The organism is uncultured Aliiroseovarius sp. (assembly GCF_947492455.1).
GTDB lineage: Bacteria > Pseudomonadota > Alphaproteobacteria > Rhodobacterales > Rhodobacteraceae > Aliiroseovarius.
This window is the reverse complement of the sequence record NZ_CANLNB010000003.1, coordinates 461,374-575,468: the sequence shown is the minus strand read 5'-3', so window position 1 is coordinate 575,468 and position 114,095 is coordinate 461,374. Positions and strand designations below refer to the sequence as shown.

Sequence of the window (114,095 nt, the reverse complement as noted above, 5' to 3'; positions counted from 1 at the left end):
CGCCCGCGAATATCACCCCCGAAGCTTTGCACAAGCCCGTAGGAAATCGACAGCCCCAGCCCCATGCCCTCGTCGCCCACCTGCTTGGTCGAGAAGAAGGGTTCAAAAATCCGATCAGGATCCTCGATGCCCGGCCCGCTATCCTGAACCGTCACCGACAGGGTCTTGCCCGCATTAACGACGATCCGAATATGCCGGTCGTCTTGTTCCATCATGGCGTCCGCCGCGTTGTTGATCAGGTTGACGAAAACCTGAGACAACCGCACCTCGCCCGCCTTGGCAAACACCGGCGTGGCCGGAGGCGTCCAGTCCAGCGTAACCCGATCCGCCTTGAGCCGCGGTTCCGTCAGCTCGACCGCCGTCGACACCACCTGTCCCAGATCAACCTTCCCGGTCGGTTCGGCTTCGTTTCGCGCAAACGCGCGCAGGTTCTTGATGATCCGCGCCATGCGGTGGGACAGTTCGGAAATCCGGGTCAGGTTCTGCCCGGCCTGCTCCTCCTGCCCGCGCTCAAGAAACAGTGTGGCGTTCTCGGAAAAGCTGCGAATGGCCATCAGGGGCTGGTTCAACTCGTGACTGATGCCCGCCGACATCTGCCCCAGCGCCGACAGTTTGCCCGCCTGCACCAGATCATCCTGCGCCTTTTTCAACGCGGCCTCAGCCTCGCGCCGCTCACGGTTTTCGCGCAGAAGATCGAGGTTTGCTTCAGACAGCGCCTGAGTCCGTTCCGCCACGCGGGCCTCAAGCCGCGCGTTGGCCGCAGCTTCAATACGCAGCCGTTCGTCCAGCGCACGCCTGCGTTCGCCAACCGCCAGTAGAAGTCCACCAATCCCCAAGCAAATCGCGGCGGCAATGGCTGCCAACAGGGCCGCGCTGCGCTCGGCGGGCGCCGTATCCAACAGGATCTCGCCGCTCAACCCAACCGTGGACAGATCACGGGTCAGGTGCAGCGCGCGGTCGGGAAGGTATGGCCCGGCTTCGATCGCCCAAACCTCATGCCCCGTCCAATGGCTGGCACTGCTGTTCAAAAACCCTTCGGTGGGTCGCGCAGCACTAACCAGATCCAATCGGTTCGACACGAAGACCCGCGTGTCATTCAAGGTGAAGAACAACGCCGAGGCGGTCGACGGCCAGTTTTCTTCAAAATCCAGAAGGTTCGTACGGGCGATCACCGCACCTTGGCCTTGTTCTCCCTCACCCAGAACCGGCGCTGCGAAGGAAAACACCCGGCGCAGGCTGTCATCGCCCACCACCTGAAACTCGGCTTCCGACCCCAAAGCACCCGTCAACGCACGGTGCAGCATCGCCCCAGCCGGATCCAACTGCTGCTGTGTCTGATGCGACGCCGCCAATACGCGCCCACTGGCATCGACCAGCAAAAGCTGATGCGCGCCGGTCATATCCGCCATAGCACGCAGCAGATCATCTGCGGTTTTCGGGTCCTCAGCCTCGCCGCTCAGTCGGGCCCGCAAATCCGGATGGCGCGCCAGCACAACGGCCAGTTCACGATAGCGAAACAGATGACGCGTTAATTGGTCGGTCGCCAGTTCCAGTTCCGACGACGCCTGCTCTGCCAGCGGTGTTAGTGCCGCCCGCCACGCCACCGCCCAGACCCCGGCACTGATCACCAGCGTCCCAAGAAGAAAGGGAAAAATCCACTTCGTATGCAGAAACCGCAACATGAGGGCAGCATAGGAAAGGCCTCTTGCATTGACCAGCCGCTTTAAGGAACATGCGCCCATGAAGCGACTGAGCCAATCCCCGACGGATCCCGAATTTATCCAGAACCCCTACGCCTTCTATGACCGCGCCCGCGCGGAAGGCGATCTGTTCTTTTGGACCGATTACGACCTGCCCATGGCGGTCAGCTTTCGCGCCGTGAACGCGCTGTTGCGCGACCGTCGTTTCGGGCGTGAACCCGTTGAGCCACGTCAGTTTCCCGACCATCTGGCCCCGTTTTACGCGGTCGAGGCGCATTCGATGCTGGAACTGGAAGCCCCACGCCACACACGCCTGCGCAAGCTGGTCCTGCGTGCCTTCACCTCGCGCCGGATTGCAGCTCTAGGCCCCGAGATTGAAACCCTTACCCACGAGTTAATTGACGCCTTCCCCACAGGCGACTTCGACCTGTTGCCCGCCTTCGCCACCCGTATCCCTGTGATCATCATCTGCCGCCTTCTGGGCGTCCCCGAGGATCGCGCCGATGACCTGCTGCGCTGGTCCAATGCCATGGTCTCGATGTACCAAGCCCGCCGCACCCGCGCGGTCGAAGACGAGGCGATTGCCGCCACCGAGGCCTTCGTCGCCTTCATGCGCGACTACGTAGACCAGCGGCGCGGAGACCCGCGCGACGACCTGATTACCGAGCTGATCCAAGCCGAGGAAGAAGGCGAAAAGCTCTCGACCGACGAGCTGATTTCGACCTGTATCCTGCTTTTGAATGCGGGCCACGAAGCCACCGTGCACGCGATGGCCATCGCCGTTAAAACCCTTCTGGAACATGGCACTCCCGCTACCGCCCTGTCCCCAGACGCCATTGACGCAACGATCGAGGAAACCCTCCGCTTCGACCCGCCGCTGCACATGTTCACCCGCCATGTCTATGAGGACACGACGCTGTACGGGCACGACTTCAAACGCGGGGACGAAATTGGATTGCTGCTGGGTGCCGCCAACCGTGATCCAGATATGTGGGACGATCCCAACACCTTCGATCCAGCCCGTCGCATCCAACAAAACACCGCCTTCGGCGCCGGGGTGCATTTCTGCATCGGCGCGCCGCTGGCCCGGCTAGAGCTGAAACACGCGCTTCCAATCCTGTTCAGCCGTTGCCCGAACCTGACCATCACCGCGCCGCCGAAATACGGAAATGTCTATCACTTCCACGGGCTCTCAGGCTTGATGGTCAAGACCTGACATCTTCCTCTTGCCGAAAACACCTTGGGGTAGCGTCAAATCGCAGATTTGGCGCAAGGGGCAACGCCCCTCAGGCTCACGCAGTGAGCCACCGAAAGCCCATCAGATTGGCAATTCCGTCGAAAACTTGATCTCTTCCATCGACAACAGCGCAGTCACGTTGAAGATTTTCACCTCGGAAATCAGCGCCTGATAGAACACATCATAGGCGCGGGCGTTTTCCACGCGAACCTTCAAGATATAGTCGATCTCGCCTGCCAAACGGTGTGCTTCCATCACCTCGGGACGTGCGCGCAGCGCGGCCAGGAACTTGTCCTGCCAGTCTGCCTCATGCTCGGAGGTGCGGATCAGGACGAAGAAACAAGCTTCGAACCCAAGGCTTTCGGCATCCATGACCATGGTGTTCTGCCCGATCACCCCGTTTTCCCGCATCTTGCGAATCCGGTTCCAAACCGGGGTCTTAGACGACCCAACCTTTTTGGCAATTACGTCCAAAGACTGCCCCGCATCGCGCTGAAGCTCGCGCAGGATTTTCCGGTCGATCTCGTCCAGCCGAACAGACATTCCGCTTTTTCCCTTCTTCTGGTCCAAGCGTTCTACCTGACGCGCAAACCGAAACAACATTCCTTATTTGCCGCGACACCTCGCGGAATAATGGGAAAATGTCCTATATAAAGCCCGAACGCAACCGGAAAGGACATGCCATGCCCCGCCCTTTTAGCCCCAAAGTGGTAACCGCCAACGATCTGATCGAAGGTGACGTCATCTATATGGCCCGTAACGGGTCGTGGGTCCGCGACATGTGTATGGCATGGCTGATCGAGGACGAGGCCGAGGCAAACGCCCAGCTTGCACGCGCCACGGACGAGCCCGGCATCGCCGTTGGCCCCTATCTGGCCGACGCCGCCGCAGGCCCAACCGGCCCGATCCCCACCCACTTCCGCGAAGCGTTCCGTGCCACCGGCCCGTCGAACCGCTTCCACGGCAAACAGACAGAGCAATCGGCATCGGAGGCCGTGGCCAATGTATGATTACAACAATTTCGACGAAAGCTTCGTGCGCAACCGCGTGGCGCAGTTCCGCGAGCAGGTAGGCCGCCGCATCTCGGGCGCGCTGACCGAAGACGAGTTCAAACCGCTGCGCCTGATGAATGGCGTTTATCTACAGCTGCACGCTTATATGCTGCGGGTGGCGATCCCCTATGGCTCGCTGAACCCGAACCAGATGCGCCAACTGGCGATGATCGGTGAACGCTGGGACAAGGGCTATGGCCACTGGACCACGCGCCAGAACATCCAATACAACTGGCCGCGCCTGTCGGACATTCCGGACATGCTGGACGCGCTGGCCGATGTGGGCATGCACGCGATCCAGACCTCGGGCAACACGATCCGCAACGTGACGGCGGATCACTTCGCCGGCGCTGCCGCGGACGAGGTTGAAGACCCGCGCCCCACCGCCGAGCTGCTGCGCCAGTGGTCCACCGACCACCCGGAATTCCAATTCCTGCCGCGCAAGTTCAAACTGGCTGTGACCGGATCAAAGGCTGACCGTGCTGTCACCAAGGCGCATGACATCGGCATTCGCATCGTGAAAAACGCGGCCGGAGAGATTGGCTATCAGATCCTCGTCGGTGGCGGCCTTGGCCGGACGCCGGTTGTGGGTCAGGTGCTGAAAGACTTCCTGCCGCGCGAAGATCTGCTGCCGTATGTCGAGGCTGTGGTCAGCGTCTACAACACGCTGGGGCGCCGCGATAACAAGTATAAGGCGCGCATCAAGATCACCACGATGGAGAACGGGATCGACACGATCCACGATCTGGTCGAGGCACGTTTTGCCCAGCTACGCCCGCTCTTCTCGGGTGTGGATCAAGAGCATTTCGCCAACATCGCCGCTGACTTCAAAGCGCCGGAGTTCAAGACCGCCTCGCTGGATGGTTACCACGCCGCCCGCGACGCCGACCCGATCTTCCGCTCGTGGAGCGACACCAACGTGGACGACCACCGCGCGGATGGCTACGGGATCGTCACGATCTCGATGAAGGCGCATGGCGCCACGCCGGGTGACGCAAGCTCTGACCAGATGCGCGTCCTTGCCGATCTGGCCGAAGAGTTCGGCCACGGCGACATTCGCATCAGCCACGAGCAGAACGTGATCTTCCCGCATGTCCACCGTTCGGACCTGCCTGCGATCTTTGCCGCCCTGCGTGCGCATGGCATGGCAACCGCCAATGCTGGCCTGATCTCGGATATCATCGCCTGCCCCGGCATGGATTACTGCGCGCTGGCAACGGCCCGTTCGATCCCGGTCGCGCAAGAGATTGCCGAGCGTTTCGACGCGCTGAAGATCGAGCACGATATCGGCCATCTGCAGATCAAGATCTCGGGCTGCATCAACGCCTGTGGGCACCACCACCTGGGCCATATCGGCATTCTGGGTCTGGATCGTGCGGGCGTCGAAAACTATCAGATCACCTTGGGTGGTGACGCCGGCCCGGACACTGTGATTGGCAAACGGGCGGGTCCCGGCTTTGCCTACAACCAGATCGTCCCGGCCATCGAGCGCCTTGTGCACGCTTATCTTGAGCTGCGCGAGGACGAGGGCGAGACCTTCATCGACGCCTATCGCCGCCTTGGCGAAGCGCCGTTCAAGGCTGCCCTCTATCCGGAGGAGGACAAGACCAATGCCGCTTGAACTCCCCCTTCCCCCCGCGGAAGAGCGCGCGGCCGATCTGAATGATCGCTACAAGCACCATTCCGCGACCTCAGTCGTGGAACGGGCGCTGTCGGACAGCACCATTGGCTCGCTTGCTTTGGTCTCGAGCTTTGGCGCGGAAAGCGTTGTGCTGCTGCATTTGGTGGCCAAGGTCGACCGCACCGTTCCGGTGATCTTTCTGGACACGCAGATGCTGTTCCAGGAAACGCTCGATTATCAGGTCGAAGTGGCCGAGAAGCTGGGTTTGACGGATGTACGGGTCATTCACCCGGACGCGGAAGATCTGTTTGCCCGCGACCCGGACAACATTCTGCATCTGGCCGACACCGATGCCTGCTGTGAGCTGCGCAAGGTCGAACCGCTGGACCGTGCGCTAAGAGGGTTTGACGGCTGGATCACCGGGCGCAAGCGCTTTCAGGGCGGCAAACGCGTAGATCTTGAGTTCTTCGAGGCCGAGGATGGTCTACTGAAGGTCAACCCGCTGGCGCACTGGGCGGCCTCGGACGTGCAGGATTACCTGATCAACAACCGCCTGCCCAAGCACCCGCTGGTCGCACGCGGCTTCCCGTCGATCGGCTGTGCGCCCTGTACATCGGCTGTGAAACCCGGCGAAGACCCGCGCGCCGGACGCTGGCGCGGGGCCGAGAAGACGGAATGCGGCATTCACTTTGTCGACGGAAAAATGGTTCGCGTAGGAGCAGAAGCATGAGCGTGATTGTAACCGATAGCGGCTTTGCCCGTGAAGACTGGACCGCAGGGTTCGCAACCGCTGAAGAGCGCGCTGCCAATGACACGCGCGGGCTGCACATCGCCTCGGACACGGATCCGGCGGCACTGGCTGATCTGATGGTGGGCGTACCCGCCATCCGCATCGACTTCCCGTCTTTCGCGGATGGGCGCGGCTTTACGCTGGGTCGTCAACTGCGCCTTCTGGGCTACGAGGGTCGCCTACGCGCCCACGGCCACGTGATCTCGGACCAATATGCGATGGCGCGTCGGTCGGGCTTTGACGAGGTCGAGATCTCGGACGAGCTGGCCAAGCGCCAGCCGGAAGCTGAATGGCAGTACCGGGCGGATTGGAAAGCCTATGACTATAGGTCGCGGATGACCGGCTAGACCGCCCTTCGCAACCCTCCTATACACACAGACAAGAAAGGGCGAGGCACCGTGCCTCGCTTTACGCTGATGAATGAAGTGACGCCCGTTATGGATGCTGAAACCAAAGTAAAACCGGTCCCGACCCTGCCCGACGCGCAGACGGTGACCGAAGTTGAACATTACACCGACCGCCTGTTCCGCTTCCGCTGCACGCGCCCTGCCAGCCTGCGCTTCCGCTCGGGCGAGTTCGTGATGATCGGCCTGATGGGTGACCCGGACCCGAAGACCGGCAAACAGAAACCGCTTCTGCGCGCCTATTCCATCGCCTCGCCCAGCTGGGACGAGGAAATGGAGTTCTATTCGATCAAAGTGCAGGACGGGCCGCTGACCTCGAAGCTGCAGCACCTTGAAGTGGGCGACGAGATTATCCTGCGTCCGAAACCCGTTGGTACGTTGGTGCATGACGCCCTGCTGCCCGGCAAGCGCATTTGGTTCTTTGCCACCGGCACCGGCTTTGCGCCCTTCGCCTCGCTTCTGCGTGAACCGCAGACCTACGAGGATTACGACGAGATCATCATCACCCATACCTGCCGAGAAGTGGGCGAGCTGACCTATGGTGCGAACCTGATTGAAAGCCTAAAGGAAGACGAACTACTGAACGAAGTGATCGGTGAAGGCTTCTGGAAGAAGATCAAATACTACCCGACCACCACCCGCGAAGAGAGCCCCAAGATGGGCCGCATCACCGACCTGATGCGTTCGGGCGAGGCATTCAAGGATCTGGGCGTTGAACCCCTGAACCCCGAATATGACCGCGCGATGATCTGCGGCAACCTGGCCTTTAACCTGGAGCTGAAAGAGATGTTCGAGGAATACGGGCTTGAGGAAGGCGCGAACTCGAAACCCGCGCAATATGTGGTCGAGAAAGCGTTCCTGGACTGATCCACGCAAACCACCGCTGACAGATTTACCGCCCGCTGCACCCCCCGTGTGGCGGGCGGTTTTGTTTTACATGTGCTTCACAAAACACCTCAGCGGCACTCTGGTCTCGTGCAAGTTTTCGGGGCATCCCCAAATGGCCCAAACCTTTGAGGGGAACACCCATCGGGCCGAAACTGGTATTCAAAAGCCAGATTCCGTGTAACTATAAGAGCAATCTAGCCTAATCGTGTTTACGTAATTTCATTATCTTGAACCGCCTGCCAAGTGGGAGGGATCCATGCCGATAGCCATCCAGCGCTGTGTACATCCAGAAAATACCCTCTTGGAATCTTATGGCATGGCGGCAGTCACGGACTCACATTCCCCCACCCCAACGCGGGGGGCCTACCTTCCCGAGGGGCACCCGAATGAGTAACGCGGGTCCGATATCTGCTGGCTTTGCCCCCAACCGAAAAACGTCAGCCAAGCAACTCGAATTGTATTTGGCAATCGCAACGGTCGCGCTGTCGCCGATGAATTACCTTCGTCTTGACGTGGCCTACTTCACGGCCAGCGATTTGTTCGGCTTCATGACGCTGATTTTCATGCTGCTCAATCGCACGGTACCTTTGCGTTTTTACGGGCCTACGACATCGCTCTGGCACTTCTCGTTCATACTGTTTGTGGGCGGACTGCTGCTAAGTTCAATCGCGCATGGGGATCCGGTCGACGGACTGATTGTGTCGCTTCAATATTTTTACTCGCTGATTATCATTCCAATCATCATCGCGTGTCGGCGTCTGGACGAGACATTTCTGCTGATGCGCGTGCTAATATATTCCATCGCCGCCATCATGCTGCATGGAATATACTTGGTGACATTTGTGCCTGATGCCAGCCCCCGGCTTGTTTCCGGCAGTGGACGCCTAAGATCGCTTCTAGAGCGCGAGAACGCAGCAGGCGCGATGACAGCAATCGCGATCACATTCAGCCTTTATCTGAGACTAACAAGAAGGTTCCGGCTGAAGCACTTTGCGCCGACGCTGGTCATCCTGCTTTATGGATTGATGCTGACAGGATCGAATACCGGGTTCGGCGCAACGGTCTTGGGCGCAAGCCTCGTTCTGCTTCTGGTCGGAAGCTTTCGCACCACCCTCATAACGGTGGGTTTGGGGGGTATTTTCATCGCAATCACCTTGTTGGCCGGAGACTTGTTTTTACCCGAAGTTTTCCAAAGGCGTGTGTTGGGCGCGCTGTCCACGGCAGACCTGTCGCAGGCGGGTACTTTCTCGGACAGGGCCGCGTTGATACAAGAGGCATTTCAGCTGTCAAATGACGCCAAGTGGCTTGGATTTGGCGCCAATCAATACCGGATCATCAGCCATCACGGAGCGCCAGTACACAATACGTACCTGTTGATACTGCTAGAAGGCGGGATCATGTCTTTGCTTGGGATGTGCGGCCTTTTCTTTTCAGCATTGGCTTTGGGCATCGGGGCCTACAGAAATCCTGAAAGCCGGTCGAGGGGCGTCATCACGCTTGTCACGGTTATTCTATTTATTCTCGTCCTGAACGCTTTCGCGCATTTCTACGCCCGCTTCTGGCATGTCCCTTTGGCGATTGCGATCAGCCTCAGCCTTCCACGGGCCTTCATTCAGAATACCCATAGCGCCAAAGTTGGGCGCCGGTAATCAGCTCTACCTGCCTTTTTGCGGCCTTGGGCATCTCAGTTTCCCAATCCGAATTGTACCGCAATGCCATAGGGCCTTTCATCCGAAGTCGGCTGCCCGCCATCTGATGCGCGGGGACTATTTTCGCCCCTTGGGAAATCTGACTTCCGACCTCGGTTAGATCCACGTCAACCGCCGAAGAAATTCGCTTTAGCTCGGCAAGCGGATTGCGGGAAATGTCTTCATATCGAACCCGCACCGAACGGTTCGGCGCAAGGCGGGTCCGCAACCTCTCGGCGACGCTGTTGTACATCCGCCATCTAAGAGCTGTTCGAAGGGGCGAGCGTGGGACAATTTTCTTCTGCACCCCCTGCGCAACATCAACGGGTATCGCGCGCCCCAATGCATGCGCCACCGCGCGCGCGTCTCGCACAAGGTGGATGACCCGCAAATCGATCTTTGGATCGCTCGCTAACGCAAGCGCGCGCCCTGGGGCTTTGGACGAATCCAAAATGATGGGCTGCCCGGTCTGATCGCGAATGGCTGAAAACATCGCGCGCGACATATTCAGGTAGGCCTCAAGCTTTGCCCCTCCGATCATGCGCCCCGGCGCATAGAGCGGCTCAATTGAACGTTGCAAAGCAAAATAGTCGTCTGGATCACACTCCTTGGTCCAGCGTTTCATGACCGGTTCCCACACGTCACACTCGTTCAAGCGGGCACCACAGGCGCAATATTCGTTCTCTCTCCAAACATGGCGACACATCGTTGAAAGCTCGCCAGCACCAAAGATCTCGGGGTGCATCCCCAACATAATATCGACAACAGTTGATCCGCTGCGGCCATAGCCGGCGATATAAATAATCTTTGGTTTCATACATGCCCCCAACGGCCGGAAATAAAGTGTCTTTAATGTAATCCGTTCTAAGGTAACCCGTTTCTTTATCGACGCAGACTCTTTTTTAAACTACCCTCCTACATTATTGTCCAATCGTTGAGTTGTTAAATTAGCGCACGCAAAACGATCCGCAGAGGGGTCGCTTAGGCGTTTTTTCCGAGGTCGTTTCTTTGAAACAGTTGCGAATTCTATTCCCGTTCATTGGGGGAGGCACCGTCGGCGGCAGCCATATCTCAGCCCTTAAACTGATCGCAGGGCTGGACCGTGATCGCTTCGATCCAACAATACTCCTGCACGACCTTGATGGGACTGGGCCGGGACGGCTTGGAGAGTACATTCATTCGCTGGGCCTTAGCTATCAAACCCTGTCGGATGTCCCGATCATGGCCCCGTCCCACAGTACGGCCTCGGGCCATACGTCGTTCGGGACCTATCTGACCCGCACCCTGCCCGCGCTGCGGCGTTATCTGATCAAGGGAGGGTATGACATCGTCCACACCAACGATGGGCGGATGCATGTCAATTGGGCCCTTCCAACACGGCTCGCTGGCTGCAAGCTGATTTGGCATCATCGCGAGGATCCAACAAGTTTCGGGGCCAACACAATTGCCCCCTTTCTTGCGAACCGAATTGTGACCGTGTCGAATTTCGCCCGCCCGTCGCGTCCACTCTTACCTGTGAAAAAACGTACCCATGTTGTCTACAGCCCCTTCGAGTTCGAAGAACAGCCAGATAGGGAAGCAGCCCGCACCGCGCTTCTAGACGAAATCAACGCCGGGAAAGATCCGCTGCTTATCGGATTCTTTGGGTCCTTAGTGCCGCGAAAACGACCCGTTGAATTTGTTCAGGCGGTGGCGGAAACGGTCAAAGCGCTCCCCAATCGGGATGTGCATGGGTTGTTGTTTGGCGAAGCCATCCTGCCTCATGCCCCACTTGACCGCGACGCCCTAGAGCTCGCCGACCGCCTTGGGATCCGTGATCGCATTCATATGATGGGGTTCAGACGACCAATCAATGGGCCCATGGCAGCAATGGACGCCACAATCGTCACGGCCGTGAACGAGCCCTTTGGCCGAACACTTATCGAGGCCATGCACCTTGGCGTTCCCGTAATCGCGACACAGCACGGCGGAAACATGGAAGCCATCGAAGACGGCCGAACTGGTCGGCTCGTGCCGACAGACGATGCAGGCGCTTTTGCCGATGCCATTGTACATCTGGAAGGCAATCCAGACGATCGCGCCTCACTTGTTGCCGCTGCCCGTGATGATCTTGTGAACCGATACGGCGCAGAACGTCATATTCAGCAGATTAGCCAGATTTACGAAGATTTCCTGTCATAAACACTGCATCGGCAGATTTGCCCCGCCGGGCCTCATCGCCAAACAAAGCACACTCGGTAAAAAAAGAGATCCAAATAGAGTGCGCGCGCGTAAGCGTGTTATGGTACAGGAAATCATAGAACTCACGATAACAAGCGCGCCGCCGACTGGCGCGTGCCCCAGCGAGGCAAAATCTGTGCCGCCAGAATGTATCGGTTATTCCGACCAAACCCATTGGATGATCGCCATCCGCGACCATCAGGACCGCGACGCATTTGCTAAGCTGTTCGACCATTTCGCACCGCGCCTGAAGGGTTTCATCATGAAATCCGGGACCGGCGCGGCACAGGCCGAAGAGATCGTGCAGGATGTGATGCTGACAGTCTGGCGCAAAGCCGCGCAGTTTGATCCTCATCGGGCACAAGTCTCGGCGTGGATCTATCAGATTACGCGGAACCGCCAGATCGACATCACGCGCAAGGAAAGCCGGCCCGTCCCCGAAGAGCTGAAAGAAGACCCGGGCACCGAGGCAGACGCCAGTCAGGTGCTGGGCCTTGAGCAAGAGGCCGCGCAGCTAAGGCAGGCTCTTGCAAACCTGAAGCCGGAACAGCGCGAGATCATCGAAAAAGCCTATCTCGGCGAGTTGACACATCAAGAAATCAGCGCCCAAACCGGCCTACCACTGGGAACCATAAAATCACGCATACGACTTGGAATGGAACGACTGAGACACGAGCTGAAGGACTTAAAACAATGAGCGCCGTGACCCATCATATCCCCGACGCGATGCTGGCCGCCTATGCCGCCGGTACGCTGCCCCATGCTTTCGCCGTGGTCGTTGCCAGCCATATCTCGCTTTGCGACCACTGCCGCGTGGCTCTTGCTGCGCATCAAACCGTGGGCGGTGTTGTCTTGGAAGACAGTGACGCCGTGCCGGTGTCGTCGTCGCTGAAAGACAACCTGTTTGCCCAGTTGGACGCGCCTTTCGTCCCCGAACCCGTCTATGATCGCTCGGGCATCTATCCCGGCCCTGTGATGGAGGCGCTTCAAGGTCGTGCGCTGAAATGGAAAACGCTTGGGATGGGTGTCCGTCAGGACATTCTGACCGAAGATGCGCATGGATCGGTGCGTCTGCTGTATATCCCACCCGGGCAGGCGGTGCCGGATCACGGCCATAACGGGCTCGAGATGACCTTGGTGCTGCAGGGCAGCTTCAGTGATGAGACCGGGCAATTCGGGGTCGGCGATGTCGAAATCGCGGATGAAGATCTTGAGCACACCCCGATCGCTGACGCGGGCGATCCCTGTATCTGCCTTGCCGCGACGGATGCACGACTGCGCTTCAACGCCTTCCTGCCACGTATTCTGCAGCCAATTTTCCGCATCTGACACACCAGAAAATCTGCATAGAAGGAACCGCCGAAATTCGGCGGTTCTTTTTTTGTTTCAAATACTTACTTCACGATCTTTCACGCATTCGTGAGGTCGTGATCCGGCGATTCTTCCCCAGCGTAACCTCCATACGAACCACAAATACATCTACGCGCCACACGCGCATCAACATGGAGAAGTCCTTATGAAAACCGCCCTGAAATCTGCCGCCGCAGCCATCACAATCGCTCTGTCTGCAGGCACAGCAACCGCCGATACAATCGTGGAAATTGCCGCGGGAGACGAGCGTTTCTCGACTCTGGTTGCCGCCGTTCAGGCGGCAGGCCTGGCTGAAACCCTGTCTGGTCCCGGCCCTTTCACCGTATATGCTCCGGTCAACGATGCGTTCGCGGCCCTTCCGAAGGGTACCGTCGACAATCTGCTGAAGCCGGAGAACAAAGAACAACTGACCAACATCCTGCTGTATCACGTTGACGATCGCATGCTGACCGCCGGCATGATGCCCGCCGGATCGAACTATTTCAAACCAGTTTTGGCAAGCGAACGCCTGTGCATCACCGCAGGGTCTGACGGCGTAATGATCGCAGATGGCACCGGCGAAATGGCCAATGTGGTGATCGCAGACATCAAGGCAGACAACGGTGTGATCCATGTGATTGACAAAGTTCTGCTGCCGGGCACCCGCCCTGCCTGCCACTAAGACCAGCAGTCATATCGCAAAGCTTCGGGCGCCTTGTTCTCAAGGCGTCCATTTTACTTTCCGCGATAGACCAGAATGTCCGGAAGATAGGCCAACAGTCGCATAAACCATGAAAACGGAGCGGGAAAATCGGTGCGGAAACGCCGTTTGGTCATGGCACGCAACACGCGGGTTGCGGCATCCTCGGCCTTCATCAGCATCGGCATCTTGAAGTCGTTCTTCGCAGTCAGGCGCGTCTCGATGAAACCGGGATTGACCAGACGGACCGTCACGCCCGTGTCTTTCAGATCAAAGCGCATGGTTTCTGCCAGACTGACGAGGGCCGCTTTGCTGGCGCCATAACCGATGGCAGCGGGCAGGCCGCGATAACCCGCAAGCGATCCCACGAGGGTGATGTCACCCGCGCCGCGCGCGACGAAGTCCGGAACGACTTCGCCCAGAACCCGCATCGCGCCGGTGAAATTCACGTCACACATGGTCAAAGCAGCGGCGCTGTCCCACTCGGTCGCGCGCATCGGCACATAGGCGCCCGCATTGTAGATCACGCCATCAATCGTCCCGACCTGCAGCGCGGCGGCGCGTACGGCGGTCAGATCTGTGACATCCAGCGGCAAGGCGCGTGCGTTCGGCAGGCCCTCGCACAGGCTTTCCAACCGGTCCGCATTGCGGGCCGAGAGGATCAGATGCGCGCCTTGATCGCTGAGTTGCTGGGCCAAAGCACGCCCCAACCCCTCGCTTGCGCCAACAAGCCAGTAGGTTTTGCCTGAGAAGTGGGTCATTTTTTCAGCGCTCCCCCATCAGACACAAGTTGTTCTGCGGGCGGTTGTTTCTTCAGAAACGGCGCGCGTTTCAGATAGAGGATGGCCGCCTGCCAGTGGATCAGCGCCACGACCCGCGCCGCCCCAAACGGACGGCGCACTGCGGCCCACAGCAACGATCCGCTGGTTGCCCTCTTGCGCTTCCCGGCAAGGGTTGCCAACACGCCTTGATCTCCGTTCCGATAGTCGATCCGGATGTTCACCGCGTCCACGGTCAGGCCGAAATTAAAGTGATATTGCCCCTCGATTTTCTGGAAGGGCGACACATGCATCAGCTTGCGCGCCATCAGACGATCCTTCGCGTCGATCGGCCGGAAATCTTCATGCGCGCAGACATAGCAATGGCGCTGCCCAAAGGTGCTGTTGACCTCGGCCACGAAGGCGCGCGGCGTGCCATCCACCAGCGCGACCCAGAAGCTGACCGGGTTGAAATGGAACCACAGAAAGCTGGGCTGGGTCAGAAGCAGCAGCTCGGCCCCTTCGGGATCAAATCCACGCTCCTTTAGCACCTCGCGAAACCACGCGACACCGCGCCCATCATCCCGCGGTCCGCCATGGCGGCGATCCCAGATTGACCAGAGGTTCCAGCGGTTGCGCGACAGAAGCCACGGTGTGTCCGTGTCGGACAGATCCGTCAGAACAAAGTCCACTCCATAGGTGAAGGCGTTCTTCAATGATCCTCTACGGGCGTGATGGGTTTTGGCTTGGATATGACTGATCATGGTACTTATCCTACGCGCGCGGACGCACGTCGGATCATATTATTTTGCAAACATTGCGTTTTTTGTGATCCAGCCCCGTACCCCAGCCGTAATCCCTGCATAATAAACGCGAAAAAGGGGTTGGCATGTTCGATCAAACACAGGGACAGCGAAAGAGAATTGCAATCGTCGGGGGTGGCATTTCGGGCCTGTCTGCCGCGTACTATCTGTCCCCCTACCACGACGTGACCCTGTATGAAGCCGCCCCGCGTCTGGGCGGGCACGCCCGCACCGTCATGGCGGGCAAGAACGGCGATCAGCCGGTCGACACAGGCTTCATTGTCTTCAACTACGCCACCTACCCGTTCCTGACCCAGCTATTTCGCGAGCTTGATGTCCCCGTCATCAAAAGCGAGATGAGCTTTGGGGCCAGCATCGACAATGGGCGTCTGGAATACGGTCTGAACACTCTGCGCGCCATCACTGCGCAGAAAAGCAACCTCTTGCGCCCCCGCTATTATCGCATGATCGCCGACATCCTGCGTTTCGGAAAACGTGCCGAGGCCGCCGCGACTGACGACGACAAAACCATCGGGGATCTGGTGGACGAGCTGGGCCTAAGCCGGACGTTTCGCGACGACTACTTAATGCCCATGTGCGGTGCGATCTGGTCGACCCCTGTGGCCGAGGTCGACGAATTCCCCGCGAAGTCTCTGGTCCGCTTCTTCCGCAACCACGCGCTTCTCGCCGGTACAGGCGAGCATCAGTGGTGGACCGTCAAAGGCGGCAGCATCGAATATGTCCGCAGGCTTGAAGCGGCCCTAATCGCGCGCGGGGTCACCTTGCGCACCGGCACCCCGGTGGAGAGCGTGACGCGCAGCGCCTTTGGGGTCAGCCTTGTGGCAGAAGGCGCTCCGGCGCAGTCCTTTGACGAACTCATCCTGTCCTGCCATTCGGATCAGGCCCTAGCCATTCTGGGCAACGACGCCCGCCCAGACGAAGCCGCCGCCCTTGGCAGCATCCGTTACCAGCCCAACAAAGCCGTCCTGCATTGCGATCCCGCCCAGATGCCTCGCCGTCGCGACTGCTGGTCCAGCTGGGCCTATCGCTCGCAGAATGGGGCCATCGGCGTCACCTATTGGATGAACCGCCTGCAAAACATCCCGGAAGACGATCCGCTGTTCGTGACCCTGAACCCGTCGACCGAGATCCCCGCCGACGCGATCTATGACGAGGTGGAATTTGCCCATCCCGTCTTTGACCGCGCCGCGTTGAAGGCGCAGCAAGACATCCGCGCCATGCAAGGCAACAACAACACCTGGTTTGCCGGCGCCTGGAACCGTCACGGGTTCCACGAAGACGGCATCGCCAGCGCCATGCGCATCGTACGCGCCCTGAACAACCGCCGCACCACCAAAGGAGAGCCCCATGCGATTTGCGGACAAGAAACTGAAGTCACAATTCCTGTCGACCTGCGCGCGTCTGCATGACGGCCAGCTGACCCTGCGCACCCCGGAAGGCGAACGCTTTCAGTTCGGCACATCCGGCCCCGAAGCCGAGATGGTGATCCGCGACTGGTCTGCCGTGTCCGCTCTGGCCGCGCATGGTCAGGTCGGGCTTGGCGAAGCCTATGTGCAGGGTTTGTGGGATACGCCCTCGATCGAGGGCCTTGTGGCGCTCGCGATGCGCAACCGCGACCAACTGGGCGCGTTCGATAAGGCCAGCCCCTTCAATCAGGCGAAATTCCGTCTGGTCGATACGATCCTGCGCGCCAACTCGCGTCGCGGATCGCGCAAGAATATCCGCTCGCATTACGATGTGGGGAACGAGTTCTACGCGCTGTGGCTGGACGAAGGGATGACCTATTCGTCGGGTATTTTCGACAGGGGCGATAACGACCTTGGGCGCGCACAGAAGAACAAGAATGACCGGGCGCTGTCGCGGCTCAACAGTGGGGCGCGGACGCTGGAAATTGGCTGCGGCTGGGGGGGATTTGCCGAGGCTGCCGCCGATGCAGGCCGTGACGTGACCGGCGTGACCATCTCGCGCAATCAACACAACTACGCCGACAGCCGCCTTGACGGTCGTGCGGATATTCAACTGCGCGACTACCGCGACATCGAAGGCCAATATGACAACATCGTCTCGATCGAGATGATCGAAGCTGTGGGGGCGCGCTATTGGCCCAGCTATTTCTCGGTTCTGAAAAATAAGCTGGCCGAAGGCGGTCGTGTGCTGTTGCAGGCCATCACCGTGCAGGACGCGTTCTTTGACACCTACAAGACGTCCTCGGACTATATCCGCCAATACGTCTTTCCGGGGGGCATGTTGCTGTCTGACGCAGTGATCGCGGATCAAGCGGGGCGCGCGGGCCTGAAGGTCAACGACAACCACGCCTTTGGTCAAGACTATGCCAAGACCTGCCGCATTTGGTCCGAACGTCTGGTCGCACGCAAACACAAGATCACCGAGCTGGGCTATGGCGAGGCGTTCTTCCGCAACTGGCAATATTACCTCGAGATCTGCGCGGCATCCTTCGCCGTGGGCCACACAAATGTTGTGCAAGTGGAGCTGGCCCATGCTTAGGCCCGTGCTTCTTTGCCTGCTGATCATGGTGGGCCACGCCGCTAAGGCGTCCCCCGTCAGCTCGGCCCTGCCGGATGCCGAACTGCGCGGGGAAGCCACGCTGCGGTTCCTTGGCTTTCCGCTCTACAAGGCGCGGCTGTTCACTGCGTCGGGTGCGCGCCTTGACTGGAACAAGGACTTCGCGCTGGAACTGACCTATCTGCGCAACTTGACCGCTTATGACCTTGTGGAAGGCACCATGCGAGAATTCGCGCGCACCGGCGGCACCCTGCCCGTGCGCGCACAGCTGAATCAGTGTTTCTTCGATGTGCGCAAAGGCGACCGTTATACCGCAGTCTCGGATGGTCCCAACACGTTGACCTTCTGGCGCAATGACACCCGGACCTGCACCCTGTCGCATCCCCAGATCAAGGCCCGCTTTATGGGGATCTTTCTGGGCGAGAACACACGCTCGCGCCGTTTCACCAGCCTACTGCGGAGCGACTGATGACCTATCCGCGTGTCAGCCTCTATGCCCTGATGTTGGCTGCCGCTGGCATCCCGCTTTATATCCACCTGCCCCGGTTTGCCTCGGTGAACCTTGGGCTGGGGCTTGGGGCGGTGGGGGCAATTCTGCTGGCGATCCGTCTGGTTGACCTTGTCCAAGACCCGCTGATCGGCTGGGCCATCGACCGCTGGCCGCGCGCGCAAAGCGTCTTTGCCGTGACCGCCGCGCTTGGCCTTGCGGTGGGCTTCCCCCTGCTCTTCTCCCTTGCCCCCGGTCCGAGTGTCACGATAGACCTCGTCCTGATCCTGATCCTGCTGTTCTCCGCCTACAGCCTTGGGATGATCCTGCTGTATGGCCGCAGCGCGACATTGGCAGACAGCCCAACCCCGCGCGCTCTGATGACGCTGGCCGCGTACCGAGAGGTCGGCATGCTGGGCGGCGTGATCCTTGCGGCAATGGCCCCGGCGCTTCTGGCCGCAATGGGCGCCCGCGCGCAGGGCTATCCCAGCTTTGGCGTATTTCTTGGCGTGCTGGCCGTCGCCACCGCGCTTCTGACCCTTCCAATCTGGCGCCGCACGCCCCTTCCCGGCGACCGCCTGAGCTTTCAAGGTCTTGGTCAAGCGGGCGCGCTGAAACTGCTTGCGCTGGCCTTGGTCAACAGCTTGCCTGTCGCGATTACATCGACGCTGTTTCTGTTCTTTGTCGAGGACCGCCTGCAGCTTCCTGATCGGGCCGGACCGCTTTTGATCCTGTTCTTCCTCAGCGCCGGGGTCAGCGTGCCGCTCTGGACCCGCATCGCCCATGCCGTCGGCCCGAAACGCACACTGCTGATCGCCATGCCACTGGCCATTCTGGGCTTTATCGGCGCGGCGTTTCTGGCGCCCGGAAACCTGATCGGGTTCGCCATCATCTGCGTGGCCTCTGGGGCTGCCCTTGGCGCGGACATGGTGATCCTGCCCGCCATGTTCTCGGTCGTGCTGACACGGGCGGGGCTGAAACCCTCGCTGGCTTTTGGCATCTGGTCATTTGCCGGAAAGCTCGGCCTTGCGCTGGCGGCCTTCGCGACCTTGCCGCTGCTGGAACGAAACGGCTTTACCCCCGGCGGCACCAACAGCGCAGACGCTCTTGCCGCGCTGAATATCTCGTACGCCATCATCCCCTGCATTCTGAAACTCGGCGCTCTGGCCATGGTGCTTGCGCTGCCTACAGAGGACCAAACCCAATGAAACTCGTCACAGCCATCCTTGCCCTATTCGTTGTGGCCACCTTGACCCGCCACATGTTCTTCAGCTTCAAGGCGCAGGCGCCCGAGGACTATGCCGACACCGGCCCCGCCTTTTCGCTGACCGAACACCTGTCCGGCGAAATCCTGTCCGAGGGCCTGATCTATGGCCCCACCGGTCGCGTCACCAACAGCTTCACCGCCCGCATGGTCGGCCAGTGGGAGGGCAACACCGGTACCCTGACCGAGGACTTCACCTATTCCAACGGCCGCACGCAAGCGCGCAAATGGTTCCTGACCTTGGGCGACAACAACACCTTCACCGCCACCGCCGATGACATCGTCGGCACAGCCCAAGGCACGGTGTCCGGGTCGACGATCAAGATGACCTATGACATCGTCCTGCCCGCCGAGGCCGGGGGCCATACGCTCAGCGTGACCGACTGGCTTTACATGACCGAAAGCGGCGTGATCCTGAACCGTTCGGAAATGCGCAAGTTCGGCATCAAGGTGGCTGAACTTGTGGCCACCATGCGGCCCGATCCAACCCGTTGATCCCTAGCGAAGCAGGAGGACAAGACCATGCTAACCGGAAAGAAACGCATATTCGCAGTGCTGGCCGTGGCAGCTGTGACCTTGTCCGCCTGCGCAGGACGACCGGATCTACAGGATCATCCGCTGTCGGATCGCGAGCTTAATCTTGAGGAGTTCTTTGAAGGGAATTCCGTTGCCCGCGGTCAGTTTCAAGACCTGTTTGGGACGGTGCAACGCCGGTTCGATGTGGAAATCACAGGCGACTGGGATGGTCAGACACTGACCTTGGTCGAAGATTTCACCTATGACGACGGGGAAACCGAGCAGCGCATCTGGACGCTTGAAAAGACCGGCGAGGACACATGGCAAGGCACCGCCCCTGGGGTCATAGGCATCGCAACGGGTCGCGAGAATGGCGACACCTTCAATTGGGCCTATCGCATTGATCTGCCGGTCAGAAAGGGCACGATGCGTGTCGATTTCGATGATTGGATGTGGATGCTGAGTGATGACCGCGTGCTTAATCGCGCCTACGTCTCGCGATACGGAGTGCGCATTGGTGAAGCGATCATCGTGTTTGAGAAAAAGTAAGCAGCTCTTGCGCGCCGTGCACACACAGCGCAAGGTCAATCGTGCCCGCGAGACCCGGTTGACCGAGAGCTATGTGCACAGCGTGGATTTGGCTTACTGAGCCAATCGCTTTCTGGACGGCTATTCAGGATCAGGCAGCGGTGGGATGGTTCGCAAATACATTACCACTGCCTCAATGTCCTCGGGCGTAAACATGGCGTAGTATCCATACCCCATCGGTGGCAACATTTGTCTTCCGTTTGGACGTTTTCCCGAAGTGATCATGGTTTTCAGATCGTCATCGGAATACCCGGCCAAACCATCTTCGTGGCTGGTTATGTTGGGCGCGACGGATACCCCCCATGGCCCATGAAACTCGAAGCCTCCGGCGCCAAGATGGGTGTCAAACATCGGGCCTTGTGGTCCGAAAGTTGTGTGGCACTCGGTACAATGCGCGACCGGCCCAGCAAGATAGGCACCATATTCTACAGTCGCACCACGGGGAGGCGCGGAAACAGTTTCAACCGGTGGGCCATAGGCTGGCGGAAGTGGGAAATTGTAAGTGGAAGCAGGCGTTTGATTGTCGCTGGCAGGTATGGTTCGCAGGAATGCCACAATCGACATTAGATCGTCATCACCTAATCCACGATAAAGGCCAATCGGCATTGGTGGGCCGATCACAGAGCCGTCAGGGCGAATACCTTCGCGGATTGCGCGGGCAAGCTCTTCGTCACTCCAATCCGCGACGCGGCTGCCGGGTGTAATGTTCACGGCCCAAGCTTCCATCATGTCGCTTTTTTCGACCATCATTCCGCCAAGTTCATTCGACATGTCAGGCCCGTTTGGACCTTGCGGAGTATGACAATTGCCACACGCCGCAGGTCCGCGAACGAGGTATTCACCGCGCTCCACACTTGGTTCGGCCATGGCGTAAAATGGAAATGTCGCAACTGAAAAAGCGAATAGAATTCTATTCATAATTATCCCCCAAATTCTAAGTGATTGTATTCCCTTATTTTAATAGCGCTCCTATCAGTACGTCTCTGAAGAGCTGATTTGATACTCTACTATATTTCGCTGAATTCTCAAAACCGGGTGCGAACACATTCGTTTGCGTAGAAGCACCGCCTCTGTTGTCACGCATCTTGCCGTTTAAAACAGAAAACGGCGCCAAGTTCCCCTGACGCCGCTTCAATTCTCTTAAGCGCAAGTCTTACGCCGTCAGCCCATCCGGCTCGGCCAAGCCGTTGGCGCGGCAGCAGGCGGTTAGGGTGTTGGCCAGAAGGCAGGCAATGGTCATCGGGCCGACGCCGCCGGGGACCGGGGTGATCGCGCCTGCCACTTTCGAGGCGCTTTCAAAATCCACGTCGCCGACCAGCTTGTTCTTGCCGTCACGCTCGATCCGGTTGATGCCCACGTCGATCACGGTGGCGCCTTCGCGGATCCAGTCTCCGGGCACCATTTCGGGGCGACCCACGGCGGCAACCACGATGTCAGCTTTGCGCACGACCTCGGGCAGGTCTTTGGTGCGGCTATGCGCGATGGTGACGGTGCAGCTGTCGCCCAGCAGCAGTTGTGCCATCGGCTTGCCCACGATGTTCGAGCGGCCAATGACAACCGCGTTCAGCCCCGACAGAGACCCGTGGTGGTCGCGCAGCATCATCAGGCAGCCCAGCGGGGTGCAAGGCACCATCGACTTCTGACCTGTGCCCAGAAGGCCCACGTTCGAGATGTGGAAGCCGTCCACGTCCTTGGCCGGGTCGATCGAGTTGATCACAAGGTCTTCGTTCAGGTGACCGGGCAGCGGCAGCTGGACCAGAATGCCATGCACGGCGGGGTCGTTGTTCAGCTTGTCGATCAGCGCCAGCAGATCCTCTTCCGAAGTGTCGGCGTCCAGCTTGTGTTCGTAGCTGTTCATGCCCACTTCGACGGTCTGCTTGCCCTTCGAACGGACATAGACCTGCGAGGCGGGATCTTCGCCCACCAGCACCACGGCCAGCCCCGGTGTGATGCCGTTTTCTTCTTTCAAGCGGGTCACGTGACCCGCGACTTTCTCGCGGACAGTTGCGGCAAACGCCTTGCCATCAATGATCTGAGCCGTCATCACGCTCTCCTTACCAATCAGTCGAATTCGGAACGCGCATAGGCGTCACGATAGTGATTCATCTGCATTTCAGTTGCCAATACCGCGTTGGACATGAGGGTCGCAACCGTCACGGGGCCGACGCCGCCGGGAACGGGGGTGATCCAGCCGGCAACTTGGCTGCAGCTTTCGAAATCCGCGTCGCCCACGGTCTTGCCGTCAACGCGGTTGATGCCGATGTCGATCACCGCGCAGCCGGGTTTCAACATCTCGCCGGTCACCAGACCGGGCTTGCCCACGGCGACGAAGACCGCGTCCGCCGCGCGACTATGCATCGCGACCGAGCGGGTCATGTGGTGACATACGGTGACCGTCGCGCCCAGACCCATCAGCAGGAAGGCGATGGGCTTGCCGACGATTTCCGAGTGGCCGATTACGGTGACGTTCAGCCCTTCCATATCCAAGGGCAGCGTTTTCAGGATTTCGACAGCCGCCACGGCGGTACAGGGACCAAGCGCCAGATCGTTATAAACGATGTTGCCGATGGACGCGGGGTGCATGCCTTCCACATCCTTCAGCGGGTGAACCAGCTTTTGCAGGGTTTTCACCGGAATGTGGTCCGGCAGCGGACGCTGAATGATAATCCCGTTGACGCGCGGGTCGGCGTTCAGACCTTGGATGATGCCGGTCAGCTGCTCAAGCGAGGTTTCGGCGGGATAGTTGCGCGCCTCGAACTCGACCCCGGCGCTTTCCGCCGATTTCTGTTGGTTGCGGACGTACAGCTCGGCTGCGGCGACATCACCGACGGACAGCGAGACAAGCTTGGGCGACCAGCCCTTGTCAGATAGCTCGGCTGCGCGGGCGGCCACGTCCTTGCGCATGTCCGCGGCAATGGCCTTGCCGTCGATCAGAGTGGCAGTGTTGCCAATCATGGCCCATTCCTTCTTTGCGGGGTTTTGGGGGACTTAAAAGCGAAGGGCGGGGTATCCCCGCCCTTCATGGTCCTGTTTAGAACAGGCCTTCGATTTCGCCGTCGGCGTTCAGGCCGATGGACAGCGCCGCAGGTTTGCGCGGCAGGCCCGGCATGGTCATGATCTCGCCGCAGACAACGACGATGAAACCGGCGCCAGCCGACAGGCGAACCTCGCGTACCGGAACCGAGTGGCCGGTGGGTGCACCGCGCAGGTTCGGGTCGGTCGAGAAGCTGTATTGCGTTTTCGCCATACAGACCGGCAGATTGCCGTAACCAGCGTCTTCCCAGTCTTTCAACTGGTTGCGGATTTTCTTGTCCGCCAGAACCTCGTCAGCGCGGTAGATGCGCTTGGCGATGGTCTCGATTTTCTCGAACAGCGGCATTTCGTCCGGATAGATCGGAGCGAATGCGGCAACGTCTGCGTCGGCGATTTCAGCAACGCGGGTAGCCAGATCAGCCGAGCCTTCCGAACCCAGTTCCCAGTGACGCGATACGATGGCTTCGGCACCGTGGCCGTCCACGTAGTCTTTCACCGCGGCAACCTCGGCGTCGGTGTCGTTGACGAAGTGGTTGATCGCAACCACAACCGGGACACCAAAGCCCTTCAGGTTCTCGATGTGACGTCCAAGGTTATCACAACCAGCCTGAACGGCTTCCACGTTTTCAGCGCCCAGATCAGCCTTGGCAACGCCGCCGTTCATCTTCATGGCGCGCACAGTGGCAACCAGAACAACAACCGACGGAGCCAGACCAGCCTTGCGGCACTTGATGTTCATGAACTTCTCGGCGCCAAGGTCAGCACCAAAGCCAGCTTCGGTCACAACATAGTCGGCCAGTTTCAGCGCGGTTTTGGTTGCGATGACCGAGTTACAGCCGTGTGCGATGTTGGCGAACGGGCCGCCATGTACGAAGGCCGGGTTGTTTTCCAGCGTCTGCACAAGGTTCGGCTGCATGGCGTCTTTCAGCAGAACGGTCATGGCGCCGTCTGCACCGATGTCACGGCAGTAGATGGCTTTACGCTCGCGGGTGTAGGCCACGATGATGTCGCCCAGACGCTTCTGCAGATCCTGCAGATCGTTGGCCAGGCACAGGATCGCCATGACTTCCGAAGCCACGGTGATGTCGTAACCGGTCTGACGCGGGAAGCCGTTGGCAACGCCGCCCAGCGAGCACACGATGTCACGCAGAGCACGGTCGTTCATGTCGACCACGCGGCGCCAAGCCACGCGACGCTCGTCGATTTCCAGCTCGTTACCCCAGTAGATGTGGTTATCGATCATGGCCGACAGCAGCGAGTGCGCCGAGGTGATGGCGTGGAAGTCACCGGTGAAGTGCAGGTTCATCTCTTCCATCGGAACAACCTGAGCGTAACCGCCACCAGCAGCACCACCCTTCATACCGAAGTTCGGACCCAGCGATGCTTCGCGGATGCAGACCATGGCGTTCTTGCCGATGCGGTTCAGACCATCGCCTAGGCCTACGGTGGTGGTGGTTTTACCTTCACCAGCGGGGGTCGGGTTGATCGCAGTCACCAGGATCAGCTTGCCGTCCTCTTTGGACTGGACCGAGTTGATGAACTCCTGGCTGACTTTGGCCTTGTCGTGGCCATAGGGCAGCAGGTGCTCGGTCGGAATGCCCAGCTTATCGCCGATTTCCTGAATCGGGCGTTTTTTCGCTTCGCGGGCGATTTCGATGTCAGATTTATAGCTCATGGCAGATCCTTCAGAAACGAGAGCATGTTCAAGGCAGCTGCATCCCTGTTAGCGCTGCAGCCAAATATCTATCTCTGCATAACGATCCTAAAACCGACTCACAGGCTGAAATCCGACATGTTTGCCGCCGATTTCGTCGGATCATTGACGCGACGTTTCTGATCCGCAACGAAGGTTCCGAAACAGCACGAAGATCTTTGCATTTGTTACGGTCAGCCTTGCGTTGGCTTCCAAGCCGGTTGATCCGGCACGAACAGGCGTAACTGATCCCCAATTTTCAAGGCGCCTGCGTGCTCAACCCACGCCGTCACCCCCCGCTTTCCACGCGCTGCTTGCTTGTAACCGATACCATGCCCGGGCATGGCGCGCTCGACCTCGCGACCTGTGATGTTGCAGGGGCGGTTTTCCATGTCGATCACAAGGCAGGTGCCGTTTTCCGACAAAAGGCGCGATGACGGGGGCACATGGGTAAAGTCGGGAATACCTTCAACAATCAGGGATGCGCCAAGCCACGCTGGGTCAAGTGCATCCAGATCCAACGTCTTCGCGACTTCGGCCAGCTCTTCGACTGACAGAATCGAGATCTGCCGCGTGTTTCGGATCTCGGTCCCCTGCGGGTATTGGTTCGTCACCCGGGGACAAGACGCGCGCATCAGCCCTGAACGCGCTTCGCCGACAAACCCGTCATAGGTCACATCAACCATATCTCGCGCTTCGCTGCGCAGGGTGGCATCACGATCCAGCGTGACTCCAAGCCACGTGATCGTTGCAATATAGTCGGTGGGGACCAAGGCGGGCATGGGAACTCCTGTCGTTATCGAACACCCTGCCCGGTCACACGACGAACAGCAATTCACAGCTTGAGTCGACCTGAAAGAAAAACCCCAGAGCGTCGCTCTGGGGTTTTTGTGTTTTATGCGGTGGGTTCCGGTTCCATCCCGCCATCGTCAGACGATTTCTTGCGCGGTTTGGTTTTCGGGATCGCGGCGACCGACGGTGCGCTGCCCTCATCCGGCGACTCGTCATCGTCAGACGCGTGGGGCGGTTCACCCTTCATCACGCGCTCGATTTCCGGACCGGTCAGGGTTTCGTATTCCAGAAGACCCTGCGCCAGGTTTTCCCATTCCTGCTTGTGCTCTTCCAAGATCTTGAACGCAGTCTCATAGCCGTTCTGGATGAAGCCTTTGACCTCTTCCTCGATCAGCTCTTTGGTATGCGCCGAGACCGAGAAGCCTGCGGTGTTGCCCTGATATCCCTCATGCGCTTCGGCATAGTCGATGTTGCCGACCTTGTCGGACATCCCCCAGCGCATCACCATCGCGCGCGCCAGACCGGATGCCTGCTGTATATCCCCAGCCGGACCATTCGAGACATTGTCTTCGCCATACTTGATGATCTCGGCCGCCTTGCCCGCCATCGTCATGGCCAGCTTTTCTTCGCATTCCGACTTGTGCCAGTTCAGGCGGTCGATTTCCGGCAAGGACACGACCATCCCCAAAGCACCACCGCGCGGAATGATGGTCGCCTTATAGACCGGATCACATTGCGGCAGCTTCAGGCCAACCACGGCGTGACCCGCCTCGTGATAGGCGGTCTTTTCCTTCTGATCGTCGGTCAAGACCATCGAGCGGCGCTCGGCCCCCATCATGACCTTGTCTTTCGCGTTCTCGAAATCTTCCATGGTCACGAACCGACGGCCCACGCGGGCAGCCATCAGCGCAGCCTCGTTCACAAGGTTCGCCAGATCGGCGCCCGAGAAGCCTGGCGTACCACGCGCGATGATGCGCATGTCGGCGTCGGGGCCCAGCGGCACTTTGCGAGCATGGACGCCCAGAATTTTTTCGCGGCCTTTGATGTCGGGATTCGGCACAGTGACCTGACGGTCGAAACGGCCGGGACGCAGCAGAGCCGGGTCCAGAACGTCACGACGGTTGGTCGCGGCCAGAATGATGACGCCTTCATTGGCTTCAAAGCCGTCCATCTCAACCAGCAGCTGGTTGAGCGTTTGTTCACGTTCATCGTTACCGCCGCCATAGCCTGCGCCACGCGAACGGCCCACGGCGTCGATCTCGTCAATGAAAACGATGCAGGGCGCGTTTTTCTTGGCCTGCTCGAACATGTCACGGACACGGGATGCACCCACACCCACGAACATCTCGACAAAGTCAGAACCCGAAATGGTGAAGAAGGGCACGCCAGCTTCGCCTGCAATCGCACGGGCCAGAAGTGTTTTACCGGTCCCCGGAGGGCCAACAAGCAGTGCACCTTTGGGGATCTGGCCACCAAGGCGGCTAAATTTCTGCGGGTTGCGCAGGAATTCCACGATCTCTTCCAGCTCTTCCTTGGCTTCATCAATACCGGCCACATCGTCAAAGGTCACACGGCCTTCGCGTTCGGTCAGCATCTTGGCTTTCGACTTGCCAAAGCCCATGGCCCCGCCGCCCCCGCGACCTTGCATCCGGTTCATCATGAAGAACCAGAAGCCGATCAGCAGAGCCACCGGCAAAAGCAGCGTTACAAGGCTCATGAAGCCCGATTGCTGCTGCGCTTCGGCGGTCACCTCGACGCCCTCGGCGATCAGGAACTGCGTGACTTCCGCATCACGCGGCGCGATGGTTTGATAAATCTTGCCGTCGCCAGCCTGATAGATCAGCTTTTCGCCATCAATAGTGACGGACTTTACATTGTCGCCCTGAACGGCGGCGATAAACTCCGAATAAGTTGCCTGAGACGATGCAAGCCCAGACTGACCGTTCGAGAACAGGTTGAACAAGGCCAGGATGAGCACGAAGAGCACAATCCAGAAGGCGAAATTTCTCGCGTTGCCCAAGGGGGATCTCCTTTAGATGCCATAGCGACGGGACGCCAAGCGGAACGCTTAACGCCGTGTTCTTAAAATAGGGATGATTGGCCGAGGTTCAATGCGATAAAATCGCCTTTAGGAAATCGGCTTTGCTTGGCCCGGTCAGCGCGGCGCCATCGCACAAAAAACCAGCAGCGGGCGCAGCCATCAGTTGATCGCCGTCAAACAGCGCGGGTGTGGTCATCAGACGGCTGCGGGGCTGGCTGGTTTCACGCCAGTTGGGGCAATCCGAAATCGCCTCGCCCAAGGCGCGCACTTGTGTATTTGCGGGCCCCGTCAGCCGCCAGCGCCCGTCCCAAACCGCGCTGGGATATGCGGTTTCAGAGCGAACGGCATTCAGCTCGCGCCCAATCGTGATCTGCCCGGCTTTCAGGTCCAGCGTGCAGCCTGACAAGGTTCGGCGCGCTCCGTCCAGCACTTGCGCCTCAACCTCTTTCAGCGCGTCATAGCGCGGACGATAAGCCGCGCCCGAGACAAAACGGATTGCCGCAGCCAGTAGGCGATGGCGGGTTTCGGTGGCGAGCACCGTATAGGCTGCGGCATCGAAAACAACGTCCCCCAGCACGACTTGGGCGCAGGCTTCCGCGGCATCGACTGCCGCCTGTGTCAAAGCACTGCGCGCCTCGGCCATGCGATAAGCTGTGCCGACCAGCCGGTCGCGATCCAAGCCAAGCTGCGCCAGATCCTCCATCGCCTTACGTACCCGAACACGCTCAAAGCGGGTATCGGTGTTCGAAGGGTCGTCAATCCACCCCACCCCACGGTCGGTCAGAACCTGCCGCAAGCCTTCACGATCCGCAGCAAGTACCGGGCGCAACCAACGCCCACCTTGTGCCACCCAGTCATCTTGCATTGCAGACAGCCCATCCACGCCCGAGCCGCGCGCCAGACGCATTACGAAAGTTTCGGCCTGATCATCGGCAGTATGGGCCACAGCCACGGCGTCCAGATCCAAATCCCGCGCCCATTTGCCCAGCAGGTCATAACGGGCCGTGCGCGCCGCGTTTTGGACGTTCCCGCTAGGTGCCCCCGCCCATGTCAGCGTGTCATGGGGCAGCCCAAGCTCGGCACAGCGCGCGGCGACCCAGCTGGCCTCCGCGGCTGCTTCAGGTCGCAACCCATGGTCCACCGTGGCCACCTGCAGCTTAGCCCCGGTCCCCTTGGCCCAGTCGGCCGCCAAGATCATCATCGCCATGCTATCGCTGCCGCCAGACACCGCCAGCCCAAGACGCGAAACGGGCCCGCGCTGGCGGGCCCGGTCCAAGGCAATTTCGAATGTCTGCGCGGGCGTCACGGACAGCTCAGCGCCTGACGCGCGGCTTGCGCATCGGCCACCGCTGGCGCGCCGGGGAAACGCTTGCCCACTTCTGCCAGCGTTGCACAGGCTTCATTTACCTGCCCAAGCTCACCCAGAGAGAAACCCAAACGATAGAGCGCATCTGGCGCGCGGTCGCTGTTGGGCGCGCCCGAGAAGGCGTTCAGATAGGCACGTGCGGCGTTCTTCACGTCGCCTGTTCCGGTCAGCGCCTCGCCGCGCTGGAAATGCGCTTCTGATGTCAGCGGGCTTCCCGGATAGTTCTCGATAAACTGGGTGTAGAGTGTTGCAGCCTGCGCGAAGTCACCCGCTTCCAGCGCCCCACCAGCAGCGTCAAAGTCCTGCTGCTCGCCCACGGCAAGCTCGGTCGCCGGGGACGTGGGCGCGATAGGCGCCGTCACCGGCCCTTCCGGTGCCACCCCGCCCCCAAGGGTCGAGGTCTCACCCAATTGGGAAATATCTCCGCCCTCAAGTTCAACCAAACGGAACTCCAGATCGCCAATGCGGTTGGTGCCGTCTTTCACGATCGAGTTGATGCGAAACTCCAACTGTTCGGTCTTCGAAGTCAGGCGCGACAGTTCGCCCTCGATGGCCGCCATACGCTGAGACAGGCTGCCCACACCGGTGGTCACATTTGCACCCCCGGTGGTCGACAGCTCGGTCTTCAGCTTCTGGATCTCGACATAGAGCACGGTCAGTTCCTGCCGGATATCCGCCAAGGACTGGGCCCGGTCCTGCGCAGACGCCAAAGCAGGCGCACCCGCCAGAACAGCGCCCAGCAACAGTACTTTCAAAGATCTCGCCACCATATCTCAGCCCCTTTTCGTCCTGTTGGATCAGCTGGTGATTGCACCCGCAGCCAGCACGGTCACGGCGCGGCGGTTCTTGGAATAGCACAGCTCGTCCGAGCAGATCTCAAGCGGGCGTTCCTTACCATAGCTGACGGTCTGCAGACGGTTCGGCGCGACACCGCGATCAATCAGGAAGTTCTGCACGGCCGAAGCGCGGCGCGCGCCCAAAGCAAGGTTGTATTCACGCGTGCCTTGTTCATCCGCGTGACCTTCGATCACGGCGGTATAGCTGGTGTTTTCCATCAGCCACGTGGCCTGCTGGGTCAACACTTGAACAGCTTCCGGGCTGAGCGTCGACTGGTCAACGGCGAACAGAACGCGGTCCCCGATGGTCTGGTTGAAATAGGCGGGCGAGCGCGGGTCGGACGGGCTGCCTGCCACGAAGTCGCCCGAACCACCGCCGAAGCGGCCATTTCCAAAGCGGTCGTTCGAACAGGCCGACACGGCCAAAGCGCCCACGAACAGCGCAGTCATCGCAATATGTTTCATGGTCTTTCCTGTATCATTTTGCCCTTTGTGGGCATGCTCTTTCATATTCTTGCCGGAAGTCTAGCATTTCACCGGCGGTTTGAAAACAAAGCGCATTCAGCGCCCGTATTAGTTTAGTTCAGCAAGGGCGACCACGCAGGATCGGACGCGGCCCCTTCGGTCAAGACCCGGCGCAGGTTACGGCCTGTAATGTCCACCGAATAGAGCGACGCTTCGCCCGACGCGCCCTGGCTCTCGCGGGTGAACATGATCACACGGCCATTAGGAGACCAGGTCGGACCTTCATCCAGGAAGGACGCCGTCAGAAGACGTTCCTCGGACCCGTCGGTGCGCATCACGCCAATGTGGAAACGGCCCGCGTTTTGCTTGGTGAAAGCGATCAGATCGCCACGCGGCGACCAAACGGGGGTGCCATAGCGCCCTTGACCAAAGCTGATCCGCGTCGCCTCGCCGCCCGTGGCGGGCATGACATAAAGCTGCTGGCTGCCCGAACGGTCACTTTCAAAGACAATCTTCGAGCCATCCGGCGAAAAGCTGGGCGCGGTCTCGATCGAGGGGGCTTGGGTCAGACGACGCGCTTGCCCGCTGGCAATGTCCATCGTGTACAGGTCCGTGTTGCCCCCTGCCGACAGCGAATACACAACCGTGCGGCCATCCGGCGAAAAGCGCGGCGCGAAGGTCATGGTGCCCTCTTGGCTGGACAGCACACGGCGGCCAACGGTCGCTACATCCAGAACGTAAACCTGCGGGAAGCCGGTTTCATAGCTGGTATACAGCACCCGATCCCCTTGCGGCGAGAACCGCGGCGCCAGCACCAACGCCGAACTGTCGGTCAGGTACTGCACATTCGCGCCATCATAATCCATGATCGCCAAGCGCTTGCGACGGGCATTTTTCGGGCCGCTTTCAGCCACAAACACCACGCGGCTGTCGAAATATCCGCTCTCGCCGGTGATCCGGCTATAGACAATATCTGCAACCTTGTGCGCCATGCGACGCCAGCCGCCTGCCCCGCCCGAGAACTGCAAACCTTCGCCCAGCGGCTGCCCCGAGAACACGTCGAACACGCGGAATTTGACGTTGATGCTGTCGCCCGAGCTGCTGACCGCGCCGGTGATCAGCGCCTGCGCGTTGATCGCCTTCCAGTCGGCATAGGCCACAGGGCTTGAGAAGTTGGAGATGCCCGAGATGAACGCATCCTGCGGAATTTCGCGAAACAGCCCGGTGCTGGCCAAATCCGCCGCAATCACGCGCGAAATCGAGCGGGCGAAATCGGATGCACCGCCATCTTCCGCGACGAAATCGGGGATCGCGAAGGGCAAGGGCTCGATGACGCCATCGGTGATCTCGATCCGCAAGGGACCGCTTGATTGTGCGGTCGCGGCCATGGGGGTCAGCGCCCCTGCTGCGAGTACCGCACAAGCGGCCATCAGGCACGAGACTTTCTTCAGACCACGTTTCATCTGCTCGGATGTCCTTTTCATTGCGCGACTGCCCCTTTTTGTTTTGCTTAGCTTAGGCATAAATTCAGCACCCCCTTCAACGACAGGGGAAAAATCGGCGGAAACTGGCGCGAAACGGTTCATTTGCACCACTTTAGGTGGGATGGAGAGGCGCATGTGCATCACTTGATCCTCATCTTGTCGGGATTGAAGGTCATTTCGATCTCGCGCCACTGGCCGTATTTTTCGGCAGGCAGGTCAAAGCCACGCGCGCCGCAGCGGATGATGGCGCGGCGGGCGGCTTGGAAGGCGGTGTTCGCAGCGGCTTGGTTGGGGCCGTCCCAGCTGTCTAGTTTGATCCCTTCAGGCTTGCCCTCGCGGCTCATCGTGACCAGCACGACCACGGTCGTGGACAGCGCATCGGTCGAAGACGACCCGAGGTTCCAGCACTGGCTGACGGCGACCCGCAGCCCGTCTTTTTCACCTCGTGTCAGCGGCGGGCCAAGCGGGATATCCTGCGCGGGCGCGTCTTGCGTACCACCCGCCACCTCGTTGGCGACTGCATTCGCCACGGCGTTTGCATCGGCGGCAGGAGGCGCCTCAGCAGGCGTTTCCGGCTGTGCCACCTGCGGACGCGGGCGGGTTGGGCGCGTTTTCGGACGCAGCGAGGTTGCGGGCGCGGCAGAGGGGTCCGCCGCAGGCACTTCCGCTTCGGTCACGATCTCGGTCGTGGCCTCGGGCGGCGCGGCGGGGGTGACTTCTTCCGGCGCGGGGGCGGCTTCTGGGGTCGGCTCGGGCGTCACGGCCTCGACCGGCTCTGGCGCTTCTTCGACCGGCGTTTCGGGTTCCGGTGCAGCCTCGGGGGCCACACGAGGGGCGGCTTCGGGCGGCGCGACTTCGGTGACATCGGCAGGTTCTTCTACCGGCACGGGCTCGGGTTCCGGTTCAGGCTCGGGCGCCGGTTCTGGGGTGGGTTCAGGTTCCGGCACGGGCAGAGGCTCTGGCTCGGGCGTCGGCTCAGGGCGCGGCGCGGGCGCCGGGCTTTCTTCGGGCGCATTGGCCTCGCCTTTCGGGGCGCTCAGCGCGGCAAATTCATCCTCTGATATGAACGAGACATCAGACACCGACACAAGCTCATCGTCGCGGTCCCACTTGAAGACCCCGCCGAAAAGCACCCACAGGATCAGAACCCCATGAGCGGCTGTCGAGATATACAGCCCCTTGCGCATCTCTGCCTCAGTTCCCCTGCCCGGTCAGCGTCGGGCCACCACCTTCGGTCACGAAGCCGATCTTGGAAAAGCCAGCAGCGTTCAACGCGCCCATGATCTGGGCCGTCGTGTCCCATTCGACCTGACCGTCGATGCGCAGGAAGATCTTGTCATCCACACGTTCAGCGGCGATGGCGCGCAGGCGCGGGATCAGATCGTCACGTGCGATTTCAGTGGTTTGCAGGAAGACCTGCCCATCAGCGTTGATGGTGATGGCAAGCGGTTCTTCTTCAGGTGCTTCAAGCGACTTGGCTGCCGTCTGCGACAGCTCGACCGGCACGCCGACCACCGACAAGGGCGCGGCCACCATGAAGATGATCAGCAGCACCAGCATGACGTCAACGAAGGGTGTCACGTTGATCTCGGCCATCACCCGGCGATGCTTGCCACGACGACGCCCACGACGGGCGCGCCGATCGGCACCCCCGCTGGCTTGCACATTCGCGCCCATCTTAACTGTCCAACTGACGGCTGAGGATGGTGGCGAACTCGTCCGCGAAGGCTTCGTAGCCTGCAAGGATGTTGTCGCTGTCCACGCTCAGCTTGTTGTAAAAGACCGCCGCCGGGATCGCAGCTAGAAGGCCCAGACCGGTCGCCAGCAGCGCCTCGGCGATGCCGGGGGCCACAACGGCCAGGTTGGTGTTCTGTTGCTGTGCGATCTCGATGAAGGCGTTCATGATGCCCCAGACGGTGCCGAACAGACCCACAAACGGCGCGGTCGAGGCGACCGTGGCCAAAAAGCTCAGCCCCTTGTTCAGCTCTTCGCCTTCTTTGGCGATAGCCACATCCATCGAGCGATCAATCCGCGATTGCGCGTTGGCGATCAACCCGCCATCTGCCCGATGCGAGCGACGCCATTCCAGCATCCCCGCCGCGAAAACCTTTTCCGCCGAACCCGAGGGGCTGGGGCCGATCTGGTCGAACAATTCGTCCAGCGGTTCGCCCGACCAGAACTTGCGGTCGAACACGTCTGCTTCGTCACGGGACTGCCGAAACGCCATGAATTTTGTGATGATGATGGCCCATGACCAGACCGACGCAACGATCAGCAGAAGCATCACCAGCTTCACTGTAAAAGTTGCACGTAGGAATAGGCCCAAGAAGGAGAAATCAATCTCCGCCGCTGCCGAAAGCGCTTCCGTTTCCATAACTCTGCCTCTGTACCGCCGCCTCTTTGGGCCGCTTTTCTGCACGAAGATTAACTTATGGAAAGGCAGATGGCTATCAAAACCGCGTCATCGGCAGGTTTTGCTGTAAATTCAGTGCACCAACCGGCGAATATTTGCCGGAAGGCGGGCCGGTGCGCCTGTATCCGCGACGCATACAATGGTCACAACCGCCTGAAACAAAGGCTGTTCGCCGCGTTTGACCACCTGCGCCAGTACCAGACGCGCGGCGGTCACCTGCTCAACAGATGTTTCAACCTGTAACTCATCGTCAAATTTAGCAGGCGCGATGTAATCTGCCTCGACCCGGCGCACAGCGAAGACCAACCCCTCGTCGCGCATCGCGTTCTGATCAATCCCGATTTCGCGCACCCAATCCGACCGCGCCCGTTCGATATAGCGCAGATAGTTGGCATAATAGACAATCCCGGCCATGTCGGTGTCTTCATAGTAAACGCGGATGGGAAACTGGTGCATGGGGGCCTCGTGATTTTTGCCCACTTTAGGACGTCAAAGGATAATCCGCCAAGACCTCGTATCGCGCGCCCTCGGGGCGCAGTTCTGAGCGGTACAGAGACAGAGTGTCCAGCTGTGCATCTGGAAAGCGGATCGCGCCGTGGGTTTGCAATACATGCCCCAGCGCCGTCATATCATCCGGCAAGGGTTTACGCGGCAATCGCGCCAATGTCACATGGGCGCGAAACCGGCGATGCGGTAGCGTGATTCCGGCCTGACGCACACAGGACAGGACGTGTTTTTGCAGCACATCCACACCCGACGCCATCAGGCCCAGCACCGAGGGCACCTTGCCGCCCAAAGGTTCCAGCCCCGAGAATTCGGCGGTGACGGCGAATAGCGGAGTGGCCCCCAAAACCTCGTGCAGATCCTGCAGCGCCTCGTGGGGCTGATCTTCAAGGAACGCCAGCGTGATGTGCAGATTTTCAAAGGGCTGCGGGCGCCCGATCTTCAAACGCGCGGCGAAGCGCTCCAAATCGTCAGCCAGATCATCCGGCAAGGGAAGAGCAAGGAAACTCCGCATCAATGCTGCGTTTCGCCATCCGGCACTGCGACCTGCATCCGTGCGAACAAGCGCAGTGCGTGCGATGCATCATCTGCACAAACCGGCAGCACGGGGTCATAGGCAGCTTTGATCAAGGCCGCGATTTCCGGGCGCAAGATCGTTTGCCCGTCGGGCAGTAACGCCAAGGGGCTTTTCGCCCCAAACGCGCCCTCGCCCCACAGGATCACCGCTTGCACGGCCTGCGCCAGCGCGATGCTTTCGGCGGGCTGTTTCGCCATCTCGCCCGACATGCAGACGAAGCTAAAACAGGCCTGAATGGCGCCGTCATCGTCGAAACGGAAGGCACGATACTGGCTGGCTCCGGCGGCTTTCAGGCGCGCCACCAAGGGGGCCAGATCCGGCACCATTTTCTCAAGGTTCGGCACGCCCAGAAGCTCGTCCCAATCGCGGAAGAAGAAGACCATCAAGTTCGCGCCAAGCTCGGGATCGGTCTCGGCCATTTTGTGACCGGCGACGACGGCCACAGCCTCGATCGCGCCTTTGACGATCTCCAGCGTTTCTTCCTCGACCCCGAACACCACGGGCACGATGGGGCGGCCCCAACGCGCGAAAGTAAAGCTGCCATCAGGCCGCGTGAAATGCGCGGTGACGTCTTCGGGGGTCATCATCTGGGGCATCTGAGGGGTGTCGGTCATGGCAGTCTCCTTGCTGGGGGCTGTTTCGCGCAGGCTGTGCGTGCATGCAAGACTTAACCGTCGAAGAGCTGCCCTTGGGCTTTCTGCGCAGGTTCCGGCGCGTCCAGCCCCAAATGCCGCCAAGCCTTTTGCCCCAACATCCGCCCACGCGGGGTGCGTTGGATCAGTCCTTGCTGCAACAGGTAAGGCTCGATCACCTCTTCCAGCGCATCGCGGCTTTCGGACAGCGCTGCCGACAGCGTCTCGATCCCCACCGGGCCACCACCGTAGTGTTCTGCCATCAGTCCCATATAGCGCCGGTCCGCTCCATCAAGGCCCAGATTGTCGACGCCCAACCGGGTCAGAGCATTGTCGGCAATGTCGCGCGTGATACGTCCGTCGCCTTCGACCACAGCGAAATCCACCACACGGCGCAGCAGGCGGCCCGCGATCCGGGGCGTGCCGCGGGCACGTTTGGCAATCTCGCGCGCGCCGTCTTCGTCTGCGGGGGCGCCCAGTTTGACAGCATTGCGCGAGACAATCTCGTGCAACTCGTCGACCGTATAGAATTGCAGGCGTGTCGGGATCCCGAAACGGTCGCGCAGCGGGGTCGTCAGCAACCCCAGACGGGTGGTCGCGCCGACCAGCGTAAAGGGTTGAAGCTCAATCCGCACGGTCCGCGCGGCGGGACCTTCGCCAATCACCAGATCCAGCTCGAAATCCTCCATCGCGGGATAGAGCACTTCTTCCACGACCGGGTTCAGGCGGTGAATCTCGTCAATGAACAGAACGTCATTGGCTTCCAGATTGGTCAGGATCGCCGCAAGGTCCCCCGCCTTGGCCAGCACAGGCCCCGAGGTCATACGGAAATTCACCCCAAGCTCGCGCGCCATGATTTGCGCCAGCGTGGTTTTGCCCAGACCGGGCGGGCCGTGGAACAGTACATGGTCCATCGCCTCGTTCCGGCGGCGCGCGCTTTCGATGAAGACGCGCAGGTTGGCGCGGGCCTCGGCCTGACCGATGAAATCGCCAAGCGCTTGGGGGCGCAGTGCGCGGTCCACCTCGGCGCGTTCTTCCGGCGTCGGTGCGGGACGTAGGGTGGGGTCCGGGCTGTATGCAGGGTCCGAGATCGACATGTCTTAATCCTTCAACCCCTAGCCCTTGGGCGCAAGCTGTTTCAACGCCGCCCGGATCAGCCCGGCGGTGTTCAATGCGGGATCGTCGCCCAAGGCTTGCGCCACGGCCGACGCGGCCTCGCCGGGCGCGTAGCCAAGATTGGTCAGGGCCGACAGCGCTTCGGCCTGCGCAGCGGGATCCGTGCTGGGCGCAGTGGGTACCGAAGTCGCATCCGCAACTGCGGGTGTCTCGATGACCATGTCATCGAGATCAGGCTCAGGCGCGGCAGCGCCTGAGCCTGCCCCAGCCGAACCCCCTGCCCCGGCCAGCGCCATCACGCTGGCGGCTTTGTCTTTCAATTCATTCACCACGCGCTGCGCGGTCTTGGGACCGATGCCCTTTGCCGCTTTCACCGCGTTCCAGTCGCCCAGGGCAATCGCCCGGCTAACGCCATCCGCGCCAAGCGTGCCCAGAATGGCCATCGAGGCTTTCGCCCCCACGCCTTGCACGCTCATCAGCAACCGATGCCATTCCTTCTCGACCAACGAGGTAAATCCGAAAAGCTGCAAATTATCCTCGCGCACCAGAAGATCGGTATAAAGCGCGACGGCCTCGCCATTGCCGGGCAGCGCTGACATGGTCCGGTCCGAGACGTAGACCAAGTATCCCACGCCCTTCACGTCGATCAGCACGTGATCATCCGCGCGATAGTCAATGCGTCCTGCGATCCGTCCGATCATGCTGTTGCCCTTTTCACTGCGGCCTCAAGGCGGCCTGCGTTCTGTGCGTGGAAGGAATGGCAGATGGCAATCGCCAAAGCGTCCGCCGCGTCCGGCCCAGTGATCTGCACGCCCGGCAATTGCATCCGTACCATGTGATCCACTTGTTTCTTGTCCGCGTGACCGACGCCCACCACGGCTTTCTTCACCGCGTTGGGGGCATATTCCCCAATCGACAGCCCCGCCTGTGCCGGCACCAACAATGCGATCCCCCGCGCCTGTCCCAGCTTCAGCGTGCCGACCGCATCTTTGTTCACGAAGGTCTGTTCCACCGCCGCCGTATCCGGCTGGAACCGCGCCACCACATCCGAGAGCTGTTCATGCAACGACAGAAGCCGCGACGCCAGATCGCCGTCGCGCGAGGTGCAAACGCCATTGGCGACATGCGACAGACGCGTCCCCGCGGTGTCCACCACCCCCCAGCCCATGATTCGAAGTCCCGGGTCGATGCCAATGATGCGCATATCCTGCTCTGCCCTGATGCTCTGCGGCCTTTTCGGCGCGTTTTTGTTACGCCGCCAGAATTAGCACGAAACGAGAACATTGACCAGCCAGATTTGCGCAGCTCCACTCAGGAAGACTGCCTGACGCGAAGCTTAAATAAAAATCGAAGAAAAAGTTTTGGTCACCTAGCAATCATCTACGGTGATTTTTGCCATTTTTCGACCAATTTCGACCCCGCATTTCCTGAAAACGACCCGTTGCACAAAACGCATATGGGGCATGCAAAAACCGTTCTTGTGGCAACGGTTTTTCGGTCCTAGATGGCGCTTCAGAGCAATTCAGCTCACCCAACCTCTTTTTTGTGAAGGACACGAAAATGGCTGCTTTCGAAACCATGACTCCCGTAACCGGCGGTGTCTTCGGGGGCCGTCTGTCCGACGCCATGCGCGGTATTGTTGCCGCTGTGGTCGCCTGGAATGACGCTCGCGAGACCCGCAACGCACTGTCGAAACTGACGGACCGCGAGCTTGAAGATATCGGGCTGTGCCGCGCCGATATCGAGGCGATCTAAGACCTCACCACTCACTGTACGAGTTGGACTGACCAAGTTCGGTCAAAACTAAAAAACCCGCGCTTCTCCAGCGCGGGTTTTGTTTTGCCCGCCAGAGCTTGTCCGGCGGGAATTTTCGTTTCGAATTATTCTTCGAGGGTCAGCGCGACAAAGCGCGGATTGCCATCACGGCGCACCAGAAGCAGGACCGATTTGCGGCCGCCATCACGCGCAACCTCGAGGCTAGCTTCCAGATCCTCGATCGAGGCAACAGGCTGCTGCCCCGCTTCCGAGATCAGGTCACCCGCACGGATGCCCTTTTCGAAGGCTTCTGTGTCTTCGTCGATGTCCAGAACGGCCAAACCTTCTTCACCGGGGTTCAGACCCAGCGCCTCGCGCGTGCTGTCATCCAGCGGCGCCAGTGTCATGCCCAGAACCTTGCTGGGTTCGGCAGGCGCGGAAGGTTCTTCACCCGTTTGGTTCGAAGCAGCTACAGCGTCTTCACGACGGCCCAGCGTCACCTTGATGGTTTCGGTTTTCCCGTCACGCAGGATCATCACGCGGACAGCCTTGCCAACCGGAGCATTGCCAACGGTGCGCACCAGCGCGCCCGAATCCGTGACATCCACACCGTCAAAGCTCAGGATCACGTCATTGACCTGAATGCCTGCGTCCTTCGCCGGACCATCCGGCACGTCCGTTACCAGCGCTCCATCGGTGCTTTCCAGCCCAAGCGCTTCGGCAATGTCATCGGTGATGTCCTGAATGCGCACACCCAGCCACCCGCGACGAGTTTCGCCGAACTCTTTCAGCTGGCCAACCACGCGGTCCACCACGGCCGAGGACATGGCGAAGCCGATCCCGATCGAGCCACCATTGGGGCTAAGGATCGCGGTATTCACGCCAATCACCTGACCATCCATATTGAACAGCGGACCACCCGAGTTACCCCGGTTAATGGCCGCGTCGGTCTGAATGTAGTCGTCGTAGCTGCCCGACAGCTCGCGGTTGCGTTGCGACACGATCCCAGCCGAGACCGAGAAGCCCTGCCCCAGCGGGTTACCAACGGCCATCACCCAATCGCCAACGCGCATGATGTCGCTGTCGCCAAAGCTGACATAGGACAGCGGCTCGTCGCTTTCGACTTTCAGAAGCGCGATGTCGGTGTTGGGGTCGGTGCCAACCACTTTGGCTTCCAGCTGTTCTTCGCGGTCGAAGAATTCGATCAGGATCTCATCGGCGCCTTCAATCACATGGTTGTTGGTGACGATGAACCCGTCTTCAGAGATGACAAAGCCCGAGCCCAGCGCTTGGCTACGGCGCTGTCGCTGCGGACGTTCGCCGCCGTTCGGTCCTTGCTGGTTGCGGTCCAGGAAATCTCGGAAGAACTCTTCAAAAGGGCTGCCTTCCGGGATCATCGGCTGTGGGCCACCTTCGCGCCCGGCCACAATCGTCGACGTGGTGATGTTCACAACCGCGGGGCTGACTTGTTCGGCCAGATCCGCAAAGCTTTCTGGCGCGCCGCGCGCCTCCACGCGAAGGGAGGTTGCCAACAATGTGGCGACCGCAAGGATCAGGGCCACAAACCCCCGATAATACTCTGTCTGCACTTGCCTAAGGGCGTATGCCTGCGCTCTCACACTACTCTCCTTTTCGATATCTACCGGATGATACATCCGTTTAAATGATAGTCTCTAGATAGGAGCGGGAAAGCGCAACGCAAAGTTTGGACGGCGACCTCACCGCTATGTGAACACACGTAACACGGCGTGAGGGTCAGGGCCGCACACCAGACAGCCAGACCAGAAGCACGCCCAGCGCCAATGCGACCAGACCGATCAGCCGCCTCTGGTCCCGCGACATGGCTGCCATCGCCTGCACCAAATCATCCAGACGCGAAGGGGCCAGTGCGAACACCAGCCCCTCGATCACGAGCACAAGCCCGATACCTAGTATCAGAAGGCTCATTGCCGTCCTTGCTCCGACCCCAGATAGTCGAAGAATTCGCTATCCGGCGAGATTACCAGCGACGAATTGCCGGTGGTCAGCGAGTTCTCGTAAGCTTCCAGCGAGCGCAAGAAGGTAAAGAACTCGGCGTCACGACCCAGTGCTTCGGCCAGAATGGCGGTCCGGCGGGCGTCCGCCTCACCACGCACGATCTGAGCGTTCTTGCGGGCTTCCGACACGGTCTCAACCACGGTACGATCCGCAGCTGCACGCAGACGCTGCGCAGCCTCGTTACCGCGGGCGATTTCGTCTGCGGCCAGACGCTGACGTTCGGCACGCATACGTTCAAACGTGGCTTCAAGGTTCTGCTTGGGCAGATCGGCGCGCTTGATGCGCACGTCGATGATCTCGACACCCAGCGACAAGGCTTGCGAACGGGCCTGATCACGGATCTGGTTCATCAGAACAACACGGTCAGCTGACAGAACAGCGCCCGAGTTCACCTTACCCAGAACCTCACGCAGTTCCGCGTTCAGAATGCGTTCCAGACGCGGCACAGCGCCCGCGATCGAGCTTGAGCCCACCGCACGACGGAACTGCTTGGCATCCGCAACACGCCAGCGGGCGAACGCGTCGACCTCAAGGCGGCGACCGTCAACCGGCGTCACTTCCAGCTTACGGGTATCCAAAGGCAGGATACGGTCGTCATACTTGACGATCTCATGCAGGAACGGAACTTTGAAGTTCAGGCCCGGCTCGCGAATTTCGGCGGTAACTTCACCGAACCACAGGCGCAGAGCCGTTTCGCGTTCGTCCACGATATAGACCGCCTGAAGCGCACCGAACACCAGACCGGCCAGAACGAAAAGAGCAACTTGAGTACGTTTCATCAGTTCGACCCTCCGCTGTTGGATTGCGATTTGTTCAGCTCGTTCAGGGGCAGATAGGGTACAACACCGCTTCCACCACCGATGGCTTCATCCAGAATGACCTTATCGATATTGGTCATGACTTTTTCCAACGTCTCAAGATACAGACGCTTTCGGGTGATGTCCTGCGCCTTCTGGTATTCCTCGAACACGGCCAAGAAGCGTGCAGCTTCACCTTCGGCTTCGTTCACGACCTGCGCGCGATAACCTTCGGCTTGCTCCAGAAGCTGAGCCGCTTCACCACGGGCCGCAGCCACAACGCGGTTTGCATAGGCGTCCGCTTGTTTCTGCAGCGTGTCGCGGGTCTGTTCAGCAGCCTGCACTTCACGGAAGCTGTCGATAACTTCAGCAGGCGGGTCGGCACGGTCAAAGTTCACACGAATGATGTTCACGCCTGACTGATAGCCGTCGAGCGTCGACTGAATCAGCTCTTCCAGCTCTTGCGCAATGACACCACGATCCGAGGTCAGGACCGGCGCCAGAAGCGAACGCGCGATAATCTCGCGCATGGCCGATTCCGACACGGCCTGAATGGTGTTTTCAGGGGCTGCCAGGTTGAACACGAATTTCTCGATGTCCGAGATGTTCCACACAACCTGGAAGTCGATGTCGACGATGTTTTCATCCCCGGTCAGCATCAGACCTTCAGATGTACCATCACCAATGTTGATGACGTTTTCACGCGTCGTAGCATAGATTTCCTTGGTCACGATGGGCCAAGGGGCAAAGTTCAGACCCTCTTCCCCAACGCCGTAGCGTTCACCGAACAGCAGCTCGACCGATTGCTCGGACGTGTCGACGCGATAGAAACTGGCAAAGACCCATACGGCTGCCGCGACAAGCGCGATCAGCAGGATCGAGCCGCGCCCGATGCTAGGACCGCCTGCGCCTTGACCACCGCGACCGCCACCTTTGCGACTGTCACCTCGGCCACCCATGAGCACACGCAGTTGCTCTTGGCCTTTTTTCATCAGCTCGTCGATTTCCGGGATCTGGGGATTGTCACCGCCGGGGCGATTATTGCCGCCGCGGTTGCCACCATTGTTCGAGGGGGGACGTCCGTCAGAGCCGCCACGGTTTCCACCGCCGCCCCAGGGACCGCCATTATCGCTGGCCATCTGGTCCTATTCCTTCCGTGTTAAAAACAGGGTTTCGCGCTCATAACTGGCCCTTCGGGGCGCAGATTTCAAGGCAAAGGGGACGCAATGCGCCCCCTTTTCATGTGTTTAAATGACGTTCGCACCGGTTCAGTCGCTACGGGTGGGCGACTTCATCAGCACGATCTCTTCCGACATGGTCGGGTGAACGGCCACGGTCCGGTCGAAATCGGCCTTGGTTGCGCCCATTTTTATCGCCACGGCGGCCAGCTGGATCATCTCGCCCGCGCCGTCTCCGACGATATGCACGCCCAGCACTTTTTGGGTCTCTTGGCTGACGATCAGCTTGAACAGCACGCGTTCATTCGATCCGATGAAGCTTTTCTGCATCGGGCGGAAGGCCGCACAATAGACGTCGATCTTTTCCTGCGCACGGGCGTCTTCTTCAGACAGACCTACAGTGCCGTATTCCGGCTGGGTAAACACCGCCGAGGCGACGTTCTCGTGGTCCGGTTTGGTCGGGTTGCCATTAAAGACGGTTTCCACAAAGGCCATACCTTCGCGGATCGCGACCGGGGTTAGGGTGATCCGGTTGGTCACATCGCCGACCGCATAGATCGACGGGACCGAGGTCTGGCTGTAGTCATCCACGACCACTTCCCCGCCACGACCCAGCTTCACGCCGGTCTCTTCCAAGCCAAGCCCGTCGGTGTTCGGCACACGACCGGTGGCAAAGAGCACCTGATCAAAGACCTCTTCCCGCCCATCAGTGCCTTTGACCCAGATGGCGCCGTCACGCTCTTCCATGCGTTCGACTTCAAGGCCGACATGCAGGTCCACGCCGCGTTCGCGGATGTGCTCGGCCAAGAAGCCGCGCACTTCGTCGTCAAAGCCGCGCAGGATCTGCGCGCCGCGATACCATTGGGCGACATGGCTCCCCAGACCGTTGAAAATGCAGGCAAACTCGGTCGCGATATAGCCGCCGCCAACAATCAGGATCCGCGCGGGGAATTCTTCCAGATTGAACACTTCGTTCGAGGTGATGCCCAATTCAGCCGCGCCCGGCGTATCCGGAATGAACGGTCGTCCGCCGGTGGCCACAAGGATGTGCTTGGCGGTGAAGGTCTGACCCGTCGACAACTCGACAGTATGGGCATCTTTGACAACCGCACGTGCGTTATAAATGTCTGCCCCCGAATTGCCGAGGTTGCGGGTATAGATGCCCTCCAGCCGCTCAAGTTCCGCATGCAGCGCGGGACGGAAGGTGCCCTTCCAGTCAAACTCACCACGCGCATTGCCCTGCCAGCCATAGGCCGCAGCATCTGCCGCCGCCGGACCATGCTGCGAGGCAAAGACCATCAGCTTTTTCGGCACGCAGCCGCGGATGACACAGGTGCCGCCCATGCGGAACTCTTCCGCCAGCGCCACTTTCGCACCGCCTTCGGCTGCCACACGACCAGCGCGCACGCCGCCCGAGCCGCCGCCGATAACAAAGAGGTCATAGTCAAATCCGCTCATATTCATTGCCTTTCACGTCCCACCCGTTCATTGCCTTTCACGTCCCACCCGGTCGGGTGCGCATCACATCGGGGTTTGCATCCGCTGAAAGCTAGGGGCTTGGCACGCGGCTTTCCACCCCCAGAATTGTCACATTGATCACGTTTCCGCGTCTGATCCCGATCAGAGATCCGCAAACATGTTGGCGTCCTGCCCGGTTTCCACCTGCACCTCTTTCAAAGTGCCATCGGTCAGGTCCGTCACCTCGATCCGCCCGTCGCCGTGGCCCAACACCACCATGTCGCAAATGTCGATGAACAGCCCGTTCTCGACCACGCCCGGCACTTGGTTCAGTGCAAGCGCAAGATGACGCGGATCGCCGATCCGTTTCAGGTGCAAGTCAATGATATGATTGCCTTCATCCGTCACAAAGGGCGTGTCATCGATCATCCGCACCACTGCTTCCCATCCCAGCACATCCATCCCGTCCAACATCGCCTCGACCGTGGCGCGGGTGGTTTGCAGGCCGAAAGGAATGACCTCGATCGGCAAGGGAACCGCGCCAAGATGGGCTACGGATTTTGACTGGTCCGCAATCACGATCATCCGGTCCGAGGCCGAGGCCACAAGCTTTTCATGCAACAGCGCCCCGCCACCCCCTTTGATCAGGGTCAGATCGGCGTCGTATTCGTCGGTCCCGTCAATGGTCACATCCAGCCACTTGACCTCGTCCAATGTCGAGACCCGCAGGCCAGCCCCTTGTGCCAGTGCAGCAGTACGGCGGCTGGTCGGCACGCCGACGATATTCAGCCCTTCCTCGCGCACGCGTTCGCCAAGATATTTGACCATCCAAGCCGATGTCGACCCGGTCCCCAGCCCAACGCTCATCCCATCTTCCACGAACTGCACCGCATATTTCGCTGCAATGCTTTTGGCCGTGTCGATAGGTGAAAGTTCTGCGGTCATAACAACGAATCCCTCAAACCAAACAACTGTTGCGCAGTTTATAGGGTGCGGACCCCGCGTTGGCGAGTATCGAGCCAGAACGGCAACTTTTTTCTGGTCACATTGCTGTGGATTTGATTGTGTCGCGCCATGTTGAGACTTCACTACGCCCCCGACAACGCCTCTCTGATCATCCGGCTTGTGCTGGAGGAACTAGGCGAGCCCTATGAAACCGTTCTGGTCGACCGCGGCAGCAATGCGCAGCAAAGCCCTGCCTATCTGAAGGTCAATCCGATGGGGACGATCCCGGCGCTCGAGACCCCGCATGGGGTGGTCTTTGAAACTGCAGCCATCCTGCTCTGGCTTTGTGATCGCGCGGGGCGGCTGGCGCCTGCTGCGGACAGCCCGGATCGTGGGGCATTCCTGTCGTGGATGATGGTGGCGTCGAATGGTCTGCAGATGGATTTGCGCCAGCATTTCTATGCCGAGCGGTTCACAGCTGGACCTGCAGACGACCACCGCCGCATCGTGGCCAAGCGACTGCAAGGACATCTGGATCGCTACGAGGCGCTGCTGGGCGAAGGGCATGACTGGTTTGGCGACGAGGCACCGACCGCCTTGGACTATTACGTCGCCACGCCCCTGCGCTGGTTTGCACTGTATCTGCGGGACGAGCCGTGGTTCGTGCTCGACAACTGGCCGCGCCTACGATCCCTCGCCACGCGGATCGAAGCCCGCCCAGCGATGCAGGCGGCGATGATCGCCGAGGGATTGGGCGAGACGCCGCTCAGCAACCCCTCGCCTGCCAATCCGCCGGAAGGGGTGGCGCTGTAAGGCGCCATCTGGACAATCCCCTTCTGGCATCTGAGACTGTCGGGACAGCAATATGGGCGCAGGACATGGGCAAGGTTTTCTATCTCACGCTTGGGTGGTGCGCCGTGGCGCTTGGCCTTCTCGGGGTTATTCTGCCCGTGCTGCCGACCACGCCCTTTCTGCTGGTCGCGGCTTTTGCCTTTGGCAACAGCAGCCCGCGCGCCCGTGCGTGGTTGATTGACCACGCCCATTTCGGCCCTGCTATCCGCGACTGGGAAGAGCGTGGTGCGATCTCGCGCCGGGCCAAAACGCTTGCCACCAGCATGATGGCGCTGGTCCTTGTCCTCTCGCTAATCCTGAGCGCTCCGTGGTGGGTGGTGCTGGCGCAAGTGCTGCTGATGGGGGCGGGGGCCGCGTTCATTCTAACCCGCCCGGATTGACCGGAACGCGATTGGCGTAAAAACTGTCGCTTTTTCACGCACCTACTTGCGGAAAATCCGCACAATGGTCTGATGTAACCAAGCGAGGTCAAAATGTTCCTGTCTGTATTCGACATGTTCAAAGTCGGGGTCGGCCCCAGTTCGTCCCACACGATGGGGCCAATGGTTGCGGGTGCCCGCTTTTTGGAATTGCTGCGTGAACAGCCCTTCCAGGTGCATGGGTTGAAGGCCTCGCTGCATGGCTCGCTTGCCTTTACCGGCGTCGGCCACGCGACCGACCGTGCGACCATTCTGGGCCTCGCGGGCTTCCTGCCCGACAGCTATGACCACGCCAAGGCCGAGGCCGCGTTGGCGGATATCGAGGCAACTGGCACTGTGTCGCCTGACGGTCTAGGCACGCTGAAATTCGCGCCCCAAACCGACCTGATTTTCGACTATGACCACCCCCTGCCCGGTCACGCCAACGGCATGCAGCTGATGGCCACCGATGCGCAAGGCGACGTTGTGGTGCGCGAGACCTATTATTCGATCGGCGGCGGGTTCGTCGTGACCGAGGCCGAGCAGGCGCAAGAAGCCAAGCTAGACGCGCAAGATGCGAAAATTCATCCCTACCCGTTTGAAAACGCCGTGCAGATGCTTGAGATGGCGAAGGCCTCGGGCAAGAGCATCGCGGACATGAAACGCGCCAACGAGCTGGTGCATATGGGCCCCGCAAGCTTGGCCGAAAAGCTGGATCGGATCTGGGAGGTCATGCAGAACTGCATCGAGCGCGGGTTGACGAAAGATGGCATTCTGCCCGGCGGCTTGATGGTCAAGCGCCGCGCCAAAGCCATCTATGATAGTCTAATCGCTGAGCAAGGCCTGAACCTGACCGCCCCGCACACGATCAACGATTGGATGAGCGTCTATGCGATGGCGGTAAACGAGGAAAACGCCGCGGGCGGACAGGTTGTCACCAGCCCGACCAATGGCGCAGCGGGCGTGTTGCCTGCGGTGGTCTATTACTGGCTGAACCACGTGCCGGGGGCATCAGCATCGCGCATTCACGATTTCCTGCTGACGGCCTCGGCCATCGGCGCCATCGTCAAGCACAACGCGTCGATCTCGGGTGCGGAAGCAGGCTGTCAGGCCGAAGTCGGTTCCGCCAGCGCAATGGCCGCTGCCGGCCTGTGTGCCGTGATGGGCGGGACACCTGAACAGGTGGAAAATGCGGCGGAAATCGCACTGGAACACCATCTTGGCCTGACCTGCGACCCAGTGCGCGGACTGGTGCAGGTGCCGTGTATTGAACGCAATGGTCTGGGCGCGATCAAAGCAGTATCTGCCGCATCTCTTGCCCTGCGTGGTGATGGCACCCATTTGGTCCCGCTGGACGCCTGCATCAAAACGATGTTCGAGACCGGTCAGGACATGATGGAAAAGTACAAAGAGACCTCATTGGGCGGTCTGGCGGTCAACGTTCCGAACTGCTGATCGCCAGACGTTCCGGGCCTAGGGGCAGCGCGCCGGGTCGCCCTGCCACAGCACCCGCACGGCCTGTTGCAGGTACGCGCGAGGCAGGATCACCAAAAGCCCCTCGCCTTTGGCGGACAGGGTGACAGGGCCGTCTGTCACCTCGTTCGAGGTGCCGATCTGTCCCCAAGGCGCGAACTCCAAATTCTCGACGGGCCAGCGCAATCCGGTGCAATTCGCGATCACGCGGGCCATCGGAAACAGCGACAGGCGCGTGCCTGCGGGCAGGTCCAGTGTGACCTTTTGGGACAGGTGAAAACAGATGTCTTCTTCGCCTAGAAGAATTGCCGGTTTCCCGGCCTGACGGACCAAAACGCAATAGCAGGCCAGCTGATGGTCCATGCGTTTTCCGGTAAAGCCTGTACACAAGATCACTGGGGCGTCGACCAAGTCGAGTGCCTTGTCGAAATCCGTTCGATTCTGATCCGGCGTCTCGATCAGGATCGAAGGATCAAGCTCTGCACGCGTTGCGTCGCTGATCGAATCGAAGTCACCAGAAACCCCAATGATATCAAGGCCCAGCGCCACCGCGCGGTTGGCGCCGCCGTCAACGCCAAACAGATTTGGCGCCACCCTTAACGATTCCGCGATGTCTTTTGGCGAAGCTTGACCTCCGCCCAGCAACGTAACCCCTTCATCCAGACGTAGAACTTGACAACTCATGGTTTGTATTCCGGCCCCTCTCCACATTATTGCCACATTTCCGACACATAAAAATACCAACCACATCGCGCTTTTGCGCAATTTAAGCATCACTATAGTTAAATGTATCGTTGTCGTCGTTCTGGTTGAGAAGGTGAATTATTAATGGTTAACAACAACAAGATCCTCACGGTTTCCTATGGCACGTTTTCCTGCACGCTGGAAGGATTTGATGATCCGTTCGGCGCGATGAAATCGATCGCCGATTATTTCCGCGGTCTGGCCGAACAAGACCGCTCGTTCGGCGCCGAGCCTGTCGCGCCGGATACCTCTGTCCTGCACAAAATCGCCGAGCGTGAATCGCTGAAACAGGTTGATGCCGAAATCGAAGATCAGGGCATTATCCTGCGCCAAAGCGCCGAAGACCTGAAACCGCAGTCGGACGATGCGCCAGCCAAGGTGGCCACGATGACCGCGCAGGTCGACGAACGCGAAGACGACAACGGTGCCGCGCACGATCTGAACGAAGATGACGCGCTGTCGAAACTGTCTCGTCTACGGGCGGCTGCGCTGGACGACGCGCAGATCGCAGACGAGTATCTGGAAGACGAGCATGCCGCTGGGGCTGCAAATTCAGAACTGACGGATCTGGAAGATTTGGACGAGTTTGATGCGCTGATCACCAACCATGCTCTGTCGCCGGATGCAGAAGCGGAAAAAGAGGCTGTCTCGGAAACCGCAGATCGCGACGCCAAGCGTCAGCGCGTGAAAGATCAGATTGCGATGAATGACGATGGTGCACCGGGCACCCCCGAGGAGGCTGCCGTTGTTGCCCCCCCGGTCGAGGACACGGGTCGCACTGAAGCCAGCAATGTCTCGCGCGTGCTGCGTGTCAAACGCAAGCGCCGCAGCGACGGCGAGGAAAACGTCGTCGTCTCGCAGACCAACACGCCCACAAGCGACAGCATCGAAGACGCGACCGAGATCCACTCGGATGCTGCATTGACCGCCGAGCAAGAGGCCGATCTGGCCGCCGAGCTGGCACAGGCCGAAGCCGAAACGCGCGCGGACCTTGAAGCACAGGCCGAGCCCGCTCCGTCGCTGAAATCCGCGTTTGCGTCGATTGCACCGCTACCGCCCCTCCCGCTGGACGATTCCCTGCGCGTCGCCGTACAGGAAGTGTCGACCAAGGTTTCAGATGACATCACCAGCGACATCGCGGACAACGCCCCGCGCAGCGAGCTGCACAGCGAAATCGAAGCGCTGCTGTCGACGATGGAAGCCGAAAGCCGCATGGATGCCCGCCGCGAGCGTCGCGCACAGGTCTTTGACGAACAAGAAGCTGCACGCGACGATAGCGCGTTGGACCGCATTTTGGCCGAAACCAACACACAGATGGACAATCAGGATGCTTCGCGTCGCCGTAGCTCGATCAGCCACCTGAAAGCTGCGGTTCAGGCAACCCGCGCCGACAAGGCTACGGGTCCGGTGGAGGGCACCGAAGAAGAGCAGAAGTCGCCCTATCGCAGCGATCTGGCAAAGGCCGTCAAGGCGCCAAGCCCAGAGGCGACGGCACCGAAAACGCCGGAACCTCAGCGCACCTCTCCCTTGGTGCTGATTTCCGAACAGCGCGTCAAAGACACCGACACCGAGCAAGACGCATCGGTTACCGCACCGCGTGACCGCCTCGTGCGTCCGCGCCGCGTCAACATCAGCACTCACCGTAAGAACCCGGACGCCACCGACGCTGATCCGGATGCAGAGCCGGTTGTTGCCACAACTGCCGATCTGACCGCCTTTACAGCGTTCGCCGCCCATATCGACCACAATGACACCGAGGGCTATCTGCGCGCCGCAGCGTCCTTTGTGACGCAAACGTCGGGCCAGTCGCATTTCCACCGCCCGCAGCTGGTGAAACTGGTGACGAAGCTGGGTGTTCCCGGCGGGATTTCGCGCGAGGATGCGCTGCGCGCCTTTGGCCGTCTTCTGCGCGAAGGCGAGATCATCAAAGTGGCGCAGGGCTGCTATGCGCTGACCAGCGCAGACGCCGCTGTTGCTCAGGGCGGTCTGCAAACCGCCTGATCGCATCAAGCACTGGACACAAAAAAGGCCCCGATCCGGGGCCTTTTTTATGCGTTATCGTCTTTGTCTTTCAGGGCATATTTCCCTGCGGGATCATGGGGATAGTTGGCTTCATCCTCGTCCGGATCCGCCTTACCGACCCCCAAAAACACCTGCTTCAAGGGCACCATCCACAAAAAGCCAAGCGCCGCGTAGATGATGAACTCCAGCCAGATCGGTGGGCGGTCAAACAGGCTTACCACAAAGACCGCCGCGATGATGTAGGCCGGCAGCCCGACGACCAGCACCAGAAGTGCCAGTCGCTTGCGGGCCTTATATCCCAGCGCCATCAGATCAATCCGCGAACGGGTCGGTCACCAGAATGGTGTCGTCCCGTTCCGGGCTTGTGGACAGAAGCGCCACGGGGCACTCGATCAGCTCTTCCACGCGCTTGACGTATTTAATCGCGTTGGCGGGCAGATCATTCCAGCTACGTGCGCCTTCGGTCGATTCCGACCAACCCGGCATCTCTTCATAAATCGGCGTACAACGGGCTTGCTGATCGGCTGCGGTGGGAAGGTAGTCCATACGCTCGCCGTCCAGTTCATAACCCACGCAAATTTTCAGGGTTTCGAACCCATCCAGAACGTCCAGTTTCGTCAACGAGATCCCGGTCACGCCCGAGGTTGCGCAAGTCTGGCGGACCAGAGCCGCATCGAACCAGCCACAACGGCGCTTGCGGCCCGTGGTGGTGCCGAACTCGTGCCCACGCTCGCCCAGACGCTGACCATCATCGTCGTCCAGTTCGGTCGGGAACGGGCCTTCGCCCACGCGGGTGGTGTAGGCTTTTACGATGCCCAGAACATAGTCGATCGAGCCCGGACCGATGCCGACACCCGTAGCGGCCTGACCTGCGATCACGTTCGAGGAGGTCACGAAGGGATAGGTGCCGAAATCGATGTCCAGAAGCGCGCCCTGCGCACCTTCAAACAGGATCCGCTTGCCGGATTTGCGCTTTTCATTCAGCACTTTCCAGACGGGGGCGGCGAATTTCAGGATCGCGGGCGCGACCTCTTTCAACTGTGCGATCAGCGCGTCGCGGTCGATCGGCTCGATGCCCAGACCTTTGCGCAGCGGATCGTGGTGCTGCAGCGCGCGGTCAACGCGGGCCTCAAGCGTGGCATCGTCTGCCAGATCGGCGACGCGAATGGCGCGACGACCGACTTTATCTTCATAGCACGGACCAATGCCGCGACCGGTGGTGCCGATCTTGGTGCCTTTCGACGCGGCCTCTTCACGGGCGCGGTCAAGTTCGCCGTGGAACGGCAGGATCAGCGGCGTGTTTTCCGCGATCATCAGCGTTTCCGGCGAAATATCAACGCCTTGCGCGGTCACCGTTTCGATCTCTTTCAGCAGGTTCCACGGGTCCAGCACGACCCCGTTGCCGATCACGCTCAGCTTGCCACCGCGCACAACACCCGAGGGCAGCGCGTGCAGCTTATAAACCGCTCCGTCAATAACAAGAGTATGGCCCGCATTGTGCCCCCCTTGGAACCGGCAGATCACATCGGCACGTTCGCTGAGCCAGTCAACGATCTTACCTTTTCCTTCATCGCCCCACTGGGCGCCTACGACAACGACATTGGCCATGGTCTTTTTCCTATCTCAAAGAAAACCCGGCCCGGTATAGCGGCACATCTTCCCCAGCGAAAGGTGTAATTGCTGCGAATGCAGAAAGGTCGCGATCCTTCCTGCTGCGGCTTGCACCCTGCGTTCTTTTCGCCTACATACCCCGGCAGATCGAACGAACCCAAACCACGGGAAGCGCCCCATATGGAAAACGTCATCCTCGTCATTCACCTGATCCTGGCCCTTGGGCTGATCGGGATCGTGCTTTTGCAGCGCTCTGAGGGCGGTGGCCTTGGCATTGGTGGCGGCGGTGGTGGCGGCGTTATGTCGGCACGTGGTGCGGCAACGGCCTTGGGCAAACTGACCTGGGGTTTTGCGATTGCGTTCCTGATCACCTCGATCTCGCTGACGATTATTTCGGCAAAGAATTCGGCTGATAGCTCGGTCGTGGATGCGCTGGGTCTTGAGGCCCCTGCCGCTGAAGGCGAAACCGCGCCTGCGGTTCCGGATGTCAGCAACCTGCTGCCGCCGGTCAACACCGACGAAAGCCTGACCCCGCCGCGCGCGGATTGATCATCGGGCGGGTTCGCCTGCCCCATATCTTCGGTCGAACCGGTTTTCGCTTAGAAAACCGGACGATAGACAACCCACACAACACCTAGAGGCGGGGCGCTGCGTCGCCCCATTATCTAGACGATCCGGTTGCGCGGGACGCCGGAATCGGTTATATCTTTAATCCCGTGAGGACCGGATTCGCAGCGGTGTTTTCTGCTTGCTGTTTGCGTATCCACTTACAAGCTATTGCGGCGCAACGACGCCAGTATCACGGGGGCAGCCAACCACATGGCACGTTACATCTTCATCACCGGCGGTGTTGTTTCTTCCTTGGGCAAGGGTCTGACCTCGGCCGCATTGGGTGCGCTGTTGCAGGCGCGCGGCTACACAGTCCGTCTGCGCAAGCTTGACCCTTATCTGAACGTCGACCCTGGCACGATGAGCCCGTTTGAGCACGGCGAGGTTTTCGTGACCGACGATGGCGCCGAGACCGATCTGGACCTTGGCCACTATGAACGCTTCACCGGCGTGGCGGCACGCAACACGGATTCGGTTAGCTCGGGCCGCATCTATACCACCGTGTTGGAAAAAGAGCGCCGCGGCGACTATCTGGGCAAAACCATTCAGGTGATCCCGCATGTCACCAACGAAATCAAAGACTTCATCGAAATCGGTGACGATGAGGTCGACTTTATGCTGTGTGAAATCGGCGGCACCGTGGGCGATATCGAAGCCCTGCCCTTCTTCGAAGCAATCCGTCAGTTCAGCCAGGAACGTCCGCGCGGCCAGTGTATTTTCATGCACTTGACCCTGCTGCCCTATCTGGCTGCTTCGGGCGAGCTCAAGACCAAGCCGACGCAGCACAGCGTGAAAGAACTCCGCTCGATCGGCATCGCACCTGACGTGCTGGTCTGCCGGTCCGAGCACCCGATTCCCGACAAAGAACGCGCCAAGATCGGTCTGTTCTGTAACGTCCGTCAGGAATCGGTCATCCCGGCCTATGACCTGAAGTCGATCTATGAAGCGCCGATGGCCTATCACAATGTGGGTCTGGATCAGGCTGTACTGGACGCGTTCCAGATTGCTCCTGCTCCGAAACCCGACCTGAGCCGCTGGGAAGACGTCGAAGACCGCATTCACAATGCCGAGGGCGAAGTGAAGATCGCCGTGGTCGGCAAGTACACCCAGCTGGAAGACGCCTATAAGTCGATCAAAGAAGCTTTGGTGCATGGCGGCATGGCCAACCGCACCAAGGTGAACCTGCAATGGGTCGATGCCGAACCCTTCGACAAGGAAGACCCCGCCCCCTATCTGGAAGGCTTCCACGCCATTCTGGTCCCGGGTGGCTTTGGCGAGCGCGGCACCGAAGGCAAGATCAAAGCGGCGCAGTTCGCCCGCGAGCGTAAAATCCCCTATTTGGGCATCTGTCTGGGCATGCAAATGGCCGTGGTCGAAGCTGCGCGCAACGTAGCCGGCATCACCGATGCGGGATCCGAAGAATTTGACCACGAAGCCGGCGAGACCCGTTTCACTCCGGTTGTCTATCACCTGAAGGAATGGGTGCAGGGCAACTACAAGGTGAAGCGCAAAGTGGGTGACGATAAAGGCGGCACCATGCGTCTGGGCGCCTATACGGCTGCGCTGACCGAAGGCTCGAAAGTGGCCGAAGTTTATGGCTCCAACACGATCGAGGAACGCCACCGTCACCGCTACGAGGTCGACACCAAGTATCGCGAGCAGTTGGAAGAGTGCGGGCTGGTCTTCTCGGGCATGTCGCCGGATGGCCGTCTGCCGGAAATCGTCGAGTGGAAAGACCACCCTTGGTTCATCGGCGTGCAGTTCCACCCGGAGCTCAAGTCGAAACCCTTCGACCCGGCGCCGTTGTTTGCGGATTTCGTGCGTGCTGCGAAAGACATCGAACGGCTGGTCTAAGCCACATAGAGATTCGGATACGGGCGGGGTTTTCCCCGCCCTTTTCTTTGCCGGGTCCACGTTTTAGGATTTCGGGGACCGTGAAGGACCCGCTGTGCCGCTATCCCAAAGCCCCCCAATCCCCTTTCTGGCGCTTTGCGCGTTCTGTCTGAACACCGCGCCCGCGCTGGCAGACGCCATCACCCCCGTCCCCTACGACCTTGTCGCCCAAACCACCTCCGGCGTGATTGATTTCGAGAGCTTCCTCGTCCTGCCCGAACCGGGCCAAGCCATTGCCGGTGCAATCCACGCCCCCGGAGCCACTTTGGGGGCCACACTTGTCGGGCAGAGAATTGGCGCTAGCGGTACATTCACCGTGCTGGGTGGCGTGCCGGCGCCCCCTGCGCGCGTGACGCAGCCCCCGACAAGCCCGCCTCTGGCCATCGCCTTCCACGCGGGTTTTGGGTCGAATGCGGCATTCCCTTTGGGACCGAACGGATTCGCCCAGCGCTCAGGCCGCGGGGAAGGCAGTGTGGCGATCAGCTTTAGCGCTCCGATCCAGTCCTTCGCCCTACGCTTGCATTTGGACTATGCCGATCCGCTGGGTAGCCGCCCAGCCCCCGGCCCGGTGTGGCTAAGCTTCTACGACGCGGACGCCGCTCTGATCCACATGGAAACGCTGACGCCCGCGCATGGCGTGCAAAGCTTTGGGTTCCTCAGCACCGCGCCGATCACGGCAATCACCCTCACCCATCAGGATCCCGGCGGAATTGCGATTGACGACATCCGCTATTCGCTGGACAGTCTGTCCAACTGAAGAACAGGGGGCAGGAATGGCCAAAGGATATTGGATCGGTCGCGTCGATGTGGACGACCTTGAGCGTTATCAGGACTATGTCAAAGCCAATGGCGCAGCGTTCGAGGCCTATGGCGCTCGTTTCCTGATCCGGGGCGGAAAATTTGAATCCGTCGAAGGGCAGTCGCGTTCGCGCAATGTCGTGATCGAGTTTCCCAGCTACCAAGACGCCGTCGACTGCTACAACAGCGACATCTATCAAGCCGCCAAAGCGTTCCGCGACCCGGTGTCTGTGGCGGATCTGATCATCATCGAAGGCTATGACGGATAAGTGAAAGGCGTGGGCTTGGCATTTTCTACGCCATGCCCACATTAAACATATGCTGAAATCGCTTCTGGACAGATTGACACAACCCGCCCCCCAGCCGCTTCAGGATGGGGATGCCCGACTGGCCGTCGCGGCCATTCTTGTGCGACTTGCGCGGGCGGATCACGACTATGACGCCGATGAAAAGCGCGCGATTGACCGGATTTTGGCGCAACGGCACGGCCTGTCCGATGCGGATGCGGCAGCGTTGCGCGCCGAGGCTGAAGCGTTGGAAGCGACCGCCCCCGACACGGTTCGGTTTACCAACGCCGTGAAGGATGCTGTGCCGTTGGAGGATCGCATTGCCATCCTGGAAGCCGCTTGGTCGGTTGTCCTGACAGACGGAGAACGCGCCTCGGAAGAGGATGCGCTGATGCGGATGATCCCTCGGTTTCTGGGCATCAGTGACTTGGACAGCAACCTCGCACGCCAGCGGGCCGCAAAGGCGCTGTAGCCCCTCCTACCCCTTCAGAACATGATTCCCCGCAGAGCGCGCAGCTCTGCGCCAAAACGCGTGCGCTCTACCCGGTGTTGATCCCCGTGACACAAACCGACATTTTGCAGCGCGAACCGACCATCCACCCGGATTTACGTAACTTCCCCGTCATTTCGCCGTTGCAATCCGTATGAAATTGCTCCCTACTCGTGCACCACAAAACCTTGTTTTAAACCGGAACCGCCTGTGCCTCGCGATAACTCTGACCAGACCCCTACCGACACTCTGCCGGTAATCGAAATCCGCGACCTGCACAAAAGCTATGGCGCGTTGGAGGTGCTGAAAGGCGTTGATCTGGTGGCGCCCCGCGGGCACGTCGTGTCGCTGATCGGGTCGTCCGGGTCGGGCAAATCCACCCTTCTGCGCTGCGCCAACCTGCTGGAAGAAAGCCAGCAGGGCGACATCCGTTTTGAAGGCGAGCCGATCAAGTGGAAGGGCCAGGGGCTAAACCGTCACCCCGCCGATCGCGCGCAGGTCACACGCATCCGCACCAACCTGTCGATGGTGTTCCAGCAGTTCAATCTGTGGTCCCACATGACCATTTTGCAAAACGTGATGGAGGCCCCCGTCACCGTTCTTGGCCGCGACAAGGCCGAGGTTGAAGAAAAAGCCCGCGAGTATTTGGCAAAGGTCGGAATTGGCGACAAATGCGACGTCTGGCCTGCCCAGCTGTCGGGTGGCCAACAACAGCGCGCCGCGATCGCCCGCGCGTTGTGCATGGAGCCCAAGGCGCTGCTGTTTGACGAACCCACATCTGCGCTGGATCCGGAGCTGGAACAGGAAGTGGTTAAGGTCATCAAAGATCTGGCCGCCGAGGGCCGCACCATGATTATCGTGACCCATGACATGCGCATGGCCCATGATGTTTCGGACCATGTGGTGTTCCTGCATCAAGGTCTAATCGAAGAAGAAGGCGCGCCCTCTGAGCTGTTCGGCAACCCAAAAAGCGAGCGTCTGAAGCAATTCCTGTCTCACTCGCACCCTGTGTGAGACCAATTTCTAACCAATAAAAGTAACCTGGGAGTAAATCATGAAAAAACTGATCGTCTCAACGGCGGCACTGGCCCTGACGGCTAGCTTCGCCATGGCCGCGGACACCGTGCGCCTTGGCACCGAGGGTGCCTATGCACCGTGGAACTTCGTGAATGACGCCGGCGAAATCGACGGCTTCGAGCGCGAGCTGGGCGACGAGCTGTGCAAGCGCGCCGAGCTGACCTGCGAGTGGGTGAAGAACGAATGGGACACCATCATTCCGAACCTCGTGTCGGGCAACTATGACGCCATCATCGCTGGCATGTCGATCACCGACGAGCGTGACGAAGTCATCGACTTCACCCAGCCCTACACCCCGCCAGATCCCTCGGCTTACGCTGCTATGTCGGCTGACGTAGACCCGTCGGCAGGCGTGGTTGCCGCACAGGCCACCACCATTCAGGCTGCTTTCGTGGCTGAACAGGGCTGGACCCTGGTTGAATTCGCAACCCCGGAAGAAACTGTTGCTGCTGTGAAGAACGGCGAAGCTGACGCGGTTCTGGCCGACAAATCCTTCCTGGACACCATGGTTGGCGCTGACGGCCTGGTGATGCTGGAACGCATGGAAGCCATTGGCGGCGGCGTTGGCATGGGGATCCGTGAAAGCGACGGCGACCTGCGCGCCAAGTTCGACGCAGCCATCCAGTCGATGAAAGACGACGGCACGCTGAACACCATGATCGCCAAATGGGAAGTTTCTTCTCAGTGGTAATGTAATGGCCGGGCCCGTGTGCAAATGCGCGCGGGCCTAGCTTTTCTAACGGATAAACTGCACACGCGATGTTTTCCTACTGCACCGATCCTTCCACGCTCGAGGGCTTTAGCTGGCTCAGCTGCTACCTGACCACAGGCAAGCACATGGCGTTCTATCAATCCTTCGGGATTGTCTTGGTGCTGTTGGCAATCACCGCGCCGGTGGCGTTGATGTTTGGCTTTGCAGGCGCAACCGCCGCCCGCTCGCGCATCTGGCCAATCAGTCTTCTGGGCAAGTCGTATACCGCCATCGTGCGGGGCGTTCCTGACATCGCGTTCTTCATGTTCTTCGTGATCGCGCTGGATCAGGGGTTTGAGTATCTGCGCCACAAGGTGAAATGCTCGGACTGGTCCGAGCCGATCCGTCAGGGCAATGACTTTGTGGTCTGTGCGCAGGCCAAACTGCCCCTGTCGACCAGCCCACAATGGGTGCACGAGACCTATGGCTTCGCGCTGGCCGTGCTGACCTTCGCCATCGTCTTTGGCGCCTTCGCCGCCAACGTTCTGTTCGGTGCGATGAAAGCCGTCCCCCGCGCGCAGCTTGAAACCGCTGAGGCCTATGGCATGTCGCCCCGCCAGACCTTCTGGCGCATCATGGTCCCACAAATGTGGGTCTACGCCCTGCCCGGCCTGTCGAACCTGTGGATGATCCTGATCAAGGCCACGCCGCTGCTGTTCCTTCTGGGCGTCGAAGACATCGTCTATTGGGCGCGCGAGCTTGGGGCGACCAAGACCGCTAGGTTCTCGGACTATCCGCATGGAAACTGGAACGCCTATTATTTCGGGGGCCTTCTGGTCTTCTACCTGATGCTCACCTCGATCAGCGAGCGCGTGTATAAGCGGCTATCCCTGCGTCTGTCCCACGGACAGGCCACTGCCGCCGGTGAAGCGCAACGGAAGGCCGCGACATGAGCTGCGTTCAGACCATCCAAGACTACGCTTTCCGCTCGATCGGCTTTGGCGAACGCCTGCTACCGCGCGACGACTATACGCTGTGCGAGCATTTCACGCTGATCGGCTCGGGCATGATCTGGAACATCTATTTCGGCCTGATCGCCATCCTGTTTGGCTTCTTCGCCGCTACCGGGTTGGCACTGGCCAAGAACAGCAGCTCGGCCCGCGTGCGCAAACCGGCCGAGTTCTTCATCTACGTGTTCCGCGGCTCGCCCTTGTTCATCCAAATGTTCTTCGCCTATGCGGTGTTCCTGTCGATCAAGCAGAGCGTCCCGGGCTTTTCGCTGCTAACCTCGGCGTGGCTGGGCGCGGCGATCGTCTTGTTCCTGAACACCACCGCCTATTCGGCCGAGATCTTCTTTGGCGCGCTACAGTCCATCCCGAAAGGCGATCTTGAAGCCGCCGACGCCTATGGCATCACCGGCTGGACCCGGTTCAAGCGGATCATATGGCCGTCGATGATGCGTCTGGCATGGCCTGCCTATACGAATGAAGCAATCTTCCTGTTCCACGCCACGGCGCTGGTCTATTTCTCGGGCTTTCCGGTTTGGCAGCAACGCGGCGACGCGCTGTATTATGCCAGCTATTTCGCGGACAAGACGTTCAACCCGTTCATCCCCTATCCGATCCTGGCCTTCTATTTCATCCTGCTGACGCTCGCTGTCATCACGATCTTTGGCCGCATCGGCAAGCGCCTGAACCGGCACCTTCCGCAGGCTGTGGTCCGTCGCCCCAGCTTCATGCGCACCTTGTTTCGCTGATCATTCACGCAAAATTGCTCTTGCCCCGGCGTCACGGCTCGGGTAGGTCATGTATGACTGCACGATAATTTGATCAAATTTGGGTAGCACATGAAAATCGGCATTCTGCAAGCAGGCCATTCCCCCGACGAACTGCGCGACAGCGTCGGAGATTATGGCGAGATGTTCACCCGCCTGTTGGATGGGCATGGGTTCGACTTCCAGATCTTCTCGGTCGTGGATGGCGAGTTTCCTGCGGGCACGGACGACGCGGATGGCTGGCTGATCACCGGTTCGAAACATGGCGTTTACGAGGATCACGACTGGATCCCGCCGCTGGAAGATCTGATCCGCGACATTCGCGATGCGGGTCAGCCGCTAGTCGGCGTCTGCTTCGGCCACCAGATCATCGCCCAAGCGCTTGGTGGGAAGGTTGAAAAATTCGACGGTGGTTGGTCGATTGGCCGGACAGAGTATGATTTCGGCGATCAGAAGCTGGCCTTAAACGCGTGGCATCAGGACCAAGTGATCGACGCGCCTGAAGGGGCCGAGATCATCGCCTCGACCGATTTCTGCGCCAATGCGGCCATGATGATCGGCGACAAGATCCTGACCATCCAGCCCCACCCCGAGTTCACGGCCCCGCTTGTCGCGGGTCTGATCGAACATCGTGGGCGCGGCAATGTCCCTGACGCGCTGCTGGATGCCGCGGAAGACGCGCTGGACACCGGAACAGACAACGCCATGTTTGCCGAACAGATGGCCGCCGTTCTGAAACGCTAACCCAGAGCCCCGAAACACATTGAAAGCCGCGTTACCCCCAACGCGGCTTTTCGCGTTTTTGGGCGTCTCCACCCCGCAGCTTCGTAACGTCCACGCGACAGATCAGAAAATTTCGCCGCGTCGAAGTCAGGAAAACTTCTGGCCAGACTCACCTCACTCTTTTATATTTTCCGAAATGAGTTTTCGAAAAAGCCGAAAAGGCCACGCTCGAAAGAGGAGACAGCATGACCCTGGACCAGACCGCAGCACCCGCCGCCCCGAACGTCCATGACGCCGAACCCATCCCCGAAGCCGCCCGCGCCGAGATCGACCGGCTGCTACAATCAGGCGACCTGTTCCGCTACACCGCCCCAGAGGACGCGCCCGTCGCTCTTCTGGAGGCCGAGTTCGCCGAAATGATGGGTGCGAAATACGCACTGGCCGTGGCCAGCTGCTCGGCCGCGCTGTTTCTGTCTTTGAAAGCCTTGAACCTACCGCGTGACACCAAGGTCCTTCTCCCCGCCTTCACCTTTGCCGCCGTGCCCAGCTCGGTCGTGCATGCCGAGTGCAAGCCGGTGCTGGTGGACGTACAGGACAACTATCGCATCGACATGGACGATTTTGCCGCCAAACTGACCCCGGATGTGGGCGCGGTGATCATCAGCCACATGCGTGGGCACACCTCGGACATGGATGCGATCATGCAGCTTTGTGATGCCGCAGAAATCCCCGTGATCGAAGATGCCGCCCATTCGCTTGGCACCCTGTGGCATGGACGCAAGATCGGCACGATTGGTAAGATCGGCTGTTTCTCGTTCCAGTCCTACAAGATGCTGAACGCGGGCGAAGGGGGCATCCTGATCACCGATGACGCTGATCTGGCAGCGCGTGCCGTCATTATGTCCGGCGCTTACGAGCATAACTGGAAGAAACACAAAACGCCGCGTGGCGAAAACTCGACCGATCTGGCGGATGCATTTGCGCGCTGGCAGAACCAGCTACCGCTTTACAACACGCGCCTGTCGAACCTGTCCGCCGCCGTCATCCGCCCGCAAATTCCCGAGCTTGAGCGCCGCGTGACGGACGGCCTGCGCAACCACGACTATGTGGCGGCCAAGCTGGAAAAAAGCCCATGGATCACGGTCCCCGCGCCGCTAGCCCCGGAAACCCGCGCGCCGGATTCGATCCAGTTCAACCTGGACAATGTCAGCGACGAAGAAACCATCGCCTTTCAAGCAGCTGCCAAAGCGCGCGGCGTCGGTGTTCAGGTGTTCGGCAAAAGCGAAGACAACGCCCGCGCCTTCTGGAATTGGCAGTTCATCGACGACCAAGGCCCGCTGCCGCAAACCCGCGCGATGCTGTCACGCGCCTGCGACACCCGCCTACCTGTGCGCCTGACCCCACCCGAGCTGGACTTCATCGCCGACGCCATCGTGGGCGCCATCGCCGAGGTCAAAGCCCAGAAAGCGGAAACCGCAGCCTAGAAAAGCACTCATTTTCTTGTCTTAAATACCTTGGGGTGAATGCGCACAGCGCAGAGGGGCAACGCCCCTCCCCCTTACAATACTCGAAGCGTGCCCTTCAGCCACGGATAGTCGCGCACCGCAGGCTCGACGATCAGCGTGTCCAAAAGCATTCGGCACTGCGCCGCCAGATCCCGCGGCAAATCTCCCAGCATATCTGCGCGTGCGACAAGATTGATACGTCGTGTGAACGGGGCAAAGGGCAACTCTATCAGATCCGCGGCATCCTTGAAGCGGTGGGCGCGCAGGAATCCCAGTGGCGTAATGATCGTCCACCCGGCCCCACCTGCCACCATCGCCATGATCGCGTGATAGCTGTCCAGCTCGAACCGGTTATCCAGCTTCAGGTTCTGCCGCGCCAGATTGTCGGAAATCACCCGGCCCATATGGTGACGCGCCGTATACTGCACCAGTGGAAGGTCCTTCAGCACGTCGCGCGGATCACGATCCCCAATCAGCCCCTTGGGCACTGCGGCAACAAATGGCTCTTCCAACAGGGAATGCACCTCCATCCACGGCGCAGAAGCTCCCGTATCTGCCGCCACAATCACGTCCAACGCCCGCGCGTCCAACTGATCGTGCAACCGGTGCGAGGCGCCGGTTTCCAACAGGAACCGCGTGGAGTGCAACTGCCCCGCGACCTCGGACAGCAGGCGCGGGGTGACGTCTGCGTCGAAATCTTCGATCATCCCAAGTCGCAGGCGTGAAAGCTGGGACATCGCCCCCAGCGTCAGCTCGGCCTTCGCTTGTTCAGCTTCGTTCAGAATGGCCTGCGCGCGTTTAAGAAACAAAGACCCAGCGGCAGTCAACGACACAGGCCGTGCAGATCGGTCCAAAAGGCTCGTGCCCAGCGCGGCTTCAAGGTTCGTAAGCTGTTGGCTAACGGAGGACGGGCTGACACCCAAGCGCCGTGCAGCCACCGAGATCGAGCGTTCATCGGCAATGGCAACGAACACCTCGACACCCCAAAGTGTGATACGCCCGGCAGTTTCAACCATATCGCTCTCCTTTGCTCAGAAGCTATGGGCAAAGCCGGGACCGAGCAACATCCAATCCCGCTTAACGGGTCCAAAGCCGCGAGAGGTTTTCCGGGCGCGATGGCGCAATTGACCACCCGTCTGCCTCAAGATACACCGCCACTGCGCCGCTCTGCACAAGCGCTTTGCGATCCAGCAAAGCACACCCCTTCGGGACCGGCCCATCCCGCCAGGCCGCCAGAACAACCAGATCGGCAGTGGTGCAAGCCTCAATCAAGCGGTCTTCGGCCCCGCGCCCTGTTAAATGCAATATCGATAGCCCTGACAGGTTGACCTGTCGTTGCCCCTTCTGCCCGCCGAACCCTGGGCGCTCGAAGGCGATTTGCTGCGTCGCGACATCGCCGTCATTCTCCAGCCAAGATCGCGCGGCAAAGCCTTCCCCTCGTGCTTTTGAAAGTGCGCGGCCTTCACTGGTCATCACGCCGAGCAATCCGCCTGAGGAACTGATCAGAACTGGCGGGCGTTCGACCGCAGCCCAGCCAGCGAATGCCACCACCGTTGGCAAGATCGCAATCCACTTTTCCTGCCCGCGTATTAAGACGAAGGCAATTCCCGTCACGGCGAGCAAGGGCAGAATGTATCCGGGAGGTGCCGGCACCTTCCCGATCGCCCCATCTAGCGACGAAACTGTGTCCGCCACCCATAGGATCCAGCGGATGGGCCAGTCCATGAGCCACAACGCCACCGCTTCAAGGCGCACGACGGCAAGCAAGGCGGCCATCACCGCTAGCGGCATGATCACGGCCCCCATGATAGGCACGCTTAGAAGGTTGGCGACCAAGCCGTAGTGACTAACCTGATTGAAATGCGCCGCTCCAATAGGGGCCGTTGCCAATCCCGCCACGGCCGAGGAAATGACCACCGTCACAACGGGCCGCAGCCAATCGGGCAAGCGCCGGGACGCCCCATCGCGTGATCGGTCTCGGATCCAGGCGAACACCGAAACCAGCGCGGTGGTCGCGGCAAAGGACATCTGGAACCCCGGCTCGACCAAGGCTTCGGGCGTCAAGATCAAGACGATCATCGCCGCCATGGCAACCGCGCGCAGGGTCAGGGCACGCCGATCGAACAAGATTGCGACGAACATGGTCGTCACCATGATGAAGGCCCGCGTGGTCGCGACCGCGCCACCGGACAGCGCCAGATAGAACACCCCGGCGGCAATGGCAGTCACCGCGGCGAGCTTCTTCACTGGAAAGTTCAGGGCTATTCTGGGCCAAAGTCCCATTAGAAGGCGCATGGCTTGAAAGACAAAACCTGTCAGCAGCCCCATATGCAGGCCCGAGATCGCCAGTAGATGCGCAAGGTTCGATCCGCGCAGCGCGTCGATCGTGGCGCGATCCATCGACGAACGATCTCCTGTAGTAATCGTCGCCGCAAAGGCCCCGCTTTCCCCGGGCAGCACCTCGCGCACCCGCATAGCAATCGCCTGACGAAGCCGCCCGATTGTCAGCGACAGCTCGCCTGTGGGCGGGGACAGAAGTAGTGCAGGACTGCGCGTATAGCCCACCGCGCCGATCCCGCGAAACCACGCCATGCGCTGGAAATCAAAGCCGCCGGGTTCAACCGGGCCATTAGGACCGGACAGGTGCCCTGTCAGGGCAATGCGCTGCCCAATGGCCGGGGACAGATATCCCTGCTCCCCATGCAGCGAGACCCGCACCCGGTCCGGAAGCTTCGCGGGATTCACATCATTGAGCCGCACCTGATCTAAAGTCAGACGCACCGCGTCCGATTGCGAGCGGTCCATCGCGATGATCCGCCCCTCGATAGGGCCGTAATATCGAAAGTCCAGCACCGGCCCTGCCACCCAATGGGCGCGCGCACCGGCAACGCCGAAGCCAAGCGCCACGCAGATCACGGCGCGTGCCAGTGGCCCGATCCCCCACGGCCAACGCCACGCGATGCCTGCGCAAATCAGCCCCAAAACGGCAAGCCCAGTATAGGTCGCAATATCCGGTTCGCGCAGTGGCACGAAGTAAAGCCCAATGCCCGTACCAAAGAACAACGGCGCCCAGATCAGGAACCGTCCGCGTTCTTCTTCGATACGAGACAAGAGATTCACGACCGCACCCTTGTTCAAAACCTTCCTTTTGTTAAAAGCATCTCAACAAAACTTGGTTTCAGGCTTTCCCTGAAATGCCACCTCCTCTGCGTACCGCGCACATGGTTTCCAAAAGGTTAATGACCGATGTCTCAGACGCCCCAGATTGTCACCCGTTTCGCCCCCTCGCCCACCGGTTATCTGCATATCGGCGGTGCCCGCACAGCGCTGTTCAACTGGCTCTATGCCCGTGGCCGTGGCGGTAAGTTCCTGTTGCGGATCGAGGATACGGACCGCGCGCGCTCTACCCCCGAGGCAACCGAGGCCATCCTGAAGGGCATGGCATGGCTGGGTCTGGACCATGACGGAGAGGTTGTCAGCCAGTTTGACCGCGCTGACCGTCACGCCGAGGTCGCCCGCGAGATGCTGGCAAACGGCCACGCCTACAAATGCTTCGCCACGCAAGACGAAATTCAGGCCTTCCGCGAGGAAGCCCGGGCCGAGGGCCGCTCGACCCTCTATCAAAGCCCGTGGCGCGATGCTGATCCCGCGACCCACCCGGACGCGCCTTACGTGATCCGCCTGAAAGCCCCGCGCGAGGGCGTGACGGTGATCCGCGACGAGGTGCAGGGTGATGTCACCATCCGTAACGACCAGCTGGACGACATGATTTGTTTACGTTCGGATGGCACACCCACCTACATGCTGGCCGTTGTTGTTGATGACCATGACATGGGCGTAACCCATGTGATCCGGGGGGATGACCACCTGAACAATGCCGCGCGCCAGACGATTGTCTATCAGGCGATGGGCTGGGATCTGCCCGTTTGGGCCCACATCCCGCTGATCCACGGCCCCGATGGCAAGAAGCTGTCCAAGCGCCACGGGGCGCTGGGAGTCGAAGAATATCAGGCCATGGGATACCCCGCGCAGGCGATGCGTAACTATCTGGCCCGCCTGGGTTGGAGCCACGGCGATGACGAGTTCTTCTCGGACGCGCAAGCACTGGAGTGGTTCGACCTGTCGGGCATCGGCAAAAGCCCCGCCCGGTTCGACTTCATAAAGCTTGATAACCTGTCCGGTCAACATCTGGCCGCGATGGAGGATGCGGACGTTCTGGCCGCCTTGCAGGGCTATATGGAGGCCGCAGGCGAAATTTCTTTGCAGTCGCAGCAAATTGATTTGGTGTCATCGGCCATGTATGTGCTGAAAACCAGTGCCAAAACTTTGCCGCAACTCCTTGAAAAAGCAAGGTTTGCTACGGTTTCGCGCCCCATTGACCGGGATGAGAAGGCCGAGAAGGCGCTTGACGAAGTATCCCGTGGTATACTGAAAGAATTGACGCCGCAGCTGCAAAATGCTAGCTGGGACCGCGAGACGCTTGAGGGGATCCTGAACGGTTTGGCCGAGGCCCACGGCACGAAATTTGGCAAACTGGCCGCGCCCCTGCGTGCAGCCCTTGCCGGACGCGCCGTAACACCGAGCGTATTTGATATGATGCTTGTTCTCGGGCGTGACGAAACCATCGCACGCCTAGACGACGCAAGCGCCTGAAGCACAAGCGATCGGCCAACCGGGGCGGTCGCTTTCTAACACGAAGGGAAAATACATGGCTGAACAAACCGGAACCGCAAAGCTCTCGTTCGGAGACAAAGAACTCGAGCTTCCCATGTACTCCCCGACCGCCGGTCCGGACGTGATCGACATCCGCAAGCTCTATGCTCAGGGCGATGTGTTCACCTATGACCCCGGCTTCACCTCGACAGCGAGCTGTGATTCGACCATCACCTATATTGATGGCGACAAGGGTGAACTGCTGTACCGCGGCTATCCGATCGACCAATTGGCCGAGAAGTCGCATTACCTCGAAGTTTGCTATCTGCTGCTGTACGGTGAACTGCCGTCGGCGACAGAACTGGAAGATTTCGAAAGCCGCGTAACCCGTCACACGATGGTGCACGAGCAGATGACCAAGTTCTTCTCGGGCTTCCGTCGCGATGCACACCCGATGGCGATCATCACCGGTGTCATGGGCGCAATGTCGGCCTTCTATCACGACTCGACCGATGTGAATGATCCGTGGCAGCGCGAAGTGGCTGCGATCCGCATGATCGCCAAGCTGCCGACCATCGCCGCCATGGCGTACAAATACTCGATCGGTCAGCCCTTCGTGTATCCGAAGAACGATCTGGACTATGCCTCGAACTTCCTGCGTATGTGCTTCGCCGTGCCTGCAGAGGAATACGAAGTGAACCCGATCCTGTCGAAAGCCATGGACCGTATCTTCACCCTGCACGCCGATCACGAGCAGAACGCGTCGACCTCGACCGTGCGTCTGGCCGGTTCGTCCGGTGCCAACCCGTTCGCCTGTATTGCTGCCGGCATCGCCTGCCTGTGGGGCCCTGCCCACGGTGGCGCCAACCAGGCCTGCCTGGAAATGCTGCGTGAAATCGGCTCGGTCGACAACATTCCGGAATACGTGGCCCGCGCCAAAGACAAGGACGATCCCTTCCGCCTGATGGGCTTCGGTCACCGCGTCTACAAGAACTTCGACCCGCGTGCGAAGGTCATGAAGGAAAGCGCTGACGAGGTTCTGGGCCTTCTGGGCATCGAAGACAACGAAACGCTGAAAGTTGCCAAGGAACTGGAGCGCATCGCGCTGGAAGATCCATATTTCGTCGAGAAGAAACTGTACCCGAACGTTGACTTCTATTCGGGCATCATCCTCGAGGCGATGGGCTTCCCGACCTCGATGTTCACCCCGATCTTCGCGCTGTCGCGCACCGTCGGCTGGATCTCGCAGTGGAAAGAGATGCTGGGCGATCCGGGCCAGAAAATCGGCCGTCCGCGTCAGCTGTACCTCGGCGACACCGAGCGCGACTATGTAGACGTCGAAAAGCGCTAAGTCGTACGATATCAGAGAAAAGCCGCCCACTTTGGGCGGCTTTTTTCGTTTATGGTAAGCGCGATCAAGCGGCCATCAGCCAATAAAAAAGGAGCCCGTAGGCTCCTTCCTAATCGCGATCCGTTTGGGATCAGCGGCCTTCGTATTGAGGCGCGCGTTTCTCGAGGAACGCCAGAACGCCTTCCTTGAAATCACGCGACTTGCCGCATTCGCCCTGCAGGCTCGCCTCAAGCGCCAGTTGTTCGTCCAGCGTATTGCTCAGCGATGCGCGCATGGCTTTCTTGATGTTGCGATAGGACAGCGTCGGGCCTTTCGCCAGCTGCTCGCCTCGTTTGCGCCACGTGGCCTCAAAATCGTCATCTGCCACGCATTCCCAGATTAGGCCTAGATCGGCGGCTTCCTTGGCGGGCATCTTCTCAGCGAACAGGGCGGCGCCCATCGCCTTGGCAAACCCCATCTGACGCGGCATCCAATAGGTGCCACCGGCATCCGGGATTAGACCAATGCGCGAGAAGGCCTGCATGAAGAAGGCGCTTTCCGATGCGATCACCACATCGGCAGCCAGCGCGATGTTGGCCCCTGCCCCAGCAGCAGCCCCGTTCACGGCCGAGATCGTCGGGATCGGGCTGTCATAGATGGCGCGCAGCAGCGGCTCGTATTCGTCACGCAGGGTGCGTTCCAGATCGACCTCGGCTGCATTAGCGCGGTCGCCCAGGTCCTGACCCGAGCAGAACGCACGGCCCGAGCCGGTGATGACCAGCGCGCGTGCTTTTTTACCTGCCTCTTCCACAGCATGCGCAATCTCGGCGCGCATCTGGGTGTTCAGGGCGTTCATCACGTCGGCGCGGTCAAAGGTCAGAACCGCCAGGCCATCCGTAATGTCCAATGTGATCGTTTCGTAAATCATGTCATCCTCCCGGAGTTTCACGCAATATAACCGACCAATCGGTCAGGTAAAGATGAACGCCCCGTCATTTGTGGAAGTTTCCTGTGGTCAGGCCTTATTCGTCCAGCAATTCTTTCAGCCGGGCCTCTTCATCTTGCGTCAACGCGGCAGCGCCGTCCTTCGATTGCGCACGGCGGCGCAGATAGAGCACACCTGACAACGCGGCGATCAGGAACAGAACCGGTCCGGTCGCCCAAAGAATCAGGTTCGCACCCGAGCGGTTGGGCTTCATCAGAACGTATTCGCCATAGCGTTCGACGATGAAGTCCACGACCTCTTCATTGCTATCTCCTTCGCCCAACCGCTCGCGTACCAGAAGGCGCAGATCGCGGGCAATCGAGGCGTTGCTTTCGTCGATGTTTTCACCTCGGCAGACAACGCATTTCAGGTCGGATGAAATATCGCGCGCGCGCTGTTCCAGCACCGGGTCCGCCAGCACTTCGTCGGGGTTCACGGCGTAGGCGGGCGCCGCAAGGCAGCCCATCACGGCCAGCAAGGCGATCAGACGTTTCATTCGGCAGGCATCCCTTCCATACGGGTCTTGGCGGCCCCAGCGGCCACGCGGAAGCGGCGGTCAAACAGGCTGAAAATCCCGCCCAAGGCCATGATGATCGAGCCTGCCCAAATCCAGTTGGCGAACGGCTTGATAAAGGTGCGCACGGCCCAACCGCCGCCTTCCTGTGGATCGCCGATCACCACATAGATATCGGTCCAGAACCCGTTCGAGATCGCAGCTTCGGTGGTGGGCATCGCCTGCACCGGATAGACGCGTTTTTCGGGGTATAGGACAGCAATTTCGGCATTGTTTTCCGAGACAACGATGGTCGCCATTGTCGAGATATAGTTCGGCCCCTGTTCGCGCCCAACATGCTCCAACGTGATGTCATACTCGGCCACTTGGAAGGTCTCACCGATCTGCGCGACGCGGATGTCTTCGACTTCCCAAGCCATCAAGCCGGAAATCCCCATCATGGTAATACCTAGACCCGCATGGGCGGCGAACTTGCCCCAGTCAGCACCAGGCAGGCGGGTCAGGCGCGACAGGCGGTTCGACAGCGCTCCACGTCCCGTGCGGCTGAAGATATCTGTCATAGATCCAGTCACCAGCCAGGTGCCCAAGAACATGCCAATCGGCCCAAGGGCAGACTTGCCCGTCTGCATCGCCCAGACCAGCGCAAGAATGGCAATGGACAGCACCAGTGCGGGCACAAGTTGCTTCACCACGCGTCCAATCTTTGCCCGCTTCCACGGCAGCATCGCCCCAATGGGCAGCACAAGCGCCAGCACCACCATGAAAGGTGTAAAGGCGGCCTCAAAGAAAGGCGCGCCGACCGAGATCTTGCGGTCGAACGCCTCGCCTACCAAGGGCCAGATGGTACCGACGAAGACGACAAAGGAAGACACGGCCAACAGAATGTTGTTCACCACCAGCGCGCTTTCACGGCTGACGAAGCCAAAGACGCCCTTGGCCTCCATCGCGCCGGCGCGGGCGGCAAACAACGTCAGTGCACCGCCGGTGAAGAAGAGCAGGATAAACAGGATAAACACGCCGCGTTCGGGGTCCGAAGCAAACGCGTGGACCGAGGTAATCACGCCTGAGCGGACGATGAACGTCCCGATCAGCGAGAAGCCAAAGGCAAGGATCGCCAGCAGGATGGTCCAGCTTTTCAGGCTTTCTCGTTTCTCGACCACAATGGCGGAATGCAGAAGCGCGGCGGCAAAGAGCCAAGGCATGAAGGACGCGTTCTCGACCGGGTCCCAGAACCAGAACCCGCCCCAGCCCAGCTCGTAATAGGCCCACCAGCTGCCCAGCGCGATACCGATGGTCAGGAAGACCCAGGCGGCCAGCGTCCACGGGCGAACCCAGCGACCCCATGCAGCGTCAATGCGGCCCTCGATCAGGGCCGCAACGGCGAAGGAAAAGGCCATCGAAAGGCCCACATAGCCCAGATACAGGAAGGGCGGGTGGAAGGCCAAACCGGGGTCTTGCAACAGCGGGTTCAGGTCCTGCCCGTCAAAGGGCGGCTGCGCCAGACGCAGGAACGGGTTCGAGGTGAAGATGATAAAGGCCAAGAACGCCACAGCGATCGAGCTTTGCACTGCCAGCACCCGCGCTTTCAGGGTCCGTGGCAGGTTTTGTCCAAACCATGCGGCGGTCGCGCCAAAGCCTGCGATGATCAGCACCCAAAGCAGCATCGAGCCTTCGTGGTTCCCCCACACGCCTGAAATTTTATACAGCATTGGCTTGGCCGAATGCGAGTTCAGCGTGACCAATCGGACTGAAAAGTCCGAGGTCACAAACGCATAGGTCAGCGCCAGAAATGACGTGGAGATCAGCAAGAACTGGATGGTTGCCGCAGGCACCGCCATCTCCATCCAGCTATTCCAGCCCTTATGTGCCCCGATCAGTGGCACGATGGTCTGCACCACGGCCACGCCCAGCGCCAAGATCAGCGCAAAATGTCCAAGCTCTGTAATCATGCGGCGGACTTTATAGAGAGTCGGCCTCAGTCACTAGCCCTTGCCGCATGATGCGGCACCCGGTCACGGGCTTTTGTATGGTCTGGACCTACTGAACGAGCAAATAGATTGCGGAAGAGCACATCACGGCCCCCAGAACCGGTGCCAGAAACGCCGCCCCATGCAGGCCGAAGGATCGGTGAATTACGCTGAAATGCAAAACCGCCCCCGACAGGTAGACAGCTAGTGGCGCAAAATGCAGTGCGCTGGCGGTCATCGCCTCGGGCGCGCCCAAAAGGGCATAGATCCACCACCACCCCAGCACCAGACTTGCCCCGCACCAGCTATAGGCCATGCCCAGCGCCAAGGGGGTGGCACGCTGCAGGTAGAGCCACAGGAACGTCAGCGCGATCATCAGGCCCATAAGCGTGATGGCCCCAAAGCCAATCTGGAAAATCGCCTGATATCCAATGGCCCAGTACCCGGCCTGAAGCAAAACGGCCAATATCGCGACTAAGAGAGCTGCTTGTTTCATTTGTGCAAGATACCTCGGACAACCGCATCAAGTTCCGCGGCTGCTTGTTCGTTTCGTGAAAGTGCTTTCTGAAAACGGTCCGCCAGAAGAACGTCCTTGAGCCGCTCTTTGACACAGAGATAGAGGCGCCAGATCATCAGCGCCCCCCGCCCGAAGGCAACCGTTCGCGGATGATGGTCGTGATCTCGATCAGGATGGACGAGTTCTTGTCCAGCACCGCCCGCGTTGCCTGATCCTTCTGCAAGTCGCGATAGAGCAGATAGAAGACAAGCAAGACCCACGGGCCATGCTCGGCCACCAGTTTCAGGATCATGTCACTTGCCATTTTGCTGCGCCTTCCAATCCTGCAGGGCTGCATTGTCGCTGACATCCACATTCGCTGGGACGGGTGCCGTGAATTGGCGAATGCCCAAAGTGGTAAAGCCTGCGGCGACAGGCTCGACGTCTTGTGGGCCTGCGGACGCCCTTAACTCATTGGCGCGCACCAATACCTCGGCGATCGAACGCTGGAATTCTTGCCCTTTCACCTGCTGGCGTGCCCCGAAATAGAAGCTGACAATGGCGCCCATCAGCCACCACAGCGGCTCGGGCACTAGCGTGATGCCCAGCATCCGGTCTGCGAACCAGACCGGGTCCACCATCGCCGCTGCGAACAGTCCTAGCGTCGACAAGGCCAAAGCGGGGCGCGGCACGCGGTTCAGGGCATCCATGAACCGGTCAAATCGACCGCGACGCGCCTGGGCGAATTCCGCTGCGAACGCCTCGATCGCGGTCATCTGCAAGCCAGCATCGCGGGCCGAGGCTGCCTCGGCGTTCTCGCGAAACACTTCCGCGGTCTCACGCACCACATTGCCGCGCCCGCCGAACAGCACGCGGATCACGTCGCCAATCAGCCCCATGCCCGCACCCGTTCCCTGTGAGCCGCATCTGTCAGGTGATAGCGCGGCGCGATGAACTCCTCGGCGCGTTTGATCCAACCGCCTTTCCCGCCATCCTTACGCCGCGCGTATTTTCTGGACGCCGGGCGACGATCCGCCAGACGATAGTAATAGTTGCGCCGCTCGATCCCGTAGGCATCCACCAGATGGTCCGGCGCGGCCTCCATTGCGGCACGCGCGATGCCCAAGGTCTGCGGTCCAAGCGCCCCATCCTGCGACAGCGCATAGCCCATCTTGGCCAGCAGCCGCTGCAGGATCCTCACAGCATTTCCGCCCGCGTTGACATTCATGTCGAACACAGAGGCCTGCAGGGGTTCGGGCAGTTCGTTAAGCCGGGGCTTATAGAAGTAGTGCTTTAGGAAGATGTCGCGCGCCTGCGCGCGAGTCAGACGTTTAACGTCAGACGGCGTGATCTTACCATCACCATCTAGATCCAGGCCCAACCTGCGCATGGTATGGATCGTGACCCCGAAATTTGTCGCCCCGCCGGGATCATCGGGGTCATTTACATAGCCGCCTTCACGGGCGACGATCTGATCTGCAATCTCTGTGACGCTCTGCATCCGGGCCTTCCCCGCGTTTGAAACACGGGGATAAGGCTGCGAAAGTCAGGTTAACAATGTCGAAATCAGTCGGTCGGTTCGACGTAGACGCCGCTTTCTTTCAAGCTGTCCACCACCTCTTTCGGCATGTATTCCTCGTCATGTTTGGCAAGGATTTCAGAGGCTTCGAAGACGCCATCGATATACGTCCCGGTGCCGATCATGCCTTGGTTCTCTGCAAACAGGTCGGGCAGCACGCCGGTATAGCGCACGGGCACGGTTTCCGCCCCATCAGTCACCGAGAAGCTGACCGTTTCCCCCTGTCCGCGTACGATCGAGCCGTCAGACACCAGCCCGCCCATGCGGAACACCTCGTCTGCGCGGGGCGGTTCGGCGATCACCTCGGTGGGCGAACGGTAATAGTTGATCCCGTCCTTCAGCGCGTACCCAATCAGTCCGGTCGACAGCGCCAACGCGACGAATGCCAGAACGATGATCTGGATGCGACGGGTTTTCTTCAAGCTTTTCAGACCGGCCATTTCAGGATCCTTTTCAATCTCTTACGGGAAGACCGGGGGCATCATCAGCCCGGTGGTTTCATCTTCGCCCAGCATCAGGTTGGCGTTCTGCAGCGCCTGCCCGGACGATCCCTTACACAGGTTATCCAAGGCCGAAACGACCAAGGCGCGACCGGGAATACGGTCGCCTGCAACACCCAGATGGCACTGGTTCGATCCCATCACCTGCCCCATGCCCGGCAGCTTGCCGAAGGGCAGCACGGTGACGAAGGGCTCGTCTGCGTATTGCGCAACAAGGGCTTCGTGGATTGCCTGCGGATCGCCGTCTACATAGCAGTCGGCCAGAATGCCCCGGTTCACCGGCACCAGATGCGGCGTGAACTGGATGCGCACATCGCGGCCCGCCAGCATGGAAAACTCTTGATCGAACTCACCCAGATGGCGGTGGGTGCCGCCTTGTGCATAGCCCAACACATCGGTCGAGCGTTCGGCAAACAGCATGTTTTCCTTCAGCGACCGGCCCGCCCCCGAGATGCCGTTCTTCAAGTCACAGATGATCCGGTCCAGATCGACCAGCCCACCCGAAATCAGCGGGCGCAACGCATATTGCACAGTCGCCGCGTTACAACCCGTGCCCGCCACCAAACGCGCGTTTTTGATGTCGTCGCGATAGAACTCGGTCAGGCCATAAACGGCGGTTTTCTGCAGCTCGACCGCCACGTGCGGGGCGCCGTACCATTTTTCGTATTCCGCCGGATCGCGCAGACGGAAATCCGCTCCCAGATCGACGACTTTCACGTTCTCGGGCAGGTCACGCACCAGTGCCTGGCTCAGGCCATGCGGCAGCGCTGCAAAGGCCAGATCCACGTTTGAGAAGTCGATCTCGTCCATTTTGACCAGCTTCGGCAGATCCAGATGCCGCAGATGGGGATAGACATCCGACATCTCTTGCCCGGCCTTACGGTCGGCGGACAGGGCGACGATCTCCATCGACGGATGGGTGGCGATCAGGCGGACAAGCTCGGCACCCGTGTAGCCGGACGCACCAAGAATGGCGATTTTGTGGGTCATTCAGACCTCCTGCGAATTCGAAGGATAGATAGGTGTTTTGCATGCGCCTTGCAATCAGGCGGCTTCGAAAGCGATCTTTCGTCGCAGAAACTGGGTCGCGCGATTGGAAACTTGGACCGGATCCCCAGTCGTCAGGAACTTCGACTCCGTCCCCGTTCCACGCATCTTGGGATGGCGTTCAAGGTAGTCTGCAAGGCTTTCCGCCACCAGATTGGCTTGACTATAGACCTTCACGTCTGCGCCCAACGCGTCCTGGAATTCCTTTTCCATCAGCGGATAGTGGGTGCAGCCCAGAATGGCGGCCTCGGGCTTGGGCATCTTACGCTTCAACGCGTCCACATGGCTGCGCACCAGCGCCTCGGCCAAGATCATGTCGCCGTCTTCGATGGCATCCACGACACCACCACAGGCCTGCGCCTCGACATCCACGCCGATGGCGCGGAAGGCCAGTTCACGTTGGAAGGCGCGGCTCGAGACGGTGGCGGGGGTGGCAAACAGCGCGACATGCTTCACCTCGACCTCGCGCGGGGGCGAGTTGTCGCCCCACTGGCGTTCGGTCAGCGCTTCGATCAGAGGCACAAACACGCCCAGCACCCGCTTGTCTGTCGGGATCCAGCTTTCCTGCATCCGGCGCAGCGCGGCTGCCGAGGCGGTGTTACAGGCCAGAATAACCAGATCGCAGCCCTGATCCCACAAAGCCGATACAGCCTTGGTGGTCAGGTCGTAGACATCATCCGCGTCCCGTACCCCGTACGGTGCGTGCGCGTTGTCGCCGTAATAGACAAAATCCACATCTGGCAGGCGCTTCGAGACCGCGTCCAGAACCGTTAATCCGCCCAGACCGCTGTCGAAAATTCCTACTGCCATCGCCTTATGCCTTGTGCTTGTCCTCGAACTCGAACCCATAGGTGCTTTGAGCACCGGGGGTCTTGGACAAGGCATAGGTCCGATCGCGCAGGAAATCCATCATGGATTTGGCGTCTTTGGCATATTCGCTCCATTCCGCTGGCAAAATCGGCTGACCGACCGACAAGCTCACCGGTTTGTCGGTTCGCTTTCCGAATTCACGGATCAAAAGCGCCATGCGCAGCGTCACGTGCAAATGGCTCGCCACCTGAAAACTGCGCGAATTGTGGCCGTGGAAGCAGATCGGCACCACTGTCGCATTGGACTTCGCGATCAAGCGCGCCGTAAATCGTCGCCAGCCGGGATCAAGCGGCGTGCCGAACGGCTTTTGCGCGGTCGAGACTGTGCCGCCGGGGAAAATCCCAATCGCGCCACCCTCCGCCAGATAGCTGCGCGCGGCATTGCGTGTCTCAAGGTTCACCTTCATCGCCTCGCGCGTTTCGGCGAAGTCAACGGGCAGGATTACGCGGTTCAGATCCTCGGCCTTGCGGAAAACCTGATGGGCCAGAATGCGGAAATCGCCACGATGGCGGCTAAGGATATGGCCCAGAACCAGCCCATCCAGAATACCGTAGGGGTGGTTGGCGACCACGATCAAAGGACCGTCGCGCGGAATCAGATCCAAAGATCCTTCAACAAAATCAAGCGACAGCCCGTAGCGCTCGACCATCACCTGCCAAAAGTCCCGCCCCTGCGCGACATCGGCGTCATAGCCATGCGCGCGTTTGATCAGGCGCAGCCGCCCGGTTGCGTTCTCCATGACCCGGATAACCGCGCGGCCGGGGCGCGTTTCGGCGCTGTGGGCATAAGTGATGTCGCGGGCGACGTGTCTGCTCATCTGCGTGATCCTTGATGGACGCCTTATCTGGCAGCGCGATGTAACAGCATTATGTCGCCCACTGAACCCTTATTCCGCAGCCTCTTGGACCGGACCAGTCCCATCGAATTTTGCCCATAGCGCGCGGCGCTTGGTGTCTGCCGCGACGACGCTCGCCTCTTTCACCGGGCCGAAACCACGGATCGACAGAGGCAGCGCGGCGATCTCCAGCGCGACTTCGGCGTTGGCGTCGGTCAAGCCTGCCGCCAAACGCTGCATGTCGGCCTCGTAGTCGGCAATCAGTTTGCGTTCAGTCACACGTTCTTCGGACCGGCCAAAGGGATCAAGCGCGGTGCCGCGCAGCCCTTTCATCTTGGCCAGAAGCGGTGCCGCACGTTCGAACCACGCCCCAAAGGCGCGCTTCTTCGGGCGACCGACGGGATCCGTGCCGCTCAGCATTGGCGGTGCAAGGTGATAGGTTAGCTTCAGGTCACCATCGAACTCGGCCTCGGCTTTGGCGCGGGTTTCGCACAACAGGCGCGCGACCTCGTATTCGTCCTTGTAGGCCAACAACTTATGATAGCCCTTCGCCACGGTTTCCTGCAGTTCTTCCGGCATCGCACCCACGAAATCGCGATACTTCTGCGCCAGCGCTTCATTCTGATACTTCACCAGATGATCCGCGCGGAAGTCGATGATATCAGCCAGAGATTTCGGCAGTTCAACTACGTCTTCCTGTGTGAACTTCGCGGCCTCTTCCGGGAAAGCAACCGCCCAACGTCCCAGTTCAAACGCGCGCTTGTTGCGGTCTGGAGCTTGGCCGTTCAGGTCAATTGCATGCATCAAGGCCTCATGCGTCAACGGAACGTAGCCAGCCTGCCACGACGCGCCCAGCACCATCATGTTGGAAAAGATGCTGTCGCCCATCAACACCCGCGCCAACTCGCTTGCGTCGAACATCGACAAGCGATCGCGCAGACGCGCTTGCAAGGACAGTTGAAGCTGGTCGCCCGGAATGGTGAAATCCGTGTTCTGGGTGAATTCGCCGGTCACGGTTTCGTGGCTGTCCACCACGGCGCCTGTGCGCCCGGTTTTGGTCAGGCCCAATGTCGTTGACGCCGCCGAGACCACCAGTTCACACCCGATCAGCGCGTCGCATTCTCCGGTTGCCACACGAATAGCCGAGATATCTTCAGGCTTCTCTGCCAACCGCAGATGAACTGTGACCGCTCCACCCTTCTGAGCAAGGCCGGCCATCTCCATCATGCCAGCACCCTTGCCGTCGATATGCGCCGCCTGTGCCATCACGGCCCCGATGGTCACAACGCCGGTGCCGCCGACGCCGGTGATTACCGTGTTGAACGTACCATCAATCTTCGGCAGTTCGGGCATGGGTAGGTCCGGCAGGTCAATCTCGGCAGTCGCAGCCTTTTTCAGCGTCGCGCCTTCCACAGTCACGAAGCTGGGGCAGAAGCCGTTCACGCAGCTGAAATCCTTGTTGCAGCTGGACTGGTCGATGGCGCGTTTACGGCCCAGCTCGGTCTCGACGGGAACGATAGACACACAGTTCGACTGCACGCCACAATCTCCGCAGCCCTCGCAAATATCCGTATTGATGAAGACCCGCTTGTCTGGATCCGGGAACAGTCCCCGCTTGCGGCGGCGACGCTTTTCGGCCGCGCAGGTCTGGATATAGAGGATGATCGACACCCCCTTCAAATCCCTGCATTTTTCTTCAATGGGTAGCAGTTCGTCGCGCGAATGCATGCTCACCCCGCTGGGGAACGCACCTCGGTCGACATCCTCTTTGTCGTCATAGACAACGAAGATATTCTTCACGCCCATCGCCAGCACTTCGCGGGCAATGCGGGGCGCGTCCAGGTCGCCTTCGTTGGTCTGTCCGCCGGTCATCGCAACCGCGTCGTTGTAGAGGATTTTGTACGTGATGTTCACATCCGCCGCCAAAGCCGCACGGATCGCCAGAATGCCCGAGTGATTGTAGGTCCCGTCGCCAAGGTTCTGGAACACGTGTTTGGTGTTCGAGAACGGCGCCTCGCCGATCCAGTTCACGCCCTCGCCGCCCATCTGGGTCGATCCCAGCGTCGAGCGATCCATCCACTGCACCATATAGTGACACCCGATCCCCGCATATCCGCGGCTGCCATCCGGCAGCTTGGTCGATGTATTATGCGGGCAGCCCGAGCAGAAATAGGGCAAACGCGCCGCGATATTGGGAGCGTTATCTGCCCCGCGCGCCTGTGCCAGCGCGTCCAGCCCGGCTTTAACGGCCTCGGTGCCGCGACCCTCTTCGACCAGAATATCGCCCAGCTTTTCGGCGATCATGATCGGGTCCAGGGCATAGCGCGTCGGGAACAGCTCTAATTGGCGTCCGTTTTCCCAGGTGTCGCCTTTGTGCCAGCCGTAGACGCGGCGCCCCCGGCGATCATCAAAGATGGCTTCCTTGATCTGCACCTCGATCAGCTTACGCTTCTCTTCGACGACAACGATCAGATCGAGCCCCTCGGCCCATTCGTGGAAGGACTGCATGTCCAGCGGCCAGGTTTGTCCGACCTTGTAAGTGGTGATGCCCAGACGCTCGGCCTCGGCCTCGTCAATGCCCAGCAGGCTCATCGCATGGACCAAATCCAGCCAGTTCTTGCCAGCTGCGACAAATCCGATCTTGGCACCCGGCTTGCCCCAGACGCGCTTGTCGATGCGGTTGGCGCGGGCGTATGCCTCGGCCGCGAAACGTTTATAGTCGATCATCCGCGCTTCTTGCGGGATGCGGTCGTCGATCAGACGGATGTTCAGCCCGCCTTCGGGCATATCGAACTCGGGCGTGACCAGCTGCATCCGATCGGGACGGCCATCTACGACCGAGGTTGCCTCGACCGTGTCTTTCATCACTTTCAACCCGGCCCACAGGCCCGAAAAGCGACTCAGGCCATAGCCGTAAACACCAAAGTCGATGATCTCCTGCACGCCTGCAGGGCTGAGCACCGGGATATAGGCATCCACCATCGCCCAGTCGGACTGATGCAGCACGGTCGAGCTTTCGCCCGTATGGTCATCCCCCATCGCCATCAGCACGCCACCTTTCGGCGACGAACCCGCCATATTGGCGTGACGCATCACATCGCCGGTGCGGTCCACGCCCGGCCCTTTGCCGTACCACAGCCCGAACACGCCATCACGCGCACCTTCACCGCGCACTTCTGCTTGTTGGCTCCCCCACAAAGCGGTGGCGGCCAGATCTTCGTTCAGGCCCGGTTGGAACAGGATGTCATTTTCACCCAGCACGCCTTGGGCGCGCGACATCCACAGGTCCACCGCCCCCAAGGGGGATCCGCGATACCCGGTCACATAGCCAGATGTGTTCAGCCCTGCGCGCCGGTCCCGCTCACGCTGCGTCAGCATCAAACGCACCAGCGCCTGCGTGCCATTCAGCAGCACCTGATCCTTCGTCAGGTCAAACCGGTCGTTCAGCGTGATTTCTGGCTTACCCATAACGTACCTCCCAATACGAAAAGCTAGCTGGAGACGGACCTCCAATTTAGGTCACAATATACGACCTATTATTTATAGGTCAACATATATGACCCATCAAAAAGGGTCCAATCACAATCCGTTCTGGCATTCATCACGATTCTGATGGTAGCAGTATGTACAGGTTACACGCTAACAGGGATTGGTTCGTTCGTCATGGACTGGGATAAACTCAGAATATTTCACGCCGTGGCAGACGCCGGATCGCTGACCCATGCGGGCGACGCGCTTCATTTGTCCCAATCTGCCGTATCGCGCCAGATCCGCGCGCTCGAGGAAGGGCTGAATGCCACGCTGTTTCACCGCCACGCACGTGGGTTGATTTTGACCGAACAGGGCGAGCTTCTGTTTGACGCAACCAAAGCGATGAACCACCGCCTCGAAGCCGCTGTCGCTCGCATTCGGGACAGCAAGGAAGAGGTTTTTGGCGAACTGCGGGTTACGACCACAACCGCCTTTGGTTCGATGTGGCTGGCCCCGCGCCTGCCCAAGCTCTATGAAGCCTATCCCGATCTGCGCATTGACCTGATGCTGGAGGAACGCGTTCTGGACCTGCCCATGCGCGAGGCGGATGTGGCCATCCGCATGAAAGAACCCAGTCAGGCAGACCTGATCCGCAAACGATTGATGGACGTGCATATGCGTCTCTACGCGACACCCAGCTATCTAGAGGCCAACGGCACGCCTGAAACGCTCGAGGACCTGTCGAAGTTTCGCCTGATCTGCCAGAACACCTCGGCCGCGCAGGTCAGCGCAGGGGCTGCCTTGGTACGCGAGCTTCTGACCTATGATGTCGGATCGCTTTTGACGGTGAATAACTATTTTGGTGTGCTGCAATCCGTCCTGAACGATCTAGGGATCGGCGTCCTACCGGACTATATCACGCATGATTTCCCGCAATTGACGCGCGTTCTGCCGGATATCGAAAGCAAGGACATCCCTGTTTATCTGGCCTATCCCGAGGAGTTGCGCGCCTCGAAACGGATCGAGGCCTTCCGAGATTTTGTCACTTCAGAACTGGCTGCGCAGCGCCGCAGCATGGCAAGCTAAGAAATACATTCGCGAATAGTGATGCGAACACGCAACACTCACTGACACGCATTTTGGCCTTATTTTGCTCGCCTTGCCGTTCCTTTACCGCGTTAAGTTTATATAATCATTGAACTATCTGAAGGGGAGTTGACCCTAGGGCAGGCATTCGCCGGCAAAACACGCCCTAGGCATGCGCAAAATGCATAGCTGCAATGCAGCATTTTACCTTGAAGCGACTCATTCCCCCTCCTAAATCAGGTTCAAAGCCGATGGTTGAGCATCGCTCTAGTCGGTTTTTACCTCCCTGTTGGACTTGGCCGGGCTTTGCCCGGCCTTTTTTTTGCCCGAACGCCCCATGTTCCTGCAAAACAAGGCATCCAGACCCTTTCCCAATCGCCCCCCTTCCCCTAAAAGGCGCAGCAACTGACTTTGATATCGTGCGTGCGCGAGTCGATGTCGCTGCAACGCCGAAGGGGACCCCGCATGAGCGAGCCGAAAATCACCACTGATCTGATTGAAGCACATGGCCTGAAGCCGGATGAGTACGAGTTGATCCTCGAAATCATCGGACGCGAACCGACCTTCACCGAGCTTGGAATTTTCTCGGCCATGTGGAACGAGCACTGTTCCTATAAGTCGTCGAAAAAATGGCTGCGCACCCTGCCGACCGAAGGCCCTCAGGTGATCTGTGGTCCGGGCGAAAACGCGGGCATCGTGGATATCGGCGACGGTCAGGCCATCGTGTTCAAGATGGAAAGCCACAACCACCCCTCGTACATCGAGCCCTACCAAGGTGCGGCCACCGGCGTGGGCGGCATTCTGCGTGACGTCTTCACCATGGGCGCCCGCCCGATTGCCGCGATGAACGCGCTCAGCTTTGGCGAGGTGGATCACCCCAAGACCAAGCGTCTGGTCAACGGCGTGGTTGAAGGCATCGGCGGATACGGCAACTGCTTTGGTGTTCCGAATGTGGGCGGTGAAGTCCGCTTCCACCCGGCCTATAACGGCAACTGCCTTGTGAACGCTTTCGCTGCCGGTCTGGCGGACGCAGACAAGATTTTCTATTCGGCCGCATCGGGCGTCGGTATGCCCGTCGTGTATCTTGGCGCAAAAACCGGCCGCGACGGCGTTGGCGGTGCAACTATGGCCTCGGCCGAATTCGACGATACCATCGAAGACAAGCGTCCCACCGTTCAGGTCGGCGACCCCTTCACTGAAAAACGTCTGATGGAAGCTACGCTGGAGCTGATGCAAACCGGCGCCGTGATCTCGATCCAAGACATGGGCGCGGCTGGTCTGACCTGCTCGGCTGTCGAGATGGGCGACAAGGGTGGTCTGGGCGTCAAGCTGAACCTCGAAGACGTTCCGCAGCGCGAAGACAATATGACCGCCTACGAGATGATGCTGTCCGAAAGCCAAGAGCGAATGTTGATGGTTCTGAAGCCGGAACTGGAAGCAGAAGCCCGCGCTGTGTTCGAAAAGTGGGATCTGGACTTCGCCATCGTCGGTGAAACCATCGCCGAAGACCGCTTCCTGATCATGCATCACGGCGAGGTCAAAGCCGACCTGCCGCTGTCGCCCCTGTCGGGCCGCGCCCCTGAATATGACCGTCCGTGGGTCGAGACTCCTGCGGCAGAAGAACTGGCTGATGTGCCGGAGATCGACGCGATCGACGGCCTGAAAGCGCTGATTGGCTCGGCCAACCACGCCGCCAAGCAGTGGGTCTATGAACAATATGACCACATGGTTATGGCAGACACCGTGCGTGCCCCCGGTCTGGGTGCAGGCATCGTACGCGTGCATGGCACCGACAAGGCCGTGGCCTTCACCTCGGACGTGACGCCGCGCTATGTGAAAGCCAACCCGCTGGAAGGTGGCCGTCAGGCCGTGGCCGAAGCTTACCGCAACCTGACCGCTGTTGGCGCCAAGCCGCTGGCCACCACCGACAACCTGAACTTCGGCAATCCCGAAAAGCCCGAAATCATGGGCCAGTTCGTCGGCGCCATCAAAGGCATCGGCGAGGCTGTGGCCGCGCTGGACGTGCCGATCGTCTCGGGCAACGTCTCGCTTTATAACGAGACTGACGGCCAGGCGATCCTGCCGACCCCGACCATCGGTGCCGTGGGCCTGCTGGACAGCCTTGATGACATGATTGGCGGTGTTGCTCGCGAAGGTCACGTGGCACTGGTCGTCGGCGAAACCAACGGACATCTGGGCCAATCCGCCCTGCTGGCCGAAGTCTTCAACCGCGAAGACGGCGACGCGCCCCATGTCGATCTGGACGCCGAGAAGCGCAATGGCGACTTCATCCGCGCCAACCGCGCGCTGATCAAAGCCTGTTCGGACCTGTCGGACGGTGGTCTGGCCTTGGCTGCGTTCGAGATGGCGGAAGCTGGCGAAGTTGGTGTCCAACTGGACGCCTCGGATACGCCCACCCTGTTTGGTGAAGATCAGGCGCGCTATCTGGTGGCCTGTAACTTTGATCAGGCCGAGGCGCTGATGATCGAAGCCGGCCGCGCTGGCGTTCCGATCACCACGGTTGGCCGTTTCACCGGTGACAGCGTGAAGATGGGCGGTTCGGAAGCCCCTCTGGCGGAACTGGCCCAGATCTTCCGCACCGGTTTCGATCAGGCGCATTCGTAAATGACAGGCCCGGTGCCACTGGCGCAGGATCCTTCGACGCTGACCGCTGATTGTGCGGGCTGTATGGGGCTGTGCTGCGTGTCTCCGGGCTTTGACGCAGGCGATGACTTCGCTTTCGACAAACGTGCGCTTGCGCCCTGCCGCCACCTTGGCCCGGACAACCTATGCCGCATCCATGAAACCCTGTCCGATCAGGGCTTTCCGGGCTGTGCCAAGTTCGACTGCAAGGGCGCAGGGCAATATGTGACTCAGCAAATCTTCCCGCGCAAACGCTGGCGCAAGGATCGCGAGACGCTGGAAGCCATTTCCGAGGCCTATCGCCGGATGCGTGCCGTCTGTGACATGGCCGAGCTTCTGCATCTGGCCGCGCGCTTGCCGCTCTCTGCCACGCAAGAGGCCGCCCGCCGTGACATGCTGGATCGCCTACTACCGGACCCTGCATGGACCGCCGACGACTTGGCCCAAGCCGAGGAAACCGGGCTTCTGTCTGACGCCCGCGCCGTTCTGACCAGTTTTCGTGATGCCGCATTGCGCCGCTAGGCCTTGCAGCCCCCCTGCCCCACACATAAGTTAAACAAAACAGATACGAGGTTTCGCCCATGGTCATGGAAGCATCCAAAATCGAAGACCTGATCCGCGCAGGTTTTCCCAACGCCCAGATCACCATTACCGATCTGGCGGGGGACGGGAACCATTGGGCGGCCGAGGTCGTGGATGAAAGCTTCCGCGACATGAACCGCGTACAGCAACAACGCGCCGTGAACGCCACCGTGCGCGAGCAGATCGACAGCGGCGAACTGCACGCTCTGGCGCTGACGACCAAGGTTCCAGAATAATCACTCTCCGCTCAATGAGCGGCCTGACACAACCGACAAACGAATGCGCCCCGGCGCCTAAGGATACAAAATGACCGACGCAAAAACACGCATCGACGAAACCGTCAAAGCCAATGACGTGGTGCTTTATATGAAGGGCACGAAAGAGATGCCGCAATGCGGGTTCTCGTCCCGCGTGGCTGGCGTTCTGAATTACATGGGCGTGGACTATGCCGGTGTGAACGTACTGGCGGATGAAGAAATCCGTTCGGGCATCAAGGAGTATTCCGACTGGCCGACCATCCCGCAGCTTTACGTCAAAGGCGAGTTCGTGGGCGGTTGTGACATCGTGACCGAGATGACCCTGTCGGGCGAGCTGGACACGTTGTTTGCTGACAACGGTGTGGCGTTTGACAAAGACGCCGCTGACAAGATCCGCGAAGCCAACGCATAAGGGATCTGGGGCGCTGCCCCCGCATGATTTTCCTTTGGAAATTCATGCTCCCCCGGGATATTTTAGACAAGAAAAAGGCGCGTCGAGTTTTCGGCGCGCCTTTGTATTTTGTTTGGCTGTCAGGTGTCAGTCTGCCTTAAGGCGTTCCTCGACCGAGGCGGCCATGGCTTCGGTCCGTGCCGCGATTTCAGCCAATGTATCCGTGACCGACGCAGGGACCACCGGCACCTCGACCTTCTGAGGCCCAGCGTTTTTCAGCGCTTCAATCTCGCGCTCCAGCTCGGCCACACGGCGTTCGGTCAGCTTGACCTTGTCTTCCATCCCGGCGGTCTTATCAGCCAGCATCAGGCCGGACATCAGCAACATCCGGCTTTCGGTCAGGTTCGTAATCTGGCTAACCAAAACCGAGGCCTCGGTATCCAGCATCGCCGCTGCGGCTTTCAGGAAGTGTTCTTCGCCTTCCTGACAAGCAACTTCAAAGCTGCGGCTGCCGATCGTGATCATGACGTCAGGCATGAGGCTCCTCCTCGGTTACAGGGGTGGCATCGGCTGCGGTCATGGCGGTCAACTCGCTGAGGACGGCGTCCAGTTCGGCCCGATCTGCCTGCTGCGTCGCGCGCAAGGCGGACAGTTCGTCGCCCATCGCCTCGTTGATCAGCGCAGGCTCCACCACGCCGGTGGCGGCAGCGGCCCGCAACGCGTCGCTCGAGTTGCGCAGCTCTTGATTGGTTTGGCGCAGCGCATCTGCTGACGCTTCGGCCTGCGCAAGCTGTGCCTGTAGTTGAGACAGCGCGTTCTCAACAACAACCAGCTTCTCGCTCATCTGGTCCTTCAGCGTCGACAGACGTTCGTTCAGTTGCGCGTTTGCCGTGCGTTCCTCGTCCAACTGCCGGTTCAGCGCGTCGACCTCATCGGCGTTTCCGGCCGGAAGGTCTGCCCATTTATCAAGCCCCGCGTTAATCCGCTCCAGCGCCGTTGTAATGCGCGTCTCGAGTTCGGAGATATCACTCATAATATGCCCTGTTTAATTCGCTCGCTTCGATCTTGTCACAAGCCTGCCAAACACTCAACGCCCAGTGGCACTTCGGCGCAGTCAATCGCGATTCGTCGCCATATCCTGCGCAATTGGTGCAAATCGGGCTTTAACGTCCCGCTCATGGACGCAATTACAGACACATAGCCCCACCAAACCGCCCCAAAGCCTTGCTTTGCTTGACCCAACCGGCAGGCCTGCTATCAGGGGCCAATCTTTACTTAGCCAAAGGACTCGGACCTTGGATATCGCTGCTCTTGCCAAAGCACACCCCGATCACTGGAAAAAAGCCGCTGCGATCCGCGCCTTGACGCTGGATGCAGTTGCTGCCGCCAATTCCGGCCACTCCGGCATGCCGATGGGCATGGCCGATGTGGCAACCGTGCTGTTCGAAAACCACCTGAAGTTTGACCCCGCTGCGCCGCGCTGGGAAGACCGCGACCGGTTCATCCTGTCCGCGGGTCACGGCTCGATGCTGATCTATTCGCTGCTCTATCTGACGGGCTACAAAGACGTCACGCTGGACCAGATCAAGAACTTCCGTCAGTGGGGCGCAATCACTGCGGGCCACCCGGAATACGGCCATGTATCGGGTGTCGAGACCACCACCGGCCCGCTGGGTCAGGGCATTGCCAACGCTGTTGGTTTCGCAATGGCGGAAGAGATCCAGCGCGCGCATTTCGGCAAGAAGATCGTTGACCACTACACCTATGTCATCGCGGGCGATGGCTGCCTGATGGAAGGTATCAGCCAAGAGGCCATCGGCCTTGCCGGGCGTCACGAGCTGTCGAAGCTGATCGTTCTGTGGGACAACAACGACATCACCATCGACGGTAAAGTGTCGCTGTCCGATCGCACCGATCAGGTTCAGCGTTTCAAGGCCTCGGGCTGGCACGTGCAGGAAATCGACGGTCACGATCCCGAGCAGATTGACGCTGCCATCACCAAAGCGAAATCGACGGGCAAGCCGTCGATGATCGCGTGCAAAACGCATATCGCTCTGGGCCACGCGGCACAGGACACCTCGAAAGGTCACGGCGCCCTGACGGATGCCGAGCAGCTGGCCGCCGCCAAAGAAGTCTATGGCGCGCCGCAGGGGGCGTTCGAAGTGCCTGCCGACGTGAAAGCACAGTGGGAAGCCATGGGCGCACGCGGCGCAGAAGCCCGCGCTGAATGGGACGCACGTTTCGCCAGCATTTCTGACCGCAAGCAGGGCGAGTTCAAACGCGCCTACGCGCTGGACGCCCCGAAGAAGCTGGCCTCGGTAGTGCGCAAACTGAAGAAAGAGATTGCCGAGAGCAAACCCGCCGTTGCGACCCGCAAGTCGTCGGAAATGGCGCTGTCGGTGATCAACCCGGTGATGCCGGAAACCGTGGGCGGCTCGGCTGACCTGACCGGTTCGAACAACACCAAAACTGGTGATCTGGGCATCTTTGACACCGATAACCGTGGTGGCCGCTACGTCTATTGGGGCATCCGCGAGCACGGCATGGCTGCTGCAATGAACGGCATGGCTCTGCATGGCGGCATCCGCCCCTACGGCGGCACCTTCTTCGTCTTCACCGACTATGCCCGCCCCTCGATGCGTTTGGCTGCACTGATGGGCATTCCGACCGTGTTCGTGATGACCCACGATTCGATCGGCGTTGGCGAAGATGGCCCGACCCACCAGCCGGTCGAGCATCTGTCGATCTGCCGCGCGACCCCGAACAGCTACACCTTCCGCCCGGCGGACACGGTGGAAACGGCGGAAGCTTGGGAAATCGCACTGACCGAGAAAGAGACGCCCTCGACCCTGGTTCTGACCCGTCAGAACCTGCCGACCGTCCGCACCGACTACAAACAGAAAAACCTGACCGCTCAGGGTGGGTACGTTCTGGCCGATGCGGAAGCTGGCAAGCGTCAGGTGATCCTGATCGCCACCGGTTCGGAAGTGTCGCTGGCGATGGAAGCCCGTGCACAGCTGGAAGCCCAAGGCATTGGCACCCGCGTCGTGTCCATGCCCTGTATGGAGCTGTTTGCCCAGCAGGACGAAGCCTATCGCCGCAAGGTTCTGCCCGCTGGTCCCGTACGTGTTGGTGTCGAAGCCGCCGTCCGCGATGGTGGTTGGGACAAACTGCTACTGGGTGAGCGCGGCCGCGAAGCCAAGCAAGCCTTTGTCGGCATGACCGGCTTTGGCGCCTCGGCTCCGGCTGGCGTGCTGTTCGAGAAGTTCGGCATCACCACCGACAATGTCGTGGCAAAAGCAAAAGAGCTTCTGGGCTAAGCAGCGGAATTTTGCAAAATTCCGATGAAAAATCTTCGAAGATTTTTCGGCCTCACTGAAATGAACGCCCCGCCAATTGGTGGGGCGTTTTCTTTATGCCTTTTAAACCTGCCCCAGATCGGACAGTCTGCGCCTGTTTTGTCAAAGGATGCCAACGTGCTGTCAGCTCTTAGCGAAAACCATCGTGGCGCGCTGTTCATGGTCTTCGCCATGGCCGCTTTTGCGCTCGAGGATATGGCGCTGAAAGCCGCGGCGCGCGATATCCCAATCGGACAGGCGGTTGCGCTGTTTGGGTTGGGTGGTTTGGTTGTCTTTGCGATGGTCGCCCGCGCACAGGGGACGCGGATCTTCCACACGGATCTACGCTCGCCCGTTCTGATCTGGCGGTCGCTGTCCGAGATCGCAGGACGCATGTTCTACGCGCTGGCGATTGCTCTGACCCCGCTGTCCAGCGCCTCGGCCATCTTGCAGGCAACGCCTCTGGTCGTCGCATTGGGGGCGGTCGTTTTCTTCAAAGAGCAAGTTGGGATACGCCGCTGGCTGGCCATATTCGTGGGCTTCATCGGAGTTCTGATGATTCTGCGCCCAGGACTGGACGCGTTTGACCCTCTGTCGATCTTCGCGGTGCTTGGGATGCTCGGGTTTGCTGGGCGCGATCTGGCCACCCGCGCCAGCCCAGCAACATTGAACGCGGCGCAGTTGGGTGTAGCCGGGTTCGCGGTTTTGACTGTCTCTGGGCTCGTCTTGATGGCTGTTTCTGGAGAGGTCGGCCCAATGACTCCGGCGGCCAGCGGATACATCATGCTGACCATTGTTTGCGGCGTTCTTGCTTATGGCGCACTGACGCTGGCGATGCGGACCGGAGAGGTCTCGATCGTCACGCCCTTCCGCTACTCGCGCCTGCTCTTCGCGCTCGTTCTAGGCGTCGTAGTGTTCCACGAGCGTCCCGACATGATGACGCTGGCGGGCAGTGCTGTCATTGTCCTCAGCGGGCTGTTTTTGCTCAGCCGGTCAAAGCCAACAGCTTAAGCTTTTCCCTTGAAGATCGCGCCCCAGATCGGGCCGATCACCCATGTTGCCAAGGGAATGATCAGCACGCCAAGCGCAAGGCCCAGCACGCCATCCAGCGCCGCCGTGACGGCCCATTCCACCGCGCCTGCGAATTGCGGCACCGCATGGGCGGCAGCCACGGCCATGTGATGAATGGTGTCATAGGGCAGATGCCAGCCCAGCTCGTGCAGCCCGTGTACGATGATCGAGCCGCCGACCCAGATCATTGCCGCCGTGCCCACGATGGTCAGCAGTTTCATAACGTACGGCATCGCCTTCACGATCCCACGCCCCAGCGCCTGCGTCACCGAAAGCCGCGCGTTATTGGCAAGATAGAGGCCGAAGTCATCCGCCTTCACGATCAGCGCGACCGAGCCATAGACCGCCACAGTGATGCCCACAGCCGCGACCGCCAGCGTGGCGGCCTCCATCCAGAAATTGCTGTTCGGGATCCCTGACAGGATGATGGTCATGATCTCGGCCGATAGGATGAAATCGGTCTTGATCGCGCCAGCAATCTTAGCTTCTTCCAAGTGGGCCGGGTCGCCCTCGTCATGTTCGGCGTGATCCCACGTGTGGTCGTGCGGGAAAAGCGTATGCCAGACTTTTTCGGCCCCTTCAAAACACAGATAGGCCCCGCCCAGCATCAGAAGTGGTGCAATCGCCCAGGACGCAAAGGCGGAAAGAAGCAGCGCGATAGGAAGAAGAATGATCAGCTTGTTTTTGATCGAGCCCCACGCGATGCGCCCGATGATCGGCAGCTCGCGCTTGGCCTCAAAACCCTGCACATATTTCGGCGTCACCGCCGCATCATCAATAACGGCACCCGCCGCTTTGGCACTGGCCTTCGCCGCCTGCCCCGCGACATCGTCAATTGACGCTGCTGCGACTTTCGCAATGCCCGCCACGTCGTCCAGAAGTGCAATCAAACCGCTCATCGTACCGCCTTCACTCTCATTGTACTCAACTTGGGGCGAATCTAGCGAAACCGCTTAGAAGGGCAAGGGCAGGACCGGCTGACCCTTGGAATAATTCGCCGCTGCGAAGGTTTGCGCTAACCTGCTCAGCTGCTTCACCAGATCGCAAATGTTTTCGCTATCATGCGGTTACGAATGGTGTTTTCTGGGTTGGGTGGCCTCGCCCTGAAAGGTATACCGCGTGCAAGTCTGAACACCCCTCGCGGCTCACGTATGCCGCCATGAGAAAGAGGAAACACCCATGACCGTCAAAGTCGGTATCAACGGATTTGGTCGTATCGGCCGCTGCACCCTGGCGCAGATCGCCGCGTCAGGACGCGAAGACATCCAGGTGGTGAAGGTCAACGCGACCGGCCCGCTGGAAACCGCAGCGCATCTTCTGAAATATGACAGCGTACATGGCCGCTTCCCGAACGACGTCGTTCTGGGCGAAGGCACCATGGATGTGGGCCAAGGCCCGATGCAGATGATGTCGACCTATGACATGAACGAACTGGACTGGGATGGCTGTGACGTTGTTCTGGAATGCACCGGCAACTTCAACGACGGCATCAAAGCCAAGCCGCACCTCGAACGGGGCGCCAAGAAAGTTCTGCTGTCGGCCCCCGGCACGAACGTGGACAAAACCATCGTCTGCGGCGTGAACGAAGAGATGTTGACCGCAGAAGACGTAATGGTCTCGAACGGCTCGTGCACCACCAACTGTCTGGCTCCGGTCGCCAAGGTTCTGCTGAACGCCTTCGGCATCGAAAGCGGCATCATGACCACGATCCACGCTTACACCGGCGACCAGCCGACGCTGGACCGTCGCCACAAAGACCTGTACCGCGCCCGCGCCGCCGCCATGTCGATGATCCCGACCTCGACCGGCGCAGCCAAGGCTCTGGGTGAGGTTCTGCCTGCTCTGAAGGGCAAGCTGGACGGCTCGGCTGTTCGCGTTCCGACCCCGAATGTCTCGGCTGTGGACCTGACCGTTGTGGTCGAAAAGGACGTGACCGTCGAAGACGTGAACGCCGTGATGAAAGAGCAGTCGCTGGGCGCCATGAAAGGCGTTCTGGGCTACACGGAAGAGAAACTGGTCTCGACCGACTTCAACCACACCGAAGAAAGCTCGATCTTTGCAGCTGACCAGACCAAGGTCATCGGCGGTCGTCTGGTGCGCGTTCTGGCCTGGTACGACAACGAATGGGGCTTCTCGACCCGCATGGGCGATCTGGCCGTGAAGATGGGCTCGCTGTAAGCCCCCCCTGAAAATGCAACTCTGAGAACCCCCAATGGCCCTGCCCTTGGGGGTTTTCTTTAACCTGCGTGTTTTACCTTGCCCCCACCGGTGCGGCTTGCATAATCGCTCACAACAGGCAGGAGCTTCTTTGTGACAAATCAGTTGGCCATCATTCTGGGCGCAGTAATCCTGCTGCTGGTCGGGCTGGATGTTGTCCTATGGGGTGCCGAGAACCTTCTGTTTCTCGCCAAGAAATTCCTTGAACTGACCGAGTGGGTGGCCTTCTGGCGCTAAGCCTGCGCGCCCCTAGAGCACCTGAGACAAGAACTGCCGCGTCCGCTCTTCGCGCGGGGCGTCGAAGATTTGGGCCGGTGTGCCCTCTTCTAGAATACGACCGCTTTCCAAGAAACACACCTTGTCCGCCAGTTCGCGTGCAAATCCCATTTCATGGGTGGCGAGGATCATCGTCATACCTTCTGCGCGCAAGCTGCGCAAAACGTCCAGAACCTCGGCCACCAGCTCTGGGTCGAGCGCCGACGTGATCTCGTCAAACAGCAGGATATCGGGCTGCATGGCGAGCGCACGGATGATCGCCACCCGCTGTTGTTGTCCGCCGGACAGCTGGTCAGGATAGTGGTCGATCCGATGGCCGAGGCCGAAACGGTCGAACAATTCCTCGACACGGCCCCGTTGTGCAGCACGGGACAGGCCCTTCACCCGACGTGGGGCCAGCATGACATTCTCCGCCGCGGACATATGTGGGAAGAGGTTGAAGGACTGGAAGACCAGCCCGATGCGCTGACGGATCGGCTGCGGATCCAGCCCCGGTTCAGCGATGTCGACACCGTCAAACCAAATCTCTCCATCATCGACAGGGTCCAACAGGTTCACCGCCCGCAAAAGCGTCGACTTGCCCGAACCAGAGGCTCCAATCAGGCAGACCATCTCGCCCTTCGCAACCTCAAGATCAATGCCGCGCAGCACGTGGTGATCGCCGAAGCTCTTCTGGATATTTCGTAGCGACAGCATGGGCTTACTGCTCCTGCTTGCGGCGTTTGTTCATCAAGTGATCAGCAAACCGCGTCATCGGGATGGTGATCGCCAGAAAGATAAGCGCCGCGCCTACATAGGGCGTGAAATTGGCATAGAGCGATTTGTAGACACCCGCCTGCCGGAAAATCTCGACCGGGCCAACGAAGGACAAAAGCGCCACGTCTTTTTGCAGCGCGACCACAAGGTTCATATTGGCGGGGAGCACGTTGCGCAGAGCTTGCGGCAGGATCACGTAACGCATGGTGTCGGCGTTCGAAAGCCCCAGCGACAGCGCCGCGGAGCTTTGGCTTTTGTGGATCGACCCGATACCAGACCGAATGACCTCGGCCACATAGGCAGCATAAACAAGGATCAGAGCCAAAGAGCCCCAGATATAAGGCGAATTCCACGGGCGCGGCAGACCCAGACCGGGAATGCCGAAGCCCACCAGATAGATGACCAAAATGACCGGAAGCCCGCGAAAAACGTCGGTATAGACCGTCGCAAACAGACGCAGCGGATACAGCGCAGGCTTCTGGATGTCGCGGCAGATCGCCACGAACAGACCCAAAAGCGCGATCAGCGGCGCGCACCACGCAAAGATCGCAATGTCCAAAAGGAAAGCGTCCAGCAACCCCGGAAAGGTCTTGGAAAAGACGCCCCAGTTGAAGAAGCTTTTTTTGACCGCTTCCCAGCCCGGCGCCAGTGGCACCAGCACCAGAATGGCCAGAAAGACCAAACTGGTCGAGACACCCGCGACCCACATAGAACGGCGGCGCAACGCAGCTTCATACTGCGCGCGCCGCCCCGGCATGGCCGGGTTTTCGTCTGCCTTAGTCATTCTGCGCGACGTCCGCCTTACTGGATAACCGGTACGCCAGTGGCGCCTTGCAGCCACTCGGCTTCAATCTCGGCCAGTTTGCCGCTGTCCGTAAGCGCTTGGATGGCTTCATCCACACAGGGTTTCAAGGGGCTGCCATCAGCCATTAACATGCCAAACTGATCCGGGTTTTCCGAACGCTCAGCCGGGAACTGCCCCAAAAGCGCACCGTTCTCGACCACAACAGCCGACAGGTAAAGCGCGGTTGGCAGATCAAACAGCGCCGCATCGATCTGGTTGGCTTGCAGGGCCGCGGTCACGTCGGTGTTGTCGTTATACAGCAGCACATCCTGCTCCGGAGCGATTACCTCGCCCACCATGGTTGCGCCCGTATGCGAGGCACCTGCCCCCCAAAGCAGCCCCTTGAGGACTTCCATTGTCGGCTCGCCCACTTTCTCTGTCACCGATTGGGTGGTTAGAATTGCCATCGCTGAACTGTAATACGGCAGTGAGAAATCGACGGTCTCTTCCCGCTCGGGCGTGATCGAGTATTGCTGCAGGTTGAAGTCGAAATTCTTGGCGCCAGGCTGGATCGCCTCGTCAAACGAGGTGCGGACCCAGGTGACGGCGTCATCAGAAAAGCCCATCTCATTTGCGACAGCATAGGCGACGGCGGCCTCGAATCCCTGTTTGCTTTCAGGGGCATCGTCCATAACCCACGGATAATATGCCGGGTTGCCAGTGGCGATGGTCAGAATGCCGTCGGTCAAAGTCTTGCCAGCGGCACAATGGTCAGCCGCAAATGCTGCGCTGCCCGCCAGCGATGCGCAGAGGATCGTCATCAATGTCTTCATGTCTCAAATCTCCCCAGATTGGATATTTTATCGGAGCCTAGCGCGAAGCGTTCGCGTGTTCGAGCGAAAAGAGCAATCGAAAACGGGCCATTGACCTTCTCCATAATTTGATCAAATATCCGACACCAACTCATTTTATGAAAACCGGCGTCGAATGACACACGACGCCGAAGGAGGTTTTGATGTCACCAAAGCGCCCCTTGGATTGGGCCCAGGATTTGTCCGCTGATTTTGTCGCCTACGCAGATGGGCGTCGCATTGAAGAAGTGGAGTGCATCATCCCCGACATTGTCGGAACCTCGCGCGGGAAGGCGATGCCTGCCGCGAAGTTTGATCCCGCAACCGATCTGGCCCTGCCTATCTCTCTGTTTTATCAGACGATTTCTGGCGAATATGTCGATATGGACATTGAAAACCAGTGGGTCGAGCGGGATGTCGTGCTGCGCGCTGATATGTCGACGGCCTGTGCTGTGCCGTGGTCAGAGGATGTCACGCTGCAGGTGATCTGCGACATGTATAACCGCGACGGCTCGGCGCTGGCGATTTCACCGCGTGGGCTTCTGAAACGCGTTGTGGATCTTTACGCTGCGAAAGGATGGAAACCCGTCATCGCGCCCGAGCTCGAGTTCTATCTAACCAAACCCAACCACGACCCCAATGAGCCGATTGAGCCGCCCATCGGCCGCACCGGACGTAAAGGCGCCAGTCGTCAGGTGTACTCAATGTCCGCCGTAGATGAATACGGCCCGGTGATCGACACGATCTATGACTTTGCCGAAGCACAGGGGCTTGAGATCGACACGGTCATTCAAGAAGGCGGCGCGGGTCAGATCGAGATCAACCTGAACCACGGCGACCCGATCAATCTGGCCGATCAGGTCTTCCTGTTCAAACGCACCATCCGTGAGGCCGCCTTGAAAAACGGCGTCTTCGCCACCTTCATGGCCAAGCCGATCCGCGACGAGCCGGGCAGCGCGATGCATGTGCACCAATCGATCGTGGACGCAGAGACGGGCAAGAACATCTTCTCAAACGAAGACGGATCAGCCTCGGACTTGTTCCGCTGGTTCATTGGAGGCTCGCAGAAATACATCATGGATGTGGTGCCGCTGTTTGCACCCTACGTGAACTCGTTCCGACGGATCACTGTCGACGGACAATCGGCGCCCGCGAACCTTGAATGGGCCAGCGACAACCGCACGACAGGCCTGCGCGTCCCGCATTCCAGCCCGGCCGCGCGCCGTCTGGAAAACCGCGTGATCGGGATGGACGCGAACCCCTATATCTCGATCGCAGCCTCGCTGGCCTGTGGTTATCTGGGCATGATGAACAAGGTAGAGCCGCGCGCCGAGGCCGTGAAAGAGGTCTGGGAAGTGCAAGATCCCCTGCCCGCTTCTCTGCGTGCTGCGTTGGAACTGTTCGACGAGGCGAAAGAGATGCGTGCCGTTCTGGGCGAAGAATTCTGCAAGCTCTATTCCGACATCAAGTGGGCCGAGAACGAGGAATACCAACGTGAAATCTCGCCGTGGGAGCGGCAGCATTTGCTGTTGAATGCCTAAGCGACATACGACAGAGGCTTAAAGCAAAAAGGGCGGGGAATTTCCCCGCCCTTTCTGTATCTCACTGGTGCCGGCTTTAGAAGTGTGCCGATTTCGTGGTCGACGGAACAGCCAGCGGCGGAGCGAACTTGGTCAGGTCGATGCCTTCGACGGCGGCCTTGTATTCCTCCATCGTGGGCGTGCGGCCCAGAATGGCGGACAGAACAACAACCGGGGTCGATGCCAGCAACGATTCACCCTTCTTCTCGGGCAGGTCGCCTACGACGCGGCCTTGGAACAGACGGGTCGAGGTGGCCAGAACGGTGTCACCCTTGGCAGCCTTTTCCTGGTTACCCATGCAAAGGTTACAACCGGGACGCTCAAGATACAGGATGTTTTCGTACTCGGTGCGTGCATTCTGTTTCGGGAACAGGTCGTCAAATTCAAAGCCCGAGTATTTCTCGAGCACTTCCCAGTCGCCCTCTTCCTTCAACTCGTCGATGATGTTGTAGGTCGGGGCTGCCACAACCAGCGGAGCCTTAAACTCGACTTTGCCAGTTGCCTTTTCCAGGTTCTTCAGCATCTGCGCCACGATCTTGATATCGCCCTTGTGCACCATGCACGAGCCGACAAAGCCCAGATCAACATGCTTTTCAGCGTTGTAGAACGAGATCGGACGGATCGTGTCGTGGGTATAGCGCTTGGACACGTCTTCGTTGTTCACGTCCGGGTCGGCGATCATCGGTTCATCAATGGCGTTCAGATCGACAACCACTTCTGCGAAGTACTTGGCGTTCTCATCCGGGGTCAGGGCCGGGTTGGTTCCCGACTTGATGTCCGCAATACGAGCATCCGCCTTGTTGATCAGGCCTTGCAGCAGCTGGGCTTTGTTGTCCATGCCTTTGTCGATCATGATCTGGATGCGCGATTTAGCCAGTTCCAGCGATCCGATCAGCGTCTCGTCGTTCGAGATACAGATCGAGGCTTTCGCCTTCATCTCGGCCGTCCAGTCGGTGAACGTGAAGGCTTGGTCAGCCAGCAGCGTCCCGATGTGCACTTCGATCACACGGCCTTGGAAGACGTTGTCGCCATGCTGGTCCAGCATCTGTGCCTGAGTGGCGTGCACCACATCACGGAAGTCCAGATGCTCGGCCATTTTGCCCTTGAAGGTCACTTTCACCGATTCCGGGATCGGCATCGAAGCTTCACCGGTTGCCAGCGCCAGCGCCACGGTGCCCGAGTCTGCGCCGAAGGCTACGCCTTTGGACATACGGGTGTGGCTGTCGCCGCCGATGATGACATCCCAGTCATCCACGGTGATGTCGTTCAGCACCTTGTGAATAACGTCGGTCATCGCGTGGTATTCACCCTTCGGGTCACGCGCGGTGATCAGGCCGAAATCGTTCATGAACTTCATCAGCTTGGGAATGTTGGCCTGCGCCTTCTTGTCCCACACCGACGCGGTGTGACAGCCCGACTGATAGCCCACGTCCACCGACGGAGAGATTACGGTCGCAGCCATGGCTTCCAGTTCCTGCGCGGTCATCGGACCGGTGGTGTCCTGCGAGCCAACCACGTTCACCTGAACGCGCACGTCCGAGCCTGCGTGCAGGATCGCGCCGGGGGTGGTACCCAAAGCGTTGCGGTTGAAGATCTTTTCAACGGCGGTCAATCCTTGGTCTTCTGCGGTGATCTCTTTTGAAGGTGCGTAAGCCGATTTCAATTCCTGCCCCAGAGCGGCGGCAGCGAATGTCTGCAGCTTCTTACCGAAGACAACAGCGTAAGACCCGCCAGCCTTCATGAACTCGACCTTCTGCGGGGTGAATGCAGCGGCGACGCTTTTCAGCTCTTTGCCATCTGCGTCATGTAGGGTTTTGGTTTTCGAGTTGATGGTCAGGACAGTGCCGGTCGCGACCGAATAGGCCTCTTCCAGAACGGCTTCACCATCTTCATCCAGAACGACGTTGCCGTCGGCGTCCAACTTCTTGACCCAGTTGTCCAGATCGATGCCGATGCCGCCGGTCACGCCAACGGTGGTCAGGAAGATCGGCGAAATGCCGTTGGTGCCTGCCACAACCGGGGCGATGTTGATGAAGGGCACATAGGGGCTGGCTTTTTTACCAGTCCACAGCGCCACGTTGTTCACTCCCGACATACGCGACGAGCCAACACCCATGGTGCCTTTTTCAGCGATCAGCATGACGCGTGCGTCCGGATGCTGTTTCTGCAGCTCTTGAATTTCGACCTGCGCTTCGGGCGTGATCATGCATTTGCCGTGCAGTTCACGGTCAGCGCGCGAGTGCGCTTCGGCACCCGGCGATAGAAGGTCGGTCGAGATGTCGCCCACGCCGGCAATGTAGGTCACGACTTTGATTTCTTCTTCGACATCCGGCAGCTTGGTGAAGAACTCAGCCTTGGCATAGCTTTCAAGAATATCGGCGGCAACAGCGTTGCCAGCTTTGTATGCGGCTTCCAGACGGTCGGTGTCGGCTTCATAGAGGAACACCTGAGTCTTCAGGACTTCCGCAGCCTGCGCTGCGATTGCAGCGTCATCGCCCAGTGCAAGGTCCAGCAGAACCTTGACCGAAGGGCCGCCCTTCATGTGCGACAGCAGTTCAAAAGCGAACTCGGCCGAGATCTCAGCGACCGAAGCCTCGCCCAGAATGATCTCTTTCAGGAAGGCCGCCTTGACGCCAGCAGCACTCGTGGTGCCCGGCAGAGTGTTGTAAATAAAGAAGTTCAGCGATGCTTCGCGATCAGCGTTTCCGGTGTCTTTGATCTGTTCGATCAGTTCAGCCACCAGTGCGCCGTCGTCGATCGGCTTGGGGTTCAGACCCTCGCCTTTGCGCGCTTCAATCTCATTTAGGTAGTCGGTGTACAAGCTCATGACGATCCCTACGATTTCGAGTTTGATGCAGCCCGTTCACCCGGCAAAACAGAATCTTCTGTGGCCGGATTTGTCTGCGGTATGCCGCTGTATACCAAACTATCGCGGGCGCTGCAATATCTACAAAGGCGGTAGAAACCCGCCTCGCTGCTTCATACACAGATTTGCGATCTGATCCCACCGCAATTTAACTGCGTCATTAGGCCACCCCCAACCGCTTAACACATTCATAGACGTGAATACTTAACAGGCGTAGAGAGGCAAGCAAAACGAAGCATTGCCTATTTGGAGATCGCTCATGTCACAAAGCTTCAACGCAACACGCCGCGGATTTCTTGGATTTGCCGCAGGCGCAGGTGCCCTTATGGCCGCAGGCCCCGGTGCAACAGCCGCCCCCGCCCCCATCGACACCAAGGCCCGAATTGTCGTCCTTGGCGCGGGTGCTGCTGGCACCGCGCTGGCGAACCGCCTGTCGCGCCGCCTGAACGGCGCCACGATCACCATCATCGACCCGCGCAAGGAACATTGGTACCAGCCCGGTTTCTCGCTGATCGCGGCGGGTTTGAAACCGGCCAAGTACTCGGTCTCGCAAACCGGCGACTGGCTGCCGAAGGACATCACCTGGATTGCGGAACGCGCGGCCGAGATCGACCCGGACGGCAACAAGGTGATGACCGAAAGCGGCAAGACTGTTCCTTATGACTTTCTGGTGCTGGCCACCGGCCTAGTGCTGAACTATGGCGCCATCGAAGGCTTCGAGATGGACATGATCGGTAAGAACGGCATTGGGTCGCTCTATGCCGGGCCGGATTACGCCGCCAAGACGTGGGAGGCCGCGGGCCGCTATACCGAAGACGGCGGCGTCGGCATCTTCACCCGCCCCGCGACCGAAATGAAATGCGCAGGCGCGCCGCTTAAGCACACTTTCCTGATCGACGACATCGCCCGCAAATCGGGCACCACGAAGCTCGACATCAATTATATGGCCCACAACAAGGGTCTGTTCGGGGTTCCGATCATCTCGGAAAAACTGCGGATGCTGTTTGGCCAGCGCGAGATCACGCCGCATTACAGCCACGTGCTGAAATCGGTGGATGCAGGCAAGAAGATGGCCACCTTCGCGACCGAAAACGGCGATGCGGAAATGCCCTATGACTATCTGCACATCGTGCCGCCGCAGCAGGCCCCGGACGTGGTCCGCAACTCGGCCCTGACCGATCCCGGCAGCTGGGGCGGTCGCGGTTGGGCGACGGTCGACAAGCACACGCTGCGTCACAACTTCTTCGACAACGTCTTCGCCGTGGGCGACATCGCGGGCGTTCCGAAAGGCAAGACCGCGGCCAGTGCCAAATGGCAGGTCCCGGTGGTCGAAGAACACCTGATCGCGCAGATCGCCGGCACCAAAAGCGACGCCAGCTATAACGGCTATACGTCCTGCCCGCTGATCACCCGTGTCGGCCGCGCGATGCTGATCGAGTTCGACTATAACAACGATCTGACCCCCAGCTTCCCGGGCGTAATTGCCCCGCTGGAAGAGCTCTGGATCAGCTGGTTGATGAAAGAGGTCGCCCTGAAAGCCACCTATAACGCCATGATCCGTGGCGACGCGTAAGGAGGATTTGACCGATGAAAGAACTTACCTTTGGCACCCTGATCGCCGTCTTTGAAGAGATCTTTGGCCCGACCCTGTTCTGGGTCATGGTGATTGTCGCGGCGGTGATTACACTGGCCTATTTCTATGTGCTGATCCGCGATCGTGCGGTCAGCTGGCGCAAGTTCCTGCGCGCCCAGCTGTCGATGCCCTTCGGGGCGGTGATCGCGGTGATCTTTGTGCAGAAAATGACCCACTCGAACTTCTCGGATATCGGTGGACCGATTGACCTGATCATCCTCTTGGGCATCGCGGTGATGGGCGCGGTCGGTGCAGCCATTCTGGTCTATACGTTCGATGCGCTGTTCTTGCAGAAACCAGGCAAGCAGTCCGAGTAAAAGCCACCTAGATCCACAAAAAAGGGCCGCATGACGCGGCCCTTTTCTTGTTTCAGCGCGCCTTCGACACCCTGCGAATAGCCATGAGCGTCAGTGGTGGTCCGATGATTTCGAACACCACTGTGCTGGCGATGGTGAAAGCCATGATGCCGGAAGACCATTCCGGAAATTGCTCGCTCGCGACCAGCGCCATTCCGACGGCAACACCAGCCTGTGGCAAAAGCGCGGGACCGTACCAGCCCACTTCGTTGCCCCGCACCCGGCCAAGCAGCGCACCAACGACACCTCCGACCAACCGCCCGGCAATTCGTAAAAAAAGAAATCCAACCCCCGTCCAACCCATAAGCACCAGTGCATCCACTTCAAGCAACGCACCTGCCAGCAGGAAAAACAGGATCATGAACGGCCACTGAATGTGCTCAATCTCGTGAAAGGCGCGATCATGGTGCTTTGCGAAATTCGCGATGATGGCGCCGACGGTCATGCCGGCGATCAGGAAGGAAACTTCCAGCCACAGGGCAAATCCAGCGGTCAAAAAAACGATCCCGATGGCTTCGGCCTGTTGGGGCTCGCCCGGTTTCAGCCGCCCGGTCAAATACGCAGCGGGGGCGCCCAGAACGCATCCAAGAACAATCGCGCCGCCTAAATCCCAAGCCGCCCCGCTGAGGACACCACCCCAACCGCTTGCTTGGCCGATCATGACCAACACAACACTAAACACGATCAGTCCCCAGACATCGTCAACGGCCACAATACCCTTCAGTGTGTCCGTGAACCCGTTTTCAATCCCGGATTGGTGAATGACATCCGCCATCGCTGCCGGCGCCGTCGCTGTCGCAATCGCCGCAAGGACCAAAGCAAGCTGGGGAGCTATCCCAAGAGCCCACAATCCAAGCGCGACAATGACAAGGGTGGCGAAGGCGACGGACAAAGAAATCGTAAAGATTGCAATTCCGTGACGCGCAAAGTTCTTGCGTGTCAGCGATCCCCCCAACAGGAAGGCCACCATGGTCAGGGCGACGATTGAAAGTTCGTCAAACCACTGGGCAACATCATCTGGCACCAGATCGAAACCCTCGCTGCCGATCGCAACGCCGAGGAGCAAAAGCAGAGTAACCCGAGGCAATCGCGTGACGCGACCCAGTTCGTCAGCGGCAAGCCCCACAAGAAAGAGCGCACCCAACGTTACCAAGATTCCAGATAGTTCCATTCTAGCTATTCCAGCATTCTCGAATCTTCCGGGCTTTGATCCGGATCAGGTAGCTACCGAAAACTCGCTTGTGTGATTGACATCAGAACACACGACTGTGGGAGGAACCGAAACGGTCTGCTCAATGTGTCGAAACCCGGCGTGCCGCGACCTTAGTTGGACGTAGCCCCCTGATACCACGCCACGATGTAGTCGCGGCTTTCCTGATCCATCTCGATCGCATTGGGTGGCGGCATGGCGTGGGATGCGCCCGCCTGCAGGTAGACCTGCTTGGCATGACGCGCCACGTCTGCTTCGGTCTCTAGAACCACGCCTTTCGGTGCCCAGTACATGCCATCCCATGACGGCTCGCGGGCGTGGCACATCGCACAGTTGCCGACAACGGCGTAGAACGCATCCTCAAACCCATCGGCCGCGGCATACTTCTGTTCAAAATCGGTCATCTCACGCGCCTCGGCATCTTCGTATGTCTCGCCGGTTCGTACTGTCGACAGCCACGCGATCACGATCATCAGAAGAACCGTCACCAACCACGTCCAGTTCGGCCCCTTGCCCGTTTTGTGCATGGTGTTGAAGTAGTGGCGGATGGTCACACCCGTCAGGAAGATCAGGCTGGCAATGATCCAAGAATACTGGGTACCGAACGCCAACGGATAGTGGTTCGCCAGCATCAGGAACACGACCGGCAGGGTCAGATAGTTGTTGTGGGTCGAGCGCACCTTGGCGATCTTGCCGTATTTCGCATCCGGCGTGCGGCCATTCTTCAGGTCATCCACAACAATGCGTTGGTTGGGCATGATCTGGAAAAACACATTGGCGGTCATGATGGTCGCAGTGAACGCACCCAAATGCAGCAGGGCCGCGCGACCGGTGAATATCTGGTTATAGCCCCAGGACATCGCCACAAGAATGACAAACAACAGCAGCATCAGAAGCGTCGGGTTTTCACTCAGCTTCGATTTGCACATCTGGTCATAGAGCAACCACCCAATTGTCAGCGACCCGCCCGAGATCAGAATGCCCTGCCATAGAGACAGATCCGCTTTGGTTGGGTCCAGCAAGAACAGCTCGCCTCCCACCCAATAGATGATCATCAACAGCGCCGCGCCTGACAGCCATGTCGTGTAGCTTTGCCATTTGTGCCATGTCAGATGCTCGGGCATTTCTGACGGGGCAACAAGGTATTTGACCGTGTGATAGAACCCGCCGCCGTGCACTTCCCATTCTTCGCCATAGGCGCCGTCGGGCAGATTGGGATTGGGTTTCAGCATCAGATCAAGCGCGATGAAATAGAATGACGCCCCGATCCACGCCATCGCGGTGATGACGTGCAGCCACCGCACAGAAAACGCGATCCAGTCCCACATAATTGCCAAGTCGTACATGGCATACCTCCAGTTTTCGTCTTAGCGACACTCTATGCTAAGCATATTTATTCTGGTATTGCTGCTAAATACCAAGCAGCATCAAAAAAAACAGAATAATGTCCTATCTCGCCAACATCCGAACCTTTGTCCGCGTCTATGAATTGGGCAGCATGTCCGCTGCGGGACGCGACCTTCGGGTGTCGCCTGCGGTGACTTCCTCGCGCATTTCACAGCTCGAGGATTATCTGGGCGTCCGATTATTTCAACGCACCACACGCAGTCTGGCCCCCACGGAACAGGGCGAAAGGTTCTATCGCGGCGCAACGGAAATCCTTGAAGCGGTCGAAAACGCCGAGGCGCAAATTGTTGATATTACGGACAATCCGCGTGGACCGCTCTATGTTGCTGCCCCGTTGGGAGTCGGACGGCGTCTGATCGCCCCCTTGGTGCCGGACTTTCTGAAGAAGTACCCGGAAGTCAGCGTGCGCCTGCGCCTGACCGACCGCAAAGTGGACCTGACGACCGAGGGGCTGGATCTGGCGTTCTTCCTTGGGCAGCCGGAGGACAGCAACCTCAAGATCCGCAAGATCGCGGATGTCGAACGCGTCCTCTGCGCGACGCCTGAGTATATTAAGCAACGCGGCATGCCGCAAAACGGCGATGACCTTATCAACGATGGGCATGAATGCCTGAACCTGCGCTTCCCCGGCGCGACCGAATTTCAGTGGCTGCTGACCACGAAAGACGGCCCGAAACGCTTTCGCGTGACGGGGCGCTATGAATCGGATGACGGGGATGTACTGACCGATTGGGCGCTGGGTGGAAATGGCATCGCGATGAAGCCGGTTTTCGAAATTTCTGAACACCTGAAATCAGGGCGGCTGGTGCCCGTCGCCACCGAAACCCCGCCCGAACCGATCCAGATGGCGTGTTTGTTCACGCACCGGCGCGGTCAGGACCCTAAGTCACGATTGTTCATGGAGTTCGTGATCGACCGGATCGCCACCAGCATCCGCAGCTCGGATCAGGGCTAGGCTCAGCTGCCCCGATAGGTCGAATACCCGAAGGGCGATAGAAGCAGTGGCACGTGATAGTGCGATGCCTCGGACATGCCAAAGCGCAGCGGGATCACATCCAGAAATCGGGGCGCTTCAGGCGGAACACCGATGCTGTCTAGGTAATCCCCCGCGTAAAACACAAGCTCATACTCGCCGGTCTCAAATGTCTCGGCAGGCAGGATCTGTTCATCGGTCCGGCCATCGTCGTTGGTCACCAGCGTCTTAAGCAGGGTGCGCTCAGCGCCATCCAGCCGAAACAGCTCGATCTTCAAGCCCTCAGCGGGACACCCGCGGGCGGTATCAAGCACATGCGTGGTCAGGTAGCCTGTCATCTTCGGTGTCTCCTATATGGGCTTTTGCTTGGCACCCTCTTCTTAGTCTGGATGCGCAGACGCACACAGAGCCCGACTGCCAAACAATCCTTCTTATTTATTTTGAAAGTGTGCGCAGATTTTCTGACCTAGAATGACATTCAAGACTAGCAAAGGGAAACCACGTGACACGATACCCACGAGACATGACCGGATACGGCGCCAAGCCACCGGTCGTCAAATGGCCGGGCGACGCAAAGATCGCCGTTCAGATCGTCCTGAACTATGAAGAGGGCGGCGAGAACTGCGTCCTGCACGGAGACGCAGCATCCGAAGCCTTCCTGTCCGAAATCACCGGGGCGCAACCTTGGCCGGGGCAGCGCCATTGGAACATGGAGTCCATCTATGAATACGGTTCGCGGGCCGGGTTCTGGCGTGTGCACCGACTGCTTGGGGACCTGCCCGTCACGGTTTACGGCGTGGCCACAGCTTTGGCGCGTGCGCCAGAGCAAGTGAAGGCGATGAAGGCTGCGAACTGGGAGATCGCCAGCCACGGCCTGAAATGGGTCGAGCACAAGGATATGTCGCCAGATGAGGAGCGGGAACAGATCCGCGATGCGATCCGCCTGCACACCGAAGTCACCGGCACGGCCCCGCGTGGCTGGTACACCGGTCGCTGTTCGATGAACACGGTGGAGCTGGCTGCAGAAGAAGGCGATTTCGCCTATATCGCAGACAGTTACGCCGATGACCTTCCTTATTGGATCACCGCCGGTGGCAAGGACCAACTGGTGGTGCCCTACACGATGGACTGCAACGATATGCGTTTTGCGATTCAGGCGGGCTACACCAATGGCGACCAGTTCGAGAGCTATCTGAAGGACAGCTTCGACATGCTCTATGCCGAAGGGAATTCCGGCGCGCCCAAGATCCTTTCTATCGGCCTGCATTGCCGCCTGATCGGACGTCCGGGCCGAGCTGTCGCGCTGAAACGCGTCATCGACTACTTCAAATCGCACGATGGGGTCTGGTTCGCCACCCGCGAACAGATTGCCGATCACTGGGCCAAGGAGCACCCCCCAATGCAAAGATTGAAACCGTCCAAGATGGACCAACAGACATTCGTGGCCGAGTTCGGCGGCGTGTTCGAACACAGCCCTTGGATTGCCGAAGGCGCCTTTGGGCTTGAGCTTGGCCCCACCCACGACACGGCTGCGGGCGTCCACAACGCCCTCGCCCGCGTCTTCCGCAGCGCCAGTGAAGAGGCGCGCTTGGGCGTTTTGGTGGCGCACCCCGACTTGGCCGGGAAACTGGCTGCGGCTGGACGGTTGACCGCGGAAAGCACCGCTGAACAGGCGGGCGCCGGTCTGGATATGTTGACGGACGAGGAACGCGCGACCTTCACCGAGCTAAACGACCGCTACACCACCAAGCATGGCTTCCCCTTCATCATCGCGGTGAAGGACAACACCAAGCCGACGATCCTTGAAGCGTTCCATCGCCGGATCGACAACGACCGCGACACCGAGTTTGCCGAGGCCTGTCGTCAGGTCGAACGCATCGCCGAGCTTCGTCTGGAAGAGAAGTTCGCCGCATGACCCTGTCGATCACCCCCCTGCCCCTGACGCCCGAGGCGTTTGCGCCCTTTGGCGATGTGCTCGATACCACGGGTGCGCCGGACAAGATGATCAATCAAGGGCTTTGCGGGCGGTATCATGACCGGGCGACGCTGGATTTTTCGGATGGACAGGCCGGGATCAGCATCTTTGACGCCGAGGCCCGCAGCCTGCCGCTGACACTGGACATGGTCGAACGCCACCCCGACGGAAGTCAGGCGTTCATCCCGATCAGCCGCGAACCCTATCTGGTGGTCGTCGCCCCGGACGCGGGCGGCCAACCGGGGACACCCGTGGCCTTCATCGCACAGCCCGGACAGGGCGTGAATTACCACCGCAATACCTGGCACGGGGTCTGTGCCCCCCTTTCTGATCAGGGACAGTTTGCGGTGATCGACAGGATCGGCACGGGGCCGAACCTGCAGGAACACTGGTTCAAGGAGGAAATCAGAATCGAGAAGCCATAAGCCCGAAGTCGGAAGAGGAGCCGTCACGGGCATCATAGGGAGGAAGAAAAATGGCTAACACATCCATCGGGACGCCAGAGCAGCTGCGCGATCCCAACTATACACCACCACTTGCCAAGGCTGTGCCCTTGGGCATCCAACACGTGCTGGCGATGTTCGTCTCGAACGTCACGCCAGCCATCATCATCTGCGGGGCTGCTGGGTTCGGGTTCGGCTCGAACAGCCCGGACTTTCCACAGATGATCTATATGATCCAGATGTCGATGTTCTTTGCAGGCGTCGCCACCTTGATCCAGACCATCGGTCTGGGCCCGGCAGGCGCACGCCTTCCCATCGTACAGGGTACATCTTTTGCCTTCATCCCAATCATGATCCCGTTGGTTGCGGGCAAAGGGGTTGATGCGATCGCGGTCCTGATGGGCGGGGTCATCGTAGGGGGCTTATTCCACGCATTCCTTGGCCTGTTTATCGGCAGGATCCGCTTTGCCTTGCCGCCTTTGGTGACAGGCCTTGTGGTAACCATGATCGGTCTCGCACTGGTGAAAGTTGGTATTCAGTATGCAGCGGGCGGTGTTCCGGCCATCGGCAAGCCCGAATATGGATCGCTGATCAACTGGACCATGGCGCTGGTTGTGATCTTCGTCACGCTTGGCCTTAAGTTCTATACCCGTGGCATGCTGTCGGTATCCGCGGTTCTGATCGGCCTGATCGTGGGCTACGTCTTTGCCTTCGTCATCGGCGAGGTGAACCTAGGCAATGTTGGCCGCGCAGCGCCCTTCGCGCTTCCGAACCCCTTCCACTTCGGTGTCGAGTTCTCGGTCGCGGCGATTATCGGCTTCTGTCTGATGTCCTTCGTCTCCGCGGTGGAAACCGTTGGCGACGTCTCGGGGATTACCAAAGGTGGTGCCGGACGCGAGGCGACTGACAAAGAGATCCAAGGCGCAACCTATGCTGACGGTCTTGGCACGGCGGTCTCGGGCCTGTTTGGCGCCCTGCCCAACACCTCGTTCAGCCAGAACGTGGGCCTGATTGCCATGACCGGCGTGATGAGCCGCCACGTGGTGACCATCGGTGCGATCTTCCTGATCCTTGCCGGGCTTATCCCCAAGATCGGGGCGATCATCTCGTCGATCCCGATCGAAGTTCTGGGCGGCGGTGTAATCGTGATGTTCGGCATGGTGGCCTCGGCCGGTATTTCGATGCTGTCGGATGTCGACTGGAACCGCCGCAACATGGTGATCTTCGCCATTTCGCTGTCGCTGGGACTTGGCCTTCAGTTGGAGCCGGGCGCCCTGCAGCACCTGCCCTCGACGATCAAGGTTTTGGCCACGTCGGGCATCCTGCCTGCCGCACTGATCGCGATTGTGCTGAACCTGGTGCTTCCCGAGGAACTGTCGAATGAATCGACCGAGGAAGTCTCGGGCGGGTTATCTGGACACGGTCAGGGATCCCTGCCGAAAAGCGACAACGGCTAAGAGCGGCACTTAAGCAAAGTGAAAAGCGGCGTGAGGTTCACGCCGCTTTTTTGTTGGAAGCGCGCGGGGATTACGCCGCAACCGGTTGGGTCAGCTTCTCGGGATCAGCGCTCGTTGGCACAGATTTGGACGCGCTCCCTGCCACATAGACCTGCTCAACTGCGCGATCATCCCCCAACATCTGCAGGATGAACAACTCTTCGGATAGGGTCTCGGCCCGTTGCATCCGCAGGTCCATCGCATGGGTCGAGCGGGCGTTCAAAACCACGATATCAGCATCCGATCCCTCGGCCAGCGATCCGATCTTATCCGACAGTCCCAGCACCTCGGCATTGCCACGGGTGATCCAATCGAACGCCGCAAGCGGGTGCAGTTTCTGGTTTTGAAGTTGCAGGACCTTGTAGCCTTCATTCAGGGTCTGCAGCATTGAATAGCTGGTCCCTGCCCCGATATCCGTGGCGATCCCGTTCTGAATACCGCGCGCGGCAAGGCCTGCATCGTCAAACAAGCCGCTCCCTAAGAACAGGTTCGAGGTCGGGCAGAAGACTGGCTTCGAACCTGTGTCTGCCAGCACATCAATCTCGCGCGGGGTTAGGTGAATGGCGTGCCCCAGCAGGGTCTTTTCACCCAGCAATCCATAGTGCTCATAAACGCCCAGATAGTCTGGCGCATCGGGATACAGTTCAGCCGTGAAGGCGATCTCGTCGTGGTTTTCGCTCAGATGCGTTTGGACAAAACAATCAGGATGCTCGGCCACCAACGCGCCCGCCATTTCCATCTGTTCGGGTGTCGAGGTAATCGCAAAGCGTGGCGTGATTGCGTAGTGCGCGCGGCCTGTGCCATGCCACTTCTCGATCAGCGCCTTCGTGTCATCATAGCCCGTCTGTGGCGTGTCCCGCAGCCCGTCTGGGGCGTTTCGATCCATCATGACCTTGCCGCTGATCATGCACATGTTGCGCTTGGCGGCTTCTGTGAACAGCGCGTCGACCGATCCCGCGTGCACGGATCCAAAGGCAACCGCCGTGGTGGTGCCGTGACCGGTCAGCAGATCACAGAAATGCGCGGCCATCGCAGCGGCATGCGCATCGTCTGCAAAGCGGGTTTCTTCTGGGAAAGTATAGGTGTTCAGCCAATCCAGAAGCTGCGCGCCCCACGAGGCAATCACCTGCACCTGAGGAAAGTGGACATGCATGTCGATAAAGCCGGGCATCAACAGATGCGGGCGGTGGTCGATCACCGTCGCGTCTGGCGCGCAGGCAGACAGCTGATCATAGGGACCGGATGCTTCGATCTTGCCATTCACGATCAGGATCGCGCCATCTTCCAGATAGTTATAGGCCTCGGTGTCGGCCTCATCCAATGGCTTGCGGTTGAAGTCGAGCGTCCGCCCGCGCAGAAGCGTCCGTGGCTGTGTGTTGGTCATTTTGAAATCCGGTTCATTTGCTTTGAGTGAGCGGAAAGCGAAGTGGGCCGACGGATCGCACCGCGGCCCACTCCAAGGTTCAGGGTGTTATTCCGCAGGCGTAGTTGGGGCTTCCTCGACCACGACATTCTCGTTCACCAGCTCGTCTTCCTTGTGGAAAAGCGGATAGATGTAGAGGAACGCAGCCGAGATCAGATAGCCGGCAGAGACGCCGCTAAGTTCCGGCCAATGCAGGCTGGCACCGTGGATGATGCCGAAGGCCGACATGATGGCCGCTGCAAAGGCAAAGCCGCCCGCGTTCTTGAAGTTGCCGTCGATGACGCTGGCCACAATGGCGCCCCAGATCAGACCGGTCAGGATCGCACCTTGCGACAGGGCCAAGTGACCTTCGAAATGGGCGCCTTGCTGCAGAAGGGCAGCGGTCAGCGCCTCGTCCCCTAGCTGCGGCAGGCCAGCGACACCAACGGCGCCAAGTGCCCCGATGAGCGACCCCCATTTGACCATCAGGAACGACGATACGTGCGGCATCATCGCGAAGGTCACGGCGGCCATGTGGTCCGTCTTCACCGAATGGGCCGTGTTGGTGATCAGGCTCAGCGCAACAAACACCAGAACCGGGGCGGCGGCGGCCACGGGGATCAGGTTGTTCAGGAACGCCAACAGGCCAAGGAACGCGGCCAGAGGGATCACGATGCCCACGCCGATGATGTATCCAGCATGCGCCCCCATCCGCTTATATGCCGGGTGGCCGATATAGGCGGTGGTCGGGAAAGGTGAACCGAAAACGGCGCCAACCATCGTGCCGACACCATCGGTGATCTGGCAGGTGGCGACAGGGTAGTGGTCACCTGCAGCCTCGGCGCTTTCCACGTTGTTCATCGTTTCGATGAAGTTGTAGATCTGCACTGGCACCAGAACCAGGAACAGCTCCGGGTTGGCGAACAGGTGTTGGATCCCTGCAATCAGGTCACCGATATAGGGCATGGGCGGATAGAAACCGACGCCATCCGTGCTGATTTTGGCTTCGCCAATGGCAAAGGCCACAATCGTCCCGACGATCAGCGCGAGCAAACCGGCTGGGATGTTAAACGGCAGGCGGAAACGCCCAACCAGTCCCCACAGGATGATGATCATCGAGGCAAAACCGATGAACGGGTTCTCGAACACGGTGGCCAGCGGCACGGTGCCGATGAACACAAGCGCGATGCCGCACAGTGTGCCCAGCATACCCGCACGCGGCGTCACGCGCTTCAGCCACGGACCAATAATCGCGCCCATAGCGGCGACAATGCCCCCCATGAAGCCCGCGCCAATCCCGACCTGCCAGGCCAGAACCGGGTCATTGGTCGACCAATAGATCGGTCCGATGACGCCAAACAGATAGACGAACATCACCGGGGTCGAGATGCCGTAAGGCATCGCCGTCACATCCCGCCCATGCTGAGCCGCCGCGCGTTTGGCAAGGCCTACATAGACCGCAATACCCGCAAGGATCGCGATAGCAGCCCCGGGTACGATGCGGCCATAGACGATGTCCGCTGGCATTTGGAAGACGAACTGACAGATGCCCGCCAAAACCATCAAGTTGATCAGGTTGTCTGTGAACAGCGCCCAGAACGCGCTGAAATCGCTGCGGTGAAACAGCTTGTAAGTGTAACTCCCATCCCTCATGGGGACCTCCTTCAATCAAACCGGGTCGGGGGCGTTCTCCTCGACACACCCCAACCCGCGTTGTTTCACTGCGCCGCGATATGCGAGACAGCGCCCCAGTCAGGGGATTTTGCGGCAGTTTCAGAGGTCAATGCCGTGATCACTTCTGCCGCCACGAGGGCGGCGATCACGGCGGGCCGCTTGTCGCGGCTACCGCCTGCCCCGATGGGGCAGATCAAGGGTGCGACAGACAGGTCGTCGCAATTCTTACGGGTCCAGCTGGCGAATTTCGCGCGCTTTGTGGCGGACCCAATCATTCCTACATAGGCTGCATCGCCGCGTTCAAGCGCGGCCGAGGTCAGCAGAAAATCCAACCCGTGGTCATGGGTCAACACGATGAAGGCGCTGCCTTTCGGCGCGTTCATTACGTCAAACTCGGGCACGACACTCAGTCGCTTTTCGACAGAAGCGTGTGATAGGGCCAACTCGTCTTCGCGTTGGTCTACCAGCACGCAGCGCACCGGAAGGTGCTGGAACAGATCCGCCAGCGCCCGCCCGACATGGCCAGCCCCCAGCACATAGACCGCAGGCTGCGCGGCTTCTTCCATGTGCACAACATTCAAGGCGATATCTTTGTCCGTCACGCTCATCCGCGCGAGCGAAAGTTCAACCCGTCCGCCACAGCATTGGCCGATCTCGGGTCCAAGCGGGACATCTAAATGTTGCGACAGATCGCCATTCGTCAGCAGGTTTCGCGCGGCCTTAATTGCCAGATGCTCTAACTGCCCACCACCGATTGTGCCCCACAAACTGTCTGCCCGGACATACATTTCGGTCCCGGCCGTGCGGGGGGAGGAACCACGCACTTTGGTCAGTCGCACGCTGGCGACCGGGCCGGGACCATTGAGGAACTGTTGAAGGGATTGAGCGGAATACATCAGTTCACCCCTGAGCGCGTAGGCGTTCGACCGCCATCAAGACACGTTCGGGTGTGGCCGGAGCTTCAAGACGTGGGCAGGTGCGATAGTCATTCACCGAGGCGACCGCCATGGACAGCGCCTCCAAAACCGACACGCCCAGCACAAACGGAGGTTCGCCGACCGCTTTCGACCGCTTGATCGTCATCTCGCGGTTCTCGGACCAGTCGACAAGGTTCACGTTGAACTCACGCGGGCGGTCGCTGGCCAGCGGGATTTTGTAGGTCGAGGGCGCATGGGTACGCAGGCGACCGGCGTCGTCCCACCACAGCTCTTCTGTGGTCAGCCAGCCCATGCCCTGAATGAAGGCACCTTCCACCTGCCCCTTGTCCAAGATCGGGTTTAGCGACCGGCCCACATCATGCAAAATGTCCGTCCGCTCGATCCGGTATTCTCCGGTCAGCGTGTCGATGGCGACCTCGGAACACGAAGCGCCATAAGCGTAGTAATAAAACGGCCGCCCGGTGCCCGAGGCACGATCCCAGTGGATTTTCGGCGTCTTATAGAACCCGGCCGCAGACAACTGCACACGCGCCATATAGGCTTCTTTGATGAAGGTATCGAAGGCGATGGTTTCGTCCCCGATGCGCAGATGGTTGGGACGGAACTCGACCGCATCCTCCGAAACGCCACGGCTTTCCACTGCAAAGGCCACCAACCGCGCCTTGATCTGCTCGACCGCGTCCAGCGCTGCCAAACCGTTCAGGTCCGCCCCAGAGGATGCAGCCGTCGCTGAGGTGTTCGGCACCTTCTCGGTCGTGGTTTTGGTGATCTTGATCCGGTCGAAATCGACCTGAAAGGCCTCGGCCACTACTTGGGCGATCTTGGTGTTCAGCCCCTGCCCCATCTCGGTCCCTCCGTGGTTCAGGTGGATCGAGCCATCATTGTAGACATGGACCAGAGCGCCGGCCTGATTGAACCAAGTGGCTGTGAACGAGATGCCGAATTTCACCGGCGTCAATGCGAT

General features: G+C 59.7%; 112 protein-coding genes (2 of these 112 only partly in view). 51 read left to right on the top strand and 61 right to left on the bottom strand.

Annotation, left to right across the window (positions count from 1 at the left end; genetic code table 11):
• Positions 1-1,682, bottom strand: partial view of an ATP-binding protein gene (locus Q0677_RS09485; RefSeq protein ID WP_298908921.1) — the 5' portion only. It extends 61 nt beyond the left edge of the window; only the first 1,682 of its 1,743 coding nucleotides appear in the window; its start codon is at positions 1,680-1,682; its stop codon lies off the left edge, out of view.
• A gap of 58 nt (positions 1,683-1,740) precedes the next feature.
• On the opposite strand from Q0677_RS09485, the gene Q0677_RS09480 reads away from it, so the two are divergent.
• The gene (locus Q0677_RS09480) at positions 1,741-2,916 is read left to right on the top strand and encodes a cytochrome P450 (RefSeq protein ID WP_298908918.1); all 1,176 of its coding nucleotides are present in this window, start codon (positions 1,741-1,743) and stop codon (positions 2,914-2,916) included.
• Positions 2,917-3,018: 102 nt separating this feature from the next.
• On the opposite strand, the gene Q0677_RS09475 is transcribed toward Q0677_RS09480, so the two are convergent.
• Positions 3,019-3,480, bottom strand: coding sequence for an Lrp/AsnC family transcriptional regulator (locus Q0677_RS09475; protein ID WP_298908915.1), 462 nt, complete (start codon positions 3,478-3,480; stop codon positions 3,019-3,021).
• Between the two features lie 140 nt (positions 3,481-3,620).
• On the opposite strand from Q0677_RS09475, the gene Q0677_RS09470 reads away from it, so the two are divergent.
• The 6 genes from Q0677_RS09470 (at position 3,621) to Q0677_RS09445 (ending at position 9,341) form a co-directional block, all read left to right on the top strand.
• Positions 3,621-3,947 (top strand): DUF2849 domain-containing protein, encoded by a 327-nt coding sequence (locus tag Q0677_RS09470; RefSeq protein WP_298908913.1) that lies wholly within the window; start codon positions 3,621-3,623, stop codon positions 3,945-3,947.
• A complete protein-coding gene (locus tag Q0677_RS09465) occupies positions 3,940-5,610 on the top strand; it encodes a nitrite/sulfite reductase (protein WP_298908911.1) in 1,671 nt (556 codons plus the stop codon). Before Q0677_RS09470 ends, Q0677_RS09465 begins: the two co-directional genes overlap by 8 nt.
• On the top strand, positions 5,600-6,340 hold the full coding sequence (locus Q0677_RS09460) for a phosphoadenylyl-sulfate reductase (protein WP_298908909.1): 741 nt from the start codon (positions 5,600-5,602) through the stop codon (positions 6,338-6,340). The genes Q0677_RS09465 and Q0677_RS09460 overlap by 11 nt, the downstream gene beginning before the upstream one ends.
• A complete protein-coding gene (locus Q0677_RS09455; protein ID WP_298908906.1) occupies positions 6,337-6,747 on the top strand; it encodes a DUF934 domain-containing protein in 411 nt (136 codons plus the stop codon). The genes Q0677_RS09460 and Q0677_RS09455 overlap by 4 nt, the downstream gene beginning before the upstream one ends.
• A 69-nt stretch (positions 6,748-6,816) precedes the next feature.
• Positions 6,817-7,671: a ferredoxin--NADP reductase gene (locus Q0677_RS09450; RefSeq protein ID WP_298909129.1), complete on the top strand. Its 855-nt coding sequence runs from the start codon at positions 6,817-6,819 to the stop codon at positions 7,669-7,671.
• Between the two features lie 407 nt (positions 7,672-8,078).
• A complete protein-coding gene (locus Q0677_RS09445; protein ID WP_298908903.1) occupies positions 8,079-9,341 on the top strand; it encodes an O-antigen ligase in 1,263 nt (420 codons plus the stop codon).
• Here Q0677_RS09445 and Q0677_RS09440 read toward each other — a convergent pair.
• Complete coding sequence (locus tag Q0677_RS09440; protein WP_298908901.1) at positions 9,301-10,197, bottom strand: sulfotransferase; 897 nt, start codon at positions 10,195-10,197, stop codon at positions 9,301-9,303. The two genes, Q0677_RS09445 and Q0677_RS09440, sit on opposite strands and share 41 nt — an antisense overlap.
• A 191-nt stretch (positions 10,198-10,388) precedes the next feature.
• On the opposite strand from Q0677_RS09440, the gene Q0677_RS09435 reads away from it, so the two are divergent.
• From Q0677_RS09435 to Q0677_RS09420, 4 genes are all read left to right on the top strand, one after another.
• A complete protein-coding gene (locus Q0677_RS09435; RefSeq protein ID WP_298908896.1) occupies positions 10,389-11,561 on the top strand; it encodes a glycosyltransferase family 4 protein in 1,173 nt (390 codons plus the stop codon).
• A 217-nt stretch (positions 11,562-11,778) separates the two neighbouring features.
• Complete coding sequence (locus Q0677_RS09430; protein WP_298908893.1) at positions 11,779-12,297, top strand: sigma-70 family RNA polymerase sigma factor; 519 nt, start codon at positions 11,779-11,781, stop codon at positions 12,295-12,297.
• Positions 12,294-12,929: a ChrR family anti-sigma-E factor gene (locus Q0677_RS09425; protein ID WP_298908891.1), complete on the top strand. Its 636-nt coding sequence runs from the start codon at positions 12,294-12,296 to the stop codon at positions 12,927-12,929. Before Q0677_RS09430 ends, Q0677_RS09425 begins: the two co-directional genes overlap by 4 nt.
• Positions 12,930-13,116: 187 nt before the next feature.
• A complete protein-coding gene (locus Q0677_RS09420; protein WP_298908889.1) occupies positions 13,117-13,632 on the top strand; it encodes a fasciclin domain-containing protein in 516 nt (171 codons plus the stop codon).
• Between the two features lie 53 nt (positions 13,633-13,685).
• On the opposite strand, the gene Q0677_RS09415 is transcribed toward Q0677_RS09420, so the two are convergent.
• Together Q0677_RS09415 and Q0677_RS09410 are read right to left on the bottom strand one after the other, a co-directional pair.
• The gene (locus tag Q0677_RS09415; protein WP_298908886.1) at positions 13,686-14,411 is read right to left on the bottom strand and encodes an SDR family NAD(P)-dependent oxidoreductase; all 726 of its coding nucleotides are present in this window, start codon (positions 14,409-14,411) and stop codon (positions 13,686-13,688) included.
• The gene (locus Q0677_RS09410) at positions 14,408-15,172 is read right to left on the bottom strand and encodes a DUF1365 domain-containing protein (RefSeq protein ID WP_298908883.1); all 765 of its coding nucleotides are present in this window, start codon (positions 15,170-15,172) and stop codon (positions 14,408-14,410) included. The genes Q0677_RS09415 and Q0677_RS09410 overlap by 4 nt, the downstream gene beginning before the upstream one ends.
• A 125-nt stretch (positions 15,173-15,297) precedes the next feature.
• Here Q0677_RS09410 and Q0677_RS09405 point away from each other — a divergent pair, with 125 nt between their 5' ends.
• The 6 genes from Q0677_RS09405 to Q0677_RS09380 are packed head-to-tail and all read left to right on the top strand — an operon-like array spanning position 15,298 to position 20,571.
• On the top strand, positions 15,298-16,641 hold the full coding sequence (locus Q0677_RS09405) for an FAD-dependent oxidoreductase (RefSeq protein WP_298908880.1): 1,344 nt from the start codon (positions 15,298-15,300) through the stop codon (positions 16,639-16,641).
• Positions 16,580-17,737, top strand: coding sequence for a cyclopropane-fatty-acyl-phospholipid synthase family protein (locus tag Q0677_RS09400; RefSeq protein WP_298908877.1), 1,158 nt, complete (start codon positions 16,580-16,582; stop codon positions 17,735-17,737). The genes Q0677_RS09405 and Q0677_RS09400 overlap by 62 nt, the downstream gene beginning before the upstream one ends.
• Positions 17,730-18,224 (top strand): hypothetical protein, encoded by a 495-nt coding sequence (locus Q0677_RS09395; RefSeq protein WP_298908874.1) that lies wholly within the window; start codon positions 17,730-17,732, stop codon positions 18,222-18,224. Before Q0677_RS09400 ends, Q0677_RS09395 begins: the two co-directional genes overlap by 8 nt.
• The gene (locus tag Q0677_RS09390; RefSeq protein ID WP_298908871.1) at positions 18,224-19,450 is read left to right on the top strand and encodes an MFS transporter; all 1,227 of its coding nucleotides are present in this window, start codon (positions 18,224-18,226) and stop codon (positions 19,448-19,450) included. Before Q0677_RS09395 ends, Q0677_RS09390 begins: the two co-directional genes overlap by 1 nt.
• On the top strand, positions 19,447-20,001 hold the full coding sequence (locus tag Q0677_RS09385; protein ID WP_298908866.1) for a DUF3833 domain-containing protein: 555 nt from the start codon (positions 19,447-19,449) through the stop codon (positions 19,999-20,001). The genes Q0677_RS09390 and Q0677_RS09385 overlap by 4 nt, the downstream gene beginning before the upstream one ends.
• A 27-nt stretch (positions 20,002-20,028) precedes the next feature.
• Positions 20,029-20,571 carry a DUF3833 domain-containing protein gene (locus Q0677_RS09380; RefSeq protein ID WP_298908864.1) on the top strand — a complete coding sequence of 181 codons (543 nt, stop codon included), beginning with the start codon at positions 20,029-20,031 and terminating at the stop codon, positions 20,569-20,571.
• Positions 20,572-20,691: 120 nt separating this feature from the next.
• On the opposite strand, the gene Q0677_RS09375 is transcribed toward Q0677_RS09380, so the two are convergent.
• From Q0677_RS09375 to ruvC, 19 genes are all read right to left on the bottom strand, one after another.
• Complete coding sequence (locus tag Q0677_RS09375) at positions 20,692-21,381, bottom strand: c-type cytochrome (protein WP_298908862.1); 690 nt, start codon at positions 21,379-21,381, stop codon at positions 20,692-20,694.
• A 382-nt stretch (positions 21,382-21,763) separates the two neighbouring features.
• Positions 21,764-22,654: a bifunctional methylenetetrahydrofolate dehydrogenase/methenyltetrahydrofolate cyclohydrolase FolD gene (gene folD, locus Q0677_RS09370; RefSeq protein WP_298562803.1), complete on the bottom strand. Its 891-nt coding sequence runs from the start codon at positions 22,652-22,654 to the stop codon at positions 21,764-21,766.
• Positions 22,655-22,671: 17 nt separating this feature from the next.
• Positions 22,672-23,565 (bottom strand): bifunctional 5,10-methylenetetrahydrofolate dehydrogenase/5,10-methenyltetrahydrofolate cyclohydrolase, encoded by an 894-nt coding sequence (locus tag Q0677_RS09365; RefSeq protein WP_163036745.1) that lies wholly within the window; start codon positions 23,563-23,565, stop codon positions 22,672-22,674.
• Between the two features lie 76 nt (positions 23,566-23,641).
• Positions 23,642-25,318, bottom strand: a complete 1,677-nt coding sequence (locus Q0677_RS09360) for a formate--tetrahydrofolate ligase (RefSeq protein WP_298908858.1) — start codon at positions 25,316-25,318, stop codon at positions 23,642-23,644.
• 212 nt (positions 25,319-25,530) lie between these two features.
• Positions 25,531-26,118: a sulfurase gene (locus Q0677_RS09355; protein ID WP_298908856.1), complete on the bottom strand. Its 588-nt coding sequence runs from the start codon at positions 26,116-26,118 to the stop codon at positions 25,531-25,533.
• 113 nt (positions 26,119-26,231) lie between these two features.
• Positions 26,232-28,148, bottom strand: a complete 1,917-nt coding sequence (ftsH, locus tag Q0677_RS09350; RefSeq protein ID WP_298908853.1) for an ATP-dependent zinc metalloprotease FtsH — start codon at positions 28,146-28,148, stop codon at positions 26,232-26,234.
• A gap of 88 nt (positions 28,149-28,236) precedes the next feature.
• Positions 28,237-29,475 (bottom strand): tRNA lysidine(34) synthetase TilS, encoded by a 1,239-nt coding sequence (tilS, locus tag Q0677_RS09345; RefSeq protein WP_298908850.1) that lies wholly within the window; start codon positions 29,473-29,475, stop codon positions 28,237-28,239.
• On the bottom strand, positions 29,472-30,305 hold the full coding sequence (gene ybgF / locus Q0677_RS09340; protein ID WP_298908847.1) for a tol-pal system protein YbgF: 834 nt from the start codon (positions 30,303-30,305) through the stop codon (positions 29,472-29,474). The genes tilS and ybgF overlap by 4 nt, the downstream gene beginning before the upstream one ends.
• Before the next feature lie 27 nt (positions 30,306-30,332).
• A complete protein-coding gene (gene pal, locus Q0677_RS09335) occupies positions 30,333-30,836 on the bottom strand; it encodes a peptidoglycan-associated lipoprotein Pal (RefSeq protein WP_133487779.1) in 504 nt (167 codons plus the stop codon).
• 113 nt (positions 30,837-30,949) lie between these two features.
• Entirely contained in the window at positions 30,950-32,224 is a 1,275-nt protein-coding gene (tolB, locus tag Q0677_RS09330) for a Tol-Pal system beta propeller repeat protein TolB (RefSeq protein WP_298909126.1), read from the bottom strand.
• Between the two features lie 236 nt (positions 32,225-32,460).
• Positions 32,461-33,507 (bottom strand): hypothetical protein, encoded by a 1,047-nt coding sequence (locus Q0677_RS09325; protein ID WP_298908839.1) that lies wholly within the window; start codon positions 33,505-33,507, stop codon positions 32,461-32,463.
• A 7-nt stretch (positions 33,508-33,514) separates the two neighbouring features.
• A complete protein-coding gene (locus Q0677_RS09320) occupies positions 33,515-33,997 on the bottom strand; it encodes an ExbD/TolR family protein (RefSeq protein ID WP_298908836.1) in 483 nt (160 codons plus the stop codon).
• Between the two features lies 1 nt (position 33,998).
• On the bottom strand, positions 33,999-34,694 hold the full coding sequence (gene tolQ / locus Q0677_RS09315) for a protein TolQ (RefSeq protein WP_298908833.1): 696 nt from the start codon (positions 34,692-34,694) through the stop codon (positions 33,999-34,001).
• Between the two features lie 111 nt (positions 34,695-34,805).
• Positions 34,806-35,189 carry a tol-pal system-associated acyl-CoA thioesterase gene (gene ybgC / locus Q0677_RS09310; RefSeq protein WP_133487787.1) on the bottom strand — a complete coding sequence of 128 codons (384 nt, stop codon included), beginning with the start codon at positions 35,187-35,189 and terminating at the stop codon, positions 34,806-34,808.
• 25 nt (positions 35,190-35,214) lie between these two features.
• A complete protein-coding gene (gene thpR, locus Q0677_RS09305; RefSeq protein ID WP_298908830.1) occupies positions 35,215-35,751 on the bottom strand; it encodes an RNA 2',3'-cyclic phosphodiesterase in 537 nt (178 codons plus the stop codon).
• The gene (locus Q0677_RS09300; protein ID WP_298909123.1) at positions 35,751-36,410 is read right to left on the bottom strand and encodes a hypothetical protein; all 660 of its coding nucleotides are present in this window, start codon (positions 36,408-36,410) and stop codon (positions 35,751-35,753) included. The genes thpR and Q0677_RS09300 overlap by 1 nt, the downstream gene beginning before the upstream one ends.
• A 71-nt stretch (positions 36,411-36,481) precedes the next feature.
• Positions 36,482-37,543 (bottom strand): Holliday junction branch migration DNA helicase RuvB, encoded by a 1,062-nt coding sequence (ruvB, locus tag Q0677_RS09295; protein WP_298908827.1) that lies wholly within the window; start codon positions 37,541-37,543, stop codon positions 36,482-36,484.
• An 18-nt stretch (positions 37,544-37,561) separates the two neighbouring features.
• Positions 37,562-38,263 (bottom strand): Holliday junction branch migration protein RuvA, encoded by a 702-nt coding sequence (ruvA, locus tag Q0677_RS09290; protein WP_298908824.1) that lies wholly within the window; start codon positions 38,261-38,263, stop codon positions 37,562-37,564.
• Positions 38,260-38,766: a crossover junction endodeoxyribonuclease RuvC gene (gene ruvC / locus Q0677_RS09285; RefSeq protein WP_298908821.1), complete on the bottom strand. Its 507-nt coding sequence runs from the start codon at positions 38,764-38,766 to the stop codon at positions 38,260-38,262. Before ruvC ends, ruvA begins: the two co-directional genes overlap by 4 nt.
• 356 nt (positions 38,767-39,122) lie before the next feature.
• Between ruvC and Q0677_RS09280 the strand changes: the two genes are divergently transcribed.
• Entirely contained in the window at positions 39,123-39,317 is a 195-nt protein-coding gene (locus tag Q0677_RS09280; protein ID WP_133487797.1) for a DUF1127 domain-containing protein, read from the top strand.
• A gap of 125 nt (positions 39,318-39,442) precedes the next feature.
• Here the strand turns inward: Q0677_RS09280 and Q0677_RS09275 are convergent, their stop codons facing one another.
• The 6 genes from Q0677_RS09275 to rpiA all read right to left on the bottom strand — a co-directional run bounded on the left by Q0677_RS09275 (position 39,443) and on the right by rpiA (position 45,732).
• Positions 39,443-40,972, bottom strand: coding sequence for a DegQ family serine endoprotease (locus Q0677_RS09275; RefSeq protein WP_298908819.1), 1,530 nt, complete (start codon positions 40,970-40,972; stop codon positions 39,443-39,445).
• 100 nt (positions 40,973-41,072) lie between these two features.
• Positions 41,073-41,264: a DUF2065 family protein gene (locus Q0677_RS09270; protein ID WP_298908816.1), complete on the bottom strand. Its 192-nt coding sequence runs from the start codon at positions 41,262-41,264 to the stop codon at positions 41,073-41,075.
• On the bottom strand, positions 41,261-42,133 hold the full coding sequence (locus tag Q0677_RS09265; RefSeq protein ID WP_298908813.1) for a protease modulator HflC: 873 nt from the start codon (positions 42,131-42,133) through the stop codon (positions 41,261-41,263). Before Q0677_RS09265 ends, Q0677_RS09270 begins: the two co-directional genes overlap by 4 nt.
• Complete coding sequence (hflK, locus tag Q0677_RS09260) at positions 42,133-43,290, bottom strand: FtsH protease activity modulator HflK (protein ID WP_298908810.1); 1,158 nt, start codon at positions 43,288-43,290, stop codon at positions 42,133-42,135. The genes Q0677_RS09265 and hflK overlap by 1 nt, the downstream gene beginning before the upstream one ends.
• A gap of 129 nt (positions 43,291-43,419) precedes the next feature.
• Positions 43,420-44,787 (bottom strand): glutathione-disulfide reductase, encoded by a 1,368-nt coding sequence (gene gor, locus Q0677_RS09255; protein ID WP_298908805.1) that lies wholly within the window; start codon positions 44,785-44,787, stop codon positions 43,420-43,422.
• A gap of 162 nt (positions 44,788-44,949) precedes the next feature.
• Positions 44,950-45,732 carry a ribose-5-phosphate isomerase RpiA gene (gene rpiA, locus Q0677_RS09250; RefSeq protein WP_298908803.1) on the bottom strand — a complete coding sequence of 261 codons (783 nt, stop codon included), beginning with the start codon at positions 45,730-45,732 and terminating at the stop codon, positions 44,950-44,952.
• A 129-nt stretch (positions 45,733-45,861) separates the two neighbouring features.
• Here rpiA and Q0677_RS09245 point away from each other — a divergent pair, with 129 nt between their 5' ends.
• The 3 genes from Q0677_RS09245 (at position 45,862) to Q0677_RS09235 (ending at position 48,437) form a co-directional block, all read left to right on the top strand.
• Positions 45,862-46,545, top strand: coding sequence for a glutathione S-transferase family protein (locus Q0677_RS09245; protein ID WP_298908800.1), 684 nt, complete (start codon positions 45,862-45,864; stop codon positions 46,543-46,545).
• A gap of 65 nt (positions 46,546-46,610) precedes the next feature.
• On the top strand, positions 46,611-46,964 hold the full coding sequence (locus tag Q0677_RS09240) for a YbaN family protein (protein WP_298908798.1): 354 nt from the start codon (positions 46,611-46,613) through the stop codon (positions 46,962-46,964).
• Positions 46,965-47,057: 93 nt separating this feature from the next.
• The gene (locus Q0677_RS09235; RefSeq protein WP_298908796.1) at positions 47,058-48,437 is read left to right on the top strand and encodes an L-serine ammonia-lyase; all 1,380 of its coding nucleotides are present in this window, start codon (positions 47,058-47,060) and stop codon (positions 48,435-48,437) included.
• A gap of 18 nt (positions 48,438-48,455) precedes the next feature.
• Here the strand turns inward: Q0677_RS09235 and Q0677_RS09230 are convergent, their stop codons facing one another.
• Positions 48,456-49,139: a thiamine diphosphokinase gene (locus tag Q0677_RS09230; protein WP_298908794.1), complete on the bottom strand. Its 684-nt coding sequence runs from the start codon at positions 49,137-49,139 to the stop codon at positions 48,456-48,458.
• 144 nt (positions 49,140-49,283) lie between these two features.
• On the opposite strand from Q0677_RS09230, the gene Q0677_RS09225 reads away from it, so the two are divergent.
• Positions 49,284-51,200, top strand: a complete 1,917-nt coding sequence (locus tag Q0677_RS09225; protein WP_298908791.1) for a hypothetical protein — start codon at positions 49,284-49,286, stop codon at positions 51,198-51,200.
• A 47-nt stretch (positions 51,201-51,247) separates the two neighbouring features.
• On the opposite strand, the gene Q0677_RS09220 is transcribed toward Q0677_RS09225, so the two are convergent.
• Positions 51,248-51,529, bottom strand: a complete 282-nt coding sequence (locus tag Q0677_RS09220; RefSeq protein ID WP_298908788.1) for a DUF2842 domain-containing protein — start codon at positions 51,527-51,529, stop codon at positions 51,248-51,250.
• Positions 51,530-51,533: 4 nt separating this feature from the next.
• Positions 51,534-52,829 carry an adenylosuccinate synthase gene (locus Q0677_RS09215; RefSeq protein ID WP_133487825.1) on the bottom strand — a complete coding sequence of 432 codons (1,296 nt, stop codon included), beginning with the start codon at positions 52,827-52,829 and terminating at the stop codon, positions 51,534-51,536.
• A gap of 183 nt (positions 52,830-53,012) precedes the next feature.
• On the opposite strand from Q0677_RS09215, the gene secG reads away from it, so the two are divergent.
• From secG to Q0677_RS09160, 11 genes are all read left to right on the top strand, one after another.
• The gene (gene secG, locus Q0677_RS09210; RefSeq protein WP_298908783.1) at positions 53,013-53,381 is read left to right on the top strand and encodes a preprotein translocase subunit SecG; all 369 of its coding nucleotides are present in this window, start codon (positions 53,013-53,015) and stop codon (positions 53,379-53,381) included.
• A gap of 270 nt (positions 53,382-53,651) precedes the next feature.
• Positions 53,652-55,295 carry a CTP synthase gene (locus tag Q0677_RS09205; protein ID WP_298908780.1) on the top strand — a complete coding sequence of 548 codons (1,644 nt, stop codon included), beginning with the start codon at positions 53,652-53,654 and terminating at the stop codon, positions 55,293-55,295.
• 94 nt (positions 55,296-55,389) lie between these two features.
• Positions 55,390-56,091: a hypothetical protein gene (locus Q0677_RS09200; RefSeq protein ID WP_298908777.1), complete on the top strand. Its 702-nt coding sequence runs from the start codon at positions 55,390-55,392 to the stop codon at positions 56,089-56,091.
• A gap of 16 nt (positions 56,092-56,107) precedes the next feature.
• Entirely contained in the window at positions 56,108-56,401 is a 294-nt protein-coding gene (locus tag Q0677_RS09195; RefSeq protein WP_298908775.1) for a DUF1330 domain-containing protein, read from the top strand.
• Positions 56,402-56,450: 49 nt separating this feature from the next.
• The gene (locus Q0677_RS09190; RefSeq protein WP_298908773.1) at positions 56,451-56,891 is read left to right on the top strand and encodes a TerB family tellurite resistance protein; all 441 of its coding nucleotides are present in this window, start codon (positions 56,451-56,453) and stop codon (positions 56,889-56,891) included.
• A gap of 228 nt (positions 56,892-57,119) precedes the next feature.
• On the top strand, positions 57,120-57,923 hold the full coding sequence (locus tag Q0677_RS09185) for an amino acid ABC transporter ATP-binding protein (RefSeq protein ID WP_298908770.1): 804 nt from the start codon (positions 57,120-57,122) through the stop codon (positions 57,921-57,923).
• Positions 57,924-57,963: 40 nt separating this feature from the next.
• Positions 57,964-58,677, top strand: coding sequence for a transporter substrate-binding domain-containing protein (locus Q0677_RS09180; protein WP_298908767.1), 714 nt, complete (start codon positions 57,964-57,966; stop codon positions 58,675-58,677).
• Positions 58,678-58,745: 68 nt separating this feature from the next.
• Entirely contained in the window at positions 58,746-59,630 is an 885-nt protein-coding gene (locus tag Q0677_RS09175; protein ID WP_298908762.1) for an ABC transporter permease, read from the top strand.
• Positions 59,627-60,433: an ABC transporter permease subunit gene (locus Q0677_RS09170; RefSeq protein WP_282064434.1), complete on the top strand. Its 807-nt coding sequence runs from the start codon at positions 59,627-59,629 to the stop codon at positions 60,431-60,433. The genes Q0677_RS09175 and Q0677_RS09170 overlap by 4 nt, the downstream gene beginning before the upstream one ends.
• Before the next feature lie 90 nt (positions 60,434-60,523).
• Positions 60,524-61,195 (top strand): type 1 glutamine amidotransferase, encoded by a 672-nt coding sequence (locus Q0677_RS09165; protein ID WP_298908756.1) that lies wholly within the window; start codon positions 60,524-60,526, stop codon positions 61,193-61,195.
• A 224-nt stretch (positions 61,196-61,419) separates the two neighbouring features.
• Positions 61,420-62,658 (top strand): aminotransferase class I/II-fold pyridoxal phosphate-dependent enzyme, encoded by a 1,239-nt coding sequence (locus Q0677_RS09160; protein WP_298908753.1) that lies wholly within the window; start codon positions 61,420-61,422, stop codon positions 62,656-62,658.
• Between the two features lie 74 nt (positions 62,659-62,732).
• On the opposite strand, the gene Q0677_RS09155 is transcribed toward Q0677_RS09160, so the two are convergent.
• Both Q0677_RS09155 and Q0677_RS09150 read right to left on the bottom strand, forming a co-directional pair.
• On the bottom strand, positions 62,733-63,695 hold the full coding sequence (locus Q0677_RS09155) for a LysR family transcriptional regulator (protein WP_298908750.1): 963 nt from the start codon (positions 63,693-63,695) through the stop codon (positions 62,733-62,735).
• 61 nt (positions 63,696-63,756) lie between these two features.
• Positions 63,757-65,790 carry a ComEC/Rec2 family competence protein gene (locus Q0677_RS09150; protein WP_298908748.1) on the bottom strand — a complete coding sequence of 678 codons (2,034 nt, stop codon included), beginning with the start codon at positions 65,788-65,790 and terminating at the stop codon, positions 63,757-63,759.
• A 135-nt stretch (positions 65,791-65,925) separates the two neighbouring features.
• Between Q0677_RS09150 and gltX the strand changes: the two genes are divergently transcribed.
• Both gltX and gltA read left to right on the top strand, forming a co-directional pair.
• A complete protein-coding gene (gene gltX, locus Q0677_RS09145) occupies positions 65,926-67,332 on the top strand; it encodes a glutamate--tRNA ligase (RefSeq protein ID WP_298908745.1) in 1,407 nt (468 codons plus the stop codon).
• A gap of 55 nt (positions 67,333-67,387) precedes the next feature.
• Complete coding sequence (gene gltA / locus Q0677_RS09140) at positions 67,388-68,683, top strand: citrate synthase (RefSeq protein ID WP_298908742.1); 1,296 nt, start codon at positions 67,388-67,390, stop codon at positions 68,681-68,683.
• Positions 68,684-68,813: 130 nt separating this feature from the next.
• On the opposite strand, the gene Q0677_RS09135 is transcribed toward gltA, so the two are convergent.
• The 12 genes from Q0677_RS09135 to Q0677_RS09080 all read right to left on the bottom strand — a co-directional run bounded on the left by Q0677_RS09135 (position 68,814) and on the right by Q0677_RS09080 (position 80,923).
• Positions 68,814-69,590 (bottom strand): enoyl-CoA hydratase-related protein, encoded by a 777-nt coding sequence (locus Q0677_RS09135; RefSeq protein WP_298908739.1) that lies wholly within the window; start codon positions 69,588-69,590, stop codon positions 68,814-68,816.
• A 94-nt stretch (positions 69,591-69,684) separates the two neighbouring features.
• Entirely contained in the window at positions 69,685-70,143 is a 459-nt protein-coding gene (locus tag Q0677_RS09130; protein ID WP_298908736.1) for a cytochrome c-type biogenesis protein, read from the bottom strand.
• Entirely contained in the window at positions 70,140-72,110 is a 1,971-nt protein-coding gene (locus tag Q0677_RS09125; RefSeq protein WP_298908734.1) for a heme lyase CcmF/NrfE family subunit, read from the bottom strand. Before Q0677_RS09125 ends, Q0677_RS09130 begins: the two co-directional genes overlap by 4 nt.
• Positions 72,111-72,198: 88 nt before the next feature.
• The gene (locus Q0677_RS09120) at positions 72,199-72,624 is read right to left on the bottom strand and encodes a hypothetical protein (protein ID WP_298908731.1); all 426 of its coding nucleotides are present in this window, start codon (positions 72,622-72,624) and stop codon (positions 72,199-72,201) included.
• 136 nt (positions 72,625-72,760) lie between these two features.
• Complete coding sequence (locus Q0677_RS09115; RefSeq protein WP_133487870.1) at positions 72,761-72,949, bottom strand: hypothetical protein; 189 nt, start codon at positions 72,947-72,949, stop codon at positions 72,761-72,763.
• Positions 72,939-73,523, bottom strand: coding sequence for a holin family protein (locus tag Q0677_RS09110; RefSeq protein ID WP_298908728.1), 585 nt, complete (start codon positions 73,521-73,523; stop codon positions 72,939-72,941). The genes Q0677_RS09115 and Q0677_RS09110 overlap by 11 nt, the downstream gene beginning before the upstream one ends.
• A complete protein-coding gene (locus tag Q0677_RS09105; protein ID WP_298908727.1) occupies positions 73,514-74,125 on the bottom strand; it encodes a holin-associated N-acetylmuramidase in 612 nt (203 codons plus the stop codon). Before Q0677_RS09105 ends, Q0677_RS09110 begins: the two co-directional genes overlap by 10 nt.
• Before the next feature lie 65 nt (positions 74,126-74,190).
• Positions 74,191-74,634 (bottom strand): cytochrome c maturation protein CcmE, encoded by a 444-nt coding sequence (gene ccmE / locus Q0677_RS09100; RefSeq protein WP_282181124.1) that lies wholly within the window; start codon positions 74,632-74,634, stop codon positions 74,191-74,193.
• A 30-nt stretch (positions 74,635-74,664) separates the two neighbouring features.
• Positions 74,665-75,693 (bottom strand): N-acetyl-gamma-glutamyl-phosphate reductase, encoded by a 1,029-nt coding sequence (argC, locus tag Q0677_RS09095; RefSeq protein ID WP_298908724.1) that lies wholly within the window; start codon positions 75,691-75,693, stop codon positions 74,665-74,667.
• A gap of 54 nt (positions 75,694-75,747) precedes the next feature.
• Entirely contained in the window at positions 75,748-76,560 is an 813-nt protein-coding gene (gene murI, locus Q0677_RS09090) for a glutamate racemase (RefSeq protein ID WP_298908721.1), read from the bottom strand.
• A gap of 4 nt (positions 76,561-76,564) precedes the next feature.
• Positions 76,565-77,437, bottom strand: a complete 873-nt coding sequence (locus Q0677_RS09085) for a lysophospholipid acyltransferase family protein (RefSeq protein ID WP_298908718.1) — start codon at positions 77,435-77,437, stop codon at positions 76,565-76,567.
• 69 nt (positions 77,438-77,506) lie between these two features.
• Positions 77,507-80,923 (bottom strand): indolepyruvate ferredoxin oxidoreductase family protein, encoded by a 3,417-nt coding sequence (locus tag Q0677_RS09080; protein WP_298908715.1) that lies wholly within the window; start codon positions 80,921-80,923, stop codon positions 77,507-77,509.
• A gap of 195 nt (positions 80,924-81,118) precedes the next feature.
• Here Q0677_RS09080 and Q0677_RS09075 point away from each other — a divergent pair, with 195 nt between their 5' ends.
• From Q0677_RS09075 to grxD, 5 genes are all read left to right on the top strand, one after another.
• A complete protein-coding gene (locus Q0677_RS09075) occupies positions 81,119-82,012 on the top strand; it encodes a LysR family transcriptional regulator (protein WP_298908713.1) in 894 nt (297 codons plus the stop codon).
• A gap of 465 nt (positions 82,013-82,477) precedes the next feature.
• Positions 82,478-84,637, top strand: a complete 2,160-nt coding sequence (purL, locus tag Q0677_RS09070) for a phosphoribosylformylglycinamidine synthase subunit PurL (protein WP_133487886.1) — start codon at positions 82,478-82,480, stop codon at positions 84,635-84,637.
• Positions 84,638-85,177, top strand: coding sequence for a hypothetical protein (locus Q0677_RS09065; protein WP_298908710.1), 540 nt, complete (start codon positions 84,638-84,640; stop codon positions 85,175-85,177). It begins immediately after the preceding gene.
• A 59-nt stretch (positions 85,178-85,236) separates the two neighbouring features.
• Positions 85,237-85,473 carry a BolA/IbaG family iron-sulfur metabolism protein gene (locus Q0677_RS09060; protein WP_298908708.1) on the top strand — a complete coding sequence of 79 codons (237 nt, stop codon included), beginning with the start codon at positions 85,237-85,239 and terminating at the stop codon, positions 85,471-85,473.
• Positions 85,474-85,543: 70 nt separating this feature from the next.
• Positions 85,544-85,906: a Grx4 family monothiol glutaredoxin gene (grxD, locus tag Q0677_RS09055; RefSeq protein ID WP_298908706.1), complete on the top strand. Its 363-nt coding sequence runs from the start codon at positions 85,544-85,546 to the stop codon at positions 85,904-85,906.
• A 126-nt stretch (positions 85,907-86,032) separates the two neighbouring features.
• Here grxD and Q0677_RS09050 read toward each other — a convergent pair whose 3' ends face one another.
• Both Q0677_RS09050 and Q0677_RS09045 read right to left on the bottom strand, forming a co-directional pair.
• Positions 86,033-86,422: a cell division protein ZapA gene (locus tag Q0677_RS09050; RefSeq protein ID WP_298908703.1), complete on the bottom strand. Its 390-nt coding sequence runs from the start codon at positions 86,420-86,422 to the stop codon at positions 86,033-86,035.
• Positions 86,415-86,918, bottom strand: a complete 504-nt coding sequence (locus Q0677_RS09045; protein WP_298908701.1) for a hypothetical protein — start codon at positions 86,916-86,918, stop codon at positions 86,415-86,417. Before Q0677_RS09045 ends, Q0677_RS09050 begins: the two co-directional genes overlap by 8 nt.
• Before the next feature lie 262 nt (positions 86,919-87,180).
• Here Q0677_RS09045 and tkt point away from each other — a divergent pair, with 262 nt between their 5' ends.
• The gene (tkt, locus tag Q0677_RS09040) at positions 87,181-89,205 is read left to right on the top strand and encodes a transketolase (RefSeq protein WP_298908699.1); all 2,025 of its coding nucleotides are present in this window, start codon (positions 87,181-87,183) and stop codon (positions 89,203-89,205) included.
• Positions 89,206-89,361: 156 nt separating this feature from the next.
• Entirely contained in the window at positions 89,362-90,234 is an 873-nt protein-coding gene (locus Q0677_RS09035; RefSeq protein ID WP_298908697.1) for a DMT family transporter, read from the top strand.
• On the opposite strand, the gene Q0677_RS09030 is transcribed toward Q0677_RS09035, so the two are convergent.
• Positions 90,231-91,193 carry a DUF808 domain-containing protein gene (locus Q0677_RS09030; RefSeq protein ID WP_298908693.1) on the bottom strand — a complete coding sequence of 321 codons (963 nt, stop codon included), beginning with the start codon at positions 91,191-91,193 and terminating at the stop codon, positions 90,231-90,233. The genes Q0677_RS09035 and Q0677_RS09030 overlap by 4 nt on opposite strands.
• Positions 91,194-91,473: 280 nt before the next feature.
• Here Q0677_RS09030 and gap point away from each other — a divergent pair, with 280 nt between their 5' ends.
• Positions 91,474-92,472 carry a type I glyceraldehyde-3-phosphate dehydrogenase gene (gene gap / locus Q0677_RS09025; RefSeq protein WP_298908691.1) on the top strand — a complete coding sequence of 333 codons (999 nt, stop codon included), beginning with the start codon at positions 91,474-91,476 and terminating at the stop codon, positions 92,470-92,472.
• A gap of 132 nt (positions 92,473-92,604) precedes the next feature.
• Entirely contained in the window at positions 92,605-92,748 is a 144-nt protein-coding gene (locus Q0677_RS09020) for a hypothetical protein (protein ID WP_298908689.1), read from the top strand.
• A gap of 12 nt (positions 92,749-92,760) precedes the next feature.
• Here Q0677_RS09020 and Q0677_RS09015 read toward each other — a convergent pair whose 3' ends face one another.
• From Q0677_RS09015 to Q0677_RS09005, 3 genes are read right to left on the bottom strand one after another with little or no spacing between them, the layout of a single operon-like run.
• Positions 92,761-93,483: an amino acid ABC transporter ATP-binding protein gene (locus Q0677_RS09015; protein WP_133489769.1), complete on the bottom strand. Its 723-nt coding sequence runs from the start codon at positions 93,481-93,483 to the stop codon at positions 92,761-92,763.
• 4 nt (positions 93,484-93,487) lie between these two features.
• Complete coding sequence (locus tag Q0677_RS09010) at positions 93,488-94,327, bottom strand: amino acid ABC transporter permease (protein ID WP_282064386.1); 840 nt, start codon at positions 94,325-94,327, stop codon at positions 93,488-93,490.
• Positions 94,328-94,344: 17 nt separating this feature from the next.
• On the bottom strand, positions 94,345-95,160 hold the full coding sequence (locus Q0677_RS09005; protein ID WP_298908678.1) for an ABC transporter substrate-binding protein: 816 nt from the start codon (positions 95,158-95,160) through the stop codon (positions 94,345-94,347).
• Positions 95,161-95,342: 182 nt separating this feature from the next.
• Between Q0677_RS09005 and Q0677_RS09000 the strand changes: the two genes are divergently transcribed.
• Positions 95,343-96,719 (top strand): glutamine synthetase family protein, encoded by a 1,377-nt coding sequence (locus tag Q0677_RS09000; RefSeq protein WP_298908674.1) that lies wholly within the window; start codon positions 95,343-95,345, stop codon positions 96,717-96,719.
• Between the two features lie 76 nt (positions 96,720-96,795).
• On the opposite strand, the gene Q0677_RS08995 is transcribed toward Q0677_RS09000, so the two are convergent.
• Entirely contained in the window at positions 96,796-99,585 is a 2,790-nt protein-coding gene (locus tag Q0677_RS08995) for a bifunctional aconitate hydratase 2/2-methylisocitrate dehydratase (RefSeq protein WP_298908671.1), read from the bottom strand.
• 298 nt (positions 99,586-99,883) lie between these two features.
• Here Q0677_RS08995 and Q0677_RS08990 point away from each other — a divergent pair, with 298 nt between their 5' ends.
• Both Q0677_RS08990 and Q0677_RS08985 read left to right on the top strand, forming a co-directional pair.
• Positions 99,884-101,197, top strand: a complete 1,314-nt coding sequence (locus Q0677_RS08990) for an FAD/NAD(P)-binding oxidoreductase (RefSeq protein WP_298908669.1) — start codon at positions 99,884-99,886, stop codon at positions 101,195-101,197.
• 14 nt (positions 101,198-101,211) lie between these two features.
• The gene (locus Q0677_RS08985) at positions 101,212-101,574 is read left to right on the top strand and encodes a DUF5368 domain-containing protein (RefSeq protein WP_298908667.1); all 363 of its coding nucleotides are present in this window, start codon (positions 101,212-101,214) and stop codon (positions 101,572-101,574) included.
• 52 nt (positions 101,575-101,626) lie between these two features.
• On the opposite strand, the gene Q0677_RS08980 is transcribed toward Q0677_RS08985, so the two are convergent.
• Complete coding sequence (locus tag Q0677_RS08980) at positions 101,627-102,784, bottom strand: cation:proton antiporter (protein WP_298908665.1); 1,158 nt, start codon at positions 102,782-102,784, stop codon at positions 101,627-101,629.
• 152 nt (positions 102,785-102,936) lie between these two features.
• Positions 102,937-104,169: a urate hydroxylase PuuD gene (locus Q0677_RS08975; protein ID WP_298908663.1), complete on the bottom strand. Its 1,233-nt coding sequence runs from the start codon at positions 104,167-104,169 to the stop codon at positions 102,937-102,939.
• 98 nt (positions 104,170-104,267) lie between these two features.
• Here Q0677_RS08975 and Q0677_RS08970 point away from each other — a divergent pair, with 98 nt between their 5' ends.
• Entirely contained in the window at positions 104,268-105,185 is a 918-nt protein-coding gene (locus Q0677_RS08970; protein ID WP_298908660.1) for a LysR family transcriptional regulator, read from the top strand.
• 2 nt (positions 105,186-105,187) lie between these two features.
• On the opposite strand, the gene uraH is transcribed toward Q0677_RS08970, so the two are convergent.
• Positions 105,188-105,541 carry a hydroxyisourate hydrolase gene (gene uraH / locus Q0677_RS08965; protein WP_298908657.1) on the bottom strand — a complete coding sequence of 118 codons (354 nt, stop codon included), beginning with the start codon at positions 105,539-105,541 and terminating at the stop codon, positions 105,188-105,190.
• A gap of 164 nt (positions 105,542-105,705) precedes the next feature.
• Here uraH and puuE point away from each other — a divergent pair, with 164 nt between their 5' ends.
• The 3 genes from puuE to Q0677_RS08950 are packed head-to-tail and all read left to right on the top strand — an operon-like array spanning position 105,706 to position 109,078.
• Positions 105,706-107,118 (top strand): allantoinase PuuE, encoded by a 1,413-nt coding sequence (puuE, locus tag Q0677_RS08960; protein ID WP_298908654.1) that lies wholly within the window; start codon positions 105,706-105,708, stop codon positions 107,116-107,118.
• On the top strand, positions 107,115-107,603 hold the full coding sequence (locus Q0677_RS08955) for an ureidoglycolate lyase (RefSeq protein ID WP_298908649.1): 489 nt from the start codon (positions 107,115-107,117) through the stop codon (positions 107,601-107,603). Before puuE ends, Q0677_RS08955 begins: the two co-directional genes overlap by 4 nt.
• Before the next feature lie 50 nt (positions 107,604-107,653).
• Positions 107,654-109,078 carry a nucleobase:cation symporter-2 family protein gene (locus Q0677_RS08950; RefSeq protein ID WP_298908646.1) on the top strand — a complete coding sequence of 475 codons (1,425 nt, stop codon included), beginning with the start codon at positions 107,654-107,656 and terminating at the stop codon, positions 109,076-109,078.
• A 70-nt stretch (positions 109,079-109,148) separates the two neighbouring features.
• Here Q0677_RS08950 and guaD read toward each other — a convergent pair whose 3' ends face one another.
• The 4 genes from guaD to xdhB all read right to left on the bottom strand — a co-directional run.
• Positions 109,149-110,501 carry a guanine deaminase gene (gene guaD, locus Q0677_RS08945; protein WP_298908644.1) on the bottom strand — a complete coding sequence of 451 codons (1,353 nt, stop codon included), beginning with the start codon at positions 110,499-110,501 and terminating at the stop codon, positions 109,149-109,151.
• A gap of 87 nt (positions 110,502-110,588) precedes the next feature.
• On the bottom strand, positions 110,589-112,172 hold the full coding sequence (locus tag Q0677_RS08940; protein WP_298908641.1) for a xanthine/uracil/vitamin C permease: 1,584 nt from the start codon (positions 112,170-112,172) through the stop codon (positions 110,589-110,591).
• Positions 112,173-112,237: 65 nt separating this feature from the next.
• Positions 112,238-113,089, bottom strand: coding sequence for a xanthine dehydrogenase accessory protein XdhC (gene xdhC / locus Q0677_RS08935; RefSeq protein ID WP_298908638.1), 852 nt, complete (start codon positions 113,087-113,089; stop codon positions 112,238-112,240).
• 4 nt (positions 113,090-113,093) lie between these two features.
• Positions 113,094-114,095, bottom strand: the end of a protein-coding gene (xdhB, locus tag Q0677_RS08930) for a xanthine dehydrogenase molybdopterin binding subunit (protein WP_298908635.1). 1,323 nt of this gene lie beyond the right edge of the window; the window shows 1,002 of its 2,325 coding nt (coding positions 1,324-2,325); the start codon falls outside the window, past its right edge; the stop codon is at positions 113,094-113,096.

Bases quoted from the DNA above. Each gene is read 5' to 3' on its own strand.
- Q0677_RS09480 (WP_298908918.1), top strand. From the start codon at position 1,741: ATGAAGCGACTGAGCCAATCCCCGACGGATCCCGAATTTATCCAGAAC.
- Q0677_RS09475 (WP_298908915.1), bottom strand. From the start codon at position 3,480: ATGTCTGTTCGGCTGGACGAGATCGACCGGAAAATCCTGCGCGAGCTT.
- Q0677_RS09470 (WP_298908913.1), top strand. From the start codon at position 3,621: ATGCCCCGCCCTTTTAGCCCCAAAGTGGTAACCGCCAACGATCTGATC.
- Q0677_RS09465 (WP_298908911.1), top strand. From the start codon at position 3,940: ATGTATGATTACAACAATTTCGACGAAAGCTTCGTGCGCAACCGCGTG.
- Q0677_RS09460 (WP_298908909.1), top strand. From the start codon at position 5,600: ATGCCGCTTGAACTCCCCCTTCCCCCCGCGGAAGAGCGCGCGGCCGAT.
- Q0677_RS09455 (WP_298908906.1), top strand. From the start codon at position 6,337: ATGAGCGTGATTGTAACCGATAGCGGCTTTGCCCGTGAAGACTGGACC.
- Q0677_RS09450 (WP_298909129.1), top strand. From the start codon at position 6,817: ATGAATGAAGTGACGCCCGTTATGGATGCTGAAACCAAAGTAAAACCG.
- Q0677_RS09445 (WP_298908903.1), top strand. From the start codon at position 8,079: ATGAGTAACGCGGGTCCGATATCTGCTGGCTTTGCCCCCAACCGAAAA.
- Q0677_RS09440 (WP_298908901.1), bottom strand. From the start codon at position 10,197: ATGAAACCAAAGATTATTTATATCGCCGGCTATGGCCGCAGCGGATCA.
- Q0677_RS09430 (WP_298908893.1), top strand. From the start codon at position 11,779: ATGATCGCCATCCGCGACCATCAGGACCGCGACGCATTTGCTAAGCTG.
- Q0677_RS09425 (WP_298908891.1), top strand. From the start codon at position 12,294: ATGAGCGCCGTGACCCATCATATCCCCGACGCGATGCTGGCCGCCTAT.
- Q0677_RS09420 (WP_298908889.1), top strand. From the start codon at position 13,117: ATGAAAACCGCCCTGAAATCTGCCGCCGCAGCCATCACAATCGCTCTG.
- Q0677_RS09415 (WP_298908886.1), bottom strand. From the start codon at position 14,411: ATGACCCACTTCTCAGGCAAAACCTACTGGCTTGTTGGCGCAAGCGAG.
- Q0677_RS09410 (WP_298908883.1), bottom strand. From the start codon at position 15,172: ATGATCAGTCATATCCAAGCCAAAACCCATCACGCCCGTAGAGGATCA.
- Q0677_RS09405 (WP_298908880.1), top strand. From the start codon at position 15,298: ATGTTCGATCAAACACAGGGACAGCGAAAGAGAATTGCAATCGTCGGG.
- Q0677_RS09400 (WP_298908877.1), top strand. From the start codon at position 16,580: ATGCGATTTGCGGACAAGAAACTGAAGTCACAATTCCTGTCGACCTGC.
- Q0677_RS09395 (WP_298908874.1), top strand. From the start codon at position 17,730: ATGCTTAGGCCCGTGCTTCTTTGCCTGCTGATCATGGTGGGCCACGCC.
- Q0677_RS09390 (WP_298908871.1), top strand. From the start codon at position 18,224: ATGACCTATCCGCGTGTCAGCCTCTATGCCCTGATGTTGGCTGCCGCT.
- Q0677_RS09385 (WP_298908866.1), top strand. From the start codon at position 19,447: ATGAAACTCGTCACAGCCATCCTTGCCCTATTCGTTGTGGCCACCTTG.
- Q0677_RS09380 (WP_298908864.1), top strand. From the start codon at position 20,029: ATGCTAACCGGAAAGAAACGCATATTCGCAGTGCTGGCCGTGGCAGCT.
- Q0677_RS09375 (WP_298908862.1), bottom strand. From the start codon at position 21,381: ATGTCGAATGAACTTGGCGGAATGATGGTCGAAAAAAGCGACATGATG.
- folD (WP_298562803.1), bottom strand. From the start codon at position 22,654: ATGACGGCTCAGATCATTGATGGCAAGGCGTTTGCCGCAACTGTCCGC.
- Q0677_RS09365 (WP_163036745.1), bottom strand. From the start codon at position 23,565: ATGATTGGCAACACTGCCACTCTGATCGACGGCAAGGCCATTGCCGCG.
- Q0677_RS09360 (WP_298908858.1), bottom strand. From the start codon at position 25,318: ATGAGCTATAAATCTGACATCGAAATCGCCCGCGAAGCGAAAAAACGC.
- Q0677_RS09355 (WP_298908856.1), bottom strand. From the start codon at position 26,118: ATGCCCGCCTTGGTCCCCACCGACTATATTGCAACGATCACGTGGCTT.
- ybgF (WP_298908847.1), bottom strand. From the start codon at position 30,305: ATGGTGGCGAGATCTTTGAAAGTACTGTTGCTGGGCGCTGTTCTGGCG.
- pal (WP_133487779.1), bottom strand. From the start codon at position 30,836: ATGAAACATATTGCGATGACTGCGCTGTTCGTGGGCGCTTTGGCCGTG.
- tolB (WP_298909126.1), bottom strand. From the start codon at position 32,224: ATGGCCGCGACCGCACAATCAAGCGGTCCCTTGCGGATCGAGATCACC.
- Q0677_RS09325 (WP_298908839.1), bottom strand. From the start codon at position 33,507: ATGCGCAAGGGGCTGTATATCTCGACAGCCGCTCATGGGGTTCTGATC.
- Q0677_RS09320 (WP_298908836.1), bottom strand. From the start codon at position 33,997: ATGGGCGCGAATGTGCAAGCCAGCGGGGGTGCCGATCGGCGCGCCCGT.
- tolQ (WP_298908833.1), bottom strand. From the start codon at position 34,694: ATGGAAACGGAAGCGCTTTCGGCAGCGGCGGAGATTGATTTCTCCTTC.
- ybgC (WP_133487787.1), bottom strand. From the start codon at position 35,189: ATGCACCAGTTTCCCATCCGCGTTTACTATGAAGACACCGACATGGCC.
- thpR (WP_298908830.1), bottom strand. From the start codon at position 35,751: ATGCGGAGTTTCCTTGCTCTTCCCTTGCCGGATGATCTGGCTGACGAT.
- Q0677_RS09300 (WP_298909123.1), bottom strand. From the start codon at position 36,410: ATGCCCCAGATGATGACCCCCGAAGACGTCACCGCGCATTTCACGCGG.
- ruvB (WP_298908827.1), bottom strand. From the start codon at position 37,543: ATGTCGATCTCGGACCCTGCATACAGCCCGGACCCCACCCTACGTCCC.
- ruvA (WP_298908824.1), bottom strand. From the start codon at position 38,263: ATGATCGGACGGATCGCAGGACGCATTGACTATCGCGCGGATGATCAC.
- ruvC (WP_298908821.1), bottom strand. From the start codon at position 38,766: ATGCGCATCATTGGCATCGACCCGGGACTTCGAATCATGGGCTGGGGG.
- Q0677_RS09280 (WP_133487797.1), top strand. From the start codon at position 39,123: ATGGCTGCTTTCGAAACCATGACTCCCGTAACCGGCGGTGTCTTCGGG.
- Q0677_RS09275 (WP_298908819.1), bottom strand. From the start codon at position 40,972: ATGTATCATCCGGTAGATATCGAAAAGGAGAGTAGTGTGAGAGCGCAG.
- Q0677_RS09270 (WP_298908816.1), bottom strand. From the start codon at position 41,264: ATGAGCCTTCTGATACTAGGTATCGGGCTTGTGCTCGTGATCGAGGGG.
- Q0677_RS09265 (WP_298908813.1), bottom strand. From the start codon at position 42,133: ATGAAACGTACTCAAGTTGCTCTTTTCGTTCTGGCCGGTCTGGTGTTC.
- hflK (WP_298908810.1), bottom strand. From the start codon at position 43,290: ATGGCCAGCGATAATGGCGGTCCCTGGGGCGGCGGTGGAAACCGTGGC.
- gor (WP_298908805.1), bottom strand. From the start codon at position 44,787: ATGAGCGGATTTGACTATGACCTCTTTGTTATCGGCGGCGGCTCGGGC.
- rpiA (WP_298908803.1), bottom strand. From the start codon at position 45,732: ATGACCGCAGAACTTTCACCTATCGACACGGCCAAAAGCATTGCAGCG.
- Q0677_RS09245 (WP_298908800.1), top strand. From the start codon at position 45,862: ATGTTGAGACTTCACTACGCCCCCGACAACGCCTCTCTGATCATCCGG.
- Q0677_RS09240 (WP_298908798.1), top strand. From the start codon at position 46,611: ATGGGCAAGGTTTTCTATCTCACGCTTGGGTGGTGCGCCGTGGCGCTT.
- Q0677_RS09235 (WP_298908796.1), top strand. From the start codon at position 47,058: ATGTTCCTGTCTGTATTCGACATGTTCAAAGTCGGGGTCGGCCCCAGT.
- Q0677_RS09230 (WP_298908794.1), bottom strand. From the start codon at position 49,139: ATGAGTTGTCAAGTTCTACGTCTGGATGAAGGGGTTACGTTGCTGGGC.
- Q0677_RS09225 (WP_298908791.1), top strand. From the start codon at position 49,284: ATGGTTAACAACAACAAGATCCTCACGGTTTCCTATGGCACGTTTTCC.
- Q0677_RS09220 (WP_298908788.1), bottom strand. From the start codon at position 51,529: ATGGCGCTGGGATATAAGGCCCGCAAGCGACTGGCACTTCTGGTGCTG.
- Q0677_RS09215 (WP_133487825.1), bottom strand. From the start codon at position 52,829: ATGGCCAATGTCGTTGTCGTAGGCGCCCAGTGGGGCGATGAAGGAAAA.
- secG (WP_298908783.1), top strand. From the start codon at position 53,013: ATGGAAAACGTCATCCTCGTCATTCACCTGATCCTGGCCCTTGGGCTG.
- Q0677_RS09205 (WP_298908780.1), top strand. From the start codon at position 53,652: ATGGCACGTTACATCTTCATCACCGGCGGTGTTGTTTCTTCCTTGGGC.
- Q0677_RS09195 (WP_298908775.1), top strand. From the start codon at position 56,108: ATGGCCAAAGGATATTGGATCGGTCGCGTCGATGTGGACGACCTTGAG.
- Q0677_RS09190 (WP_298908773.1), top strand. From the start codon at position 56,451: ATGCTGAAATCGCTTCTGGACAGATTGACACAACCCGCCCCCCAGCCG.
- Q0677_RS09180 (WP_298908767.1), top strand. From the start codon at position 57,964: ATGAAAAAACTGATCGTCTCAACGGCGGCACTGGCCCTGACGGCTAGC.
- Q0677_RS09175 (WP_298908762.1), top strand. From the start codon at position 58,746: ATGTTTTCCTACTGCACCGATCCTTCCACGCTCGAGGGCTTTAGCTGG.
- Q0677_RS09170 (WP_282064434.1), top strand. From the start codon at position 59,627: ATGAGCTGCGTTCAGACCATCCAAGACTACGCTTTCCGCTCGATCGGC.
- Q0677_RS09165 (WP_298908756.1), top strand. From the start codon at position 60,524: ATGAAAATCGGCATTCTGCAAGCAGGCCATTCCCCCGACGAACTGCGC.
- Q0677_RS09160 (WP_298908753.1), top strand. From the start codon at position 61,420: ATGACCCTGGACCAGACCGCAGCACCCGCCGCCCCGAACGTCCATGAC.
- Q0677_RS09155 (WP_298908750.1), bottom strand. From the start codon at position 63,695: ATGGTTGAAACTGCCGGGCGTATCACACTTTGGGGTGTCGAGGTGTTC.
- gltX (WP_298908745.1), top strand. From the start codon at position 65,926: ATGTCTCAGACGCCCCAGATTGTCACCCGTTTCGCCCCCTCGCCCACC.
- gltA (WP_298908742.1), top strand. From the start codon at position 67,388: ATGGCTGAACAAACCGGAACCGCAAAGCTCTCGTTCGGAGACAAAGAA.
- Q0677_RS09135 (WP_298908739.1), bottom strand. From the start codon at position 69,590: ATGATTTACGAAACGATCACATTGGACATTACGGATGGCCTGGCGGTT.
- Q0677_RS09130 (WP_298908736.1), bottom strand. From the start codon at position 70,143: ATGAAACGTCTGATCGCCTTGCTGGCCGTGATGGGCTGCCTTGCGGCG.
- Q0677_RS09125 (WP_298908734.1), bottom strand. From the start codon at position 72,110: ATGATTACAGAGCTTGGACATTTTGCGCTGATCTTGGCGCTGGGCGTG.
- Q0677_RS09120 (WP_298908731.1), bottom strand. From the start codon at position 72,624: ATGAAACAAGCAGCTCTCTTAGTCGCGATATTGGCCGTTTTGCTTCAG.
- Q0677_RS09115 (WP_133487870.1), bottom strand. From the start codon at position 72,949: ATGGCAAGTGACATGATCCTGAAACTGGTGGCCGAGCATGGCCCGTGG.
- Q0677_RS09110 (WP_298908728.1), bottom strand. From the start codon at position 73,523: ATGGGGCTGATTGGCGACGTGATCCGCGTGCTGTTCGGCGGGCGCGGC.
- Q0677_RS09105 (WP_298908727.1), bottom strand. From the start codon at position 74,125: ATGCAGAGCGTCACAGAGATTGCAGATCAGATCGTCGCCCGTGAAGGC.
- argC (WP_298908724.1), bottom strand. From the start codon at position 75,693: ATGACCCACAAAATCGCCATTCTTGGTGCGTCCGGCTACACGGGTGCC.
- murI (WP_298908721.1), bottom strand. From the start codon at position 76,560: ATGGCAGTAGGAATTTTCGACAGCGGTCTGGGCGGATTAACGGTTCTG.
- Q0677_RS09085 (WP_298908718.1), bottom strand. From the start codon at position 77,437: ATGAGCAGACACGTCGCCCGCGACATCACTTATGCCCACAGCGCCGAA.
- Q0677_RS09080 (WP_298908715.1), bottom strand. From the start codon at position 80,923: ATGGGTAAGCCAGAAATCACGCTGAACGACCGGTTTGACCTGACGAAG.
- Q0677_RS09075 (WP_298908713.1), top strand. From the start codon at position 81,119: ATGGACTGGGATAAACTCAGAATATTTCACGCCGTGGCAGACGCCGGA.
- purL (WP_133487886.1), top strand. From the start codon at position 82,478: ATGAGCGAGCCGAAAATCACCACTGATCTGATTGAAGCACATGGCCTG.
- Q0677_RS09065 (WP_298908710.1), top strand. From the start codon at position 84,638: ATGACAGGCCCGGTGCCACTGGCGCAGGATCCTTCGACGCTGACCGCT.
- Q0677_RS09060 (WP_298908708.1), top strand. From the start codon at position 85,237: ATGGTCATGGAAGCATCCAAAATCGAAGACCTGATCCGCGCAGGTTTT.
- grxD (WP_298908706.1), top strand. From the start codon at position 85,544: ATGACCGACGCAAAAACACGCATCGACGAAACCGTCAAAGCCAATGAC.
- Q0677_RS09050 (WP_298908703.1), bottom strand. From the start codon at position 86,422: ATGCCTGACGTCATGATCACGATCGGCAGCCGCAGCTTTGAAGTTGCT.
- Q0677_RS09045 (WP_298908701.1), bottom strand. From the start codon at position 86,918: ATGAGTGATATCTCCGAACTCGAGACGCGCATTACAACGGCGCTGGAG.
- Q0677_RS09030 (WP_298908693.1), bottom strand. From the start codon at position 91,193: ATGAGCGGTTTGATTGCACTTCTGGACGACGTGGCGGGCATTGCGAAA.
- gap (WP_298908691.1), top strand. From the start codon at position 91,474: ATGACCGTCAAAGTCGGTATCAACGGATTTGGTCGTATCGGCCGCTGC.
- Q0677_RS09015 (WP_133489769.1), bottom strand. From the start codon at position 93,483: ATGCTGTCGCTACGAAATATCCAGAAGAGCTTCGGCGATCACCACGTG.
- Q0677_RS09010 (WP_282064386.1), bottom strand. From the start codon at position 94,327: ATGACTAAGGCAGACGAAAACCCGGCCATGCCGGGGCGGCGCGCGCAG.
- Q0677_RS09005 (WP_298908678.1), bottom strand. From the start codon at position 95,160: ATGAAGACATTGATGACGATCCTCTGCGCATCGCTGGCGGGCAGCGCA.
- Q0677_RS09000 (WP_298908674.1), top strand. From the start codon at position 95,343: ATGTCACCAAAGCGCCCCTTGGATTGGGCCCAGGATTTGTCCGCTGAT.
- Q0677_RS08995 (WP_298908671.1), bottom strand. From the start codon at position 99,585: ATGAGCTTGTACACCGACTACCTAAATGAGATTGAAGCGCGCAAAGGC.
- Q0677_RS08990 (WP_298908669.1), top strand. From the start codon at position 99,884: ATGTCACAAAGCTTCAACGCAACACGCCGCGGATTTCTTGGATTTGCC.
- Q0677_RS08985 (WP_298908667.1), top strand. From the start codon at position 101,212: ATGAAAGAACTTACCTTTGGCACCCTGATCGCCGTCTTTGAAGAGATC.
- Q0677_RS08980 (WP_298908665.1), bottom strand. From the start codon at position 102,784: ATGGAACTATCTGGAATCTTGGTAACGTTGGGTGCGCTCTTTCTTGTG.
- Q0677_RS08975 (WP_298908663.1), bottom strand. From the start codon at position 104,169: ATGTACGACTTGGCAATTATGTGGGACTGGATCGCGTTTTCTGTGCGG.
- Q0677_RS08970 (WP_298908660.1), top strand. From the start codon at position 104,268: ATGTCCTATCTCGCCAACATCCGAACCTTTGTCCGCGTCTATGAATTG.
- uraH (WP_298908657.1), bottom strand. From the start codon at position 105,541: ATGACAGGCTACCTGACCACGCATGTGCTTGATACCGCCCGCGGGTGT.
- Q0677_RS08955 (WP_298908649.1), top strand. From the start codon at position 107,115: ATGACCCTGTCGATCACCCCCCTGCCCCTGACGCCCGAGGCGTTTGCG.
- Q0677_RS08950 (WP_298908646.1), top strand. From the start codon at position 107,654: ATGGCTAACACATCCATCGGGACGCCAGAGCAGCTGCGCGATCCCAAC.
- guaD (WP_298908644.1), bottom strand. From the start codon at position 110,501: ATGACCAACACACAGCCACGGACGCTTCTGCGCGGGCGGACGCTCGAC.
- Q0677_RS08940 (WP_298908641.1), bottom strand. From the start codon at position 112,172: ATGAGGGATGGGAGTTACACTTACAAGCTGTTTCACCGCAGCGATTTC.
- xdhC (WP_298908638.1), bottom strand. From the start codon at position 113,089: ATGTATTCCGCTCAATCCCTTCAACAGTTCCTCAATGGTCCCGGCCCG.